The organism is Evansella clarkii (assembly GCF_002019695.1).
In the GTDB taxonomy this organism is placed as follows: Bacteria; Bacillota; Bacilli; order Bacillales; family Salisediminibacteriaceae; genus Evansella; species Evansella clarkii.
Genome location: NZ_KV917376.1, coordinates 1,077,293 through 1,192,635 on the forward strand (window position 1 = coordinate 1,077,293; position 115,343 = coordinate 1,192,635).

Below are 115,343 nucleotides of genomic sequence, written 5' to 3' on the forward strand. Positions count from 1 at the left end.
TCATCCGGTATTAGCCCCGGTTTCCCGGAGTTATCCCAGTCTGTAAGGCAGGTTGCCCACGTGTTACTCACCCGTCCGCCGCTCATTCCACAGGCATCACCCCGAAGGGATCAGCCTGTTTCCTGCGCTCGACTTGCATGTATTAGGCACGCCGCCAGCGTTCGTCCTGAGCCAGGATCAAACTCTCCAATAAATTGAAACGAGTTTGATGTCTCTGACATCATTTAATTTGAAAGATTACTCTTTCGATTGACGGGATATTTAAAATATCCCACTTCGCTTGGCTTTTTGTTTAGTTTTCAAAGGTCAAAATGTTTCGCTGTCGTTTTTGGCGACTTAACCATCATAACATTTTCGCAAATGAGAGTCAATAACTTTTTTTAAAAAATATTTTTGCTCGCTTGCTCAGTCGCTTTCTTTTCGGCGACAAATAATAATATATCATCCTCAAAAATTAAAGTCAACAACTTTTTTAAAAAAAGAAGTTGCCGACAATCTCAATTAAACTCTGTTATTTTCTGACACGATTAAACAAGCTGCTATGGAATTAATAAAATGTCTGCAAATATTAAAACAGCCAATCCAGGAATACCAAGAAACCCGGTAACTATAGCGGTAAACATATTTATAGGAAGGCTATAATCGAACATGACCCCGAATGTATTAAGAAAGAAAAGCAACAGAGCCCCTATTAAAAGCCTGATCGCTCCCTGGCCCAGGAAATACATTGGTTTCATAGGAGCGCCTAAAATCAAAAGCAGAAAAATTAATGCACCTAATAATGAAAGAACTACTACAGGTTCCACTCTCACACCTCCTCAATAATGAGCTTGCCCAGCTATAGTGCTGCTCATGACAGTTTTTGCCTAAGTATGAGCAGACAAAACATTTCTGCCGTACAAGCTCTTAAGAAAGTTTATGAAGTTTCTCCTCTATTAGAACTGTTATTTTCCCACACGGGCTTTCCGCACTCTCGCTTCTTTTAAAAGGAACAGATATTTCGCCTTTTCAGCCTTAGCTCTGTAATCTACTGAGTTATGATAGTCAATACTATTGTTCATCAATAGTTCCTGCTGGTTTACCCTGTGTTTTACCGTTTCCAGGCATTGGAGGAGACTCTCATCCTCTTTTTTACGCATTTTGTTTTTTTTCAAAAAAAACATTCAGCCTCTTCTCCCCTCTAAAGCTCTCGTCTTCCTTCAATTGCTTTTGATAAGGTGACTTCATCTGCATATTCCAGGTCCCCGCCTACAGGAAGTCCATGGGCAATTCTTGTCACTTTCATACCCGTCGGTTTCACAAGCCGTGAAATATACATTGCTGTCGCTTCTCCCTCGATATTAGGGTTCGTTGCGATAATGACTTCCTGGATTGTTTCATCCTGCAGCCGCTTTAAAAGATCAGGAATATAAATATCCTCAGGTCCAATTCCGTCTACCGGCGAAATAGCCCCATGGAGGACATGGTACAAGCCAGTGTATTCTTTCATTTTTTCCATTGCTATGACATCTTTTGAATCCTGAACTATACAAATAACTGTCCGGTCCCTGTTTTTGTCTTCACAAATACGACATGGGTCAATGTCTGTTATATGATGGCATACTGAACAGTAGGTTAACTGCCTCTTTGCATTCACAAGTGCTTTAGCGAAATCAAGAACATCGTCTTCTTTCATATTAAGGACGTAAAAAGCAAGCCGGGCGGCCGTTTTCGGTCCGATGCCAGGAAGCCTCATAAAACCTTCTATTAACTTGGATATCGGCTGTGGGTATTGCATGGATAACAGCCCCTTTCAATCTTTCTATTCTTAACTTAACTTTTATACAATTCACAGAAAAGACTTGGCTCATAACCAAGTCTTTTGTCAGGACAGATAATTACTTTTATCTGTTTATTTACCTTTTCCCGGTATATCCCGCTGCAAACGGAGCTTATAAATAATTTCCTCTCCGTACAACTGGAATTGGTTCTGAACCTGCTCATTAGGCTGAAGGTTTTAGAACATTCCAGGTATATTCATCCCTTTAGTGAACTTGCCCATCTTTTCATTCACGAGTTCATCAACCTTAACAAGTGCCTCGTTTGTGGCAGCTAAGACTAAATCCTGAAGCATTTCGATGTCGTCAGGATCGACAACTTCCTCGTTGATTTTAATATCAAGAATTTTCTTCTCTCCACTGGCTACTACAGTGACCATTCCGCCGCCTGCAGTTGCCTCTACAGTTTCCTCTTTTAACTGCTCCTGAGCCTTAGTCATTTCCTTCTGCATTTTTTGCATCTGTTTCATCATATTTCCCATGTTTTTCATAATAATCTCCTCGCTTCCTCTTTTTTGACGCTGTAATAACATTAATTGAATTATTCCTTTATTTCAACCAGATCGCGGCCCGCCAGCTTCAGAGCTTCCTGTATAAGCGGATCTTCTTCTTCCTGAGAGTCTTCTGCATCGTCGCCTCCCATTGTTGCTTTTTGTTCTTTCTTAAAAGATTCTTTCGTTTCATCCCAGTGCATCGACAGCAAAGCAACTAAAGTTACCTGCCGCTGCAGTACAGCAGAAACCGTCTGTTCCACCAATCCGCGGAACTTACTGTCTATCATGTCACGATGCATTTCGTTTTTAAAGGAGAGAACAAATACATCTTCGGAACAAGCAACCGGGGATGAATCATTCAGCCAGGCAGAAGCCGGAACACTCTGCTTTTTCACTTGCTCCATTACCTGGCCCCACTGGCTGTGAAGGGTTTGCAAATGCTGCTTGCTTGCCTGCTTCAGCATCGCTTTTACTCTTGTCATTTGCGCTCTGCTTTTCCCGCTTGCCTGTGCAGGCCTTGGAGCAGGCCGCTTTCCTCCCTGATCCTGTCCTTCCTCCTGGGCAGGAGCAAGACCTGTTGTATTGCCTGAGGAAAGTCTTTGAAGGGCAGACTCCAGTTGACTTACTTTTGAAGTCAGCTGCTGGATTGTTTCATTATTACTTCCCGCTTCTCCCTGCATTCCTGTGAGCTGGCTGCCCTGCCTGGAGGCGTTGCAGGCCTGTACGATAAACATCTCCAGGAACACTTTCGGATGGTTGGAAAATTTCATCTCCTGCTGAAAATGGTTCAGCTGCTCCATAATAGGGAAGATTTTTTCCTGATCCAGTGTTTCGGCGATTTCTTTAAACTTTTCATCTGTGGCAATTCGTTCTTTGACCTCTTCCATTCCAGGTGCGGCTTTAAACATTAGTACGTCTCTGTAAAAGTAAATTAAGTCTTCAATGAACCTGTTTGGATCCTTCCCGTCTCTCACGATAGCGTCAACCGCAGTCAGACCGGCTGCCACATCCCCTTCTTTAATCGCAAGGGCTGTATTATATAAAAATTGCTGCGACACAGCTCCGGTGATTGAAATGACATCTTCCAGAGTAACCCGGTCTTCGGCATAGGACACAGCCTGATCAAGAAGACTCAGCGCATCACGCATTCCGCCTTCTGATGCCCGGGCAACCATGGCAAGGGCATTGTCATCGACTCTGATCTCCATTGCCTCAGAAATTTCTTTCATCCGGCTGATAATAGCCTGCGCATTTATACGTTTGAAATCAAATCGCTGGCATCGTGAAATGATTGTTAGAGGGATTTTGTGAGGCTCGGTAGTTGCCAGTATAAAAATAACGTGCCGCGGCGGCTCTTCAAGTGTTTTAAGAAGAGCATTAAAAGCACCGGTAGAAAGCATATGAACCTCATCAATAATATATACTTTATATTTTACAGCACTGGGAGCAAATTTAACTTTATCACGTATATCTCTTATTTCGTCTACACCGTTATTACTTGCGGCATCGATCTCCATTACATCAACAATCGTCCCGTCCTGGATACCACGGCAGGCAGCACATTCGTTACACGGTTCATCAACAGGTGCATTCTCACAGTTAATCGCTTTAGCAACAATTTTTGCAGCACTTGTTTTACCAGTTCCTCTCGGTCCGGTAAACAAATAAGCGTGGGAGAGTTTCTGTTGGAGTAATGCATTTTTTAATGTTTTCGTTATATGTTCCTGACCGACGACATCAGACAGGCACTTTGGCCTCCAAACCCGATAAAGCGCTTGATAACTCATATGTGGCGCACCCTTCCTTTTTTACCATAACAAATAGTCTCTCCCGTTTTTTCTGAAAAAAGCCCGCTCCCTGACCAGTAAGCCGTTATTGAACAGTTCTTTTCAACAGAGACTCTGGAATAATAACTTAGTTTCATTATACCGATTAGAAAGCACGTTTTCAAAATGATTCTCCTGAAAAAACTATGCAAGTTTTCACACAGCAAAGAGATTGCCGTGAGATGTAATTTTGTTTGTACCAAAACCGTTTTTTTCTTTTATATAATGAAAAAAACTGCCTGGTAAACAGACAGTTTCATAAATTGGTTTATTAAATGCCGTGCACCTTCTGTCGGCAATAGCACCCCAGGCGTTACCTAAGCAGTTAGCTCGGCCCAGGCGACTCTGCGGCACACGAGAATGACTGCTTACTGCTGCTTCCTTCCGGACCTGACAGGGTTCACAGGTTCCCGTTGCGCAGAACCCGGACGTCAACACCACTTACTTAGGTCAGACCCTGAAGTGCTAAAGCCTCGAGAAGGGATTCGGTCTCGCTATAGCGGATTGCGAGTACAGGGCACCGCTACCTCCCCACTTAGCACGGCAAAGTTTTTAACAATATTAAGTTGCGCCTTTTTGCGACGCAGTTATTATTATATAGGTTTTATGCATAAATTGCAAGAGGGTCAGAATATGTTTTTCTTTTCGGCATGGAAAGCTTTTATTCCCCGGAATCCTGTTTCTCTCCGGCTTCTTTCTCTGCTGCCTTTTCCTCTGCCTCTTTTACCTTCGCCATGAGGATATGAGGAGGCGTATGCATAATATGCTCAATTGGCATTTTTAATTTTTCAGATAACATTTTTGCAGTTTCAAGAGATATTTGATTTGGCCGCACTTGAATCACCTCTTTATTAAATATTATGAGTATCCTTATTGCTCTTACTTATCATTATTACTATAAACACAAGGTCTGTTGATGAGCTCTGCACAATCTCGCTTTCCCCGGGCAACGCCTCAAAGAGGGTTACTTCTCCGGGAATGCGGCGATTTATCCCTTTTATCAGCCTTTTTCTTTTCCCGCAGCTTCCTGAAGAAATCTGTCAGCAGAAAAGCACAATCTTCTTCAAGGACTCCGCTGCTTACAACTGCCTGGTGATTAAACCGAGGTTCATCAAGAAGGTTCATTAATGTACCGCAACAACCAGCTTTAGGATCAGCTGCGCCGTAAACGACTCTCGGAAGACGGGCCTGGATAATCGCTCCGGCACACATGGGGCAAGGTTCAAGAGTAACGTAGAGAGTGCATTCTTCCAGCCTCCAGCTCCCAACAGCTTCACAGGCCTTTTCAATCGCCAGCAGCTCTGCATGCGCGGTGGCAGATTGGCCCGCTTCCCGAAGATTATGTCCGGAAGCAATAATCTGGCCATCTTTTACGATCACTGCTCCAATGGGAACTTCGCCAAGCTCACCTGCTTTTCGGGCTTCTTTAAGGGCCTCTTCCATATATTTTTCATCATCCTGCTGCCATTGCGTTTTAAAAGACAACTTCCGTCCACCCTCTCCAGCTGCGGCAGAGTCAGCCCGTCCGTCAGCCAAAAGATTATAACAATTTGTACAAATGATTTTACGTCTTCTTCCTCCAGAATACAACGTCCAGCAGCCCTGGACAAGTACGAGGCAGATTTAATATGAAGGAATTAAGAAAATAAGGCCGCCATCTGGCAGCCTCTTTTTATTCCTTATTCAAATCACTTACTCTCTTCGCCAGAAGATCAAATGGCGGAGAACCGATGAAATGATCTGTTATAATCCCTTCTTTATCTATTACAATAGTCTCAGGCTGTCCAATAATCCCAAAACTGTTTGATACTGACAGATCAAAATCCATTAAATATGGATTAACATAGCCTGTCCTGTCAATAAACCGCGTCAGCGAGTTTTTTGACTCCGCTTTAACAATTGTGAAAAATACCATGTCATCATCATATTTTTCCCGAAACTCTATAAATTTCGGTGCTGCTGATTCACAAGGTTTACACCAGGTCGAAAAGAAGCTTAATACTACTACTTCGCCATGGTAATCAGACAGCCTATGGATTTCTCCGTCATAACTTTCAAGCTCGAAATCCGCTGCTTCATCCCCGATAGCTACCGCTGTCCCTTGTCCGCGAATCCCCATTACCATTACCAGAAGCATGCCTGTAACAAAAATTAAAACCGAGGCCTTTATAATCTTCCGCTGCTTCATACTCTTCCCCTCCCTTACAATCCATTTAAGGGCTTTTACTTAGTTTTTATGAAGTTCCTGCAGGAATTTAACTTCATTAACTGCCTGTTTTTGCCTTTTGCCGAGAACCAGAATATATCCTCCGATTAATAGCCAGATGATAGAATACGCTGCAAACAAATAAGTCATTTTCTTTTCCTCCCCTTATTATCCTGTCATTTTTTCTTGCTGTTTTGCTTTAAGTTTCTTTGCATGAAGCCTTAGCTTCTCAATATAAACACCACTCTGCATCAGTACAATGTAAACAAGTGTTAAAGTAAATACAGTAAACATCAATGTGAAGAACATGCTTGGCTCCATTCCTCCACCTGCTCCGTCTGCACCTTCTCCCATTACGACAGGATGCAGGTTGGATTCCCACCAGCGGATCGACATGTATACAATTGGCACATTAAGCGCTCCAACGATACCTAGAACTGCCGACAGCCTTCCTTTCTTTTGCCATTCCATATCCAGGCTCCTTACCATAATATAAGCAATGTACATAAAGAAGAGGATCAGAGTTGTTGTTAACCGGGGCTCCCATGTCCACCATGTATTCCATGCTGACCTTGCCCAGATTGGCCCGGTTGTTAGTACGATTGCTGTAAATATTACTCCAATTTCCGCACTCACCCCGGCGATCATATCGTAGATCCGCTTTCTTGTAATTAGAAATAAAATACTAAAGACCATTACAACGAAAAAGGCGAGAAATGCATTCCAGGCGGAACCTACGTGGAAATAAAATATCTTTTGTACTACACCCATCTGTCTCTCAACAGGAGACCAGATAAATACTAAATATAATGAAACAAGGACCATAGGAACAGCTAACAGAAGGAGTGCACGATGGAGCATACCTGGTTCAGGCAGACTCACTAGTCCATTATCATGTTTCAATTTTTACACCTCCAGAATATATTCAAATAATATGATTCCCGCTGCAAAAAAAATGAGGTCATAAACCGCCATTAATTGCATCCAGGAGTAAGCACTGCTTAATTTTTCAAGATCCAGCAGCACGATACGCGTCGCCTGAACCGCCGCTATTAAAACAGGAGTAGCAAGCGGGAACAGCAATATCGGCAGAAGCATTTCACTGCTCTTTGAATTTGCTGACATAGCTGCAAGAAAAGTGCCTGTAGTGACAAAACCAAAAGTGCCCAGTAATATAATTGCTGCCAGATAAAAAATACTTTCTATTGTAATCACCCTGAAATCAAAAAGGAGAAAGAGTAATGGAATGGCAGCAAGTTGAACCGCTAATACAAAAATAAAGTTAGCAATGAATTTTCCCAGGAATACACTGGACGGATCAATAGGAGCTACAATAAAACCGTGTATATGGTCATTTCTTTGTTCAGCAGTGAACGAGCGATTTAAACCGAGTATCGCGGCAAACACTGTAATAATCCATATCATCCCCGGTATAAGAGCGCTCACTGCCTGATTGGACGGATCAAATGCAAAGCTGAAAACTACTATTACTAAGGCAGAGAAAATGAGCATGGTTGACATGGTCTGCCTCGTTTTCCACTCAGAATATAAATCTTTGCCTGCTATAACTAACGCAGGCCGGATCAGATGTTTCACTGTGCCATCACCTGCCTCTCATACCGCTCCCGAAGCCAGCTTGTACTGTTGCCTTTAATCCTTACATCATCACAAACTCTACCGTTTTTAAAGGTAATCACCCGTTCACACGTTTTTACTACTTGGGGGAAATCATGTGTAACCATGATAATAGTCACCCCGTTTGCCTTTGAGCGGAGAATAACTTCATTTAAAATCTGCGAAGCTTCCTGATCAAGGCCCGTATGAGGTTCATCAAGAAGTAAAATTTCAGGCTCATGGAGGATTGCTCTGGCGATTGCAAGACGCTGTATCATCCCCCGGGAAAAGGAACGCACAGGCTCGTTTTTAAAAAAGGTGAGCCCCACCTTTTCCAGCAAGTCAGATATCTTCTTATCAGCGTCCTTTACTCTGTACAAATTCGCGAAAAAGCGAAGGTTCTCGGCAGGTGTAAGATGATCGTACAGGAAACTTTGATGGCCGAGGTAACCTATTTTCTGCTGTCTCTGATAGTGGTCCCGTTTCAGCTGCTTTCCTTCTAAAGACACTTGTCCCTCTGTAGGTTTAATCAATCCTGCCGCTATTTTCAGCCACGTACTTTTTCCAGCACCATTCGGTCCGATAATTGCCGTCGCTTCTCCCTGTACAATATTAAGGGTTATATTTTTCAGAATCATTTTTTCCCCGATGACCTTAATGATGCTTTCTGTCTGAATCATGGCAGTACCTCCTGAGGGTTAATCGGTTAATCTAAATATTGGTTTAACTCTGTTTTTACTTTATACAAATAGCTTTTATAACCGGAAACTCTTTCTTCAAGCTCAACTTCTGTAATCAGGCCTGCGTTATATTCCTCCTCGGCCTGAAGGATTTTGTTAAGCAGGATGTTCTTTTTAGCTGCAAGCTCCTGAAACTTTTTCTCATCAGCATCTGATGCAGCAGCAGCTTCTTTTTTCCGCTCTTTTATCGTAAAATGTATGAAACACCATACTCCTGCAACTACTATAAGAATCAGCAAAGCTGTCACTAAATGAGGGTCGAAGTTTCTGAGTGGCGTTTCGTTCCACAATCTCACATGCCCTGGATTATGGAACCCAGGAGAAGGTATAGTTACATTGGCTCCGGCTAATATCCAGGTAAACATTTTTTATCCCTTCTCCTTTCGCCTTTTTTTAAGCTCCCTTAATTCCTTATTAATTTCATATTCAAGTTCTTCGTCAAAGACTTGTCCTTCAACGGAATGACCTTCTACCCTTTTTTCTGTTTTTTCTTCCTGCGAGATTGCCTCTTCTTTAATTTTTTTAGCGGCCAGATTCTCATAAAAGCCTTTTAGCCTGCCATAGTCCGCCTCTGGCAATTTGCCCATGTTATATTCCATTTCAAGCTCATTCAGCGTGGCAAAAATATGCTCTTTTGAAAGTTCATCCAGATCGTCTTTAATTTCGGTTGTACGCCACTTTTTTTCCTTTTGAAAAAACGGCTGAACGACTAAATACAGGCATAACCCAATTATTAGCAAAGCTGCTACATACGCCATTTGCTTCACATCCTAGTAATACTTTTTACGTTCTTCATCCACCATCGCCTTTAGAATCTCCTCTTCAAGCTCTGATTCTTTGTCTTTTGGCTCGCTGTCTTCAAAATGGTCCGTGTTTAAGCGGGATTTATTTACCCAGCGCCTGACCAGGAGTGTAACGCCTGCCCCTGCAGCACCCAAAGCTGCAAATGGCGTTATCCAGGCTGTTAAACTGAAGCCTTTTTTCTCAGGAGCTGTCAAAATGACCTCCCCATACATCCCTGTATAATGATTTTTAATCTCATCCTGTGTCATCCCGTCATTCATCATTTCTAAGATTTCTGTTTTAAATGAATCATTTAAGCCACAGCCATCCATATTACATTCAAAATGATCCTGCCCGCAGCCGCACATACACATAAACTGAGAGGCATTGTCCTTGAATTCAGCGGAGTTATAATCGTACATTTCCGCTGCAAAAGCAGGCATTCCTGCAAGAACTGCTAACAGCATGATTGCAAAGATTTTTTTAACCATATCAATATACCTTCCTTTGCGGTCCGGCATAACGAGGAGTCACATTCCCATACCGTCCTTTCCATACTGCGAAGACTGCGCCGATTACAAGGACATATGTGCCAATCCATACCCACTTAACGAGAGGGTTGACTTTAAACTGGAAGGTGGCCCGCTGGTCTTCTTCCCAGGCACTTAGCACGATGTATAAGTCATCTCTTAACGTACTTCTGACCGCTACATTTGTAGATGGTTCTTCCCAGTTTAGATAAAACATCCTTTCTGGCTGCATAATTCCTAAGTCTCTGCCGTCTCTTTCTACTCGCATATTCGCATAAACAATGTCGTTAACCCCTTCACTGCGCTGGGCAAGATTTTCATAAGTGACTGTATATCCGCCAATTTCCACACTGTCACCTATCTCCATCGTTTCCAGCCTCTCCAGGTCGAAATTGGCCCCTACAATACCTACCGCCATAATGGCAATCCCCAGGTGGACAATATATCCTCCGTACCTTCTTCTGCTTCTTATAATTAAGTTATAAAAAGCTACAGGGACCGGTTCTTTCGTTACTTTTCTTCTAGCGGAAGTACCGCGGATAAATTCTGTTATGTGGGTCAGTACCATAAAGGCAATAATTGACCAGGCTATTACGGGATAAGCGTCCCTGATGCCCATAAACACCAGAAGTCCTGCTATAACCAGGCTGATAATAGCTGGAATTAAGAAATTATCCCGTATATTTTTCATACTGGACCGCTGCCATGCGATCAGCGGGCAGACTGCCATTATAAACAGAAGAGCAAGCAGGATAGGTGACATTACTGTGTTGAAAAATGGAATCCCTACCGTCACCTTTGTGCCTCTGACTGCTTCGCTTACTAACGGGAAAACAGTTCCCCAGAATACAGCGAAAGTTCCGCCGAGAAGTATAAGGTTATTAATCAGAAACGAGCTTTCTTTCGATAAAAAAGACTCGAACTGGCCTGTATCTTTCTTAATAAGGTGATAACGGCTCATCAGCACATACATTGCAAGAATGACCATAAATGCCATAAATATCAGGAAGTAAGCACCTAAATTAGATTCTCCAAAAGCATGAACTGAAGTTAGTACCCCGCTTCGTACGAGAAATGTTCCAAATAGCGTCAGCGCGTATGACAGTATAATCAAGCTGAGGTTCCATATCTTCAGCATGTTTTTTCGTTCCTGAATCATTACAGAATGGAGATAAGCTGTTACCGTAAGCCACGGCATAAAGCTTGCATTTTCTACCGGGTCCCATGCCCAGTATCCGCCCCAGCCTAATTCTGTATAGGCCCAGTATCCGCCAATGACATTACCAAGGGTCAGAAACACCCAGGCTATAATTGTCCACCGCCTTGTCATCTTGACCCAGAAGGAATCCATGTTCTTAAGGATTAAAGAGGCAATAGCAAAGGCGAAAGGAACAACGAGTCCAACATAACCGAGGTATATGGCCACCGGGTGAAGTATCATTCCCGGATCCTGAAGCATCGGGTTTAATCCCCGGCCCTCAGGCGGCACCCCGTCCAGCAGCATGAACGGTTTCGTCACAAACGCGAGAATCAGATAAAAGAAAATAGTGTTCAATGTCATTATTGCAATAATGTATGGAGTCATCGGGTTGCGGACCATTTTCTTTGAGTAGCCTACCATTGCAGCATACATGGTTAAAAAGAATGTCCAGAGCAGTAATGACCCGGCATTTCCGGCCCATAATGCTGAAAGCTTATAAAGAAGTGGCAAATCCGAACTTGTGTACTGGTAGACATACTCGAATTGAAACTGGCTTGTCCCAAGAAGAATAAACATTAACAGCATGGAAATGGATGCCAGTATAAAAATTGCAAGTGTAGCCCCCCGCCCGCTGTCTATTAATCTTTGATCCTGTTTTTTGATCCCCAGGAATAAGGATGCAAAAGCGTAAACCGATAATATTAACGCTAAATATATTGATAAATTACCTATTATATACAAAGGGTCCACCTACTTTGATGAATTAATATTACTGGAGGTTTTAACTGCCATCCTCCTTATCGTCTCTCAGAAGCTCACGGTGAAAGTCAGGATCATAATTGTCAGGATCTTCTCCTTCATACGCTGACGGGCATCGTGTCTGAACCTTCTCAGCTTCCAGAATGCCGTCATTCAGGAAACCATGTACAATCACTATTACGTCATCAGAGAAGTTGTCCGGGCGCACGCCATGATGATAGACGTCCAGTTCGTTCCCATCCTCATCTTCTAATGTAAACCGCAGTTCGATAGTGTCTGGCTCCCAGTCTACAGAGCCATTAACGAGGAAACCTTCCGTTGTGATATATCTTCCTTCGTACTGGGATTCATTAATTTTCGCTTCAAGAATTGAAATTTCAGAACCGCTGGAAGCAGGTGTCGCTGTAATAAGCAGAATCATAATACTGAGAAAAACTGCACAGCCGCCTAAAATAACTTTTGTATTTTTCGTCACTTTTCTCTCCCCTTTACTAAGAAAGTTTTGATAGTTTCAGCCGGTATGTTTTTTCATCTATTTCTCCATTCAGGAACTGCTTTCTTAATGTTTTTTTGTCGATATAATCTGATGGTCCCCTTTTTATGTCTTCTGCTGTATTTTCAGTTTCTGATGACTTCTTGTTTTGTGAGCCTCTTAAACCGAAGAAAACGAAGATGCCTGCTATGATTATAGAAATACTTATCATTACCGAATTTTCAGTGCTGATAATCGGGTTGTTCCCTCCTTCTCCATTGCTTGTTCCACCTCCGTCCATGAATCCGGCATGGATATCGTCATCCGGAGGGCTTCTGTCTTCCAGAGCTTCAAGTGTAGTTACAATGCTGTCTTTTACATAAGTCACCGACAGATCAAACACTTCCCCGGCACTTACTTGTTCAAAATCATATGCATGTACCGGAACACCAAACATATCTGTAACCCTGTCCGGCTCATGGCTGAGTTTTGTATCTTCTGCTCCCAGGGGTTCAAAATAAAGGACATTCATAAGTTCTGTTTCTCTGTCTGATGTAATTGTGAATTCCATCTCTTTAGCCGTACCGCCGTTAAAAAGAGAGTAATAGTATTCAACGACATATCTGTATTCTTCTCCCGGTTCTACAGGCTCTTCCGGTATCCAGGTAAGAATGCCTGCTTCCTCGTCAACTGAATAATCCAGTTCCTCAAGCTCGCCATTGTTATCGAACTTTCCTGCGAGGGATACATACAAATCAGGCTGATCCGCCGGGATACTTACTGTAAATGGACCTTCATAGCTATCGCTGTTATAGTTTATAAAAGTCCCGTGCTGCCCTATTAAAAGAACAGGCACATCACTTTCCCATCCAGCTGGTGTAACATATTCAGGCATTATTTGTATAACTAACTCTTTGTAAGGGAGTTCTTCCTTAGCCTCACTTTGAGCATTAACGACATTCCAGTTCTGAAAAGCAAGTATGAGTAAAACAGCAAAAGAAACCGCCAGCAGTCTGAATAAAGTCTTTTTCATGGTTTTCTCCCTTTCTTAATTTCATCTCTAATATGACTTTATACCGCAAAGGAACGACCCTCTGTGATATTTTTCACATATGCACGTGTCGGCTTTGTGAAGGTTATTTGGCAGAATTGTGTACATTGCTATAAAACGAAGTAAACCAAAAAAAACTCCCGGTTAGTGGGAGTTTTTTAGTCTGAATATATTAGTCTAATTCCAGTACATTAGGGAAATACTCATTAACAGCATGCTCATGTTTCTTAAATGGATCCTCCTCATTATGAACATCAGCGACTACTTTCTCTATTTCCCGCTCCAGTTCTTCCAGATCAACCTCAAGCTTTGTAAGCTCAGCAATTGCTATCTGGATAGCCTGGTTGGAAGCATCCGAAGATGTACGCATAGCATCCATCCCCCCCTGAGGATTATGAAAACCATCAGAGTTCTCTGCTGCGATAATATCCCAGAACCATTGTCCTTTTCGCACATAATACTGCGCTTCTTCAATCTTATCCTCCGGTGCCCCCGCCGTAATCATACGGTTTACATAGTAGTGGGACTTAACAGAGTGATCCTGTGTTTCATGCATTGCTTCAAGGTGGGCTTCCTGGATATTTTCCACCCGGTTAACTAGTTCAGCTTCTGATTTGTCTCCATGGCAGGAACGGCAGGACTGCTCAACTGTTTCCATTGGCGATCCCCAGTGGTGGGAAGAAATTTTCTTTTTGCCATCTGTACGCTCATAAGGCATGTGACAATCTGAGCAAGATACTCCAGCTTCACCATGCGTTCCATAACTCCACAGTTCAAATTCAGGGTGCTGTGCTTTCAGCATTGGTGCGCCTGATATAGAACTGATCCAGTCATAATCAAAGTCCTGGTCCTTAGCTTGATCCTCGTAGTATTCAAACATGTCTTCCGGCTTTAAGCCATTATCCCACGGGAATGTTACTTTACCATTGTCTGCGCCAAAATAATATTCAACGTGGCATTGGGCGCATACATAAGTACGCATATCATTTTTACTGGCTTCTGATACATCCACACCCATTCTGTCCATTGCGTTCGTAAAAGAAGGGCGGGTAATTCTCAAATCCATTGTCACGGGATCGTGGCAGTCAGAACATCCAATGGATAAATGTCCATACTCCCCAAGCTCTTCCAGTTCTCCGCCTTCTCCATATGCAACTGTTCTTGGAACGATATCTTCTTTAAAGCTTGCTCCCCAGTACTCATCACCCATATCGTCAAGAAGCTGAGGAACAGCAGTACTTTTACAGGTCATACATGATCCAATAGAGTTATCATTTATTCTTGCTACATTAATAACATCTTCTACTGCGTAGGTGTGCCCTCTCGTTTTATTGTATTCGAGCATAAACCCATAGTTATGGAACAAAATAGGTAAATTCGGCTCGATTTCAGTAATAAACTTAGAGGTATGTTCACTTGGAGAGTCCATATTTTTTAAATAACTCTCATATTGAAGCGGGAATTCTTCCTTAAATGCAGAATTTAAAATTTCATCCGGAGACAAATCAGTCGTTTCCTGTTTATCTTCCATAGCTTCTGAACTATTGCTGCAGCCTGCCAGGACAGCTGTCAGAAGCAATACTGCCAATAGCAGCAGGAGGTTTTTTCCCTGAAATACTTTCATTACTTTTCACCCTTTCATTTCTTACTTAACTTCTAACATCAACTTCCCCAGGCTCAAACCAGTCAGCCGGCTTATACTTTCCATTTCCGTGAGGAACCTGGCGGTGGCAATCTATGCAGCTGTCTTTTACATCATGAAAGTCAACATTCTCCAGCCCTGCCGCATGGCAGCTAATACAATTTTCGTTTACTACTTCAGCTGATGTTGCCTTTGCATGAATTACATCTTCAATACCGTCCGAGCCGATTGTATTCATATACATATGACTCATCCCAGCTTTTCCTTTGAACACATACTTAGAAACAAGATTATCCTGCGGTATATGGCAATCATTACAGGTAAGAGTGGCATGGTTAGAATCTATAAATGTCGCATGTGCTTCATCCATTACATGGCATGAGGAGCAAAAATCTGCCGTGTCAGTTGCCTTCAACCCAGTAGCCGTTCCGGCAAATAAGACAACTCCAATGAATACTCCTCCCAGCAGAATTAATAAGAATCGTTTATTTAACCAACCCCGAAGGAATTTCATCTAATCATCTCCTTTCTTTCTTAATTTAACCTGTGACCTTATTTTACGGCTCATCCTGAAACTTCCATGTGATTTTTCTCACAATATTTGTGAAAGAAAATTGACTAAAGTAAGCAGAAAATATGTTTTTTTCTAAACTCAGGAACCCCATCTCAAGTAAAATCAATTTTTCATTGTTAACACGCTGATATAGGTAAAAAGCATTTGTGAATAAATCATGAACTGAATATGGTAAAGTGTGAAAAATATTGGGGTATGTAAAAAATCCAATTTGAAAACTTGCATAAAACAAAGAAAGAGGGTGCCGCAAAAGTTAAACTTTTGTGACACCCTCACACCGCTCTCCTCAACAACTCTTGTATAACATGAAATTATTTAATCATTCTGAGCTAACGACATACTCATGAAATTTTATTCTGCAATTTCAGCTTCTTCCGCAGTTACCGCAATTTCATGCCTGTAGACACCTGTACCGTCACCAATAGCAAAGTTTTTGACACGGTTGTTAACGGGCACTAATTCGGGAAGATAAAGCGTTGGAAAAACAGGGACCTGGTCCACCATATATTCCTGCCACTCTTTATAAACGTCCTGCCTGTAATCTAAATCAAAAGCTTCTTCAGAAACGCCTTCTGTAAGCAGTCGGTCATTTTCATCACTTGCATAGCGGGAGAAATTATAAATCGCATTCCGGCCATATAACCCTCTGGGATCTACATCTATACCAACAGTCCAGGCACCAAGGAATAGATCAATCTCAGGGTCATCTTCTCCCCTTTGCCCTAAACGATCGTAAAAAGTATTGAACTCCATCATCTCCAGTTCAACATTCAAACCGATTTCTTCCCATGCCTGTACATAATATTGAGCTAATGGCTCCGCCACATCGCTGCCTGTCATAGAAGCAAATGTAAGCACCAGCTCTTCACCGTCAGGAGTCTCCCGGAAACCATCATTATTAATATCTTCAAATCCCGCTTCCTCGAGAATCTCCTCTGCTAACTCCGGATCATACTCCCGGCCAGGATTCGTTTCATCATGAAAATCAGGATGAGATGGCGGAATTAATGTTGTTGCATTCCAGCGAAGCCCATGATAGAACTGTTCTCCAACAGCTGTGTTATCCACAGCGTGCCACATGGCTCTGCGAAGGGCCGCATCAGATACAGGCTTATCAGGGTTTGGTGCTGCCTCTTCATTTTCTTCATCCCAGACACCAAGTTTAAAACCAATATAAGAGTAAGCTCTGTCTGTCGTTCCAAGCCATTCAACATTAGACATGTCTGCATTGTCATGGAATTGATTATCAGGGAAATAACTGACGAGGTCTACTCCGCCTGTACGCAGTTCCTGTACAACTGTATTTGGGTTGATTACCTTAAGAACTACCTCATCAAGGTTAGGCTCTCCCCTCCAGTAATCTTCATTTTTAGTGAAGACGACAGACTCACCTGGTACAATGCTTTCTGCTTTAAAAGGACCAAACCCTATTGGATTTTGGCGTACTTCAGAGGAAGAAGACATATCTGCTGTTTCCATATCTTCAAAAATATGCTTTGCTAAAGGATAGGCCCAGATACTTCCCGTAAGTAATGAAGGTGACACCTCAATAAATGTAATACTTAATGTCTTTTCATCAATTACTTCTATTCCTGAGATAGAATCTGCTTCCCCCTGGTGATACTCTTCCATCCCTTCAATATTCGCAAAGTCAGCTGTATAACGTGGCCCGTCATACTCTGCGTGACCAATTACTTCATGAGCAAATGCCCAGTCTTCTGCAGTAACCGGCTCGCCGTCATGCCAGTTTACGTTGTCGCGAATAGTAAAAGTAAAGGTGCGTCCGTCCTCGGATACTTCATATGTTGCAGCGCCATCGTTTGTGTAAACGTAATTTTCATCCCAGGTTAACAGAGGCTCATCAAACCAGCTGAGAACTTCTCCGTCCAGTGCTCCGGAATAAAAGTTCCAGTTAAGCGTTCCTTCAAACGGCGTATCGGAAACTAAACCATAGGTGATAGATCCACCTTCTATAGCTTCCTCATCATTTGAAGTATGATTATTAAAATCTTCTATAGAATATAATCCGTCCCTCTCATTATCAGCAAGACTATTATTTTCATTAGCATCATCCATATTTTCTTCCGGTCCGTCGCCATTATCTGCACAGGCAGTTAAAGTCAATAAAGAAGCAAGTGCCCCCATTACAAAGAAACTCGTCATTTTTGTTTTTCTCATTAAACCCACCCCTTTATCTTATAGCACTTAGCCGTACCTGCCTGTTCTGTATAAATCTGTGCTTCTGCCAACAATAGGCAGACAAACTTTTGCAGATAACCGGCCATTTATACCCCTTGGAATTATAAGTTAACTTGTAAGGAATAGCAACATCTTTTATAGATGTAACAGGCAGATAGCTCCGGGGCAGGTTTTTTTATAATAAAATGCACCACGGACACTCATCAGCAAAACTAAATAAAAGAAAAAACATACTAACATTAGTAGCACAGACCAAGGCCATGGTCTGTGCTACTATTTTTTTATAGTAGAAGTGAAGAAAGGCCGAACAGCCTCTGGGACCAAGATAAGAGTCCGTATCAAAAAACCGGCCAACTTCACACCCTTGTTTGAATCAGTTTAGTATGTTGGGTCCAAGAGATCGTGTATAAGAAAATGGAATCAATAAGGCGCTGTGAAGACTTCTATGATTGGCTAAAAAGGAGAAGGTTCGTTTGAAGCATGTCATCGCACTTGATGTCAGTAAAGGAAAAAGTACTTTTGCTATTTATGACCGGTATAAACAATGTGAATTGGAAGGGGAATTAACTCATACTCGGATTGATTTTGAACGGCTTCATCACAGAATTGAAGAAATGACGGTTTTGGATAAACAAGCCCCCGAAATTGTGTTTGAAGCAACAGGTATTTACTCAAAACCACTGGAAAAGTTCCTGGCGACTAAAGGCCATACATACTGCCGTATGAATCCATTGGAAGCGAATTTACAAATGGCTAAGATGCGTCGTCATAAAACAGATATTAGCGATGCCCACGAGCTTGCGAAAACACACTTTAGTATGGCTCGCGAAGCGACATACCAACAAGATGACTACTTTGAACAAATGCGGGCGATTACACGTTACTATGATGAAATTGATGAAGAGATGATCCTCTTACGCAGTAGAATGCATGCGATTTTACATCTATCATTTCCGGAATTGGAACAGCTCATTACACCAAGTTCCGCGTTATTTTTAAATCTCGTACAGCTCTATCCCCATTCGGCACAATTACGAGCACTTTCAAAAACGATTATTAAAAACCGTTTGAAAGAGAACACCCGAAAGAATTTATCTTTAAAACGCGCAGAGGAGAAAGCCATTGTATTATTGAAAGCTGCCGAAAATTCGTATCCAGCTATTGATCCGTCGGACATTCGTTGTGATCAAGCAAGGGATTATGCTCGACGTATTGCGGATTTGATGGAGAAAAAGGTTCAGCTCGTCAAACAAATGGTAACTATCTCAGAAGGGAGAAAAGAATATAAGGTCTTGCGTTCATTTCCAGGAATCGGAGATTCAACAGCGTGTCGACTGATTGGCGAACTAGGGGATATCCGCCGTTTTAAAAACGCCAAACAGTTAAACGCTTACGCGGGCATTGATATCATGCGCTATCAATCCGGTAATATGCAATATCGTGATCGAATAAATAAAAGAGGTAATAAGAAGCTGCGGAAAATTTTATTTTTTATGATTTGTTCAATGCTTATGGCAAAAGGAAAACCTAATCACTTCGTGGACTATTATTACAAATTAAAAAAGCAACCTCAGAGTAAGCCTCATAAGGTCGCTGTTGTGGCGTGTATGAATAAGTTCCTGAAAGTGACGTTTCAACTTATCACACACGGCATATTGTACGATTATGAGTCCGCACTACCAGCTCAAAGATCGTAACGAAGTTTGATTCAACTATAGCACATTGACCTTTCGAAAAACAGGAAAGCGTAAGGTCTTTTTGTGATACAAAAACTTGGGTGTAGGAGGAAGGGGTCCCCCTTCCTCCTACACTCAAAAATGAAATGTAAAAGAAATTAACAAAAATGCGTTGACTAAAGGTAAGAAAGAGGCTGTCCCAAAAGGTCGCTAAATTGCGATCTTCAAAGGACAGCCTCTTTTTGTAAGCTTTTTTTAGTTAATTTTTCGAGAGTCGAAGGCCTCTTACCCTGCCTTTGGCTCTCTTTTTATTTCTTTTTGTTCCTTCAACCTCAGATGTGTTTCCCATTTTAGAAAGTTATGGGCAATACAAAGAAGACCCCATTCCAGCGTCGTTTTGGAAAGGCCTCTCAGATGGAACCGATTAAAGCCTCGGTTATATTTAATTTGTCCAAAAACCGGCTCTACGTCACACTTTCTCCGCCGGTAAAGCTGACTTCCTGTTTCTGTCTGAAGCCGTTCCCGAACCTGCCTTCGCTGTTCCTGATTCTTCATAGACACACTAATCGTTTTCGTATCTTTTCCTTTAGCGCATACTTCCTGGAAAGGACAGCCGTGGCAATCCACGCACCGGTAAACACGTTTGATCGTCGTATAACCGTTTTCTGTTTTTCGATTAGAATTATACTGAAACGTAAGACGCTTATTATTAGCGCAATTCCACTCGTCTTCCTCTTCATCATATTGGAGGTTCTCCACCCGACCGATCTGATCTTTAAACTTTTTGGTCTGTTCCTTATCCAGTGTACTGTATTTCACATAGGCTTCTATCTTCTTCTCTTTACAAAAGGAGTAGTTTTCCTCACTTCCATAGCCTGAATCGGCGATCAGGTTGTTGGGAAGTCGGCGACCGTATTTTTCCAGTAAATCGAAGTGTGGTTTCAGGCAGCCTGGATCTCCAGCTCGCTGATGAAGGCTAAATCCGGTGATAAACTGGTTTTCTGTCCCTGTCTGTACATTGTAGCCTGGCTTAAGCTGGCCGTTACGCATGTGGTCATCCTTCATTCTCATGAAACTCGCATCAGTGTCGGTTTTAGAGTAACTGTTTCGGCCGTTCAGAATCTCTTTTTGCGTCTCATATTTTTCTTTTCGTGGAAGGAGATCCTTTTCAAGAAGGCGCTTCGCCTTTTTAACCTCACGGTTTTGTGGTGCCTCATCCAGTTTCTCTTCGAGTTCAGTAATGGACTGTTTGATGTCAGCTGAAGTGATTGGGTCAGCCGCTAGTTTCTCTTGTTCGTCCAACTCTCCTGCGTGATCCTCGTCTTGCCGGATCACCTTCTCTATACCCTGCATAATCTTATGGTACTTTTCGTTGAGCTGGCTGTCGTAGCGCTCGGTGGCTTTTCGCCAGACGAACGTATATTTATTGGCGTTAGCTTCAACCTTGGTGCCATCAAGGAAGTAGTCTTCTAACTTTACGAGACCATGATTCCGAAGGAGATCCACGATAGAAAAGAAAATCTCATAGATAATTTCTTTCATTTTCTCGGAGCGAAAACGGTTAATGGTGCGGAAGTCCGGCTGTTGGTGGCGAGCCAGCCACATAAAATAAATATTTTCCTTAAGCTGTTTTGCGATTTGTCTGGAGGAGTAGATTTTCTGTGTATAGGCATAGAGGATAATTTTTAACATCATTTTCGGATGATAAGGAGGACGTCCGCCCCCGTCATAACACCGATAGAGAATATTCTTATCGAGTTCTTCCACGGCTCGATTGACAATGCGACAAACGTGATGGGTTGGGATTTCTACTTCAAGATCCATTGGTAAATACAGCTGATCCATGTTATAATCTTGGAAAGAAATATGATCATGTTTCATAAAGAAATCGCCTCCTGGTATGGTTTTGGTGTGGTGCTTTAATTATACCAAATGGGGCGATTTCTTTATTTTTCAATTTTATTAAAATAGCTCGAAAGAGCGGCAGGCGGCGACTCCCGCGGGAAAAGCAACGGCTGAAGACCCCGCAGGGCGTTTTTCCCGAGGAGGCTGAAGCGTTGCCCGGGGAACGCGTCCGCCGAGAGCGATGCGAGCGAACTAATTACATTTACTTCAATTAATTGGTAAAGAAAGAGGGTGTCACCAAAAGCTAGGCTTTTGGGACACCCTCTTTGAGTACTATTATTCGGCAGATTCTGCTTCTTCAGCAGTAACTGCAAGTTCGTTCAGATATACTCCATGGCCGTCACCTATCGCATAGTTTAATACACGGTTGTTAACAGGTACCAGGTTAGCACGGTAAAGTGTCGGGAATGCCGGGATTTCCTCTACCATGAATTCCTGCCATTCATTGTACACTTCAGCACGGTAGTCTAGATCAAATGCATCCTCAGAAACACCTTCTGCAAGCAGACGGTCGTTTTCTTCGTTAGTGTAACGAGTATAGTTAAATGGTGCAGTACGTCCCCAAAGGCCAGTCGGGTCAACGTCGATACCTACACCCCATGCGCCTTGGTAAATGTCGATTCCTTCATCATCTTCCTCAACAAGGTCGTAGAATGTGTTGAATTCAAGCATTTGAAGGTCAACATTCAGGCCAATTTGCTCCCAGGACTGTACATAGTAGCGTGCCAATGGCTCAGCAATGTCTCCACCAGTCATGGATGCAAAGTTAATTACTAACTCTTCTCCGTCCGGTGTTTCACGGAAACCGTCGCCTGTTACATCTTCATAACCTGCTTCATCAAGGATCTGGTTAGCAAGTTCAGGATCGTACTCTCTGCCTTCGTTCGTTTCATCATGGAATTCAGGGTGGGATGGCGGGATCAGAGTAGTACCATTCCAGCGAAGACCATTATAGAATCGCTCACCGACTGTAGTATTATCAACGGCATGCCACATTGCTTTACGAAGTTCTACGTCTGCCATTTTCATATCAGGATCAGAAACGTTTTCTCCAGCTTCAGCATCCCAGTGGCCAAGCTTAAATCCAATATAAGTGTATGCACGGTCAACAATTCCTAACCATTCAACATTAGACATTTCTGCGTTCTCAGGGAACTGGTCAACCGGGAAAGAACTCACAAGGTCCACTCCGCCTGACTGAAGTTCCTGTACTACTGTTGACGGGTTGACTACACGTAATACAACTTCGTCTAAGTTAGGTTCGCCTCTCCAGTAATCTTCGTTTTTAGTGAAAACTACAGACTCACCTGGTACGATGCTGTCTACTTCAAATGGCCCAAAGCCAATCGGATTCTGGCGAACTGCGTCAGAAGAAGACATATCTGCTACTTCCATATCACCAAAAATATGTTTAGCTAAAGGATAGGTCCAGACACTTCCTGTTACTAAAGATGGTGAAACATTAAGATATGTTATTTCTAAAGTTTTCTCATCGATAACTTCAATACCGGAGATTGTGTCAGCTTCACCGTTGTGGTACTCTTCCATACCTTCAATGTTAGTGAAATCTGCTCCGTATCGAGGACCATCATAGTCCGGGTGTCCAATTACTTCATGAGCGAAAAGCCAGTCCTCTGCTGTAACTGGTTCTCCATCATGCCAGTTAACATTGTCACGAATTGTGAATGTGAATACAGATCCGTCTTCAGATGTCTCATAAGTGGCAGCGCCGTCGTTTGTGTAAACATAGTTTTCATCCCATGTTAAAAGCGGCTCGTCAAACCATTGAATAACCTGAACATCAGGGTTACCTGAATAGAAGTTATAGTTTAAAGTTCCTTCGAAAGCAGTGTCAGATACAAGACCAAAAGTTATAGATCCCCCGTCAATTGCTTCTCCTTCGTTTGAGGTTACGTTATCGAAGTCGTCAATGGAATACAAGCCATCTTCCCCCGCGGCTTCCTCACCGTTGTCCTCAGCATTGTTGTCGCCGTTATCAGCGACATCTTCATTGTTGTCGCCCCCGTTATTTGCACCGTTATTATTATCAGCGCCCCCATTGTCGTTGCCGCCGCATGCAGTTAGTGCAAGTAATGAAGCTAGTGTACCTGTAACTAAGATACTAGAAAGTTTTGACCTTCTCATTAATAATTCCCTCCCTTTATTATCCTCTTCGTTGTCTTGCGTCGGTTGCGCGCTTCAGCGCCTGGCCGACATTATTTATACTCAACATCAATACCAGAATAAGTATTGACGCAGGTAACCAGATCCACCATCTTAATTCTAAAGTCTGAGGATTTCTCGCATAACTGATCAATGTTCCTAAACTTGGAGTATCCTCAGGGAAACCAAATCCAAGGAAAGACAATCCTGACTCAATACCAATGTTCGCCGCAAGGTTCAATGTCATCGTTACGATGATAATTGAGCTTAAGTTGGGCAGAACCTGGGTAAACATAATTTTAAAATCAGAAGAGCCAAGGGTTTTAGAAGCTTGGACGTACTCAAGTTCTCTTTCCTGGAGCGCTTTTGAACGGATTAAACGGGCAATCCCCATCCATAAAAAGGCGGTCATGATAAATGAAAAAGAATAGATACTGTAATCAGGTACAGCAGTTACAAATACAATAACAATCATTAAAGTAGGCAAAATCATAAAGAAATCAACAAAGCGCATAAAAATATTATCGATTGTGCCGCCGAAATACCCTGATATCAGACCAATAAGAATTCCTATAGTTCCTGACATCAATGTAACAAGAAGTCCAATTGCAAGAGAGTTCCTTGTTCCGATTATCAGCTGGCCGAAGATATCTCTTCCACCGTAATCAGTACCAAGCCAGAACTCCGAAGAGGGACGCTCGTACAGGGCAAATAAATCTACTTTTACTATTTCATTAAGATCCAGTAATAGCGAGGCAATAAATACACCTGCTGTTGTAGCCACAAAAAATATTAAGGAAATGAGGGCCAATTTGTCTCTGACAATTTCCCGCCACAGAATCGTAAGCCCAGAGGGACTTCGTTCTATTTCTTTTGGCGGCTCTATATTTGGATTGTTTGTCTCCATTTTTTCACCTCAAAGTCTTCGAGTCTTTACTTAATTCTGATACGCGGGTCAACCAGGCTCAAAATAATATCAGATATAAGCGCGCCTATAATTGCGGCTATTCCAAACAACAGGACACAAGCTGTCATAACACTGAAGTCACGTCTTGTAATTGACTGGAGGAATAACTGCCCCATTCCCGGATAGTTAAATATATTTTCAATAAAGATTGTTCCCCCGATCAGACCGGTTATTTCGTAACCGAAGAATGCTGCTATCGGCAACAAGGAGTTTCTTAAAATATGACGGTTATAAACACGGGACTCTGAAGCGCCTTTTGCCCGTGCTGTAATAATAAATTCTTTTTGTTTTGTATCAATGATTTCGCTTCTCAGATATTGAACAGTTGATACGGTTGTAATGACTGCCATGGAAAAGGCAGGCAGTATCAAGTGATAAGCTTTACTCAGAATATAATCCCATGTGCCTGCTGCAGAGCCAGGAGAAACACTGCCTCCTGTAGGAAACCATCCAAGCTGGAAACCAAACACAAATAACATTAATAGTGCTGTGATAAATAATGGTGCAGCGAACCCGACATATGTATAACCGGTAATAGCACGGTCAAGAAATGTGTCGTTGTAACGTCCGCTTGTAATTCCTAAAGGAATTGCAATCATGTAAGTAAAGATAAGAGTGGCAAGTGAAAGCCAGAATGTATTCACAAGCCGCTGGCCAATTAATTCAGTAACAGGCATTTTGAAATGGAAAGACTGCCCCAGGTCCCCTTGCATAGCTCTCGTAACCCAGTCCCAGTACTGTACATACCACGGATTATTCAGACCCAGCCTTTCCCGCATCGCTTCAATTGCCGCAGGATCGATATTAGGATCTATTAAGCCTGTGAGTGCATCCCCGGGCATGGCTTTTGCCATTATAAAAACCAGGAGGCTTAATACAAAAATTTGCGGTATCATTATTAAAATTCGTCGTACGATTAATTTCCACATATTATTCAACCTTTCTCAGGCAAAGCCACTAAATGCGAATCGGAAATGGGCTTTAATGGATAAGGTAAACCTTCCTCGTCGAAAAACTTGTCTGAAAGCTCATCGAAGTCCTTTTTCGCCTGCTGCCGTTTTACAGTTAAACTTTCCCGACGGTTAGGGTCCAGATCAGGAATAGCTGATACAAGTCTCTTTGTATATATGTGCTGAGGGTTAGTAAAGATATCTTCTGATGCTCCCTGTTCTACATATCTGCCCTTGTACATAATACCGATATGGTCACATATATGCCTTACAATCCCTAGGTCATGGCTGATAAATAAATAGGTAAGTCCAAGTTCTTTCTGAATTTCCTGCATAAAATTCAGTACCTGGGCCTGTACAGAAACATCCAGCGCGGAAACAGGCTCATCAGCAATAATAAGTTTTGGCTTCAATGCAATCGCACGCGCAATCCCAATACGCTGACGCTGGCCCCCGGAAAACTCGTGAGGGTATTTAAATATAGCTTCTGTACTCAAACCTACCAATTCCATAAGCTCTTCTACGCGGACTCGTTCTTCCTTTTTCGTCAGTTTTTCAAAGTTTCTCAGCGGCTCTGCGACGATATCGGCTACACGTTTTTTTGGATTGAGAGAGGAGTACGGATCCTGAAAAATCATCTGGATATCTTTTCGGACATTCAGGTGGGATTTTCTTCCTCCCTTTGCGAGGTTGTGGCCTTCAAACAAGACGTCTCCGGAAGTGATTTTATTGAGTCCGATAACTGCCCGTCCTGTTGTGGTTTTTCCAGAGCCAGATTCACCAACAAGCCCGTATGTCTGGCCTGGCTCAATAGAAAAATTCACACCATCTACGGCTTTTACCTGGTCTACCACAGTATTGAAAATTCCCCCACGTATGGGGAAGTGCACTTTTAAATCTTTAACTTCAAGTAGCGCCATTTCCGCTAGCCTCCTTGTGCTTATCCGGGAAGTAAAAATCTTTGTAGCATGTACAGCGGACAAAGTGCCCGGGCTTTATTTCATGTAATTCAGGATTTTCCTCATGAGATGATTCGTCAATCCATGGTATACGGTGCCTGAAACGGCAGCCCTCACGAGGCATTTTGTGTAATGGTGGTACAACACCCTGAATAACATGCAGTTTTGTTTTAGTTTCTGCTGAATTGGGTAAAGAATTTAACAGGGACCGTGTATATGGATGCTGTGGTGATGAAAAAAGAGAGTATACATCTGCGATCTCCACAATTTGTCCGGCATACATAACTGCCACCCGGTCAGCCATCTCTGCCACCACTCCTAAATCATGGGTGATTAAGATAATTCCTGCACGCATGTCATCTTTTAAATCTTTAATTAAGTCAAGAATCTGAGCCTGTATAGTTACATCAAGGGCAGTTGTCGGCTCATCCGCGATGAGAAGTTCAGGCTGATTTGCAATAGCCATAGCAATTACTACCCTTTGTCTCATCCCCCCTGATAATTCATGGGGATATTGTTCATATGTCTTTTCCGGCCGTGGAATACCAACCTTTGACAAAAAGTCAATGACTCTGACTTTTCTGTCTTTTTTAGACATAGATGAATTATGAAGCAGCAGGGCTTCATCAATTTGCGCTCCTACTATCATCAAAGGATTCAATGCTGATAAGGAATCCTGGAATATCATGGCCATTTCTTTGCCTCTTAATTTATTTAATTTTCCTTGCGAATACTTGGCGATATTCTGACCTTTAAAATCGAGGGTTCCTTCAATTTTTGCCCTGTTATGCAATCCCATTATAGAAAAGGCGAGAGCACTCTTACCAGAACCTGATTCTCCTACTATCGCTAATACTTCATTTTTATTTACAGTCAGTGTTACGTTATCTACTGCCGCATAATAATCATCCAGCACCCGGAAGGATGTAGTTAGATTTTTAATTTTCAATAATTCCTCGCTCACAATGCTCACCCTTTAAATGATCTTTTGTGTTCAAAATTATCTGAATTTTAAGGACGTATTTTTAAAATTTGCGTCTCTCTTTTTTCAACAATTATACGATATGGTATATGCCTGTTTAAGACTATACTTAAGAAGTATAAGACAACTTTTGTAAAAAGACAATATAGAATTTGAAGAATAATTATTAATATAGGAAAATTCTAAACTCTATTTGTAAAATTGATTAGAACAGTAAATTAAAACCCTTTATTATATAGCAGGTTTTTAGGATATTCTCTGAGTTTTTCTAAACGGACATTCCATTACCACGCTAAAAAATTATTTCAAAATATCTTATCGTTATCATATTATAACTAAGATCTTATACTCACATTTGAATAACTATTCATTGCTCTCTCACCCTGTTTTATAGGTAAGTCTATCTACAGAAAGTACCAGAATATATGTAAAATTTGTAATTCACCATATTAAATAACGTTCTCAAATTCCTCTCCTGTTCTCGCAAAAAACACAAAAAAAAGAACCTTGTAAAAAAGGTTCTCTCTTTGATTGATTATTAGTTGCCGGAAGCCACTCATGAGGATTTAGTCATTAATGAAGATATCTCCTGCTCACGACAGACAAATCGATTTAGCTTCTGGAATCGAATGCATCCCTTAATCCATCACCAATAAAGTTGATCGCTAACACGGTCAGCAAGATTGCCAGACCAGGCGGGAGCCATGCTTCCCAGTGCCCTTCAAGCATCCGGAGACTGTTTGCTTCAGTAATCATATTCCCCCAGGTTGGTGTAGGCTGCGGAATTCCAAAACCGATAAAACTTAGAGCAGATTCAATAATTATTAAATTTGCCATCATTAAAGTGGCGTTTACAATAATTGGGCCAACTGCATTTGGCAGAAAGTGCCTGAAGATTATTCTTGCATCTGAAGCTCCTATTGAGCGGGCTCCTAATATAAATTCTTTCTCCCTTAAGGACAGGAACGTTGCACGTATTATTCTTGTGATTTGCGGCCAGGTAGTAAATGCAATTATAACAATGAAAATTCCTATATTTATGCGTTCTAAGATTGCAATTATTGTAAGAACCAGAAGCAGGAAAGGCAGAATCAGCATCAGGTCTGTCGCCCTCATAATCACACTATCTACTTTTCCACCATAGTAACCTGCTAAAGATCCCAGGGTTACTCCAATTAAAATAGTAAACATCATTGCGAAAAATCCGATAGTTAAGGAGATACGGGAACCATGGATAAGCCGGGAAAAGTTATCCCTGCCGGAACTGTCTGTACCAAGCCAGTGTTCTGACGAAGCTTTTGCTTCAATATTGTACATATCATAAGCAGTCGGATCGTGCGGCGCTATTACATCTGCAAAAATTGCAATTATAACAAAGAACCCAAGAATACCAATCCCTGCTATTGCCAGTTTATTTTTCAGGAAACGGCGCATAGCAAGCTGGAACGGACTGAGGCTTTTAGGCGCCTTTTCTTCTATTATGTCTGGTTTGGGAACCATTTCAGGCTGTACTCTTGTTTCCATTACTACTCACCTCAATCGTAACGTATTCTTGGGTCAACTATGGCATAAAAAATATCTGCTAATAAGTTGCCGACCAGGATGGTAACAGCGAGTATCAGATTTATTGCCATGATAACCGGATAATCCCGGTTTGTAATAGAAGTTAAAAATAACTGTCCTAATCCAGGATAATTAAATACCCGTTCAGTAATGATCGCTCCACTTAGCAATGTGCCAAATTCAAGGCCTAATAGTGTAATAATCGGTATAAGAGCATTTCTTAAAGTGTGCTTGTACAATACAGAATTATTGCTTAACCCCTTAGCTTGGGCAGTTCTTATAAAGTCACTACCTTTAACTTCTAACATTTCTGTCCGCATATATCTCATATACATTGCTGTACTGGCTAACCCCAACGTAAAACCAGGCAACACCAGGTGTCTTAATTTATCAAGAAAAAGCTCTATACCGCTCAGCCCTGGCGCTGACACAGATCCTTGTGAAGGGAACCACCCTAATATAAAAGCGAAAATATAGATAGCTAACAACCCTGCAAAGAAGTTGGGTGTTGCCAGACCTAAAAAGGCAAAGGTCGTAGCTCCATAATCAAACAGTGAATACTTTCTGCTGGCAGAATAAATACCAATCGGTATTGCAATAGCCAGAGTAACTCCAAGAGCAAATAGCGACAGATATACAGTATTCATGATTCTCGATGCTATTAAATCTGCTACTGGACGTCCCGAATACTGCATAGATGTTCCAAAGTCGCCGCTTGCTACCGTAGTGACCCAATTCCAGTACTGGATATGTATAGGATCATTCAATCCAAGCGCTTCTCTGCGCATCTCATAAACTTCTGCCGGGATATTCGGATCCAGTCTTTCCCCTGACAGCACATCCCCGGGAGCTGCTTTAGCAAGCCCGAAAACTACTATAGTGACAAGGATAAGCATGGGAATAAACTGTAATATACGTCGAATAATATACTTATGCATTCAGCATTCCTCCTACGTAAGAAAAACACAAGCATTCAACAGAACTCGACAGTACAGGGTAATAAACGAGTGCACGACCGAGGGCCGCGCACTGTTTTCCCCCTCAACTGCATATCAGATTATTCTGCTAACCACCATTCATGTGATCTAAAGTAAATGCCAGTTGGACGTTCATGAACATTCTGAAGTGCAGCATTATAAGCATAGATATTATCAGAAGAGTAAAGGAATACCATTGGTACCTGCTCAGTTACATACGCTGTCCATTCGTTATAAACTTCTGCACGGTAATCAAGCTCAAATGCTTCCGGAGCCTTTACTGCCTGTTCAATCAGCTCATCACTGTGCGGGTCATTCCAGCGAAGGTAGTTAAATGGATTATCGGATTTCCAGATTCCTGCAGGATCTGGATCACCAGTAGCTAAGCTCCATCCAGCTAAATAAAGATCCCAGTCAGTGTTATCATCTTCCACAACTTCAAAGTGTGTAGCTGCTTCACGCGGGTTGCGGACATCAACTTTGATACCTACTTCTCCAAGTTCAGCTGCAATAATTGGAGCTGTACGCTCACGAATTTCGTTACCGGTTGGATAGTCAAGGTTTAATACCCACTCGTTTCCATCCGGGTCTTCACGGAAGCCGTCGCCAGTTACATCAACATATCCGGCTTCATCAAGAAGCTCATTCGCTTTTTCTACGTTTTGCTCATAAACTGTGAATGCACTTTCATCATATGCCCATGAGGCTTCAGGGAATGGAGCATGAAGCACAGAACCAAGGCCGTTCATCAGACCATCTACCATAGCCTGGCGGTTTAAAGCATATACGATAGCCTGACGCACACGTACGTCTGCGACTTTTTCATTAGGAACCCAGTTATCAGGGTTTATTACACCTGCTTCTACGTCTTCGGCAGTACGGTGGTGGTGTTTAAAGCCCATGTACTGGTATCCGAAGTCCTGAGTTGTAAATGTCTTAACGTTATCAAGCCCGTCTACACGGTCGAAGTCTGCTGCAGGAACGCCATTTGGTTCTGCAACCATATCAAGCTCACCATTTTCAAGCATACCTGGCATAATTGACTGCTCAATTACACGCCATGTAATTCCATCAAGATGAGGTGTACCTTGCCAGTAATCTTCAAATGCAGTAAGGATATACTGCTCTCCTTCAATCATGTCAGTTAACTGGAAAGGACCTGTACCAATAACTTCTCCAGGGTTACGGGAAGCTGGATGATCAACCATATCTGCTACACTCACACCTTCAAATACGTGAGCAGGGATGATTGGGAAGCTCGTACGGAACTCAGGAGTTACGTTTGGCTCTGCAAAGTGGAAAATAACAGTATGGTCATCTACTACTTCGACACCTGCAAACTCATCTGTTTCCCCATCCCGGTACTCTTCATAGCCTTCAAGGAAGCGTACATAGTCAATACGCACCCCGCCAGCTGCTACATATTCGCCTGAAGCGATAGAAGAATAAGTGAAATATACGTCTTCAGCAGTGAACGGCTCGCCGTCATGCCATTTTACATCTTCCTCAAGATAATAAGTTAATTCCGTCTGATCTTCATTTAATTCCCAGTCTTTAGCGAGAAGCGGGATATATTCAAGGTTCTCGTCCTGTGTGACAAGTGCCTCATGAGTAAAATCTAAAATATTAGCTTCGTATGCATCACCATAAAATATTGGGTTGAACTGCTGTCCAGGAGCGGAATACATTCCTGCATTGATCGTTCCGCCAGAGACAGGTTCCCCGTCTGCAGCATCGTTATTTCCATCGTTATCATTATTTTCGGCATTATCATCGCCATTGTTGTCATTGCCGTCATTAGCGTCGTTGCTATTGTTGTCGTTATTCTCTGCACTACTATTGTCTTCCTGAGCGTCTGCATTTTCATCTCCGCCGCAGGCAGCCAAAACTAAAACGAACGATAAAGCAAGAATAAGTGTAAGCCAAGATTTTTTTAGCTTCAAAACTATTTACCCCCTTCTAATTTAGAAAATTCAAAAAACTATGGTCATGCTTTCCCATATTCCTCTCTCCTGAACTTCACCTCCTTCAAAGGATAAACATTGTTACTTTACCGCTGCCGGAGTATAAAGATGGCAGGCTACATACTGCCCTTCTCCCTGATGCACCATTTCAGGCTTCTCCAGCCTGCAGCGTTCATGGGCTTCAGGACACCTCGTATGAAAAGTGCATCCAGCAGGAGGGTTAGACGGACTCGGCAGTTCCCCTTTTAAATATATTTTTTCCCTTTTCGTTTCTACATTAGGGACAGGAACCGCTGATAACAGCGCCTGTGTATACGGGTGAAGAGGATTACTGTATATTTTTTCTTTTGGTCCTATCTCAGCTAATCTCCCTAAATACATAACGCCGACACGATCGCTAATATGTTTAACCACACTCAAATCGTGGGCGATAAATAAATAGGTAAGATCAAACTCATCCTGTAAATCTTCCATAAGATTTAACACCTGGGACTGGACTGATACATCCAGCGCTGAAACAGGTTCATCGCCAATAATAAATTTAGGATTAATAGACAAGGCTCTGGCAATTCCAATCCTCTGTCTCTGTCCTCCGGAAAATTCATGGGGATATTTTTCCCTTGCTTCCTCAGGCAGACCAACCTTTCTCAGCAAATCTACAACTTTATCTTTTCTTTCCTGTTTGCTCATTGATTGCTGGACTACCATAGGCTCTTCAATCAATTCTCCTATACTCATCCTCGGGTTCAATGAGGCAAAAGGATCCTGGAAAACCATTTGCATGTTCTGCCGGTATGGCCTCATTTTTCTGTGGCTAAGTTTGGCCAGTTCATTTCCTTCAAAAAGGATACTTCCTTCAGTAGGGTCAAGCAGTTTCAATATCGTTCGTCCCAGAGTGGACTTACCGGATCCTGATTCTCCTACAATGCCAAGAGTCTCACCCTTAAAAATATCAAAACTGACATCATCAACTGCCTTCACATGGCCTATCGTTCTTTGAAGCACTCCCCCTTTAACAGGAAAGTACTTTTTTAAGTTTTTTATCTCAAGAAGTTTTTCTTTTTCAGCCAACTTTCTCTCCTCCCTGCTCCTCATATAGATAACATCTCACTTTATGGTGTGCGTCTGTTTCCCTGAGTTCCGGATTTTCCTCCAGGCATTCAGGCATGGCATGTTTACACCGTGGAGCAAACCTGCATCCATGAGGGAACCTGTGGGCAGGAGGCACTGTGCCTGGGATAGAATCCAGTCTGTCAACTTCTTCATCCAGACTTGGAATACTGTTCAGAAGACCAACAGTGTACGGATGCTTAGGATTTGTAAATAGCTCATATACGGTTGCTTCTTCAACAATCTGCCCCCCGTACATAACAAGAACCCTGTCTGCCACTTCTGCCACCACACCGAGATCATGAGTTATAAGCAGCACAGATGAGTCAAACTTTTGTTTCATTTCAACCATTAAATCAAGAATTTGTGCCTGTATAGTTACATCAAGTGCTGTTGTAGGTTCATCTGCAATCAGCAGTTTTGGATCACACGACATCGCGATCGCAATCATTGCTCTTTGCCGCATACCTCCTGAAAGCTGATGGGGGTACTCATTCACAATTTCCTCAGCCCTTGCGAAACCTACTAGTTTTAATAAATCCACCGCTCTTTTATACGCTTCTTTTTTCCTCATTTTTTTATGTTTCATTAATGTTTCTGCAATCTGGTTTCCGATTGTATATACCGGATTCAGAGAGGTCATTGGTTCCTGGAAAATCATTCCTATGTCATTTCCCCGGACTCTTCTCATATCCCGGTCCGAAAGTGTTAATAGTTCCTTCCCTTCAAGCTTCACGGATCCTTCCACTATTTTTCCCGGAGGGGAAGGTATAAGCCTCATAATTGATAAGGAAGTAATACTTTTTCCGCTCCCGGATTCTCCAACTAAAGCCAGTGTTTCACCTTTTTTCAGGGTGAAACTCACATCGTCTACAGCTTTTGCTACTCTGTCCTGTTCCATATAAAAGTATGTTTTTAACCCCTTTACTTCCAGAAGAGGCTGATTTTGATTCTGCATTACTCCACCCCGCTTGAATATGTATTAAACTCTGACTCTATACTACTAAAATATCTTTAGTTTTATATGAAAATTTATTCATAATAAAGTATATAATTTTAACGCTATATTTCTTCTATGAAATAGTCTGTTAATTCCTACTATTTTATAGACAATAATTTATCACAGAAATTATGGGATGTATATAGTTTTCTGAAATTTATTTATTTTCAAATATTTAGATAACCGAAAGTTTTAGTATAAAAAATACATTACTTATATTGCATTTTTATAATATTCTTATATTTTTAGTTGGTATTATGATTTATTATTTATTTTGTTGTATTTAAATACAAAAGTGAATTCTGGAATATACTGTTCTCTATAATTTTTTTGTATGTCTTTTTATTTTAGAACTCTCTTTTCCTAAAAGCTGAAAGATGTCTTTTCCTGTCGTAACCTACGGGAATTCGATTTATATTTTTTATTGTTTTTCTTATACTCTGGTCTGTTAATCGTTATTCGTTTTTCATAATAAAAGAAGATCCTGCCATTTTCGGCAGGATCTGAAATCATGTATATTTATTTGCTGAGTGTCGTTTTTCCACCCATATATGGCTGCAGTACTTCTGGTACTTTAATCGTACCGTCTTCCTGCTGGTAGTTCTCCAGTATAGCTGCTACAGTTCGTCCTACCGCAAGACCGGAACCATTAAGTGTGTGTACAAATTCTGCTTTACCTTTAGCGTTTCTTTTAAACTTAATATTAGCCCGTCTCGCCTGGAAGTCTTCAAAGTTACTGCAGGAAGAGATTTCTCTGTACGTATCGTAACTGGGAATCCATACTTCCAGGTCGTATTTCTTAGCCGCAGTAAAGCCCAGGTCTCCGGTACACATGCTCATCACCCTGTATGGAAGCTCCAGAAGCTGAAGGACCTTTTCTGCGTGGGACGTTAAAAGTTCCAGTTCTTCGTAAGACTCCTCAGGTTTTACAAATCTGACAAGTTCTACTTTATTAAACTGATGCTGCCGGATGAGGCCCCGTGTATCTCTGCCTGCTGAACCAGCTTCTGAGCGGAAGCAGGCACTGTAAGCTGTATACCCTTTGGGAAGCTCTGCTCCCTCCATAATTTCATCTCTGTGTAAGTTTGTTACAGGTACCTCTGCTGTTGGGATGAGAAAGTAGTCTTCCTCCCTGATCTTAAATGCATCTTCTTCAAATTTCGGCAGCTGCCCTGTTCCAGTCATGCTGTCCCGGTTTACCATATATGGCGGCAATATCTCCTCATAACCATGCTCATCCTGATGGAGGTCCATCATAAAGTTAATCAGCGCCCGTTCAAGACGCGCACCGGCACCTTTATAAAATACAAACCGGCTTCCTGTAACTTTAGAAGCTCGTTCAAAATCCAATATCCCAAGATTAACAGCCAGATCCCAATGGGGTTTTGCCTCGAAAGAAAATTCAGGGAGCTCTCCCCACTTTCTTACCTCTTCATTTTCTTCCTCCGTTGAACCAACAGGTACACTTTCATGAGGAATGTTTGGTATGGTCAGCAGCAGGCTGGAAAGTTCTTCATCTGTCTGCCTCAGCTGATCATCAAGCTCTTTTACTCTGGAAGAAACATCCTTCATTTCTTTTATGAGCGAATCTGCATCCTTCTTTTCTCTTTTAAGCTGGGAGATTTCCTGAGAGACTGTGTTTCTTCGATTTTTAAGCTCTTCTACTTCCTGAATCAGCTTCCTTCTTTTGTCATCCAGATCTTCAAAACGATCCAGGTCAGAAATGTCTTCATTACGTTGAGAAAGCTTCTGTTTTACTTCCTGAAAATTGTTTCTTAGCAGCTTTACATCAAGCATTGCAATTCCTCCTAAACATTTTTAAATTTTTTGGTGATATATGCGGAAAAAAGAAAACTTTTGTTTCACGTGTAACATATTTTTCTATACAAAAAAATCCCCGTCCCATAAAACAGGGACGGGGATTACCCGCGTTGCCACCCTGGTTGAAGCAAACATATGCCTCCACCTTAATCCGGTTAACGGCCGGTATCCGGAGCAGCTTACTCTTCTTTCAACTGCTCAGCTCCAGGATGGATTCATTATACCTCCACACCGGTTCGCAGCACCCACCGGCTCTCTGAAGTGTCAGTAATAATTACTATTTCCCTTCTTCGCATTAGTTTTTATAATATAACACTTGCCTGAATAGTTAGTACCTATTTTAACCTATAATGATAATTTTAATCAAGCAGGGACTTCCATACTTTCTCTTACCATCTTAACAAAGTACTGATGCATGCGAAAATCATCTGTGAGTTCAGGATGGTATGAGCATGCGAGGAATGGTCCTTGTCTTGCAGCCACGATCTCTCCATCGTATTCAGCAAGGACATCAACACCTTCTCCTGCTTGACGGATAATAGGAGCTCTGATGAAAATTCCCTCCACATCTTCCCCAATGCCTTTGACCTTAAGCAAGGTCTCAAAGCTCTCACGCTGCCGGCCAAAAGCGTTTCTTTCCACAGTTATATCCATTACCGCTATATGGGGTTCCTTATGGCCTACCAATTCTTTAGCCATAAGTATAGCCCCTGCGCACGTGCCAAATACAGGCTTTCCTTTTTCAGCAAAATGCTTTAACGGCTCATAGAAACCGTACTTATTAATCAGACGGCGCATAGTAGTGCTTTCTCCCCCGGGAAAAACGAGTCCGTCTATTTGATCAAGCTGTTCTGACTTTTTTACGACTACCACATTAACATCAGGAGCCTGCAAAGCTTTGACATGCTCTCTGACTGCTCCCTGAAGCGCTAATACACCTATGTTAATCATGCTGCATGACTCCTTTCGCTATCCGCTGTATCTTTTATTACCAGCCGCGGTCCTGCATGCGGTCTTTCTTTTCTAATGTAGAAATTTCAATACCCTTCATAGCCGTTCCAAGGTCTTTTGAAAGTTCAGCGATTAATTTATAATCTTCGTAATGAGTAGTTGCTTCAACAATTGCTCTTGCAAACTTCTCAGGGTTGTCTGATTTAAAGATGCCTGATCCTACGAAGACACCATCTGCTCCAAGCTGCATCATAAGTGCTGCGTCAGCAGGCGTAGCTACTCCGCCTGCTGCAAAGTTAACTACAGGGAATTTTCCAGTCTCTTTAATCTCAAGAAGGATATTAAATGGCGCACCAATATTTTTTGCTTCAGTCATTAATTCATCTTCAGACATACCGATAACTTTTTTGATTTGAGATTGCATCATACGCATATGGCGTACAGCTTCTACGATGTTACCTGTTCCAGGCTCACCCTTTGTACGGATCATGGAAGCACCTTCACCAATGCGTCGTGCTGCTTCTCCCAGGTCGCGGGCTCCGCAAACGAAAGGTACTGTGAAGTCACGCTTGTTTAAGTGGTAAACTTCATCAGCAGGAGTCAGAACTTCACTCTCATCAATATAATCTACTCCCATAGCTTCAAGTAAACGCGCTTCTACAATATGTCCGATACGTGCTTTTGCCATAACCGGAATAGATACCGCGTTCTGAACATCTTCTACAATAGTTGGATCTGCCATACGGGCAACTCCGCCTGCTGCACGAATATCTGAAGGGACACGTTCCAGTGCCATTACTGCCACTGCTCCCGCTTCCTCAGCAATTTTAGCCTGCTCTGCATTTACAACGTCCATAATTACTCCGCCTTTTTGCATTTCGGCCATACCTCGTTTTACCAAGTCTGTTCCTGTTCTTTTCTCCATTTATTTAATCCTCCTTAGGTAATATAGCTTAGTGATTTAAAAACACTATATAACGTTCCTATATTATTATAACGAAAAATAAGAGCATTTCTATAAAATTAATCAATTATTTCACTTTTTCTTTATATTCATGAAGATTAATGATTGTTCTGCAGTTATATTCTTTGTCTGAAAAGGTGGTTTTATAAAGAAAACTTGACGAAGTCAGCAGCATAGCAGCACAAATACCGGAACTGAATTATTTACTGCTTCACCCTCTGAGTTTTTATTCTCCTATGTGTAAAAAAAGTGGGGGAAGCTCCCCCACTTTTTTATTTTCCAGAAAATATTGAGATGTTGACAATGCTTTATACGAAAGGATGAATTAGAACCAGCCTCTGACAGTATCAGCTACTGTAATCCATATACCGGAAAAGAACCCTCCGATACCTCTCATCATTAAAGCAAACCAGCCTGCTTTTTCGACACTCTCGTTTGCAACAAGATCCACAGAACGCTGATCAGCCCCGTCACCTTGCAGATAACTTTCTCCGCCTGTATATTCTACGGTAACAGTTCCAATAACCTGACCTTCTTCAATCGGGGCTAAAAGCCTGCCCTCTTCGTCAAGCAATTCTCCATCCAGCTCCACAGAATAGGAGTATTCTTCTTCTCCACCGTTAGGAAGGACACTTGAAACAGAATCAGCAGTTGACACTGACACTTCGTCTTCTTTTCCTCTAACTACTTCTATTGTTTCGTAGCCTTCAATATCAGTATTTGCAGAAATAATTTCCTGTTTGGAAAAACTGTTAAAACCATACTCCATTAATCTTTCAGTTTCCGTAAAGCGTTCATGCTCAGAATCTGCTTTCATTACAACGGTAATCAAACGCTGCCCGTCTTTTTCAGCAGTACCTGTAAAACAATATCCTGCTGCATTTGTAAATCCGGTTTTCAGCCCATCAACAGGTGCGTAGTCCAGGTCACCGTACATAGTCCCTTCCAGCATCCAGTTCCAGTTCTGCATATTAATAGCATCAGAAGTACCTTCCTGGAAGACTTTTTCCGGAATACTTGCTGTATCAAGGACCTCTGGGAAGTCATTTACAAGATGAAAGGCAAGGGTAGCGGCCGCTCTTGCTGACATATAGTTATCATCGTCAGCACCAGTGCCTTCAGGGTGATTACCATTAAGCAATGAATTAGGCAGCCCTGTGGAATTTACAAATTGAAAATCACCAAGGTCTTCAGCGGCAATTTCTTCGAGATTATCTATGCCGTATTGTTCTCCTTCTTCACGAAGCAGTTTTCCTAACCCGAGCTCTTTCCCTTTTTCATTCATTCTCTCAACAAACTGTCCTGTTGAGCCGGCGATTAATTCAGCTAAGGCCATCGTTGATGCATTAGCTGAATATATAGCAACAGATTCATAAAGTTCTTTAACTGTATAATCTCTGTCAGTACGAAGCATTACATTGGAAAGACCTTGGTTATGAGACATTTCAGCCAGATAATCACTAATCGGCACTGTCTGATCCCAGGAGATTTCCCCATTATGAACTGCTTCAAGAATCAAGTATTCACTCATCATTTTTGTCATACTAGCAGGAGGCAGAGGCTGATCTACATTTTTTTCGTATAATATCTTTCCAGTGTCAGCATCCACTAAAATCGCTGTATCTGCATTTGGCTCAAAGCTTGCTTCAGCATGGCTCCCGACAGAAAACACACTCATGAAACTAAAAACAACCAATAAACTAAAAATCCCCATTCTCTTAATCATCTTGCTTACCCTCTCCATTCTCTCCCATTAATCTATATTGAATATAATTTTTTCTCCAAGTTATTACAAAATACTCGCAGACAAACGTCATTTTATCATATAAACAAAAAAAAGAATAGATAGAGGAGACCTCTATCTACCATTACATTTGGCTTATTTTTTTACCATTAAAGTGAATAATTAGGCGCTTCTTTAGTTATCTGAACATCATGAGGATGGCTTTCCTTTAACCCGGCATTTGTTATTCTGATAAACTGAGCGTCATTTCGCAGCTCGTCCAGTGATGGCGTGCCGCAATACCCCATTCCGGATCTGAGTCCTCCAACCAGTTGATGGATTGTATCAGTAAGCGGGCCTTTATAAGGTATGCGTCCCTCAATACCTTCCGGAACAAGTTTTTGGCTGCTTTCCTGGAAATATCGGTCTTTACTGCCTTTTTCCATAGCTGCAAGAGACCCCATGCCTCTGTATACTTTAAATTGCCTTCCCTGGAAAATCTCCCTCTCTCCTGGACTCTCACTGACTCCGGCGAGCAGACTCCCAAGCATTACAGCATGCCCTCCTGCTGCAAGAGCTTTTACAATATCACCTGAGTATTTTATTCCTCCGTCTGCAATAACAGGTACTCCATGTTTCCTTGCTTCATCTGCACAGTCATACACCGCAGTAATTTGAGGAACTCCTATCCCGGCTACTACCCGTGTGGTACAAATTGACCCAGGTCCGATTCCTACCTTGACAATGTTAGCTCCTGCTTCAATAAGAGCTCTTGTCCCTTCCGCAGTTGCTACGTTTCCGGCAATAATATTTAAATCAGGATATGTATCCCGGTAGTATCTTACTTTATCCAGTACCCCTTGTGAGTGTCCGTGAGCTGTGTCGATTACCAGTACATCTATACCAGCTTCTACAAGTGCTTTTGCTCTTGTTTCTGAGTCGCCCCCGGTACCTACAGCCGCACCCACCACTAAACGTCCTTGTGCATCTTTTGCAGAATTAGGGAACTCGATTGCTTTTTCAATATCTTTAATTGTAATAAGTCCTTTTAATATTCCTTGCTCGTCCACCAGAGGCAGCTTTTCTATTTTATACTTTTGAAGGATTTTCTGAGCCTCTTCAAGAGTGGTGCCGACAGGAGCAGTAACAAGATTATCCTTGGTCATAACTTCCTTAATCTTTATAGAATAATCCTCAATAAACCGCAAATCTCTGTTAGTAATAATACCAGTTAATTTCTGGTTTTCATCTGCGATTGGCACTCCGGAGATACGGTACTTGGACATAAGATGCTCCGCATCAAAAACCTGATGTTCCTCAGATAAGTAGAAAGGATTTGTAATAACTCCGCTTTCAGAGCGTTTAACCCGGTCCACTTGTTCTGCCTGTTCTTCAATAGGCATATTTTTATGGATAATGCCTAACCCCCCGGCTCTCGCCATGGCAATAGCCATTTTTGCCTCAGTTACTGTATCCATCCCAGCACTGATTAGTGGAATATTTAACTGCAGTGTTTCCGACAATTTTGTTTTTACATTTACTTCGTGCGGAAGAACCTCTGATTTTGACGGAATCAGCAGTACATCATCAAAGGTTAATCCTTCCTTGGCAAATTTATTCTCCCACATGGAATAATAATCCCCCTTCAAATATTTTCGCAAAATATTATTTGTAGCTTATCAAGTGGACAAACTACTGTCAAGATAACATTCATAACACAGTACATTTATTTAATTTATTTAACCTATAAAATAGCAGAGGTGGGAAATGCATGGATGGAAAAAATAACTTTATAACGTTTTTCCAGTCAGCAGAATATGTAAAAAAGCATTTAGAATCCCGCTATAAAGAAAATAATATTCCAAATGCAACTGAACTGGCATATAAAAATGGTTTTTCACTTGTATATTATATTAAAATGGGCGAAAGTTTTTTTATGCAGGGCAAAGAAGTTCCAGTATCCATTAAACCTGTCCTTTATTATTACGGATTAAGCAACTGGCTGAAAGGAGTCCTTCTCACTCACGACCCTTTTTATCCTTCTACGACTCAAGTGCTTGCACATGGAGTTTCTGCAAGAAAGAGAAAAAAACAAGGATACTGTTTCTTAAACGATGAAATAAAAGTGCAGAAAGACGGTTTTTTTCCATGTATTTCAGAAAAGATCTTTAACATTAAACAGGTGACCGGTGAGAAATATAAAATGAGGCACTTACTAATGAGGATACCAGAACTCAATCCATTGTTTACAGAACTGGAAACAGAAAAACCGCTTGTTCCTGCTGTCCTGGATTCTGACGGTTCCGTTGTTGTTCCTTTAAAGCTGCTGGAGAGACTTAATTTAACCATTTCAAAGTATGAAAAAATTCTTAGCGATCATACGGGGTCAGATGTACACTGTATAGCTGATAAAGGAGAAGTAAAAATTCTGAATGGAAAAGTAGATCTTCATCAACTCCCTGTATATAAAAGCCTTGACCAGTTACTATATATACCTGCATTGCTTCCGCTCTACAATAAACTGCCTGAAGTCCTTTCACACTTCCTGGTACTTTTTAATTTAAGTATGATCTGCAGATATGAAACAGAATGGTGGGGAGAAGTGCTTTACTCTTTTTCATCTAACGATAAACCCTTTATCGAGTACTTTCTGGATATCACTGCACAAAAAGCACCAAGACTATTAGAAACCATGTTTTTTCCTGATAAAGAACATAATCGTTAAAAAAAAGGCTGTATAATTATCTGTTTTGAACAGATAAGTAAAAACAGCCTTTCCCGTTACTCTAAAGAGTATATAACGCCTGCTCTAAATCGTTCCAAATATCACCCGCATTTTCAAGTCCCACAGATAATCTGAGTAATGAATCGGTAATCCCCATCTTTTCCCTTTCCTTTTCTGGCACAACTGCATGAGTCATTGTTGCTGGATGCTGAATTAGTGTTTCCGCATCCCCTAAACTCACCGCTACTTTGATTAAGGAAAGCTCGTTCATTAATTTCTGGGCAGCTTTTTTTCCGCCAAGCACTTCAAAACTAATCAGGCCTCCGTAATTTCTCATTTGTTTCCTTGCAAGATTATACTGAGGAAATTCAGGATCCCCCGGATAAACTATTTCCTTTACTTTTGGATGCTCCTTAAGCTTCTTAAAAATGCTGAATGTGTTATCGCAATGCCGGTCCATCCTCACAGCAAGAGTTTTTAAACCTCGGATTAACAGCCAGGCATCAAAAGGAGACAGTACTCCCCCTATATCTTTTTGAGTTGTCATCCTCAATTCCTGCATAAATTCTGACTTGCCCACCGCCAGACCTGCAATCACGTCTCCATGGCCGCCAATATACTTTGTTGCACTGTGTATTACTACGTCTGCACCCATTTGCAGGGGCTGCTGAAGGTAAGGAGAACAGAAGGTATTATCCACTACTACTTTCAGATTGTGCTCCTTTGCAGTATCTACTGCCATTTTTATATCAACAAGTCTCATTGTAGGATTAATAGGTGTTTCAATATATAAAAGTTTTGTGTTATTTTTTACTTTGTTTAAAATAGCGTCTTTATTATTCATATCTATTAAATCGTATTCTATATTGAACTTCTCATTTATCATTTGCAGAAATCCAAATGTACACCCATATACTCCTTCAGATACGATCAGGTGGTCTCCAGCTTTCAGTAAGCCAATCAGGACAGCTGAAACAGCTGCCATTCCTGATCCAAAGGCAACTCCTTCTTCCCCTCCTTCTAAATTAGCAATTTTCCGTTCAAGTTCATTCACTGTCGGGTTACCAAGTCTCGAATAAATGTAACCGCTTTCATTTCCGGAAAAACGAGCCTCCCCTTGTTCTGCACTCTCAAACGCAAATGTTGAGGTTTGATACAGAGGTGTACTTAAGCTCCCATAATCATTACCTTTATCAGGATTGAAAGACCCATGGATTAACCTTGTTTCAAGTTCTCTTTTATCTTCAGCCATACTCTCACCCTCCATATATTTACTTCTCAATTATATTATACAGAAGCGAGACTGTTGCCGGGAACATTTTCATAAATTTGCTTATTAAACCAGGGTTTCGCACTAACAGAAACGCTCTGCTTCTTCCTAAGAAAGCCTTCAATAACTGAGGTACATAGATGTCGCGACAAGCGGTGAATAACTTTCCTTTAAGGATCTATTCATATCGCTTTGCGATACAGGAGATATTTTTGTTGGCTGTTCTTCCTTGTGAGCAGACTTTAAATTGTAACTATAAGAGGCGTTGTTTTTCTCCTGTTTCCTCACTCATACTTCTTCTCTTAACCTGGCACCGGCGGACCGGGTTCACTCGAACCAGGTTCAGCGATGCCAACTTGGGTTGGGCGCTTTTTCTTCCGTTTCCTCACTCATACTCCTTCTCTTAACCTGACACCGGCGGACCGGGTTCACTCGGACCGGGTTCAGCGGTGCCACCTTGAGTTGATCCCTTTTTCTCCCGTATCCTCACTCATACTTCTTCCCACAACCTGGCACCGGCGGACCGGGTTCAGCGGTGCCACCTTGAGTTGATCCCTTTTTCTCCCGTATTCTCACTCATACTCCTTCCCACAACCTGGCACTGGTGGACCGGGTTCACTCGAACCGGGTTCAGCGGTGCCACCTTGAGTTGATCCCTTTTTCTCCCGTATTCTCACTCATACTCCTTCCCACAACCTGGCACTGGTGGACCGGGTTCACTCGAACCGGGTTCATCGGTGCCACCTTGAGTTGATCCCTTTTTCTCCCGTATTCTTACTCATACTCCTTCCCACAACCTGGCACTGGTGGACCGGGTTCACTCGAACCGGGTTCATCGGTGCCACCTTGAGTTGGAACCTCTTTTTCCTCCCGGTTTAGCCTCACAATACAGCACGCCGTTTAATTTTATCTTTAGCATTTTACTAATGTAAAAATTGCTCCGACTATATAAATAACCCTTTTATCTGCCTCTGGACTTTTCGCGCCTAACAGAGGATTTATCACGCGTAACTTATACTTTATCGCGCCGAATTATCACATATACGCGCCAAAGTCTCTTCTTATTGCGCCAACTTCATAAATCTGTTGCTTACGCAGTGTAAAAGAACACAAAAAAAGACACCCTCAATAGAGAATGTCTTTTTATCTGCCCAGCGGCGTCCTACTCTCACAGGGGCGAGCCCCAACTACCATCGGCTTACTCGATTCCCGATGAACGGCGAATCTCTTCGTCAGCTGCACTCCTTCGATTCTCATGGGCAGAGCCCACTCCGAGTCTCTTTCGCTTGCTTCCTCGACCTTCTTGTTCCTCTGGCCTCTCGTACTTCCTTAACTAATTATAGATAAAACCACATCCACCTTATGGGGGAAGAACACAAAAAAAAGACACCCTCAAAAGAGAATGTCTTTTTATCTGCCCAGCGGCGTCCTACTCTCACAGGGGCGAGCCCCAACTACCAGCGGCTTACTCGATTCCCGATGAACGGCGAATCTCTTCGTCAGCTGCACTCCTTCGATTCTCATGGGCAGAGCCCACTCCGAGTCTCTTTCGCTTGCTTCCTCGACCTTCTTGTTCCTCTGGCCTCTCGTACTTCCTTAACTAATTATAGATAAACCACATCCACCTTATGGGGGAAGAACACAAAAAAAGACACCCTCAAAAGAGAATGTCTTTTTATCTGCCCAGCGACGTCCTACTCTCACAGGGGGAGAGCCCCCAACTACCATCGGCGCTGAAGAGCTTAACTTCCGTGTTCGGCATGGGAACGGGTGTGGCCTCTTCGCTGTCGTCACTGGACTATGTAATTGAAAGGTGTCTAGCTTCAGCGCCTACTCGTTCGAGGTCACTTCGGTCCGTCAATCGAAGCTTAAATACTTGCTTTTTCTTGCCGGTCCTCCAGTGCTTGTCGCTCGTGTACGAGGCGCTTACGCTTTTCGTGTTGCCCTCTCAAAACTGGATAACTTTTTTCTGATTGATAATCTTGCTTAGTAAGACTTAATTGGTTAAGTCCTCGATCGATTAGTATCTCTCAGCTTCACATGTCGCCATGCGTCCACACGAGACCTATCTACCTCATCTTCTCTGAGGGATCTTACTCACATAAAGTGATGGGAAATCTCATCTTGAGGGGGGCTTCATGCTTAGATGCTTTCAGCACTTATCCCTTCCACACGTAGCTACCCAGCGATGCTCCTGGCGGAACAACTGGTACACCAGCGGTGTGTCCATCCCGGTCCTCTCGTACTAAGGACAGCTCCTCTCAAATTTCCTGCGCCCGCGACGGATAGGGACCGAACTGTCTCACGACGTTCTGAACCCAGCTCGCGTACCGCTTTAATGGGCGAACAGCCCAACCCTTGGGACCTACTTCAGCCCCAGGATGCGATGAGCCGACATCGAGGTGCCAAACCTCCCCGTCGATGTGGACTCTTGGGGGAGATTAGCCTGTTATCCCCAGGGTAGCTTTTATCCGTTGAGCGACGGCCCTTCCATACGGTGCCGCCGGATCACTAAGCCCGACTTTCGTCCCTGCTCGACCTGTATGTCTCGCAGTCAAGCTCCCTTATGCCTTTGCACTCTGCGAATGATTTCCAACCATTCTGAGGGAACCTTTGGGCGCCTCCGTTACCTTTTAGGAGGCGACCGCCCCAGTCAAACTGCCCGCCTGACACTGTCCCTGAACCGGATCACGGTCCGAGGTTAGAATTTCAGTACAGCCAGGGTAGTATCCCACCAATGCCTCCACCGAAGCTGGCGCTCCGGTTTCCAAGGCTCCTACCTATCCTGTACAAGCTGTACCAAAATCCAATATCAAGCTGCAGTAAAGCTCCATGGGGTCTTTCCGTCCTGTCGCGGGTAACCTGCATCTTCACAGGTAATATAATTTCACCGGGTCTCTCGTTGAGACAGTGCCCAAATCGTTGCACCTTTCGTGCGGGTCGGAACTTACCCGACAAGGAATTTCGCTACCTTAGGACCGTTATAGTTACGGCCGCCGTTTACTGGGGCTTCAATTCAGAGCTTCTCCCTTACGGGATAACCCCTCCTCTTAACCTTCCAGCACCGGGCAGGTGTCAGCCCCTATACGTCGCCTTGCGGCTTGGCAGAGACCTGTGTTTTTGATAAACAGTCGTTTGGGCCTATTCACTGCGGCTCTCTCGGGCTTGCACCCTATCAGAGCACCCCTTCTCCCGAAGTTACGGGGTCATTTTGCCGAGTTCCTTAACGAGAGTTCTCCCGCGCGTCTTAGAATTCTCTTCCCGCCTACCTGTGTCGGTTTGCGGTACGGGCACCAGTCACCTCGCTAGAGGCTTTTCTAGGCAGTGTAGGTACAGGAACTTCGGTACTTAAATTTCCCTCGCCATCACAGCTCAGCCTTATGGCAAACGGATTTGCCTGTTTGCCAGCCTAACTGCTTGGACGCGCATATCCATCAGCGCGATTCCCTGCCTTCCTGCGTCCCCCCATTGCTCAAATGGTGACGTGGTGGTACAGGAATTTCCACCTGTTTTCCATCGCCTACGCCTTTCGGCCTCGGCTTAGGTCCCGACTAACCCTGAGCGGACGAGCCTTCCTCAGGAAACCTTAGGCTTTCGACGGAGGGGATTCTCACCCCTCTTTTCGCTACTCATACCGGCATTCTCACTTCCAAACGCTCCACATGTCCTTCCGGTCATGCTTCACAGCCCTTGGAACGCTCCCCTACCACTGTCCGTAAGGACAATCCATAGCTTCGGTGATACGTTTAGCCCCGGTACATTTTCGGCGCAGAGTCACTCGACCAGTGAGCTATTACGCACTCTTTCAATGGTGGCTGCTTCTAAGCCAACATCCTGGTTGTCTAAGCAACTCCACATCCTTCTCCACTTAACGTATACTTGGGGACCTTAGCTGATGGTCTGGGCTGTTTCCCTCTTGACTACGGATCTTAGCACTCGCAGTCTGACTCCCGAGGATAAGTGATTGGCATTCGGAGTTTGACTGAATTCGGTAATCCTGTGGGGACCCCTAGTCCAATCAGTGCTCTACCTCCAACACTCTTCCCTCGAGGCTAGCCCTAAAGCTATTTCGGGGAGAACCAGCTATCTCCGTGTTCGATTGGCATTTCACCCCTACCCACACCTCATCCCCGCACTTTTCAACGTGCGTGGGTTCGGGCCTCCATCCAGTGTTACCTGGACTTCACCCTGGACATGGGTAGATCACACGGTTTCGGGTCTACAACAACGTACTATAGCGCCCTGTTCAGACTCGCTTTCGCTGCGGCTCCGTCTCTTCAACTTAACCTCGCACGTTATCGTAACTCGCCGGTTCATTCTACAAAAGGCACGCTGTCACCCATGAACGGGCTCCAACTACTTGTAGGCACACGGTTTCAGGATCTCTTTCACTCCCCTCCCGGGGTGCTTTTCACCTTTCCCTCACGGTACTGGTTCACTATCGGTCACTAGGGAGTATTTAGCCTTGGGAGATGGTCCTCCCGGATTCCGACGGGGTTTCACGTGTCCCGCCGTACTCAGGATACACTCCGGAGGAAACAACGTTTCGGCTACAGGGCTGTTACCTTGTCCCGCGGACCTTTCCAGGTCGCTTCACCTACGCTGTTTCTTTGTAACTCCGTATGGAGTGTCCTACAACCCCAGAAGGCAAGCCTTCTGGTTTGGGCTGATTCCGTTTCGCTCGCCGCTACTCAGGAAATCGCATTTGCTTTCTCTTCCTCTGGGTACTAAGATGTTTCAGTTCCCCAGGTCTGCCTTCTCATACCCTATGGATTCAGGTATGGATACTGCCTCATTACAGGCAGTGGGTTCCCCCATTCGGAAATCTCCGGATCAAAGCTTACTTACAGCTCCCCGAAGCATATCGGTGTTCGTCCCGTCCTTCGTCGGCTCCTAGTGCCAAGGCATTCACCGTGCGCCCTTTCTAACTTAACCGTTTTTGCGGCAGATAACCGTCGGATATCTTCGTCAACTGCGCCTTCTCGTTCCTGTCGCGTATTGGTATACGCTCAGTCATTCGAAAGCTTGTTTCCTCGATCTCCTTGGTTCTCCTTGCAAAAACCTTAATAAAAGGTTTTTTACGCAATTATGGCGTCTACATTTAGCCTTATCTAAGACACTCGGTTGTACTCGTTAAAAGTTTGCACTTTTAATTAAAACAACCGGTGATCATCAATCAGTTAATCGTTATCCAGTTTTCAAAGGGCAATAATGAGACAAGTATGTCTCTAAATTGAAGGATTTATTCCTTCAAAACTGAACAAAAGCTCAAGCGAAGCTTTAAAAAGGTATGAGCCTTTTAAGCTCCTTAGAAAGGAGGTGATCCATCCCCACCTTCCGGTAGGGATACCTTGTTACGACTTCACCCCAATCACCTGTCCCACCTTCGGCGGCTGGCTCCAAAAGGTTACCTCACCGACTTCGGGTGTTACAAGCTCTCGTGGTGTGACGGGCGGTGTGTACAAGGCCCGGGAACGTATTCACCGCGGCATGCTGATCCGCGATTACTAGCAATTCCGGCTTCATGCAGGCGAGTTGCAGCCTGCAATCCGAACTGAGAGTGGCTTTATGGGATTCGCTCGGCCTCGCGGCTTTGCTGCCCTTTGTACCACCCATTGTAGCACGTGTGTAGCCCAGGTCATAAGGGGCATGATGATTTGACGTCATCCCCACCTTCCTCCGGTTTGTCACCGGCAGTCACCTTAGAGTGCCCAACTGAATGCTGGCAACTAAGGTCAAGGGTTGCGCTCGTTGCGGGACTTAACCCAACATCTCACGACACGAGCTGACGACAACCATGCACCACCTGTCACTCTGTCCCCCGAAGGGGAACGCTCTGTCTCCAGAGTTGTCAGAGGATGTCAAGACCTGGTAAGGTTCTTCGCGTTGCTTCGAATTAAACCACATGCTCCACTGCTTGTGCGGGCCCCCGTCAATTCCTTTGAGTTTCAGCCTTGCGGCCGTACTCCCCAGGCGGAGTGCTTAATGTGTTAACTGCGGCACTAAGGGTATCGAAACCCCTAACACCTAGCACTCATCGTTTACGGCGTGGACTACCAGGGTATCTAATCCTGTTTGCTCCCCACGCTTTCGCGCCTCAGCGTCAGTTATAGGCCAGAAAGTCGCCTTCGCCACTGGTGTTCCTCCACATATCTACGCATTTCACCGCTACACGTGGAATTCCACTTTCCTCTCCTACACTCAAGTCCCCCAGTTTCCAATGACCCTCCACGGTTGAGCCGTGGGCTTTCACATCAGACTTAAGAGACCGCCTGCGCGCGCTTTACGCCCAATAATTCCGGACAACGCTTGCCCCCTACGTATTACCGCGGCTGCTGGCACGTAGTTAGCCGGGGCTTTCTGGTCAGGTACCGTCAAGGTGCCGCCCTGTTCGAACGGCACGTGTTCTTCCCTGACAACAGAACTTTACAATCCGAAGACCTTCATCGTTCACGCGGCGTTGCACCGTCAGGCTTTCGCCCATTGCGGATGATTCCCTACTGCTGCCTCCCGTAGGAGTCTGGACCGTGTCTCAGTTCCAGTGTGGCCGATCACCCTCTCAGGTCGGCTACGCATCGTCGCCTTGGTGAGCCGTTACCTCACCAACTAGCTAATGCGCCGCGGGCCCATCTTACAGTGTTAGGAACAAGTCCCAACTTTTACAGCAGAACCATGCGGTTCTTCTGGTCATCCGGTATTAGCCCCGGTTTCCCGGAGTTATCCCAGTCTGTAAGGCAGGTTGCCCACGTGTTACTCACCCGTCCGCCGCTCATTCCACAGGCATCACCCCGAAGGGATCAGCCTGTTTCCTGCGCTCGACTTGCATGTATTAGGCACGCCGCCAGCGTTCGTCCTGAGCCAGGATCAAACTCTCCAATAAATTGAAACGAGTTTGATGTCTCTGACATCATTTAATTTGAAAGATTACTCTTTCGATTGACGGGATATTTAAAATATCCCACTTCGCTTGGCTTTTTGTTTAGTTTTCAAAGGTCAAAATGTTTTGTCGTTTTTGGCGACTTAACTATCATAACATTTTCGCAAATGAGAGTCAATAACTTTTTTAAAAAAATATTTTTGCTCGCTTGCTCAGTCGCTTTCTTTTCGGCGACAAGTAATAATATATCACAGATGAATTATCATAGCAAGCATAAATTATATTAAAATATTAAATCTTACACTTTGGGGCTTAAATTACTTTCCTCTTCTCCCAATTGTTGTTCGATGTACAGATCAGAATAATTCAAAAGGTTAATCATTTCATTATTCTCCACTTGTAATAGAGGTCTCATGGGTACTGATTCATCAATATAGATTATCGTACCAATCCACCCGTTGTTTAAACGCACCTTTACTCCAATAGATAAATTTGATATAAGCTGGATAAACTGCTGTAAACAATAGTGGTCTATTTTACCGAAGTTATCTTTACTAATAGATTCCAGTACTCTGTATGGTGACTGCTTTGCACGGTAACATCTTTCCGAAGTCATAGCATGATACATATCACATACCATGATTATCTTCGCATACAAATGAATTTTCTTCCCTTTTGTTTTTAAAGGATAACCGCTGCCATCTTCTCTCTCCTGGTGCTGAAGAACACCGAGAAGTGCTGCTTTGGTAAGGCCAGGTATTCCTTCAAGCATCTTATAACCTAAAAGGGGGTGCTTTCTTACTTCATTATATTCTTCGGATGTTAAAGGACCTTGCTGCCCATATACATTGTATGGAAGTCTTGCCATACCGCAGTCTGCCAAAAGAGCAGAGAGGCCCAACTGAATTAGTTCCCCTTCTGACAAGTTATATTTCCTGCCAAGTGAAACACTAAGAACTGCTACGGCCACTGCATGATAATAATGATAATCATTTTTTGAACCATAGTGATGAAGGTCCAGCATCTCTTCTTTGGAGGGAGATAGTCTTAAGAGTGGTATGAATTCTTTTCTGATAACATTCAGATCTACTTTTGAACCAGACTGCCAGTTTAAAAATAGTTTTTTGTATTTTTGAACCGCTTGTAAAAACACACTAATAAACCTGCTTTCTTCCTTTATGACAGGTTCTTCAGGAATCAACACGTCCTCCTCTATTACTTCCTCTGGCTTGTAAAAGCTGCCGTCAACTAATTTATTTTCCACGTTAACTGTCCGTATCAGGAAAATATGGAGAATACTGATTAATTTATCTGTAAGTATAGTTTTTTTCTTTAATAATGGGATGTTAGTACTTTTATAAACATCTTCGTTTAAAATGCAGCCTGGAATCAAATATTCGGTCTTCACCTTCATAACTATTTCGCTCCTTTAAACCATTCTCATGCAAAGATTTAAAAGTAAAAAAGAATTTGAAGAGTTGGTTAATTTTGAGAATATCTCTATTTTACCATGTTATTGATGATATTTTAATATTTTAGAAAATATTGGATGGTTTATGGGAACTTAGCCGCTTTTTACCTGTGTTTAAATGGCTTTTTCTTTGTTTTGATAAATGAAAAAACCAGGCTTATGCTGTTATAAGCCTGGTTTTGCTGAATTCCTATTTACTTCACAAAATTATTCTGTTTCGTCACTATCCGACTCTGTCGTTTCCTCTGCCGAAACTTCTAATTCCTCTTCAAGTTCTTCCGTAACATTTTCAATGATCTCATCTTCTTCGCCATCTTCATCGAGAATATTGACTCTTGCAACTGTGGAGACATGCTCCTCTTCTCCTACACGGATTAATCTAACCCCTTGGGTTATCCGCCCAGTAGTAGAAATTTCGTCAACATGCATCCGTATGATGACACCATTTGTCGTTATTATCATCAGGTCATGATCATTTGCCACCACTTGCAGAGAAACTAAATCTCCGTTCTTATCGGTAATGTTGCAAGTTTTAATACCTTTACCGCCTCTGGTCTGGACACGATAATCTTCAACTGGAGTACGTTTGCCGAACCCTTTGTCAGTAACAATGAGGACATCCTGATCCGTCTCAATAATATCCATACCAACCACTTCGTCATCTTCCTGGAGGGAAATTCCTTTAACCCCAGTTGCCGTTCGGCCCATAAGCCTTACATCTGATTCGTGGAAACGGATCGACATACCTTTTTTAGTACCGGCAATCATTTCTCTGTCTCCATCTGTCAGTCGAACACCATGTAAAGCATCGCCTTCGCGAATATTAATAGCGAACAGACCTCCGCGGCGAATGTTTGCAAACGCCTGTAATGATGTACGTTTAGTGATTCCGTACTTTGTCATAAAGAATAAATACTGATCTTCATTAAATTCCTTAATTGGAATAACTGTACTTATATATTCATCCTTCTCAATCTGAAGCAAATTAATAATAGGTATACCTTTAGCTGTTCTTCCAAGTTCAGGTATTTCATACCCTTTCAGACGATACACTTTTCCCTTGTTTGAGAAGAAGAGGAGATGGTCATGGGAATTCGTAATAAATAAATGCTGCACAAAATCATCTTCATGTGTTCCCATCCCCTGGATACCCCGCCCTCCACGTTTTTGACTACGATATGTGGAAAGCGGGAGTCTTTTTATATAGCCATTATGTGAAAGGGTAATAACGACGTTCTGGCGGGGAATGAGGTCCTCATCTTCCATGCTGTCTTCTCCGACAGAAATAGTTGTTAAACGCCCGTCACTGTATCTCTCTTTAATATCAAGGAGTTCTTCCCGGATAATTTCAAGGACTTTTTCATCATCAGCAAGGATGGCTTTTAGTTCTTTAATACGTTCCACCAGTTCCTTGTATTCTGCTTCAATTTTGTCCCTCTCAAGTCCTGTCAGCCTCTGCAGCCTCATATCCAGAATGGCCTGAGCCTGGTCATGGCTTAATTCGAACCGCTCGATGAGGCCCTGGCGTGCAATATCAGTCGTTTCTGAACCTCTTATCAGAGCTATGATTTCATCGATATGATCGAGAGCAATACGCAGACCTTCCAGGATGTGCGCTCTTGCTTCAGCTTTCTTTAATTCAAATTCTGTTCTCCGGCGGATTACCTCCCGCTGGTGATTAAGGTAATGGTACAGAACTTCTTTTAATGTTAAAACTTTTGGATGGCCGTTTACGAGAGCCAGCATATTAATGCCAAAGCTTGTCTGCAAGGCTGTCTGCTTATACAAGTTATTTAACAGCACATTTGCATTGACGTCTCTGCGAAGTTCAATTACAATCCGCATTCCTGTACGGTCAGATTCATCACGGAGATCAGTAATTCCATCAATTTTTTTGTCTCTCACAAGCTCAGCTATTTTCTCAATCAACCGGGCTTTATTCACCTGGTATGGTATTTCGTTTACAATAATGCGGGGTTTACCGTTCTTTTCCTCTATTATCGCATTAGCGCGTATAAGAATGGAGCCTTTGCCTGTTTCATATGCCCGGCGTATTCCTGAAATACCGACAATTTCTGCGCCAGTAGGGAAGTCAGGGCCAGGAATATACTCCATTAATTCACTGATTGTAATATCAGGATTGCGGCTGAGGGCAAGCACTCCGTCGATTACTTCTCCAAGGTGGTGCGGAGGAATATTAGTGGCCATTCCTACAGCTATTCCGGATGTACCATTTACGAGAAGGTTAGGGAAGCGGGCAGGAAGAACAACAGGCTCTGACTCAGAACCATCATAGTTTTCCTGATAATTTATCGTATCTTTATTTATGTCCCTTACGAGTTCCATAGAGATTTTTGACATCTTGGCTTCCGTGTAACGCATAGCTGCAGCCGCATCCCCATCAACAGAACCAAAGTTTCCGTGCCCATTAACAAGCATATATCTGTAACTGAAATCCTGCGCCATACGAACCATTGTTTCGTATACAGCTGAGTCACCATGAGGGTGGTATTTACCGATTACTTCACCGACGATACGTGCTGATTTCTTAAATGACTTGTCAGCAGTTATACCCAGTTCATTCATCGCGTACAAAATACGGCGGTGAACCGGTTTTAGCCCGTCACGCACATCAGGAAGTGCCCGGCTTACGATTACGCTCATAGCATAATCCATAAATGAGGTTTTCATTTCCTGGCTTATATTTATTTCTTTCACTCTCGGATTATCTTGTTCAGGCATTCTGTGTACCTCCGTTTACAAATTCCTTACCTATATTGCAAATCCATCCTTTTTTCTTCTTATTCAAATAAAGAATGAATATTGTTTTAAAAAAAGTAAAACACTGTCGAAAGAAGGAAATAAATCTAAAACTAGTTGCTGTTTCAATTATCCGGAAACTAGCAGTAAAAGCACATCAACCATGCAGTTCATGCTGCATGGTCTGGATGTACCCCTGCATTTTTAATGCCTAAATATCCAGGTTTTTCACATATTGTGCGTTTTCCTGAATAAAGTCCCGGCGAGGTTCCACTCTGTCTCCCATAAGCGTTTCAAAAGTTTCATCAGCTACCATAGCATCTTCAAGGGTTACTTGCAGCAGAGTCCTCATATCAGGATCCATGGTTGTTTCCCATAGCTGGGTAGGATTCATTTCTCCTAAACCTTTATAACGCTGCAGTCCTGGCTTAGGACTATCAGGAAGTTCTCCTAATATACGCTCCATTTCCTTCTCGTTATACGCATAATGAATAGCTTTCCCCTGCTGTATTTTATAGAGAGGAGGCTGGGCAATATAAATATAGCCTTCTTCAATAATCGGTCTCATGTATCTGTAGAAGAAAGTAAGAAGCAGAGTCCTGATATGCGCCCCGTCAACATCTGCATCAGTCATAATAATGATTTTGTGGTAACGGGCTTTTGTTATATCAAAGTCCCCGCCAATACCTGTACCAAGAGCAGTGATTATTGCCCGCACTTCGTTGTTGGAAAGAATTTTATCCAGCCGGGATTTTTCAACGTTAATTATTTTACCGCGGAGTGGAAGTATTGCCTGGAAATGGCGGTCACGCCCTTGTTTTGCCGACCCGCCGGCAGAATCTCCCTCAACGATATATAATTCACTAATGGACGCGTCCTTAGAAGAACAGTCAGCTAATTTACCAGGCAGTGAACTGACTTCTAAAGCAGATTTTCTCCTTGTAAGCTCCCTTGCTTTCTTTGCTGCGTCTCTGGCTCGTGAGGCCATAATTCCTTTTTCGACGATTTTTCTTGCTACATTTGGGTTTTCTGCCATAAACTTCGCCATATGCTCAGAAAACAGAGAATCTGTGATTGTTCTGGCTTCACTGTTCCCTAACTTTGTTTTTGTCTGGCCTTCAAATTGCGGATCAGGGATTTTAACAGAAATGATAGCTGTCAGCCCTTCCCGTACATCATCCCCAATCAGATTAGGGTCAGTTTCTTTGAAGAGATTATTTTTCCTTGCATAGTCATTAATCACTCTTGTGAGAGCAGTTTTAAAACCTGACTCGTGAGTCCCGCCTTCATGGGTGTTAATGTTGTTCGCAAATGAATAAATATTGCTGGCAAAGCTGTCATTATACTGCATTGCTATTTCAACAGCGATTCCTTCACGCTCGCCTTCGATAAATACCGGAGCATCATGAAGTGGCTCTCTCTTTCGGTTCAAATGCTCCACAAATGAAGATATTCCGCCTTCATAATAATACTCAGCTGATTTACCGTCTTCCCGCTTATCTTCCACCTTTATTCTGAGCCCGCGGTTTAAGAATGCTAATTCACGCAGACGGTTTGCAAGAATATCATAATCATATTCTGTCGTTTCAGTGAAAATTTCCGGGTCAGGCCTGAAATGTATAATTGTTCCTCGCTTATCTGTTTCCCCAGTAATCTTTAAGTCCTCATTAGGTATTCCTTTGGAAAAGCTCTGATAATGAACTTTACCATCAAGATGGACATTTACCTCAAGGAGAGTGGAGAGGGCATTAACTACAGATGCACCTACACCATGTAGACCCCCTGATACTTTATAGCCTCCGCCGCCGAACTTACCGCCCGCATGCAGGACTGTCATAATAACCTCGACTGCCGGCCTTCCCATTTTTTCATGAATACCAACAGGAATTCCCCGTCCGTTATCTTCTACCGTTATACTGTTGTCTTCTTCAATAGTCACTTTAATAGTATCAGCATAGCCGCCCATCGCTTCATCGATACTGTTGTCCACTATCTCCCATACAAGATGGTGCAGACCGCGGCTGCTTGTCGAACCGATATACATACCAGGCCGTTTTCTGACGGCCTCCAGACCCTCAAGGACCTGAATTTGACTTTCATCATATTGTTGTTCTATAGTCACTTTCTTCACCTGCACTTTTCCTTGCATACATCATGCAATGGTTTAAATTCTGTTTTTCGGCCTTGTCGATTAAATTTAAATCAGCAATACCTTAAAAACCATTTATATTAAACTCCCGCCTGAACAGCTGCGATGTTGTAACTTTGGAATAGTTATTACCGCTTCCTGTTTTCTCCACGGGGATATATTTATTTTTCCTCTTCCAGGAGTATGGTGGTTGTCTCACCTCTGCGTTTTAATGTCTGGGACGAAATAGGGGAGAGGTAAATAGTATCTTTAGTAATTATATAAGATTTTGGCTGATCTTCAGATATTTGCACAGTTTCTTTCTCTTTTTTCTGTTTCGTTAAAAAAGACTGGTTTTCTTTTGATAATCCTGTGCTTTGATGATCCAGAATAGCAATAATTTTATCAGCCCTGATCACCATGTCTCCGCCTAGGTGAATAAACATATCTGCCACCTCGCTTTATTATTTAGCACTTAATTGAATCAGCCATTAATTGGGGCGTAGTTATAATTTCTTCAGTGGAAATCAACTAATCTTTGTCAATTATATTACCATCTTCTACATGATACATCTGAGCTTCCCGGAGGGTCTGATGATCAATTCCTTCCACACTGGTAGTGGTTACGAAGGTCTGCACTTTGCCCTGGATGGTGTTCAGCAAGTGGGATTGACGATGATCATCAAGTTCAGAGAGTACATCATCCAGCAGAAGTATAGGATATTCGCCAGTTTTTTCATGAATTAGTTCAATTTCAGCCAGCTTCAGAGACAAAGCTGTAGTTCTTTGCTGCCCCTGGGAGCCAAATGTCTGAATATCCCGTGTATTAACAAGGAACTGCAAGTCATCCCGATGAGGGCCTGCCAGAGTAGTCCCTCTTTGCAGTTCTCTTTCTTGTAATCGTTGAAACTCTTCTCCAATCACTGTTATCAGTGTCGACAAATCCATCTCGTCTGATACCTTCATAGATGGGAGATACTTAACTTCCAACGCTTCTGTACCGCGGCTGATTTCTTTGTGTATTGGCTCAGCCCAGGACTGAAGTTTATCTATGAACTCAAACCGTCTTTCTATGACATGTGCTGCTGAATTTATGAGCTGTTCTGTCATAACTTCAAGCATAGTAATATTCATCGGTATTTTCCTGGACTGTACATCTTTTAACCATTGGTTTCTTTGTTTTAAAACTTTATGATACTGGGACAAATGGTAAAGGTATAAAGAATGTATCTGGCCCATTTCCATATCAAGGAAACGACGTCGGACTTGCGGACTTCCTTTTACTAAATTGAGATCTTCGGGTGCGAACATTACTATATTGCAAGTTCCGATATAGTCACTCAATCTTTTTTTCTCAAGATGATTCAGTTTTACTTTTTTTCCTTTACCAGAAAATACCACTTCCATTTGAAGTGGTCCATTCCTGTTGTGAAGATGACCTTCAACCCTGGCGAAAGGCTGATCCCAGCGAATAAGTTCTTTATCCCGCGGTGTACGATGTGATTTTGCCATAGCGAGAACATATATAGCTTCCATCAGATTGGTTTTCCCTTGAGCATTCTCGCCAATAATTACATTGACCTTGTTCTCAAAGGACAGCTCAAGACTGTCATAGTTACGGTAGTCTTTTAAGGTTATTTGTTCAATATGCAAGGAGATCCCTCAATTTAATTCGGCCTTCTTAATAACCACAGTACCAAATTCGTCAATTTTCACCTGATCTCCTGGATATAGCTTCCTTCCTCTGCGGTTTTCGTCTTCTCCATTTACTACGACAGGTGTCTCCTGTAAAAACCATTTTGCCGCTCCTCCGGTCTGAATTACACCAACCTCTTTTAAAGCCTGACCAAGCGTTATATATTCTTCGCTAATCATTACCGTTTCTTCCAAAGCTGGTCACTCACTTTCTATTGTTTATCCCTGAATTGTTCCAAACAGGGTTATCACGCCATTATGCCTCACCTTATATTGTACTAAATTATTTAAGTTTACGCCAATTGTTATAAAATGCGTTAATTACACTGGTTTTTCTAAGGTATCATTCAGATTTCGTGGATTTATGCTTTGATGGACTTTTTCTTCAGACGTATGAAAAAGAACTGCCGGAAAGCAAAATATTACTTCCGGCAGTCGTATAAATTCCTCAATCTTTTTCTGTTAATAATAATCCGCTGCTGCTTAATAAGTGCGGACCGGTGAGAACAGGTGCAGCATATTGTCGTGTTCTGTCGGTTTCATCACAAAAGGACTCATTGCGCCTGTAAAATCAATTTTCACATCTGTTGAATCAATTACCTTCAGTGCATCAATGATATTTTTCCCATTGAAAGAAATCCGCAGTTCTTCTCCGGAAAATTCAAGAGGGGCAATATCCTCTGTTACTTTTCCTACTTCAGGAGTTACGGAAGTTATCTCCAGCTGTCCATTTCCGATGGTTTTTAAGTTGACGACATTATTTTTGCCATCTCTTGATAATAACAAGGCACGTTCAATAGCCTGAAGGAACTTTTTAGTATCTAACGTAACACTTGTTTTGGACTGAGTAGGAATCATATTTTTGGTAGCAGGATAGTTCCCGTCTAACAGTCTTGAGAAAAAGAGAATATTCTTTGCTTTAAAAAGAATTTGGTTTTCTGTGACGATAATATCAGTTAGTTCGTTATTATCATCAAGAATTTTATTTAATTCATTTAAGCTTTTCCCTGGAATAACAACGTTTGAAAAAGAGACTTCGTTAGTATTTGTTTCCATACTGACATTCCGCATTGCCAGACGATGACTATCGGTAGCAGTGCACATCAGCTGGCCATCCTCTGTCGCCCAGTTAACGCCTGTAAGAATTGGCCTTGTTTCTACAGTGGATACTGCAAACACAGTTTGCCGGATAATATTTTTAAGAAGATCTGCAGGCAGTTTAAAAACATTGTCTTCTTCTATTTCCGGCAGGCGAGGATATTCATCCGGGTCGAGTCCGTTCAGGTTGAAAACAGATGAACCAGATTTCAGGGTAGTTGCAAACTGGTCTGAAACAGTTAGTTCAATCGTCTCCTCAGGTAATTTTTTTACAATTTCCGCGAAGAACCTGGCCTGGAGTACGATACTTCCTGGCTCTTCAATCTCAACAAGCTGTAAATCTTCTTCTTCTTTTGGAATAAAAGACTCAATCGAAATATCAGAATCACTGCCTGTTAATGTTACCCCGTCTTCAGATGCCACTATTTTAATACCTGTTAATACAGGGATAGTCGTTCTTGGTGAGATAGCTTTGGATACGTGCTGGACACTTTGAACAAAATGATCCCGGTTAATTGTAAATTTCATTCTGCCTTTTCCTCACTTTCTTCCTCTTTTCTGCTTTTATTTTAACAGAAATTATTCCTGAATTATTTAGTTAAATAGATTATATATTTTTTAATAATTTACAGAAGTAATAGTAGTATAGCTTGTTAACATGTGGATAACTATAAAAATCCCTTGCCAGGTAAGGTTATCCACCTGTGGATACATTGTTGATAAACTTGTTCCGTTTATTCACAGTGTGCACAACGGTCAGGATTTCAGCTGATCCTTTATTTCCTGGATCTGCTTCTGCAGTTCAGTGTCGGAAGCAAATAACCGGGAAATTTTTTCGTGCGCATGGATAACAGTAGTGTGGTCACGGCCGCCAAACTCGCTGCCTATCTTCGGAAGTGAGTTATCGGTCAGTTCTCTGGAAAGATACATGGCAATCTGCCTTGGGTAAGCCACATTCTTCGTACGCTTCTTAGCCTTTAATTCGTCTACTCTGATTTGAAAAGTTTCTGCCACTGTTTTTTGTACATCCTTGATTGTAATCGTTCTTGGTTTTGCATTTGGGATGATATCCTTCAGCGCCACCGCAGCCAGATCAGCATTCATATCCTGGTTTACAAGGGATGAATAGGCGACAACACGAATAAGGGCCCCTTCAAGCTCCCTTATATTAGTATCTATTTGATTAGCGATATAGAGCATCACTTCATTTGGAATGTCCAGATTTTCAGCTTTTGCTTTTTTCCTGAGAATAGCGATTCTTGTTTCCAGATCAGGAGGAGTAATATCAGTAATAAGCCCCCATTCGAAACGGGACCGCAGTCTGTCTTCCAGGGTTGGTATTTCTTTAGGCGGCCTGTCACTTGAAATTACAATTTGTTTTCTGTCATCGTGTAACGCATTAAAAGTATGGAAAAATTCTTCCTGAGTTTGTTCTTTTCCAGCCAAAAACTGAATATCATCAATTAGTAAAACATCGACGTTCCGGTATTTGTTCCGGAAATTTACGGCCTTGTTATCCCTGATCGAGTTTATGAATTCATTCGTGAATTTTTCGGACGACAAATAAACAACTTTAGCTCCTGAATTGTGGTCCATGACATAATGGCCGATAGCATGCATCAAATGTGTTTTACCGAGTCCCACTCCTCCATAAATAAACAGAGGATTATAAGCTTTAGCAGGAGCTTCGGCCACAGCAAGTGAAGCAGCATGAGCAAATCGGTTGCCGCTTCCTATAACAAATGTATCAAATGTATATTTTGGATTTAACATATGTTTTGGAATTTCTTCCTGAGTTTCAGCTGAAGGTTTTTCCGGCTTTTTCTTCACTTTTTCTATAACATCGAGATCTTCACTTTTCTCATCCTTGGGCAGAATAAAGCGTGCTTCCAGCTCTGCTCCTGTAAGTTCATGAAGGGTTTCAGTAATAATTCCAAAATACCTGTTTTCAAGCCAGTCTCTTGCAAACTCATTGGGTGCGATAATAATAATGCTGTTTGTACTCTGGTCAATCGAATCAGCTTTCGTAAATTTAAACCATGTATCGAAACTTGGTTTACTTACTTTATCTTCGATAAGTTTTAAGGCCCGATCCCAAAGGTCATTTAAATTTTCCAACCAATTTCCCCTCCCTTGCTATTATCTGTTCCATAACAGCCGAACAACTGCATGGCGAATTTATACATTGTACAATAAAAAGAACAGTAAGTGAATACAAATGAATAAAAATACTCAGAGAAAAATGTGGATAAATATATAATAATGAAGAAAAATTACGATTCACGTTATCAACAGTCCGGGGGATAAAGTTATCCCAAAGACTGAATAACTATCCACAAAACTATTCACAGATGTGGATAGTTTTTATTTTACCACAGGTTATCCACTTTAAAAAACAAGAATATGATATCAAAATAACTCAATGAAGACAACGCTTTGTGTGAGTTATCCACAAAACTCTACCTATTGTGCTTTATTTTTGTCCACAGCACAATATACTGTGTAAAAATTGTCGAAACGTGCGTGGATAATTTGAAAAGTGTGTAGAAAGTTGTCCACAACTGAAATGGGCGGAAGTTCTAACTGAGTCAGCCGGGGAGACGGAAAGATAAAAATTATTTCTTCCAGGGAAGAGCAAAATAATGTGCAGAAGAAAAAAGAATAGTGAAACTTAAAGTAATGAGGGAGACAGCAGAAGTAAAAGACCTCCTGGAGAAAAATATAATCAAGAAAACCATTCAATAACTTTTCAAATTTACAGTAGTAACGCTGCTGCACCGCTTTCTCAGTTGAAGACGTATGAGAGGTAAGATTTAAGATTGCTATACAATAATGTAAGTAAGGAGATCCTCCTACAGATAAAGAGTTACTTATAGAAGAGAAAAAGAAGTAAAAACAAAATACACAGTGAAAAACACATTAAAAACTTGACAATAAAGTGTGACTCTCATATAATTTACAAGACTGTCAAAAATGTATAGCGTAATTTCCTGCAGGAGGTGTTATAGATGGGTAAACCAACATTTAATCCAAATAACCGTAAGCGTAAAAAAGTTCACGGTTTCCGTGCGCGTATGAGCACTAAAAACGGACGTAGAGTTCTAGCAAACCGTCGCCGTAAAGGAAGAAAAGTATTATCAGCTTAATTTTAAACCACTGACTTTTCAGTGGTTTTTTTTCTGTGCCGGGAACCAGCAGAGCAGCATGAAATTTGGGAATTGGTGGAACTTTTTGCCGAAATCGTGCATGAAGGAGAGGATCCCGGCCAGCTAAATAAGCTACCAGGGCAATCGAACGCTTTTGAGTGAAAAATAACAGCTATATTCAACAAAGCTTAAAAAAAATGGAGAAACTGTGTAAAAAAGGTGCCTTTTTGGAAATCATTTAAGGAAATAGCCGTTAACATGTAGCAGTTTTCTATTATTTTATTTATAATGTAACTTGGGTTCTAATCTATGGAAATAAACCGGAAACTGTTCTCAAGTGGAAAAGGTAATGAGGTGTTTTTATATGAAGAAAACAAACCGCTTGAAGAAAAATGAAGAATTTCAGAAAGTCTTTCAGCAAGGCACCTCTGTTGCTAACAGGCAATTTGTGGTTTATTTCTTAGGTAAAGAAGAACAAACAAATATCAGAATCGGTTTATCTGTAAGTAAAAAACTGGGGAACGCAGTAAAAAGAAATAAAATTAAACGCCTTTTGAGGGAAGGGTTAAGAGAGTTCCTGCCGGAAATGAACAGCAATTTAGACCTGATAATAATTGCCAGAAAGCCGGCTGCTGAAATGGAACTTGAAGAGATAAGAAAATCTCTGCGCCACGTCCTTCATAAAGGCAGGCTGCTTCAGAAGTACAACAGGAGACGTTAGAAGTTGAGGTGCTGATATTGAAATGGTTCTTATTAAAAGCAATTCGGTTTTATCAGCGTTTCATTTCGAGATATACGCCGCCTTCCTGCCGGTTTTATCCTACCTGTTCTCATTACGGGATGGAAGCGGTACAGCGGTTCGGAGCAGCTAAAGGCGGATGGCTGACAATAAAGAGAATCCTTAAATGTCATCCATTTCATCCTGGAGGCTTTGATCCTGTTCCGGAGAAAACAGAAAAGAAACGATAAGTAAGATGATATTTGTTTATCATTCTGTGAAGGAAGTTCAAAAGTTAACAGCTATATTCGGATATTTTTTCTTCTTTCTGCATCTTGCTGTACAGCAGAGGGGAAAACAGTCATATTTTAACTTAGTTTTTGGACAAATTCTTTTTGAATGAGGATATATAATTTTTTTGCAGGTGGAAAGGTTAGGAGGACCGCAAGTGGCAAGAAAAATAAGTTTACTAATACTATTAGCAGGTTCAGTTCTGCTTTTGACGGGATGTTTTAATATAAATGAGCCGATCAGAGCAGAGAGTGATGGAATTTGGGATCCGTATTTTGTATACCCGCTTTCCTGGTTAATGACTACTATTGCTGAGGCACTGGGTAACAGTTACGGCCTGGCGATAATTATTGTTACGATACTTCTTCGTATTCTGATTTTGCCATTAATGATTAAACAAACGAAGAGCACGAAGGCAATGCAGGCTTTGCAGCCGGAAATGCAGAAGCTTAGAGAGAAATACAGTGCAAAAGACCAGCAGACACAGCAAAAACTGCAGCAGGAAACGATGGCACTTTTCCAGACACATAATGTAAATCCTCTGGCAGGCTGTTTGCCAATTTTTATACAGATGCCTATTTTGATTGGGTTTTACCACGCAATCATCAGAACGCCGGAGATTAACCCTCCAATAGATCCTTCAGCCGGAGGAGTTCCTCAAACCTTTTTATGGTTTGAACTGAGCAGTGCAGATCCATATTATATTTTACCGTTAATTGCAGGTGCGACAACTTACATCCAGCAGAAGATGATGATGGTTACCGACAATCCGCAAATGAAGATGATGCTTTATTTAATGCCGATTATGATCATGGCTTTTGCAGCTTTCTTCCCATCAGCTTTAGCTCTATACTGGGTTATTGGTAACTTGTTTATGATCGTTCAGACGTACTTTATCACAGGACCGAATGTTGGAAAAGATAAGGAGCCACAACCTAAAACAGGGGGAGCGAAGAACAAGTGAGAAAAGTGACTGTATCAGGTAAGACGATTGAAGACGCGATTAATTCTGGTTTATCTAAACTTGATACAATCAGAGAAAACGTAGAAGTGAATGTGCTGGAAGAGCCGCAAAAAGGTCTGTTTGGTATACTTGGCGGGAAACCGGCCGTTGTAGAACTGCAAGTAAAACCCGATCCTGTAAAAGAAGCAATTGTCTTCCTGAGAGACACAATTAGTAAAATGGGTGTTGACGCAAGTGTTGAAAAAGAAGAGAGAAAAGAAGGTATCTTTCTTAACATTACTGGTGTTGACATTGGAGTGCTGATTGGTAAACGGGGCCAGACACTTGATTCACTGCAATATCTGGTAAACCTCGTGGCAAACAAACATCATGGAAGTTACGTGAGAATATATCTTGATGCAGAAGGTTACCGTGAGAGAAGAAGAGAAGCACTGGAAACTTTAGCATTGAGGATCAGTAACAAGGCATTGCGTACAAAAAGAGAAGTCAGGCTTGAGCCCATGAATGCCCATGAAAGAAAGATCATACACACTAAACTTCAAAATATTAAAGGCGTTTCGACCCATTCTGATGGGGAAGAACCTAATCGCCGAATCGTAGTCACGCCAGAATAACAGTCATAGATCTCAGGAAAATCACTTATGCCATAAGGTATAGGTGATTTTTTTTACAAAAATACGGACCTGATAGCCAGGTGCAGATACACTCATTTTAAAAATATCCACAGAAGCCAGGTTGCTTATTGAAAACAGAGGGAAAATATAAAAATAAGAATTATCCACATGTGGATATAATAAATTGTATTTGCCTAAGCTGAAAAGAGTGATATCTTTTATCCACAGCCTGTTTGTGGTATTCTAATTATTTGGGAAGATATATAAACATATCCAATATTTCTATATGTAAAATAAATGTAATTAATAACATGAGGAGGTGTAGGAAATGGAATTGGATACGATTGCAGCGATTTCCACACCTATGGGTGAAGGCGCAATTGCGATAGTACGGCTCAGCGGTAAAGACGCCGTTGAAATAGCCGGCCGTTTATATAAAGGGAAAATCAGATTGGAAGAAGCAGCGACCCATACGATAAACTACGGCCATATCAGTGATCCGGCCACTGGAGAAGTAGTAGAAGAGGTAATGGTTTCTATATTGAGGGCTCCAAGAACTTTTACAAAAGAAGATATTATAGAAATTAACTGTCATGGTGGTATAGTATCGGTAAACAAAGTCCTTCAGCTCGTATTAAAAGAGGGTGCAAGGCTCGCTGAACCTGGTGAGTTTACAAAAAGGGCTTTTTTAAACGGGCGAATTGATTTATCTCAGGCTGAAGGCGTGATGGATTTAATAAGATCCAAAACTGACAGGGCGATGAAGGTAGCACTTTCACAAATGGAAGGGAAGCTTTCAACCCGAATTCAAAAACTCAGACAGGCTTTGCTGGAAACAGTAGCTCATGTGGAAGTGAATATTGACTATCCCGAGTATGATGCAGAAGAAATGACACTTGATCTACTAAGGGAAAAATCAGAGTTTGTAAAAAATGATATTGAAAAGCTTTTACAGACTGCTCAGCAGGGAAAAATTCTTCGGGACGGTTTATCCACTGTTATAATTGGAAGGCCAAACGTTGGTAAATCCTCTTTGTTAAACAGTCTTGTCCACGATAACCGTGCTATTGTTACGGATGTACCGGGAACTACACGGGATGTACTGGAAGAGTACGTTAATGTCAGAGGTGTCCCTTTGAGGCTTCTTGACACAGCTGGCATTCGGGAAACTGAAGATGTAGTTGAAAAAATAGGGGTAGAGAGATCCCGAAAACTTGTAAATGAAGCTGAGCTTGTTCTCCTTGTTTTAAATTTTAATGAAGAACTTACTCCTGCCGATGAAGAATTATTTAGGATCAGTGAAGGCAGGGACAGGATAATCATTATTAATAAAACCGATTTGCCGCAGAACATCGATATGGACAGAGTAACAGAATTAAAAGAAGGACAGCCGCTTGTTACAACATCCTTACTAAAAGACGAAGGTCTGGATGAACTGGAAGAAGCAATAAAACAGCTGTTCTTCTCTGGTAATATTGAATCAGGCGATTTAACATATGTATCGAATTCACGGCATATTGCTTTGTTAAATCAGGCGCATACTACAATAAGCGACGCTCTTGAGGCAATTGAATCAGGAATGCCGGTGGATATGGTACAAATTGATATTACGAAAACATGGGACCTTCTCGGTGAAGTGATCGGTGACAGCGTTCATGAAAGCCTGATCGATCAGTTGTTTTCTCAATTCTGTTTAGGAAAATAATAAATAGCGCAGAAAAGCAGGTTCCCAGGCCAGCTGCAATTAAAATTTCTGATGATCAGAAACTGGGTAACTAATGGGTAAAAGGAGTGATTTTTCATGAATTATCACGGCGGAGACTACGACGTTATAGTGATCGGTGCCGGCCATGCAGGAGTTGAGGCGGGCCTTGCCGCAGCCAGAATGGGAGCGGACACCTTAATGCTGACACTTAATCTGGATGCCGTTGCATATATGCCCTGCAACCCTTCCGTAGGGGGACCGGCCAAGGGAATAGTAGTACGGGAAATAGACGCACTTGGCGGAGAAATGGGACGGAACATCGATAAGACTCATATTCAGATGAGAATGCTGAATACAGGGAAAGGACCGGCGGTACGCGCACTGCGTGCTCAGGCAGATAAATATTTATATCAGCATGAAATGAAGAAGACAATTGAAGAAACTGAAAATCTTATGCTCCGCCAGGGAATGGTGGAAGAACTTATCGTGGAAGACGGCGAGGTAAAAGGGGTAGTTACACAGACTGGCGCAAAATATAACGCTAAGACGGTAATTATTACTACTGGTACCTATCTGAGGGGGAAGGTAATAATTGGCGACCTGGCTTATGAGAGCGGGCCGAATAATATGCAGCCTTCTGTGAATCTTTCTTATCACCTTCAGGACCTTGGTTTTGAGATGGTTCGTTTTAAGACAGGGACACCTCCAAGAGTTAACAGTAATACAATTGACTACAGTAAAACAGAGATTCAGCCTGGAGATGATGTTCCAAGAGCATTCTCCTATGAAACAACAAAATATATTACAGACCAGCTTCCTTGCTGGCTGACTTATACGAATGAAGAAACACATCATTTAATTAATAATAACCTTGACCGGTCCCCAATGTATTCGGGTATGATTGAAGGAACCGGCCCTCGTTACTGCCCGTCAATTGAAGATAAAATTGTCCGGTTTAATGACAAACCAAGGCATCAGGTCTTCCTTGAACCGGAAGGAAGAAATACGCAGGAAGTGTATGTACAGGGACTTTCTACGAGTCTGCCGGAAGATGTGCAGATGAAAATATTAAAAACCGTGCCTGGACTGGAAAATGCACGGATGATGCGTGCTGGCTATGCAATTGAATATGATGCAATGGTGCCAACGCAGCTTTGGCCATCCCTTGAAACAAAGAAAATAAAAGGGCTGTTTACTGCTGGACAGATTAACGGAACAAGCGGCTATGAAGAAGCTGCAGGCCAGGGAGTTATGGCGGGGATAAATGCAGCGCTTTCCGTGCAGGGGAAAGATCCGCTAATTTTGGACCGGTCGGAAGCTTATATTGGTGTACTGATTGATGACCTTGTTACTAAAGGAACTAACGAACCATATCGCCTGTTAACTTCCAGAGCGGAGTATCGCTTACTTTTACGCCATGACAATGCGGACCTCCGGCTGACTGAAACCGGCCATAAGATCGGCTTAATAAGCGAAGAGCGATACGAGCGATTCCTGGAAAAGAACAGGGAAATCGATAAAGAGATTAAACGCTTAAAAAATACAGTTATTAAAATGACTGATGAAGCGCAGAAGGTTATGGAAGAAGCGGGAACTGCCGCACTAAAGGACGCCATCAATGCGGCTGTACTGCTTAAAAGACCCGAAATAACATACGGGCATGTAGCGAAGCTTGTGCCTCCGGAAGCACCTGTAAACGAAGATGTTGCGGAACAAGTGGAAATCCAGATAAAATATGAGGGATATATAGCGAAGCAGATGGAACAAGTAGAGAAACTAAAAAAGATGGAAAACAAGAAACTCCCTGAAGACCTTGATTACTCGGCTATAAACGGACTGGCAATTGAAGCCAGACAAAAATTAGCGGAGGTGAAGCCATTATCAGTAGCTCAGGCTTCCAGAGTTTCCGGAGTTAATCCTTCAGACGTTTCTGTTCTGCTTGTATATTTGGAGCAGGGAAGACTAAAAAAAATCAACTCCAGTGAAGAATCTTCTTCTTCCTTAGCTGAATAAAGGTGGTAAAAATTCTATGGAAGAAAATCAATTCAGAGAAGTGCTGGCAGAAAAAGGGATTGAGTTATCAGAGGAGCAGATGGAGCAATACAACAGCTATTACAGAACATTAACAGAATGGAATCAGAAGATGAACTTAACGGCAATAACAGAAAAAAATGAAGTTTATTTAAAGCATTTTTATGATTCTGTTTCTGTAGCTTTTTATCATGACTTTAACAAGCCGTTAAATATTGTAGATGTAGGAGCGGGAGCCGGGTTCCCGAGTATCCCGCTTAAAATAGCATTTCCGGATCTCCATGTAACTATTGTTGACTCCTTAAATAAGCGAATTACTTTTTTAAATGAGCTCGCCTCCATTCTGAATTTAAAAGGTGTAGCGTTTATTCATGACCGTGCGGAGTTATTTGGTAAAAATAAGAGCCATCGTGAAAAATATGATATTGCCATGGCCAGAGCTGTAGCAAGACTGCCTGTCCTTTCAGAATTATGTCTTCCTCTTGTTAAAAAAGAGGGATACTTCATTGCAATGAAAGGGGCAGGAGCACAGGAAGAAATTAATGATGCAGGAAATGCCTTTGAATTACTGGGAGGACAACTGAAGTCAGTGGACACCTTTCGTTTACCTTCTGAAAATAGTGAACGCTCAATCATTAAAGTGGCTAAAGTGAGAAAAACTCCGAAGCAATATCCGAGAAAAGCAGGAACACCAAATAAAGAACCTTTATAAATATCTGTTTCACGTGAAACAATTTTTAAAATTTATTATTTAAAGCCTCTTACTTCATTGGTGTATAGTATAATATAGGTAATTAATATACTACTGCCAGAAAAATAGCACTGTGAAAGCAGGAGAGGGGCGGGGAAAGTAAGGTTTTACTCCCCAGCCAGGTGAAGCAACTATTGTAAGCTTAACAGTGCTATTAATAAGTAAGACTCCCAAATTTCCTGTTTCAATCAGTGGGTTCTTTCTGCTTAAGCAGGATTTTTATACAGAGGCATTTTCCTAAGGTGGTGTGGCAATGAAACAATCTATCTCAAGACTATTTGGGTTTAATGATAAAGCTGGAGAAAACGAAGAAAAGCTGGATATAGATAAAGAGCAGGTCCATGAAATTTCTGTTTCCGAAATCAAACCCAATCGTTTCCAGCCCAGAACAGTGTTCCAGGAGGAAAAAATTGAAGAACTGGCACAGACAATTAAAACACATGGAATTATTCAGCCAATTGTCGTCAGGGAACAGGACGGCCAGTATGAAATAATTGCAGGTGAGAGAAGATGGAGGGCAGTTCAGACGCTTGGTTGGGAAGAGATACCAGCCATCATTAAAAATTTTAATGACTCTCAGACAGCCTCTGTTGCTCTAATTGAAAATCTGCAGCGTGAAGGTCTCACTTCTATAGAAGAAGCCGCAGCATATGCAAAACTTATCGAAATTCATAACCTTACTCAGGAAAGCTTAGCTCAGCGGCTTGGGAAAGGGCAATCAACTATAGCCAATAAATTAAGGCTGCTGAACCTTCCGCAGTCTGTTCAGGAGGCGCTTCTTGACAGGTCGATAACCGAAAGGCACGCCCGGGCACTGATCGGACTAAAAGAAGCGGAACAGCAGGAGAAGGTATTAAATAAAATTCTTACTGAAGAGTTGAACGTAAAACAAACAGAGGAATTTATTAAAAAACTAAAAGAGGATAAGCCTAAGAAAAAGAAGCCTATCCGTAAAGGTGTTTCAAAGGATACCAGGCTTGCAATGAATACGATCCGGAAATCAGTTGATATGGTAGTTCAGACAGGGCTTGATATTGATACGGCTGAAGAAGAGCACGACGACTATTATCAATTTACAATACGTATTCCGAAATCATAACTAACATAATCTAATCCATGCAGTGATTAACAAGGCTCGCCAATTGGCGAGTTTTATTTTTAGGGATAAAACCGAATGAAATCAGCTTCTGGCCATCTGATTTGTCAGCTGGCAGGCATGAAGTAACATTTTAAATTAAGCCTAAAGGACAATTTAGTTAAAAATTGCTTTTCCTGCAGGTCCGATTGACTTTTTCATGGTAAAATAAGTAGCAGTCCTGAATATTCAGTCAGGAAAGAAACATAATGAAAAAACCAATAGTTTAACAGATTAAAAGTAAACATAGAAGATACAAGAAAGCAGGTAGGTGAGAAAATGGGAAGAGTTATCGCCATAGCAAATCAAAAGGGAGGAGTGGGGAAAACTACAACTGCTGTAAATTTAAGTGCGTGTCTCGCTGATATTGGAAAGAGAACTCTTATCATTGATATTGATCCGCAGGGGAACACTACAAGCGGAGTCGGAATTGATAAAGGGGATGTAGACCTCTGTATTTATAATGTCCTTGTAGAGGATGAAAAAGCAAAAAACGTTATCCTGCCGACCAATGTGGAAAACTTATATTTACTGCCTTCCACTATACAGCTGGCAGGTGCAGAGATTGAACTGGTTCCTACCATTTCCAGGGAAGTGAGGCTGAAAAGGGCTATTGAACAAGTGAAAGATGAATTTGATTATATAGTCATTGATTGCCCTCCTTCACTTGGATTACTGACAATTAATTCTCTGACAGCTTCAGATGCAGTATTAATTCCTGTACAATGCGAATACTACGCCCTGGAAGGCTTGAGCCAATTATTGAATACTGTCCGTCTCGTGCAAAAACATTTAAATCATGAATTGGAAATAGAAGGTGTATTACTTACTATGCTTGATGCCAGGACGAATTTAGGTATTCAGGTTATAGAAGAAGTGAAAAAGTACTTCCGGGAGAAGGTATTTAACACAATTATTCCCCGAAATGTCCGGCTCGGTGAAGCGCCGAGCCATGGTGAACCGATCATTACATATGATCCTAGGTCCCGTGGAGCTGAGGTATACTCTGAGTTAGCAAAGGAAGTGATAAGCCATGGCTAGAGGTTTAGGGAAAGGCATCGGTGCCCTTTTTCCGGAAGCTTCCAATGACAAAGATGGCCAGGTTCAGGAAATTAAATTATCTGAAATGAGGCCAAATCCTTACCAGCCGAGAAAAGTTTTCGAACAGGAGGCTATCGAAGAACTGAAAGTTTCCATCGAACAACATGGGATACTTCAGCCTCTTATCGTACGGAAAAGTATAAAGGGATATGAAATTGTTACAGGAGAAAGAAGATTCAGGGCTGCTAAAGCGGCAAAACTTAAAGTGGTTCCTGCTATTGTAAGAGAATTAACGGAACATGAGATGATGGAGATTGCTCTAATAGAAAATTTACAGCGGGAAGATTTAAATCCTCTTGAGGAAGCAAAAGCATATCAGAAATTAATGGAACACTTGCAGGTGACACAGGAAGAACTGGCTAAAAAACTTGGAAAAAGCAGGCCGCATGTAGCAAATCATGTCCGCTTATTACAGCTGCCCCAGATCGCACAGGAGTTTATCGGAGACGGGAAGCTGTCTATGGGACACGGGCGCGCTTTACTAGGTTTAAAGAAGAAAGAAAAGCTGACGTCTCTTATACAAAAGGTTATCAATGAGAGACTGAGTGTAAGGCAGCTGGAAGAATTGGTCCAGCAGATGAACAATAATGTTCCACGTGAAACAAAAGAAAAGAAAAACCTTTCTCCATTTCTTCGTGAAAGAGAATCAAACCTGAAAAACTTTTTTGGCACCAATGTCCAGATAAAAAAAGGTAAGAAGAAGGGGAAAATTGAAATAGAATTCTTCTCTGATGAAGACCTGGAGAGAATTTTAGAGCTTTTGGAAAAGGAAGAAGACTAAGCAGGTGGTGACCATCCAACAAGATGGTCGCCTTTTTAACAACATCGTTTTTCTCATAACTAAATTTATAAGGAAGACATAGTCAGGAAGTGATATAAAATGATTTATTTTGACCAGGCTGCTTCCAGTTTCCCAAAACCTGAGGGAGTTGCCAAAGCTATGGCTGAGGCTGTTTGCAATTATGGAGCTAACCCGGGAAGGGGCGGGCATGCTTTATCAAGGCAGGCTGCAGCAGTCATAGAAAAAACAAGAAAGCAACTGGCTGATATGTTTCATGCTGACCGGCACGAACGAGTATTGTTTTCGCAAAATGCTACAACCGCTCTAAATCAGGCAATACAGGGACTGGAGTTTTCCGATGGAGATGAGGTAATCACAACGAGTTATGAACATAACTCAGTGCGTCGGCCGCTGGAAAGAATAGCTGAGGAAAAAGGCGTAAAAATTATATATCTGACCGGGGAGGAAGATGGGCGCTTTTCAACAGAGCAGCTGGCTTCTGTATTGACGAATAAAACTAAACTGGTAGCAGTTACACACGGTTCGAATCTTACAGGAACAATTCTGCCTATTGAAAAATGGGGAGACGTGCTAAAGGGCCATCCTGCCTTTTTTCTGGTAGATGCTTCTCAGACAGCTGGGGTATTACCAATTAATATGAAAAAGAGCCATATTGATATGCTGGCTTTTCCAGGTCATAAAGGGCTGATGGGTCCACAGGGGACAGGGGTTTTGATTGTACAGTCTTCAGTCACTTCCTTGAGGCCGCTAATCACAGGTGGTACAGGCAGTCATTCCGAAGAGGTGAAACAGCCTGAGGAGTGGCCGGCAGGCTGGGAGAGCGGCACGTTGAATACTCCTGGGATTGCAGGTCTGTCAAAAGGAATAGATGAAGTTTTAGAAAAAGGTATAAAGATGATTTATGAGCATGAAAGGAAACTGGCGGCCTATTGTATTGGAAAATTAGAAGGTATAAATGAAACTGAACTCTTCGGTCCTGGCAAGGATGAAGAGCGGCTCGGAGTAGTTGCTTTTCGAATACCGGGCATCGATGTCCATGAGATGGCAATGATTCTTGATGAACATTATGGTATAGCTGTCCGGGCGGGTCTTCATTGTTCTCCATTAGCCCATGAGTATTGCCGTACAGGCGAGACGGGGTTAGTCAGAGTAAGCTTTGGGCTTTATAACACCGAAGATGAAATTGATATATTTATAAATGCAGTAAGAGAAATAAAAGAAGGGTTATTAGGTTAGGGGAGAAGAGGAATGGTCTTAACTGGCACCATAGTAAATGGTATAGCAATAGTTTTAGGCGCCTGGATAGGAGTGAAGCTGAGGCGCTTTCCAGCTGATATGAAAGATACAATTATGAAGGCAATCGGGCTTGCAGTAATCGTGCTTGGAGTCACAATGGCGATGGAAGGGCAGTATTTTCTTTTAGTTATTTTAAGCCTTGCTATTGGCGCGTTGCTTGGGGAAAGGTGGAATATTGAAGGGAAGCTCAATGAACTGGGCCAGTTAATCGAGCGTAAAATGAGCAAGAGCGGAGACAGCAAAATTACGGAAGGTTTTGTCGCAGCCACTTTATTATATGTAGTAGGCGCAATGGCTATTATTGGAGCACTGGACAGCGGATTCAGGCAGGATCATTCTGTCTTGTTTACTAAATCAGTTATGGATGGTTTTTCAGCGGTTGTGTTTGCGGCTACATTAGGTATAGGAGTGATGTTTTCGGCTATTCCCGTAGTTCTATACCAAGGGGCGATTGCATTGTCAGCAACATTAATTGTTCAGTGGGTTCCGCAGGAGTCTCTGGATTTGTTTATTAGTGAAATAACTGCTGTAGGGGGAATTATGATTATTGGTATAGGGCTGAACATTTTAGGAATTCCTAAAATAAGAATTGCTAATTTACTTCCCGCCATTTTAATAACAATTATTGGAGTGACAGTAATTAGTTTGTGGTTTTAACAGCATTCATAAAAAGTGTTCCCAAATATAAATAAATGGGAACACTTTTTTATTTACTTGAAGGAGTGACTAAACCCGGCAGTTTACTCGCAGTTTCACATATATTAATACTGGCAGAGGTCAACTGAAATTTTCCCGCTGTATTAGTGTAGTCAGCCAGCCAGGGGTACTGTCCCGCCAGCGGGCACTGCGTGCAAGAGCTCTCGAAATAATTTCCGCCATTTCCATTACGAAGGATAACCTTGTGTTCTGGAGAACCATAATTTCCATAAAGCCATTCACGTTTACGATGCCGGTAATATGCATATTGCCAACGCTCGGAAGCTGTTTCTGAACGGCCGCACCTGGCCGGACAGGACCATCAGCCACAGTCATATACCCAACACTGGAAGAACGGCCGAGACAGGCATCAATAGCAATAATAAAAGGATTCACATGCTGTGTTTCAATTTTATCAATAGTTTCCTGCAGGTTTTTTGCATGGACAGGCTGTTTCAGAGTCCCATAGACAGTAAAGGAATTAAACCTTCTTTCCTCCAATTTTGTCCCTACAAGGGGACCAAGGCTATCACCTGTTGATCTGTCCGTGCCAATACAAACAACAACAATTTCCCTGGAAGGATCTTTAGGAAAAAACGAATATATTTTCTTAGCCATATCGCTGATTGCTAAAGGTTCTTCAATATGGAAACGAAATGAGTTATTTTTCTTTTGCGGAAAAAGTTGTCCATAAAACATCATACAACCCTCATTTCATAAATAGTAATAACAGTATACGGATAAAATTATTAATCTATACGTCAAATAAAAGAAAAAGAGGGGAAAACTATGTTGTTAGCAGGGTTAAAGTGGATGTTTCTGATTATTGGTACGATGATAGGTGCCGGATATGCTTCAGGGAGAGAATTATGGCAATTTTTTGGTACGGAAAGCACTTTAGCTATCATTCTGTTTTCTATTCTTTTCTTTATTTGCACGTATGTCATTATGGATGTGAGCAGACAGCGAAAAACGAAGCATTACATACCAGTTTTAAGAGAATTTATGGGTGCCAGGTTAACCGGCCTTTATGATGGGATGATTGTTCTCTATTTATTCTCCACCACAGTAATAATGATTGCAGGTGGTGGTGCGACTCTGGAAGTCCTTCATATCCCGTACTGGTATGGTGTATTAATTATCTCGGGGTTACTCGTTATTCTGTTTATCTGGGGGATAAACGGGATGACTTCCATGAATGCTATGATTATTCCGGTCCTGATTACATTTTTATTAGGCACTTTATTTGTTTTTCAATGGACTTCGGGGTTTCAGCTTCATGTAGACGCAGGTAAGCAGAGTAACTGGCCTTCAGCCTTTACATTTACTGCCTTGAATATTCTCCCCTTAGTAGCTGTACTTGCAGCAATTGGCCATAAAATTAACCATAAAGGAGAATTATGGATTGCAAGTCTGGGAAGTGCCCTGCTCCTTGGATTTATATCATTTCTGTATAACGAGTCTTTGCTGACTGTAGCTAACGAGGTGATGCTTTATGAGATTCCCTTGTTTGCTATTTTGAAACATTACCCGTACTTCATGGTGCTCGTAATGTCAGGGCTGTTATGGGCGGCGATTTACACAACTGCTGCATCAGGTCTGCTTGGCCTTTGCACCCGAATATCGGAGTATGTGAAAATACCGTTCTGGCAGCTTTCCTTTTTCCTTTTACTTTTAATGATTCCCCTGACAACAATAGGATTTGCGAAACTCATTGGAATTTTATACCCGCTGTACGGCATCTTGAATCTCTATATACTGGCAGCTATTTTACTTTATCCGATTACACACAGATTTGAGGATAAGCCGGTTAGTTAAGGAGAAGATAGAAAATCCATTAATTCTTGTTAGCACATTAGTACAGTGCTGTAGTATAATTTCATAAATATGGTTTTGAAGAAGAAGGGAAGTGTATGATCATGGGAGAGGGCGCTTATGTGTTAAATGATGTAGTAGAAATGAAAAAGCCTCATCCTTGTGGGGAAAACCGGTGGAAAATAATCCGTATGGGGATGGACATCCGGATTAAGTGTCTTGGATGCGATCATAGTGTAATGCTCCCGAGAAAAGAATTCGCGAAAAAAATGAAACGGGTAATTGAACATCATGGGTAAGGAAATTATCACTCAACATATATCAGCCTGCCCCTTAAACTGCTGGGATGCCTGCAGTTTTAAAGTAACTGTCGTAGATGGAAAAGTAAGCAAAGTAGAAGGCAATAAAGAACACCCTGTAACAGAAGGGAAAATATGCGGCAGAGGAAGAATGCTGGCAGAGAGAACAAACCATCAGGAACGGCTGACTGTTCCTTTAAAAAAGGTAAATGAAAGCTGGGAAGAGATAACCTGGGAACAGGCTCTTCAGGAAATAGCAGGTAAACTGGATCATGCTAAAGAGCTGTTTGGTCCCACTTCTGTTTTACACAGCCATGATTATTCAAATAATGGATTACTTAAAAATATTGATGAGCGGTTTTTCAGAGCATTTGGAGGCTGGACGAAGGTAGAAGGTAGTTTATGCTGGGGAGCCGGCATTGAAGCACAGGTCAGAGATTTCGGAAACAGCCTTGCACATGCCCCGGAAGATATCCTGAACAGCAGACATGTGGTTGTCTGGGGAAGAAACGTAGCCAGAACAAATATGCATCTTCTTGGATACTTGAAAAAAGCGAAGAAAAAAGGAATTAAACTCACTGTTATAGACCCTTACAGAAACCAGACAGCAGAGATGGCTGACCACTTTGTTTCTGTCAGGCCCGGGAGCGATGGTTTCCTGGCTGCAGGGATTATAAAAGCTGTCTTAAAGAGTGGCAGAGAAGATTATACATTTATTAAAGAAGCAACTTATGGTTTTGAAACACTGAAAAAAGAACTGGATAGTGTAAGTCTTGAATTCATTCAGAGAACTACAGGGGTAAGCATTGAAGAAATAAACAGACTGGCTGAGATATATACTGAGCGTCCAGTTACAACATACGCAGGGCTAGGCATGCAAAGGTATAAAAACGGAGGGAATACCATAAGGCTGATTGACGCTCTTGGGGCAATTAGCGGCAATATTGGGATTCCGGGCGGCGGGGTAAACTATGGCAATCTGGCTGCAGGCCAAAGCTTTAATACAGCAGAGCTCGCTCTGCGCAGCAAAGAAGCGGAAATCAGAACTTTTACACGAATGAATCAGGCGGAGAAAATTCTTACAGCTACAGAACCGCCGGTGGAAGTGATCGTGGTGAGCAGAAGCAATCCCCTCACACAGCTCCCAAACACTAATCTTGCAGAGAAAGCGTTTAAAAAAGCCGGTACCGTAGTGGTAATGGATCAATATATGACAGATACCGCAGAGGAAGCAGATTATGTTCTGCCAGTCACGTCCGTCTTTGAAGAAGAGGATATTTACTATGCTTCCATGTACCACAGCTATGCGAATTATGGCCCTAAGCTCTCGGAGCCGCCAGGACAAGCTAAGTCCGATTTGTGGATCTGGACACAGCTTGCTGAAAAACTGGGTTTTGGAGAATATTTTAACTACAGTTTAAGTGAATGGCTTTCTATAGGTACAGAAAGTTTAAGAAAAAAAGGCTGGTCTGTAGAAAAATTAAAAGAGCAAGGTTTTTTAAAGCTTCCTGTAAAGGAGATCCCATGGAGCAGCTTAAAGTTCCAGACACCTACAGGTAAATACGAATTCTACTCAAAGAGAGCGGAATCTATGAAAGAAGAAGGAGCTGTCCAGCTGCTGCACCCTTCTGAAGCAGGAGATACAGATAAGGAACTAGCTGAGAAATATCCGTATTTGCTGCTTTCTCTACATCCTTTGCGCTCGAACCACTCACAGCATTATTTACACATTAATGCTAGAGACTATAATGTAATTGAGGTTTCCAGTGACATTGCCGAAAACATAGATTTGAAGAATGATGATAATGTCAGAGTCTGGAACGAACGAGGAGAAATAACAGGCAAAGTGAAAATACAGCCTGGCCTTCACAGCTCGACACTTAATATAGACGAAGGAAGAGGAAAGAGGTTCGGAGGCAGTGTGAATGTCCTTACCCCGCATGGAGAATCGGATATGGGGCAAGGGAGTATCTTATATGACTGCCGGGTTAGTATAGAAAAGGCCTGAAACACAGATAACAGATTAAAAGATTCCTAACTCAAGGATTCCTTTAAAGCACCGGGAGCAAAAAAGCTCCCAGTGCCCGGAGGAAGCCTTGTTTTTTTTATTAAGTATCTCTATAATTGGTAAGGATGCGGTAACATCACTGAAATTTACCACATTAATATGAAATAGATTCATTTAAGATAAATAAATAAATTAAATTGCCGTTTATTTTGTTCATAGAGAGAAATTAAACAGCTTAATATAAAGGAGTATGAATTATGGCATTAACAACTGGAATCGTCGGTCTGCCTAACGTAGGCAAGTCAACGTTATTTAATGCAATTACACAGGCAGGGGCAGAGTCTGCCAACTATCCGTTTTGTACAATCGACCCAAACGTAGGTATTGTAGAAGTGCCGGATCATCGTCTGGACAAACTTACGGAATTAGTAGAACCTGAAAAAACAGTGCCAACTGCGTTTGAATTCACTGACATTGCTGGTATCGTTGAGGGAGCCAGTAAAGGGGAAGGGCTGGGAAATAAGTTCCTGTCCCATATCAGGCAAGTAGATGCAATCTCTCATGTCGTTCGTTGTTTTAATGATGACAATATTACTCACGTTTCCGGCAGCGTTGACCCAATCAGGGATATTGAAGTAATAAACCTTGAGCTTATACTTGCTGATTTGGAAACCGTTGAAAAACGAATTGGTAAAGTTGAAAAACAGGCTAAACAAAAAGATAAAGAGTCAATGATTGAATTTGAAGTGCTTTCAAAATTAAGGGGAGCCTTTGAAGATGAGAAACCGGCCCGAAGTGTGGAACTTACGAAGGAACAGGAGAAAATTGCTAAAGGACTTCATTTACTGACTATGAAACCTGTGCTGTATGCAGCAAATGTCAGTGAGGAAGAGCTGCTTGACGCGGACTCCAATCCTTATGTACAAAAGGTAAGAGAATTTGCTGCAGCAGAAAATTCCGAAGTAATTGTAGTCTGCGCAAAAATTGAAGAAGAAATAGCAGAGCTTGAAGGCGATGAAAAAGAAGAGTTTCTTAATGATCTGGGAATCGAAGAATCAGGTCTCGACAAGCTTATTAAAGCTGCTTATAATCTTCTTGGACTGGAAACTTACTTCACTGCAGGCAAACAGGAAGTTCGTGCCTGGACAATCCGCCAGGGGACTAAAGCTCCTCAGGCTGCAGGAGTAATCCATACAGACTTTGAACGTGGGTTTATCCGTGCTGAAGTAGTATCCTATGATGATCTGGTTTCAGCGGGATCCATGGCTGTTGCAAAAGAAAATGGTAAAGTACGTCTTGAAGGAAAAGATTATGTAGTAAAAGACGGCGACGTTATTCACTTCCGTTTTAACGTGTAAATTAAACAAGTCAAAAGAGACAGGCAGGGGCAATCCTGTCTGTCTCTTTTTGGGTTGGAAGTTTTTTTCAGATTGACCGGGGAGCTTTTCGTAACATTTCAAAGTAAGCACTCATCGGTTGGGACAAATTATTCAGTCGATTTAATAAATAGACGGAAAAACTCCATTTAATTGAATGGATTTCATATATAGGCTTTAAATGAGAGAATTAACGGACATTACTTTTCGATTGCAGCGTAAGACGGCGGTGACTGTCTCTTCCTCTGCTCCTGCGGTTACTCGTCGCAAAAAGAGTTTTGCGAGCTTAGCTCCGTAGAATATCAGTCTAGACAACTCGACGCATTTGCGGTGAAGGAGATGCTCGTTCTTGCGGGAAAAGCATGGAGAAGCTGCAAATCCATTTTTGACGGCGTTCAGCCGGCAAAAATTAGTTGAAGCCGTGCCCGCAGAAAGCGTCCGTCTGAAGCGTAAATCGAACAACAAAGTAACTCAAAACTTCCTCTTATTTCTTCCTAACAACACCTCCAGTCTGCAGAGAACCGGATAATCTCCGCTTATTTTACTTTTAACTGATTACCTGGTGCAGGTTAAAACGGCTTATTTAAAGAAGAGTTAATAGAATCTTTTTGAAAAGGTCCAATGTAGTAAACACTAAATAAATAATAAAAGAAACTTGTATAAACGATAAGCTTCTGCTATAATTGACAATTGCGAGCAATAACTGTATTTTTATTTGCTCCTTGCTCTTATCTGCGAATAAGGGCCTTAGACCAAAAGGAGGTGACGAGACATGCGCAAGTATGAAATCATGTACATTGTACGTCCAAATCTTGAAGAATCTGCAACAAAAGAAGTTGTTGAACGTTTTAACAAGGTATTAGCGGACAATGGCGCAGAAGTCGAAAACGTTGAGGAAAAAGGTAAGCGTCGTTTAGCTTACGAAATCGATGACTTCAAAGAAGGCTACTACGTGCTTTTACACGTAAACGCTCCATCTGAAGCTATTGACGAATTCAACCGTCTGATCAAAATCAACGACAACGTTATTCGTACTTTAGTTGTTCGTGATGACGAATAGATCATAAATAAGTATTATTTTTAATTCCGGGGAGGAGTTCGGATGATTAACCGAGTTGTTTTAGTCGGCCGCTTAACGAAGGATCCAGAATTACGGTATACTGCTAATGGCATTGCTGTTGCAACTTTCACTTTGGCTGTTAACCGTCCTTTTTCCAATCAGCAGGGAAACCGGGAAGCCGATTTCATAAACTGTGTGATTTGGAGAAAGCAGGCTGAAAACGTGGCAAACTACCTGAAAAAAGGAAGTTTGGCAGGTGTTGATGGCCGCATTCAGACACGAAGCTTTGATAATAACGAAGGTCGCCGTGTATTTATGACAGAAGTTGTAGCAGAAAGCGTGCAGTTCCTGGAGCCACGTGGAGCATCTGGATCTGGCGGCGGAAACCGTGAGCAGTATGGTTCTTATGACCAGGGTCAAGGCGGCAGCGGTTATCAAAATACTCCAAACCAGGGATCTGGACAAGGATTTGGCCAGCAAGGCGGTTCATCAGGAAACAGTAATGACGATCCGTTTGCCAATGATGGCAAACCAATCGACATTAACGATGATGATCTGCCATTTTAAAAAAATTAATGTTTTAATATAAAAAATGAATAAGAAGGAGGGGTTCCTATGGCACGTCGTGGTCGTCCAAAACGCCGTAAGGTATGTTACTTTACAGTAAACAAGATCGAAAAAATTGACTACAAGGACACTGACTTACTGAAGAAGTTTATTTCTGAACGTGGAAAAATTCTTCCTCGCCGTGTAACTGGTACTTCCGCTAAGTATCAGCGTCAGTTAACTCGCGCAATTAAGCGTGCACGTACGGTAGCATTGCTTCCTTACGTGAGTGAATAATATAGTAATTAAAAGAAGCACAGCAGTGACGGACCTGCTGTGTTTCTTTTATTCACTTTAAAATTCTCCGGACAGACATATATTACAGTAAACACTCTTAGAAGTTTTTGTTCTTTCAATTACTATCATGCTACAATAGTGAGCGAAACATTAATTTGACCAAACAGGAAACGAGGGAACATCTATGGAACGCTCCCAGCTTATAAAAGAAGGAGCAATCTCATTAGGAGTATATTTGCTTTTTATTTTGATTACCTTGCTTGTGCCGGTGCTGGGCACATTTACATTACTTTTACTGCCGGTTCCTTTTTTACTATTCACCAATAGACATGGTCTCAGGACAGCCATCTTTTTAGCGCTTTTTTCCCTTGCTGTTCTTTTTATCATAACCGGGCCATTTGCACTCCCGCTTATTCTCAGTACAGCTGCAGGAGGAATTGTTACAGGGGAGCTGCTTAGAAGAAAAAAGCATGCGTTTGGAGCGCTGCTTGGGGGCTCTCTTGCTTTTATAGCTGCGATTTTAATTAATTATATTGGATCTATAGTACTTTTAGGCATTAACCCAGTGGGTGAGATACAAAACGTACTTAGGGAATCTGTGGCTGCTTCTGAAGACATGCTTGGTTTTATGGGACCGCAAAATGAAGAAGCGTTTGAAGCCGCATACCAGTTTATTACCCACCTGGGATATATAGCCCCTGTAATGTTTGTTATGTTCGGGGCAGGATACGCTTTTATAGTCCAGTGGATATCATCATTATGGATGAGGAAAAAAAGCGGCTATATCACTGAAAGATTTCCGCCGTTCAGAGAATGGAGCTTTCCTAAGTCGTTTATCTGGTACTATTTGTTAACTTTTATTTTAATTTTTACAGATCCGGAAGAAGGCACAGCTCTGTTTATTGCAACAGCGAACTTAATGCCTCTCCTGGAAGCGGTAATGATCATCCAGGGATTCGCTTTTATTTTCTTCTTTTTCCATAAAAAGGGGAGAAGTGTTGCTTTTCCAATTATAATTATGATAATAAGCTTTCTGTTACCATTGTTGCTTACGGTGGTACGCATTTTAGGTATAATTGACCTAGGGTTTGATTTAAGAAAGCGTATGAACTCACAGAAGTAGGAGTTGTGAAAAATGCCTAATTTCCTTTTAAAAAGATGGCATGGCTATCATGTTATAGCTTTGTTAAGCGTGGCTGTGCTATTCACCGGAATATTAACTTATTACCAATGGCAGATTGGTCTTTTAGGCTTTTTCAGCTTAGCCGTAGTCTTCTATTTTATGATACGGGCAAAATCCCATTTTGAGGAAGATTTATCCTCCTATATCTCCACCCTCAGCTACAGGGTTAATAAGGCGGGGGAGGAAGCGGTAACCAACCTTCCTATAGGCATCGTCCTTTATAATGAAGAAGGGCAGATACAATGGGCTAACCCATATATTACCGGTCTGCAGGAAAAGGATTGTGTTGGGGAACCCCTGGATTTTCTTGGAGACACTTTATCAGAAAAGCTGGATGAATCCGGTAATCAGTTTTTATTTTCAATAAAGGATAAAACATACCGGGTTGTGCATGAACCGAATGAACGTCTCCTCTACTTTTTTAATGTAACAAAAGAGCAGGAAATAAAGAGTTTGTTTGAGCGGGACAGGACAGTCATTGGTTTAATTTACCTTGATAATTATGATGAGGTAACTCAGGGGATGGATGACCAGCTGAGAAGTAAACTTTTAACTAATGTAACTGATACATTAAACCGCTGGTCAAAAGAGCATGATATCCTGCTTCGGAGAACGGCTTCAGACCGTTTTATTGCCGTTTTTAATGAAGCAGCCTTACAGCAGCTTGAAGAAGACCGGTTTACAATCCTTGATACAGTGAGGGAAGAAACCGGTAAAGAAAGCGTGTCATTGACTTTAAGTATTGGTATTGGAAGCGGCGAAACCACCTTACGGGAGCTGGGGAGTCTTGCCCAGTCCAGTCTGGACCTTGCGCTGGGGCGCGGTGGAGATCAGGTTGCCATTAAACAAATTAATGGTAAAGTTCGTTTTTACGGAGGAAAATCAAATGCTGTGGAAAAACGAACCCGTGTCAGAGCAAGAGTAATCTCCCACGCCGTGAGAGATTTTATCTCTGAAAGTGATAAGGTTATGGTAATGGGCCATAAAAACCCTGATATGGACTCTATAGGATCAGCGATAGGGATGCTTAAAATTGCTCAGGCAAACGGGAAGGAAGGCTATGTGGTCCTCGACCGGGATGAAATTAACCAGAGTGTCAGTAAACTTCTTGAAGAGATTGAGAATCATGAAGATCTCTGGGCTCATTTTATATCACCTGAGGAAGCACTTGAAGAAGCGACTGAAGATACGCTGCTTGTCGTTGTAGACACGCATAAACCGTCGCTTGTTATAGAGCCAAATCTTTTAGAGGATATAGAGAGAGTAATAGTCATTGACCATCACAGAAGGGGAGAAGACTTCATTCAGGACGCTGTCCTTGTTTATATGGAGCCATATGCCTCTTCGACTGCCGAACTGGTAACCGAATTGCTTGAATATCAGCCAGTCCCACCAAAGCTTGGAGTACTGGAAGCAACCGCCTTACTTTCCGGAATAATTATTGATACAAAGAGCTTTGCTATTCGAACCGGTTCAAGAACTTTTGATGCAGCTTCCTATCTGAAGAGCAAAGGTGCGGACACTACTCTTGTCCAGAAATTAATGAAAGAAGATCTTGACCAGTATGTTAAAAGGTCAAAGCTTGTTGAGAGAGCCTCCATATATACCGGAGGAATGGCTATTGCAAAAGGGAATGAAGAAGAGTCTTATAACCAGGTTCTTATCGCCCAGGCTGCCGATACACTCCTGACAATGAATAATATAGTAGCTTCTTTCGTCGTCTCAAGGCTGAATGACGGAAGAATCAGTATAAGTGCCAGGTCGCTTGGCGAAGTAAATGTACAGGTTATAATGGAAATGATGGGCGGCGGAGGGCATCTTACCAATGCAGCAACGCAGCTGGATGATATTACTATTGAAGAAGCCGAAGATTTATTGAAAGATAAAATAGATAATTATTTTAAGGGGGATCAGTCGTCATGAAAGTAATCCTTTTAAAAGATGTGAAAGGCCAGGGGAAAAAAGGCGATGTAAAGAACGTTTCTGAAGGGTATGCGAGAAATTTTCTGTTTAAAAACAACCTTGCTATTGAAGCAAACCAGGGCAATATGAAGACACTTGAAAAAAAGCAGGAAAGTGAACAGAAAAAAGCTGAACGTGAACAGGAAGAAGCTGAAAAGTTAAAAGAGGAACTTGAAAAGCTTACTATTGAAATGAAAGCTAAAGCCGGTGATAATGGCAGACTCTTTGGCGCAATTACTAATAAGCAAATTGCAGAACGACTGAAAAAGATGAAAATAAAGATCGACAAGCGGAAGATTGAAATGGACGAACCAATCCGCAGTCTGGGATATACAAACGTAAATGTAAAACTGCATCCAAATGTAACAGGAACTTTAAAAGTGCACGTAACAGAAGAGTAATTAAGAAAAGCGCAAGCACTGGAGGCTAATGCGTCGAGACAACTCAAAGCATCCTCGAGGCGTACGTTGCTGAAGCTGGACATATTCTTAGAAAATTATATTCATTTTTATTTTGCAAGGAAAAGAGGGAAAGAGGATCATGAGTGATTTATTTGCTGATCGTACTCCACCGCAGAATATCGAGGCAGAGCAGGCGGTGATCGGAGCAATATTTATTGATGACCAGGCTCTTGTCACTGCTTCAGAACGCCTTGCTCCGGAGGATTTTTACCGGGCCGCCCATCAGCGAATCTTCACAGTGATGCTGACGTTATCCCAAAGAGGCGAGCCGGTAGACCTGGTGACAGTGACATCAGAGCTGCAGACAAAGAAGTGGCTGGAAGAAGTGGGCGGGGTTTCTTATTTAAGTGACTTGGCAAATGCAGTTCCAACAGCAGCAAATGTAGGCTATTACAGTCAGATCGTTGAGGAGAAGTCTCTCCTTCGCAGGCTTATACGAGTCGCGACAAACATAGCTACTGACGGTTATGCAGCAGATGAAGATGTAGATGCTATACTGAATGATGCAGAAAAAACTATTTTAGAAGTTTCACAGAAAAAAAACTCAGGTGCGTTTATACCGATCAAGGATGTTTTAGTTGAAGCCTTTGATAGGATAGAAATGCTGCAAAACAGTGCAGGGGAGATTACAGGGATACCAACCGGTTTCAATGAACTGGACAGAATTACAGCAGGATTTCAGCGGAACGACCTTATTATTGTTGCGGCAAGGCCTTCTGTAGGTAAAACGGCGTTTGCACTGAATATATCGCAAAACGTCGCGACAAAAACAGATGAGAATGTCGCTATCTTCAGTCTTGAGATGGGTGCAGATCAGCTGGTTATGCGTATGCTTTGCGCTGAAGGAAATATAGATGCCCAGAGACTGAGAACAGGAAAGCTGGAGGACGAGGACTGGGAGAAGCTCACAATGGCTATGGGTTCTCTCTCCAAAGCTGGTATATATATTGATGATACGCCTGGTGTGAAAGTTAATGAGATTCGGGCAAAGTGCCGCCGGCTTAAACAAGAGCGTGGTCTGGGAATGATTATGATAGACTATCTCCAGCTTATTCAGGGGGATGCCAGAAGCAGTGAAGGGCGTCAGCAGGAAGTTTCAGAGATTTCACGTTCTTTAAAAGGACTCGCGAGGGAACTGGAAGTGCCGGTAATTGCCTTATCCCAGCTCTCCCGTGGAGTAGAGTCACGACAGGATAAACGTCCAATGATGTCCGACATTCGTGAGTCAGGAAGTATTGAGCAGGACGCCGATATCGTCGCCTTCCTTTACCGGGATGACTATTACGACAGAGAAAGTGAGAAAAAGGATATTATCGAAATTATTATTGCTAAACAGCGTAATGGTCCTGTTGGAACGGTAGAGTTAGCTTTTGTAAAAGAATACAATAAGTTCGTTAACCTGGAACGGCGGTTTGACGAACAGGATATGCCGCCAGGAGCCTGAGTTAGACAGGCTTCTTTTTTTTGTTTTTCTGACAAGTATAGCGGGATAACATCCACGAACGAAATATGGTAAATATCAATTTAATGTTCGTGTTTTATTGACTTGAGCATTTTTTATTGATAAACTAACTGTGGTTTTCATGTTTAGCGGGTTAATACAAATACTAAAATAAATTATTAATTATAACTGGAGGTGCTCACCTATGCCATCCGTTGTAGTGGTTGGAACACAGTGGGGAGACGAAGGAAAAGGAAAAATCACTGATTTTCTGTCTGAGCAGGCTGAATTAGTAGCAAGATACCAAGGCGGTAATAATGCAGGACATACTATCGTTTTTAATGACAAAAAATACAAGCTGCATTTAATACCGTCAGGAATTTTTTATAGTGATAAAATTTGTGTTATCGGTAATGGAATGGTTATCGATCCGAAAGCACTTGTGGAAGAACTGAAATATCTCCATGATCTTGGAATTGATACAAGCAACCTCCGTATCAGTAACAGAGCGCATGTTATACTCCCTTACCATCTAAAGCTGGATGCTGTTGAAGAGGACAGCAAGGGTGCCAACAAAATCGGAACTACACGTAAAGGGATTGGCCCGGCGTATATGGATAAAGCGGCGAGAGTAGGAATCAGAATTGCCGACCTCCTGGATAAAGAAGCATTTGAAGAAAAACTGGACTATAACCTTCAGGATAAAAACCGCCTCTTTGAAAAAGTTTATGAAGTGGAAGGGTTTAAAAAAGAAGATATCCTCGATGAGTATTTTGAGTACGGCCAGCAGATTGCAAAATACGTGGCTGATACGTCTGTTGTTCTTAACGATGCACTTGACGATGGGAAAAGAGTGTTATTTGAAGGGGCACAAGGAGTAATGCTGGATATTGACCAGGGTACATATCCATTTGTGACATCTTCTAACCCTATTGCTGGGGGAGTAACTATTGGTTCTGGTGTTGGCCCGTCTAAAATCAACCATGTGGTCGGTGTTTCTAAAGCGTATACAACGAGAGTAGGGGATGGGCCATTCCCAACAGAGCTCAAGGATGAAATTGGCGATCAAATAAGGGAAACAGGGAATGAGTATGGGACGACAACCGGGCGTCCAAGGCGTGTCGGGTGGTTTGACAGTGTCGTAGTGCGCCACGCACGCCGGGTGAGCGGTATTACAGACCTCTCCCTTAATTCAATTGATGTCCTGACCGGGATTAAGACACTGAAAATTTGTGTGGCTTATAAATACCGTGGCGAGATTATTGAGGAATTCCCAGCAAGCCTGAAAGTTCTCGCCGAGTGTGAACCTGTGTATGAAGAACTTCCAGGATGGGAAGAAGATATTACCGGTGTTAAATCTCTTCACGACTTGCCGCGAAACGCTTTATACTATGTAGAGCGAGTGTCTCAGCTCACTGGTATTCCATTAACTGTCTTTTCTGTAGGTCCTGACAGGAACCAGACAAACCTTGTCAGAGGCGTATTTGGATAGGTTACAAAAATCAGGGGACGGAGCATATTTTCATTCGCTCTGTTCCCTGAATCAATTTCATAATTCAAGATTTTCAACTTTAATACGAAGATTATCTTAAAAGGTTACTTTGTTGTTCGATTTACGCTTCAGACGGACTCGTTCTGCGGGCCCGGCTTCAACATATTTTTTACGGCTGAACGCCGTCAAAATGGATTTTAAGCTCGTGCTTTTCCCGTCGGAACGAGCATCTTCTTCACCGCAAATGCATCGAGCCGCAGGAGCAGAACTCTTTTTGCGACGAGTAACCGCAGGAGCAGGTCTCTTTTGCGACGAGTAACCGCAGGAGCAGGTCTCTTTTGCGACGAGTAACCGCAGGAGCAGAGGAAGAGACAGTCGCCGTCTTACACTGCAATCGTAAAAACGTTCGCCTTTTTTATACAAAGTCTATATATAAATTCATTCACCTGAATATCTTTTAATAACTTTTTCAGAAAAATTTTTTCGAAAAAACTATTGTATCTATTTAAATATAATGTTATGATATTACATGTCGCTAAGAAATGAAACATTTCCTGGCCCGTTGGTCAAGTGGTTAAGACACCGCCCTTTCACGGCGGTAACACGGGTTCGAATCCCGTACGGGTCACCAACTTTACAAATTATTATGGATAGTATATAATTACATCTATCGCTTGTTTCTGTAAATTATATTATTGTCCGTAAGCATAATATCGTCGCGGGTGGAGCAAGAAGCGATTCTTCTCCGAGTAAGCTGCGACTTGTCCCGACGTATGCACTTCGAAGCATAAGCTGGAAGAGAAAGGGACAGAATCACATCTTTGAAAAACATCATCCGAAACTTTCATATCGTCGCGGGGTGGAGCAACGAGCAAAGCATCATCGATTAAACATCGAGTTGTCTCGACGCATTCACATCGAAGCGATACTGTCAGAGGAAGAGACAGTCAAAAAGGCTTCCTGAAACGGCATCGTCCGTAAGCTTAATATCGTCGCGGGGTGGAGCAGTCTGGTAGCTCGTCGGGCTCATAACCCGAAGGTCGATGGTTCAAATCCGTCCCCCGCAACCAAGGTCCCGTGGTGTAGCGGTTAACATGCCTGCCTGTCACGCAGGAGATCGCGGGTTCGATTCCCGTCGGGACCGCCATTTTTATTTTCTCTCATTTAGACAAGCTTAAAAAGAGAGAACCGGGCAGACTGGTTATAATAAATAAATATGTATGGCTCGGTAGCTCAGTCGGTAGAGCAACGGACTGAAAATCCGTGTGTCGGCGGTTCGATTCCGTCCCGAGCCACCACTTTTAACTTAATACGCTGGCCTAGCTCAATTGGTAGAGCAACTGACTTGTAATCAGTAGGTTGGGGGTTCAAGTCCTCTGGCCAGCACCATTACATAAAATCACCTATCCATACTCTGGATAGGTTTTTTTATAAACTCACCAATGTTACCGCAATGTATCTTAATTATGTTTAATATGGTTTACATGATGGAGCAGGATTTTTTTAATATGGTAGAATATAAGGTAAGAAACAGAACAATCTGGTCTGTAATGACTACAGGAGTGGTTTAAATGGATAAACAAAAAATTCTGGTTGTAGACGACGAACAGCCAATTGCTGATATTTTAAAATTCGGGCTTGAAAAGGAAGGCTTTGAAGTTATTGTAGCCAATGATGGTAACGAGGCTGTAGAAAAAACGAAGCAGCATGTTCCTGATTTAATACTTCTTGATATAATGCTTCCTTACATGGATGGTATGGAAGTGTGCCGTGAAGTAAGAAAAACGTATGATATGCCTATTATTATGCTAACAGCAAAAGATTCTGAAATCGACAAAGTGCTTGGACTGGAGTTCGGAGCAGACGATTATGTAACAAAACCATTCAGTACAAGGGAACTGGTTGCCCGTGTGAAAGCTAACCTCAGGAGGAACCAGCGTGCAAAAGAACCTGCCGACCAGGATAAAAAGGACATTGAAGTAGGGCCGCTGCTTATTCAGCCAGATGCATACCTTGTTACAAAGCGTGGAGAACCTATTGAACTTACCCACAGAGAATTTGAACTAATTTATTATCTGGCGAGACATCTTGGACAAGTTATGACAAGGGAGCACCTTCTTCAATCAGTCTGGGGTTATGACTATTTCGGTGATGTAAGAACTGTAGACGTAACAGTGCGCAGACTCAGAGAAAAGGTAGAAGATAATCCTAGCCATCCTGCATGGATAATTACAAGAAGAGGTGTGGGATATTATTTAAGGAACACAGATCAGGAGAATTAAATGAATGGACAGAATTAAGTTTCATAAATCAATACACGTTAAGATTGTGATTATATATGTACTTTTAATTTTGATTGCAATGCAGGTTATAGGGGTTTACTTTACGAGACAGCTGGAAGACCAGCTGGTAAGTAATTTTCAGGAAACCCTGAGTGAGCGTGCAGAAGTTCTGGCATATAATGTGGCTCAGGAACTGGAGCGGGACGAGGAAGAAGCGGAGCGAAGCCTGCAGAGGCGCCTTAATGACCTTTTTACAAGCGTTTTTTTAATGGAGAATGCAGAGGTTCAGATTGTCGACAGCAATAATACCGTAATTATGGTGCATCCCCTTATTCGGGACAGTTCGAAACTAGGGATGCGAACAACAAATGTGAGAATTAAAAGAGCTCTTTTCGGGAATGAACAGCCGGAAATTGTCAGAGACAGTGAAACAGGGCATAGAACGCAAGTGATGGCCGTTTCCGTCAGGTCCGAAAATGAGGATATTATCGGAGCCATATATATAGAAGCTTCTATGGAAGAAATTTATGGGCAAACGAGGCAAATAAACCAAATTCTCTTTACAGGCACTACGATAGCCTTAGTGCTTACAGCCCTTTTAGGTATCCTGCTGGCCCGCACAATTACAAGGCCGATTGTAGATATGAGAAGACAGGCAATCGTCATGGGACAGGGGAATTTTTCACGGAAAGTCCGGGTTTATGGAAATGACGAAATTGGGCAGCTTGCAATAGCCTTTAATAATTTGACGAGCAAACTGCAGGAGGCAAACGCAACAACGGAAGGTGAAAAAAGAAAGCTTTCCTCTGTTTTGACTCATATGACGGATGGAGTAGTTGCAACTGACAAATTCGGCAAGATCATTTTAATGAATAAACGGGCCGAAGAAATGCTTGAGCGTAAACAGGAAGATGTTCTTACCACAGAAATAACTAAAATTCTTAACCTCGATAAATTTATGACTCTGGATGACTTGTATGAAATTAGCGATCCTATATTACTTGATTTTGATAATGAAGATGAAGAGATTATTCTGGAGGCGCACTTCTCAGTCATTGAAAGAGAAAATGGGGACAAAAATGGTTTGATCGCAGTGTTGCATGATGTCACTGAGCAGGAAAAGATAGAAGAAGAACGGCGGAATTTTGTAGCAAATGTCTCCCATGAATTAAGGACTCCGCTTACTTCAATGAAGAGTTACCTGGAAGCGCTGGCGGAAGGAGCCTTAAACGATCCGGAGATTGCACCGAGATTTATAAATGTCACCCAAAACGAAACGGAACGAATGATACGCCTTGTAAATGATCTCCTCCAGTTATCCAAAATGGATAATAAGGATTATCAGATGAATATGGATACAGTAGATTTAACTTCTTTCACTGAGCAGATTATTGAGAGGTTTGAAATGTCTACCAAGAATGCTTCAATAAATTTCAAAAAGAAGCTTCCGGGCAGAGAAGTTGCTGTTTATGGCGACAGGGATAAGCTTACTCAGCTTATGGATAATATTATTTCTAACGCTGTTAAATATTCCCCTGAAGGAGGGGTAATAACCTGTACAGTGAAAGAAGAAAAACAGAGGGTAGTTGTCAGTATTAAAGATGAAGGTGTCGGTATTCCTAAAGAGAACCTTCAGCATGTATTCGACAGGTTTTACAGAGTGGACAAAGCGCGTGCCAGAAACTTAGGGGGTACAGGACTAGGACTGGCAATTGCGAAGGAAATTGTACATGCACATGGAGGTTCCATCTGGGTAAGCAGTGAATGGGGGAAAGGAACTACTTTTTCCTTTAGTCTTCCTAGTGAGGCGGTGAGTGAAGATTGATTATCGAACATGTTAAAACGGTCATTTTGTGGACCCTGATTCTAACCAGTATATTACTCACCTGGCTGATCTGGAACTATGAGCCGGCTTATACAGATTTAGGAGAGTCGGAGTATATTGAAACAGAAGAGATAGGGGAAGAACGATCCTTTTCCGATATCATTTTGCCTGATCAGATAATCATTCATGAAGAAGAAGACAGGTACTGGATTCATCCCTTTAATGAGAACTATGAGAATATCATGGAAATACTGGGAGATGTTGAAGTTAACACCCTTATTAAAGCAGGAAATTCAGCAAGACCTCAGCAGGAGAATATTTATGAAGGACTTGAACTTACATTCCCAGGAAGATTACAGGCAGACTGGTTATTAGAAATGATGGAGTTTAAGGATCCGGCAATCCCTCTTTCTACAGTGGACCGGGTATTATTCTTTGTAAATCCCTCCTCTGCTGATTCTGATGTATCTGTCAGACTGTATTCTTTCGAGGAAGAAGAGGTTTATCAGGCTGGTGCAGGATTGTCTCTTAACGAAATGAACCAGTTGTTTTCCAGCTTTAATAATGAAAGAACGGCTGTAGAACCGCTGCTCCTTGATACATCTTCCGAAGATTTTCCGGAGATTCACTACGTGCCTTCAGAAACTATAAATATGACAGGTTATGTTTATCAAACGAAGCGTATAAGCCCGGACTCTATGATACAGCTTCTTTTCAGTGATCCGAGAAACGTGAAAATGTATTTCCCCGGAAATGGAGAGCAGCAGTATACTGATGGGAACAGGATGATCAATATACTGCAGAGTGAAAGTGAAAGAAACCGAATTCAGATTCTAGATTACTATCACCACACTGGTGCTCAGAATGAACAAAGCGACCGGTCGGCTGTACAAACAAGTCTGGAATTTGTGAACGGTCATTCAGGATGGACTGATAAGTATGTATTAGAAGACTGGCGGGAAAACGGCAACGACCGTGTTTTTTACCGGATGCACGTTAATGGACTTCCGGTCATACGTTCTGGGGCAAACCGGGAAGAGTATCATACGATTCAAATGAGCAGGACAGGGAACCAGATTACCGAATATGTCCGCCCATTGTTTGAACTTCAGGAGGAACTTTCCCAGTCGGAGATAAGCCTTCCCTCATTTGAAGAAGTTCTGGAATACATTGAAGAGGATGATACACTGGTTTTTGAACTTATCGAAGATATAAGGATTGGCCACTATATGATTCAGCGTCAGTCTTACTTTTCTTTTGAACCGTCATGGTTTGTTAAACAACGTGGGACTTGGCAGCAAATTAATATTCGTGACGGTGGAAATGGAGAGCTGATCGACAGGGAGGCGGAACCAAGTGGATTGGAGTAGGACAAAAACTATCTTTATAATTACTTTCCTGTTTTTAAATGTTTTTCTCGGTTATCAGTTTGCAGAGATTAGATCAGCTGAAAATATAGGAGTCCAGACAGAAAGTACCTTTCAGGATCTTATAGAGGAGTATAATATAGAATTTGAAATAGAAGAGGCTGAAGAAACACTTACAGGCTCTCCGATAAGCGGGATACCAAGGGGGATACCGTTAAATGTTCTGGAAGAGGAATATGCTTCTCAGTCGGCAGAACTAATTAACGAAACGCTTCATTCAGTGCTGGAAACTCCGTATCAGCTTACGGAGAATGACATTAGCGGAAGTGTAAATGCTTTTCTTGAGCAGTATGTCTATAGCGGCCAAGAGTATCACCTGGCCGGTTTCAATGAAGAAGAAGGATATCTCGGCCTCCACCAGACCTATGAAGGCAGGCCAATAGGGCATTATGAAGCAGGACCGGATCATATAAGGCTAATGGTAAATGAAGAATTAGAAATAACGGATTATTACCAGACATATATGGTCTTTAATGAAGAAGGCCAGGAGGAAGATCTCCTCACGCCTCAGCAGGTAATTGAGATACTTATAAACAATAATTATATTTCTGAGCTTGATAATGCAGTTATTAGGGAAGCAATGCTTGGCTATTACAGTTTACTGGAAACAAGAGCAGATTTCAGGTTCTATATTCCTATGTGGAGAATCAGGGTTAATGACGAGTTTTTTTATATAAGTGCGATTGAAGGAGAAGTACAACCAATAGATTAGCCGGGGTGGAATTTAATGAGTTTACGTTTCAGTGTGCTGGCGAGCGGCAGTACGGGAAATGCAATATATGTGGAGACCGATAACCAGCGTCTGTTAATAGATGCTGGTTTAAGCGGGAAGAAACTTGAAGAATGCTTTACAAAAGCAGGGCTTTCTCCGGAAAAACTTGATGGTATTCTGATTACTCATGAGCATAGCGATCATATAAAAGGGGCAGGTATAATGGCCAGAAGGTATAACCTTCCCATTTATGCCAACGACAGAACATGGAAAGCTATGAAGAACCATGTTGGAGAACTGCCATTAGACCAGAAGTTCCACTTTGAAACTGGTGTAGTGAAAACTTTCGCTGACATGGATGTGGAATCTTTCGGGGTCTCTCATGATGCGGCGGAGCCGATGTTCTTTACCTTCCATAAGGATGGACGGAAACTTGCGATTGTAACAGATACAGGTTATGTAAGTGAGCGAATAAAAGGCATAACTAAAGGAGCACAGTCTTTCGTTTTCGAGTCAAATCATGATATGAATATGCTCCGTATGGGGCGATATCCATGGAATGTTAAAAGGAGAATACTGGGTGATGAAGGGCACGTATCAAACGAAGATGCGGGTCTGGCTCTGGCTGATATTCTCACAGATGGGCCTGCTAACGTTTATCTTGCTCACTTGAGCCTGGATAATAACATGAAGGATATTGCGAGAATGACAGTTCAGCAGACGCTGGAGGATAAAGGGTTTGCAGTAGGCAGACAAATAAAGCTGTATGATACTGACCCATACAGCCCTACTAGTCTGACTGATGTTTAAATATATGTAATTTAAGAAAAAATAAATGTAATAAAAATGAAATAAATTCGAAGCTATGTGAAAAATTTCCGAAAAATGCACAGAATTATAGACGGCTCACCTATAGAATTAGTAAAATAAATCTACCGTGGGTTAATTACACGACTTTTCTCATAAAGAGACAGAAGGAGGAGGGTTTGGATGGGCTATTATGACAGTCATTATCAGCGGACATCTGCAAATGAAAAGCAGGGGGCCAAAAGGTCTGCTCTCTTTGCTTTTGCTGGTGCAGTGATAGGTGCGTTAATTGTTGTTTTTACCATTCCTGTACTTGCTAATAATGGGGTACTCCCGTATGATATAGTGCCGCAAGGATCTCAGGTGCTGGATACAGCAAATGACGAAATAGAAGAGTCTGCAGAAGACCAGCCTGCTAATACAGTGAACATAGCGATGAGTTCAGAAGTAACAGAAGCTGTCGATGCAGTGTCGGATGCTGTAGTCGGAGTTATTAATATGCGGGACTCTACGGGATTCTTTACGCCTGGCGGAGAAGGAACGGGCTCCGGTGTAATTTATAAAGTTGAAGGTGACCATGCCTTTGTAGTGACGAACCAGCATGTAATTGCCGGTGCTAATGAAATTGAAGTTACTTTAAGTGATGGTTCAAGAGTACCAGCTGAATTAGTAGGGGGAGATATACTTACTGATCTTGCTGTTTTGACTATAAGCGCTGATGAAATAGATACTGTAGCGGATTTTGGGAACTCTGATAATTTAAGGACTGGTGAACCTGCGATTGCGATTGGAAACCCATTGTCTTTTGAAGGATCTGTAACGCTTGGTATTATCAGTGCGACAGAAAGAAGCATTCCTGTGGATCTGAACCAGGATGGACGCCCTGACTGGGAAGCTGAAGTACTGCAGACAGATGCTGCTATAAACCCTGGAAACAGTGGTGGAGCACTTTTAAACATACAGGGAGAAGTGATTGGAATCAATTCGATGAAGATAGCCCAGCAGGCTGTAGAAGGAATTGGCTTCGCGATTCCATCTGCAATTGCACTTCCGGTAATTGAGGATCTTGAACAGTACGGTGAAGTACAAAGACCGCAAATGGGTGTCATGATACGATCCCTGCAGGAAATACCAAGCTATCACTGGCAGCAGACACTGGGACTCCCTGAGGAGGTCCGAAACGGAGTGTATATTGAAGATGTAGAGACAGGGTCCCCTGCCGATAATGCAGGACTCCAGGAAGGCGACGTTATTGTTGAACTGGACGGAACAGAGGTCAGAGACACTCATGATCTCAGGAAATTTCTTTATACAGAAAAATCAATCGGTGACAACATAACTGTAGGTTTTTATCGTCAAGGAGAAAGACAGGTAGCAGACCTTTCTCTTGAACAGCAAGTTTTTTAACGTAAGGAGAGACTTTTGTCTCTCTTTTTTTGTTTCATGATTTTATAAATGTAAACAACTTATCCACAGCTTAGTGTGCATATCACATATGGAGGGTATGGTATACTATCAAATGAGTAAAACAGAGAAGAGTTTTCTGAAGGAGTGGGTAGTATGTATTACAGCTGTGAGGAGCATGTAGAGATTGCTCTTGATGAACAAGTTGATGACTCAGGGATGCCGCCTGAGCTGAAGAAAATAGAACAAAACGAAGAGTTGTCCACAACCTGTTCTTTTTGTGAAAAACCGGCAATATACGCAGTGAAAGAGTAATTCCACAAAATACCTGTGTATATGTGGATAAGTTCTGTGGATAACTACTGGAGTTAGGAGTTTTAGCTTTGAATATTAATATTATTGCTGTGGGTAAATTAAAAGAAAAATACCTGAAACAGGGTATTGAGGAATACAGGAAGAGGATATCAGCATATGCAAATGTGCAAGTCATTGAAGTAGCTGATGAAAAAGCACCCGAAAATATGAGTGATGCAGAAGCAGCCCAAGTTAAAGAAAAGGAAGGGGAAAGGATACTTAGTAAGGTACCTGAGGATTCACACGTCATTGCTCTTGCGATTAAAGGAAAAAAATGGACCTCAGAGCAGCTGGCCAAGGAATTAAACGACTCAGCTTTATATGGAAGAAGCAAGGTAACTTTTATTATCGGTGGTTCCCTTGGGCTTAGCGAACAAGTGTTAAAAAGAGCAGATATACATTTATCTTTCTCCGATATGACTTTTCCTCATCAGCTGATGCGGCTCATATTAACAGAACAAGTTTATCGTGCCTTTAAGATAAACAGAGGTGAACCGTACCATAAATAGAGGAAAAAAGTTGTACAATGCAACAGTTCGTATCGATGTGAAATACTAATATTTCTTGTGCTGTTACTTATGATTTTTGGAGGGAAATACATGAATAAGGTTGCTATTATAACTGGTGCTGGTAGTGGTTTAGGACAGTCTACTGCTCTCCGTTTAGCTAAAGAGGGAGTAAATATCGTAGTAGTAGATGTAAATGAACAAGGTGGACAGGAAACAGTCGATCTGGTTAAGGAGCAGGGAGTTGACTCTTTTTTTGTTAAAGCTGATGTTTCAAAAAAAGAAGAAGTGAAAAATTATGTTGATAAAACAGTAGAACAGTTTGGAACAATTGATTATTTCTTTAACAATGCAGGCATTTCAGGGAGTGGTAAATTCTTTCTGGATACAGAAGTTGAGGAAATAGACACGATTGTAGGCATTAACCTATTGGGAGCATTGTATGGTGTTCGTTATGTAGCTGATGTCATGCTGAAAAATGGTGGAGGTTCTATTGTAAACACAGCTTCAAGTGCTGGGGTCATAGGGCAGGACTCAGTTGTAACTTATTCTGCTACTAAGCACGGCATTGTTGGTATAACGAAAAGTATGGTTGCAGAATATGCTAAAGATGGGTTGCGGGTGAACGCGATTGCACCTGGGCCTACTGAAACCCCTATGGTAAAAGAATTCTATAAAGCAAATCCAGAAATGAAAGCAAATGCAACAGGTGGGATTCCGCAAAAACGTTTAGGTACTCCAGAGGAAGTAGCGGAACTTGTCACCTTTTTATTAACGTCTAAAGCACAATATATTAATGGGGAGGTAATTCGTATTGACGGAGGGTTTACAAATACGAAGTAAACGGATATAGAAAAATGACTATTGATGGTTAAAAATGGGGCTGTCTCCTAAGGTCATTAAATGACCGCGCATAAGGGGGACAGTTCTATTTTCTTCCTTTCCAGAGCACAAAGACCCTATGCGGGAGATCCCGTCAAAGTCCTCCTTAACAGATTGCAGATCTTTAGATATAGCAAAAGAATATATTTTATTACTAAATTCAGAAAAAACAGACTAAAGTCATAGGTCCTTTATTTATTTTTTCCCAATTGCTCCCAAACAAATTTTATTAGTGCTATGATAATTTTGTTATTACATAGTAAAAGGAGAAAATTGAATATGAAAAAAATAGCGTTATTCGGGACAATCTTTACGGTACTATTGTTAGGGGCATGCGGGGATAGTGACACAGACGTTAATGAAGCGGCAAATGCTGCTGCTGAGGAAAACGAAAACAATAATGAAGCTGTTCCATCAGATACTGGACAAGAAGACAACAATGAAGCAGCGGAAACTGATTCAGAACAAAAAGATAATGATGAAGCTGTCGAATCTGACTCAGAAGAAGCAGCCCAGGATAATGGAACAGTCTTAAACCCATATATTGCGCAGGATTTAAATGCAGATGTGAAAGTTATATATACGAATACAAACCCTGGATTGCAACATTCTTTCAGTGGAGATGTAAGTATTCAAATCGACGAATATCAAATTGTACATGTATCTAATATGAATGAATCCAGTAAGGTGAATTTCGATGAAGAAGATGAGGGTTATGTCCTTACATATAAAATGACTTTGGTTAATAACTCTGATGAAGATGTGTATTACGCAGGGGGAGTTTCTTTACAGTCAGATGATGGGATGGATTATATCATTCCGAGACAACATCTTGTGGACCGTGAACTCTGGCTCAAAGACGATAGTACAGAAGATTTTTCTCAGTACTCTGGAGGGGAAACCTTCACAGGAATGAACGCCCATTCGATGACAAAAGAGCAATTCGATAAACTAAGTTCTCCAACTTTAAAAATTGATGCATTCTTCCTTGATGATGATGTATCTCAGAAGATAGGCGAGGACGCTGTGTTTAAGATTCCGTTTAACGATGAGGGCGTTGAAAAAGCCGAGGTTTCATCACAGCTTTACCAGGATAAAATGGTAACAGACAATATTGCGGACAAAGAAGTGTTTTTCGAAGAAACTGATCTTAATGAAACAGAGGATATTGAAGGTGTAAAAATAACGTTTAATGGCGTACAATATGCGAACGTGACGCCAACAGAGGCTTATAAAGAAAGTTTTTCGGATTTTGGAGACAGCGGAGTTGTAGCGATGACAGCGAAATTAACCGTTGAAAATGGAAGTGATACTCCAATAGATAAGTTTTTTGTAGACAGAAAACTGACCATAGATGAAAACCGCGGTACACTGTTCAACCAGGGAATGCTTGAACCTAGCTACAACGGTACATTGAATCCCGGGGAAAAAGAAGAATTTCTGACTGTTTTCTTATTCAGAAAGGATGAGTTCGAGATATTTAATAAATTTGAGCTTCAGGTCGGTCCGCTGAAGGATAGTGAGGCAGCTCCATTATTTAAAGAAAAAACTGCTTCATTTAATGTGCCAGTTAATAAGTAACTTTAATTGAACCCTGTTCAGAATGCCGCGTTCATCCTGGACGGGGTTTTTGTTGTCTCATAACCAGCACACTATTAGTTATTTAATGGTGGAAATGCAATCTATAAAGGAACAGATCCATCGAACACCAACCCAGCTGCGATACCTTTTCCTCTCCGGGAGTTTTTTTGATTTGGACGATTATGTGCTTATGCCATAATTCATTACAGTAGAATAACTAAATGGAAAGATGATTGCCGATTAAAATTATAGTATTTGGCGCAACAGGTGGAGTAGGGTAATGGGTTTGAAATAACGGCTTTTGCCAGAACTCCAAAAAGTTAGAATTATCACAGGGTGGAGGCCTTTACTGATAATATAGATAGGGGAGTGAGGTAGTGTTCAGGGATTAGTAGTGTATGAGAAAAAGAAGCAAAGGTATCATTATAAAAGAAAAAGAGGGAAAATACAGGGGATTGATCCTGTATATTTTAAGTGTTTACAATAGTGTAAACAAGTAAACATAAATGTATTCAATTGTATTCATAATAGTATGCTTGTACACAAACCTGTTTACATGTTGGCATATAAGGGTTTTGGGAGCCTTTGGTAATGTATACATTATCGTATACTTGTATTCTATTTTGAATACGACTTTAGATTCATTGACTGAATATTTTATTTTAGGTAACCTTTTAATACATGGGGGAATAGTAGCCATGATATTTTAAGAGGAAGGTTTGATCACAATGAGTAAAAGCAGAATCGCTGCGGTTGATGTAGGAAATGATTCGCTGAAAGGACTTTTCGGAAAAGCAGACTTTGAACTTAATATACCTAACGTAATTGCACGGGACAGAGAGGACAGGCCTGTAATTGGCATTGAAGAACTTAATGATAAAGATCCCCTGGACGGAATACATATAAAGGTCCACTCCCCTGCCCTGAAAGAAAATAATGTAATTTACCGGGTTGGTAACCTGGCTGCGAAAAGTGATAATGCTGCAGAACTTGATCCAGGAAGCAGCAAATCTGAAGAAGACCAGACTCTGGTAATGCTTTTTGCATCCTTAGCACTGGATGCGGTAAGAGAAGAAAACTCAGATGTTTTTAAGCAGACTAATGGAGTTATTGATGCTAACTATGTTTTAGGTACAGGACTTCCCCTTCGTGAAGTAAAAGAAGGAAAGGACGTAGGTTACCGGTCTCAGCTGTTAAGCTCTGTCCATCAGGTGGAGTTTCTCGTTACCCCGAAATACCAGGGAAAGAAGGTAAATATTAAGTTCGATGAGCTGAAAGTTTACCCAGAGGGCTTTGCGGCTTATATAAACTTAGTAATGGATAAAGAATTAAACATTATTAATAAGGATTTAATTGATAAGAGAATTCTTATCCAGGACATAGGAGGCTTATCGACAGATATTGCTGTAATTAAAAACCGGAATGTTGATGATGATAAAGCACAAGGTTTTAATCTGGGTGTATCTGAAGCTCTGGAAGCTATCAGGGAAGAAATCAGAACAAAGCATGGCGTCGAATTAGACAGCCGGCGGGATGTTGCAGATATTATTACAAAAAAGCAGGACAGGAATCATATTATGGTTAAAGGAAGCCGTACAAGCGTTCATGATATTACTGACCGGATTTTACTGGAGCTTGCTAAGAAACAGTACCGCCATCTAAGAAATATGTGGCAAAAAAATTCACAGACTGAAATCTGCTATTTTGTAGGCGGAGGAGCAACTGTGTTAAAAGATTACCTGAAAACGCTGAACAATAATTTAGACGGATATAATATTGGATTTTTTGAAGACGAAAAAGAAAGTATCTGGATGATGGCAAATGCTTATTATAAACTAATCTATGATTTTTACAGAAAAAATATTCAAGAGGAACCTGCTAAAGACACGAATAAAAAGGTTGTAAAAAGTTAAAAGGGTGATGATATGAAAAAGCAGGAGACCGGAATTCAGAGAGGCCAGGCAATAACATTCCGACTTCCTTCTGATACACCTGACCACATCCTCCAAAAGCTGCAAAGGCTGAAAGAAACAGAGCGGAGAAACTTTTCGAGCAAAATCGCCCAGTTTGTTTTAGAAGGAGTCAGCGATTCCTTAGGAAAGGAGAGGGAAACAGTAACAATTCCTCTTCCAAAGCAGCTAAGCAAAGAACAGCGTAACTGGCTGAAGCATACACACTCGGAAGCACTGCTGGGAAATGTGGTTTATCATTTATTGGCGGATCCTGTTCGGGCAGCTTCTGTATTAGCTTCCCTAAACAGTAATGCTCTAAGTATAGAGGAGGCTCTTTATTTACAGGAGGATGAAGCCGGAGAGGCGGCGGAAGACCATCATGCTGCTCCTCTCAGAAATACAGAGGAAAATGTTCTCTCTCCTCAGCTCACCCGGGTTGATAAGATTGATGAGGATCTGGAAAACTTCGACTGGAACAAAGTAAGAGAAGAACAAGCCGCCACATCAGATAATGAAGCCGAGAAAGAGGAAAGTTCTGATGACTTACTTGGTGACTTTCTTGCTCAGATGAATAAGTAGACCAAAATGACACTTTTTTAAGTGTCATTTTTTTATCGCTAATGCCTGACAGGCGGAATAATTATATTCCTTTCATTCAGTAAAGAAACATGTAGTTCAAGGTCTCGTGTAACTGAGGCAAAAAAGATTCTTTTTATATTATGATATCCCTGAATTGCAAGCTGCTGTTTAAGCCAGTGCTCATCCACATTAAATTCCTGAAGCACATTTTTATAAACTTTTCCTTCTATAATGACAGGAAAAGAAATTGAGGGGGATTTTGCATTCAGTTCCAGGTCTTCCAGTGTCACTGATCTTTTTTGTGCTTTTTTCAGTACGCTCAGTGCACCGTTCGGCTCGATGATTGCTGTTTCAACTTCCTTTATATCAAAAACATTCTTTTCTCTTAGCATCTGCAGTATATTATCTACGGAGTAACGGATCTCTTTTAAGTTAGCAGTAATGAACTTTCCATTTTGTATAACAACAGTAGGTTCAAAGGTAATCAACTTGCCAAATTTTCGTTTAGATAACTTCCAGTTTGCAATAATTCTTTGAAAAATACCAAGAATGATTATGGCAACAGCGGTTGGGAAGTGGTGAATAGAAGGATCAGCTATATCGGCACCAACTACAGCTCCTAATGTAACTATAATGAGAAAATCAAATACAGGTAATTCTCCTATCGCGCGCTTCCCCATAAAAAGAGTTATAAACAATAATAAAGGAATAATAGTAATTATTCTGCCGGTAACCAGGAGGGAATCCTTTAGTAACTCCAACTTTTTCACCGCTTTCAGTATTGATTAGGATAATTCAGTATTTATAACATTTTTTCCATAAAGACTGGATAAATACTAGTTGTTCCTCTTCTGTCTGATCCACATTTCGGCAAGTATGAGATTCCCTGGGAGAGCGAGCCAAATGGCTCCAACATAACCAACTGTAAAATTATCTAATGTGTATCCTATCAAGGCGGACCAGATTCGAAAGGTCACAGCTGCTAAGGTTACTGCATAACTCCTGTACATCCATTCCCGATGAAGGGGGATGTTTTTCTGCCTGATATAGTAATAAGCAAGATAAGTAGTAACCAGCCAGGAGATGGATAGCGCAAAAAAACCGAGCTTAGACAGAAAACCACCGAAGGCGTACAAGGATAAATAAACACCAGCCACCCCACTTATGGCTATAGCTATAACATATAATTTACCCAGAGATCGATGTATGGAAAGTCTGCGGGACCTTGTTTTATTCAGAAGGAACTGAATGGGCCCAATGAGAATGGCAATAGATGCAGTAATAATATGAACGTATAAAGCATACTTCCACGGCTTATGCTCCATGGTGTACATCTCAAGACCTTGGTCTATTATTATTTGATTTCCAGCTACAGGGTCTAAAACAAAATACCTGATTAGAGAGGCTAAGCCAAGAGCTATCGCAGACAAAAAAACGAAGCCGGCAGCTATTTTGAAATACCAGTTCATTTAATTTAATCTCCTTTTCTGATATGGCTTCACAGCATTGCTCTGATGGGAACTGAACAGGCAGTTAGTTAATGACTGCCGGTAGTAAAAAAGCTAGCCAGGAGGCAGCCAGGAGGCATTCGCGAGGCCTGACAGGCTTAGTCTTACTTCATCCACGTCTCTCTTGATAAAATATGTTATGTGACGAAAAAAAGAAGCCGCCTCCCTATCGTTTTGATAGGAAGTGGCTTCTTTAATAAATTGCGTTATCTTTAAATTATTTAGCCGCAGCACTTTCTGCTGGCGTTGTATTTCTAATCAGGTAATCGAATGCACCTAATGCAGCTGTAGCACCGGATCCCATAGAAATAATGATTTGCTTGTAGGCACTGTTAGTACAGTCTCCTGCCGCAAACACCCCAGGTACATTTGTAGCACCATGAGAATCTACGACGATTTCACCGAAACGATTACGTTCAAGAGTCCCGTCTAGCCAGTCAGTGTTAGGTACAAGCCCGATCTGAACGAATACCCCGGCTAATTCAATATGGTGTACTTCTTCCGTATCGCGGTCCATGTAAGAAATACCGTTTACTTTGTCATCGCCGGTAATTTCTTTCGTCTGAGCATTTTTAATTACAGTGACGTTTGGCAGGCTGTTTAAGCGTTCCTGCAGCACTTCGTCAGCTTTCAGCTCAGGCATGAACTCAAGAACCGTCACATGGTTTACAATACCTGCAAGGTCGATTGCAGCTTCTACACCAGAGTTACCTCCACCGATAACTGCAACGTCTTTTCCTTCAAACAGAGGACCATCACAGTGAGGGCAGTAAGCTACCCCTTTGTTTTTGAACTCCTGTTCTCCAGGTACGCCTACATTGCGCCAGCGTGCTCCAGTAGAAAGAATCACGCTCTTACTTTTCAGAACAGCACCGTTTTCAAGCTCGATCTCAATTAAATCTTTTTTCTCCAGGCGTTTAGCACGCTGAAGTTTCATTACATCGATATCGTATTCTTTTACGTGCTCTTCCAGGCTTGCTGCAAGTTTTGGTCCTTCTGTGTACTTCTGGCTGATAAAGTTTTCAATGCTCAGCGTGTCCATAATCTGGCCGCCGAAACGGTCAGCTACGATACCTGTGCGAATCCCTTTACGGGCAGCATAGATAGCAGAACTTGCACCCGCAGGACCGCCGCCGACAACGAGTACATCGAATGGATCTTTGTCAGCTAATTCTGATGCATCAGGGCCGCTTCCCAGCTGTGCAAGAATCTCTTCCACTGTCATTCTGCCGCTGCTGAATGATTCACCATTAAGGTAAACAGTTGGCACGGCCATAATGTCTTTGCTTTCTACCTCATCTTTAAAGGCAGCACCATCGATCATTGTATGGCAGATGCCAGGGTTAAGAACACTCATTAAGTTAAGTGCCTGTACTACGTCAGGGCAGTTTTGGCAGCTCAGGCTGATATAAGATTCAAAATGATATTCGCCTTCGATATTTTTGATCTGGTCGATAACATTCTGTTCTGCTTTAGGAGCTCTTCCGCTCACCTGCAGCAATGCTAAAACAAGCGAAGTGAACTCATGCCCTAAAGGAATACCAGCAAATACAATACCAGTATCTTCCCCTGGCCGGTTTACACTAAAGCTTGGAGTTCTTTCCAGATTAGTTTTTTCAACAGTAATCCTGGAAGACATAGAAGCAAGTTCGTCGACAAGAGAGAGCATATCCTCAGAAACTTTATCATTTCCTGCGCTTACTTTAAGAAGGACGTCCCCTTCCATAAGCTGCAAGTATTGGTTTAATTGTGATTTAATTTGCGGTTCAAGTACCATTTATAAAACTCCTTAGATTTTCCCTACCAGATCCAGGCTTGGCTTAAGTGTTTCGTCTCCCTCTTGCCATTTAGCCGGGCAAACTTCACCAGGGTTATTTCTTACATATTGTGCTGCTTTAATTTTATTTACAAGAGTACTTGCATCACGGCCGATGCCTTCAGCGTTAATTTCCGCAGCTTGTACTACACCGTCTGGATCGATGATGAATGTACCGCGATCAGCAAGACCGGACACTTCGTTCAGTACATCAAAGTTACGGGAAAGTGTCTGTGAAGGATCACCGATCATAGCGTAAGTGATTTTTCCGATTGTTTCAGAGCTGTCATGCCAGCCTTTATGAGTAAAGTGAGTATCTGTAGAAGCTGAGAATACTTCCACTCCAAGTTCTTTCAAAGCAGCATACTCATTTTGAAGGTCTTCAAGCTCTGTTGGGCAGACAAAAGTGAAGTCTGCAGGGTAGAAACAAAGAACGCTCCACTGGCCTTTAAAGCTTTCTTCTGATACCTCGATGAATTCACCATTTTTAAAAGCTTGTGCTGTGAATGGTTGTACTTCTGTTCCGATAATAGACATGTAAATTCCTCCCGTTAATAGTGTTATTTAAAATACAACAATAATGTTTTGTTGTAATAATTATAATTCGATATTTATTATTATATAGTGTGTATTTTTTGTCAAGTAAACAGGGCTACTTTAGTTAAAATTATCATATATTGTTGAACTGAGTTAAAAACACTGTGTTTTCACAAAAAGAAAAGTCAATAGTGACGGATTTCGCCAGTTTTATGTAAAAAAATATTTCTGAACATAATCACTCCGGTGCCCTGACTTTCTCAATTAATTAATTGATATTCTCATTTGAATATGATATCAAAATTGCAAAAAAATTCAAGTAAACTGACTTGCAAAGTTTAATGAGGGGAGAAAACAGGGGGCAGGAAGTATGACCTTTAATGAAAGAAGGAACAGTTACGACACAAATTCCCCATTCAATCTGGCTGTATAAAATAAAAATCGGTGAGTTTTTGGGATTATTATACTGATATTCCTTGTTTTAAAGAAGTTTGGGGTCTTTACTCTTTTTTATGGGCGTTAAATAGTTTATAATTATCAGATAAATAGTAGATATTTCACTATATAAATTATTATAATAGATTATGATATAGTTATAGTAGAAACGATAAAGAGATGTTCCTGGGTGGCGCCTGCTTTTTTGGACTTCTGAGCATGAGTGCCTGTCTTTTATTCAAATATTAGGATAAGGAAGGTTATAATGAGTAGCACACAGAAAAAAACAGACGTTATCTTAATTGGTGCCGGGGTCATGAGTGCGACTTTGGGAGCGCTGCTGAAAGAGCTGGCACCTCAATGGGAAATTAGAGTTTTTGAGAAACTCGAAAGCGCAGGAGAAGAAAGCTCTAATGAATGGAATAACGCAGGTACGGGCCATGCTGCACTATGCGAGCTTAACTATACACCCGAAAAACCTGACGGGACAATAGATATTGCTAAGGCTGTAAAAGTGAATGAACAATTTCAGATTTCAAGGCAGTTCTGGTCTTATCTCGTTGACAGCAACCTGATTCACAATCCGGAAGATTTTATTATGTCGATACCTCATATGAGTTTCGTACAAGGAAAGAATAACGTAACATTTTTAAAGAAACGTTTTAAAGCGCTTTCAGAGAACCCGCTTTTTGAGGGCATGGAGTTTTCTGATGATCCTTTAAAACTGAAGGAATGGATACCGCTTATTATGGAAGGCCGTTCCAGGGACGAGCACATAGCTGCAACAAAGATTGACTCGGGAACAGATGTTAACTTTGGCGCATTAACACGTATGCTTTTTGCTCATTTGAAAAAGCAAAATGTTGAGGTGAACTACGAACATAGTGTAGAAGATTTTAAGCGGACAAGTGACGGGCAGTGGGACTTGAAAATCAGGAATCTGAAGACAAATCAGCTGGAGAACCACACGGCAAAGTTCGTCTTTATAGGGGCCGGTGGCGGAAGCCTGCCACTTCTTCAGAAAACTGGCATCCCTGAATCAAGAAATATTGGGGGATTCCCTGTTAGCGGCTTGTTTATGGCTTGCAAAAATCAGGATGTTGTGGAAAAGCATGAGGCGAAAGTATACGGAAAGGCTAAGGTCGGTGCTCCGCCTATGTCTGTTCCTCATCTCGATACAAGATATATTGATAATAAAAAATCTTTGCTGTTTGGTCCGTTCGCCGGATTCTCGCCTAAATTCTTGAAGACCGGTTCGAATATGGATTTAATAGGATCTGTAAAACCAACTAACGTAGTTACAATGCTTGCTGCCGGAGTTAAGGAAATGTCGCTGACAAAATACCTTATCCAGCAGGTAATGGCATCGAAAGAAAAACGTATGGAAGAGCTGCGTGAATTTATTCCTGATGCTAAAAGCGAAGATTGGGAGATAGTAGTGGCAGGCCAGCGAGTACAGGTTATCAAAGATACTGACGCCGGGAAGGGAACACTCCAATTTGGTACAGAAGTGGTCAGTGCAGCTGACGGGTCCGTAGCTGCATTGCTGGGAGCTTCTCCAGGAGCATCTACTGCGGTTCACGTCATGCTGGAAGTATTAGAAAGGTGTTTCCCGGAACAAATCGAATCGTGGGAGCCCAAAATCAAAAATATGATTCCTTCATACGGTGTTTCACTTTCAGATAATCCGGAGCTTTTCAGAGAAATTAGTACTAACACAGCAGAAACGCTTGGTCTGAGTAATAAAAAGGAAGAAAGAGAACGTGTTTATAGTTAAATTTCAATAATCATATTAAAAGAAGGGGGAGGGATATATGTCTCTTCCCCTTCTATATGTTTATCCCACAGTAAGATAAAAAGAGGTATGGAAGGATCCCCTTTCCATACCTCTTATGATTAGTTGATTGTTACATTTTGTAACTGATAAAGTCCGTTTGGATACATGTCAAAACCACTGATTTGGTCACTGACACCAGTGAGATATTCCTGGTGGTAAATATAAAGCATTGGAGACTCTTCAATTAAAAGTTCCATAGCTTCTTCATATAAAGCAAGTCTCTGCTCTTCGTCGCTTTCTCTTCGCGCCTCTTCAATTAAGCTGTCCAGTTCCGCATTATCCATTTGAGTGCGGTTTCCTGCTGCCCCAATATTATCTGAATGGTAAAGCATGGACATAGGATAATCCGCATCTGCAGTGGCAGCAGAGAGACCGAGCATAAACATATCATGTTCTCCTCCTGCTGTCCTGTCTAAATATGCACCCCATTCAAATACTTCAATTTCAACATCAATATTAACTTCCGCCAGCTGAGCCTGAACCAGCTCTGCTATATCCTGTCTTTCACGGTTGTCATTCGTCCAGAGGGTAGTCTCGAATCCATTTTCATAACCTGCTTCTGCGAGAAGTTCTTTTGCTGCCTCCGGGTCATATTCCATTTGTTCAACATTATCACTGTGTCCAAACACCGCCTCGCTCAGGGGGCCGAATGCCTGTACACCGAAACCTTCTAAAATTCCATCCATGATAACATCCTTGTCTACAGCTTTGTTGATAGCCTGGCGGACAAGTTTATTATCAAAAGGTGCTTTTTGTGTATTAAATCCAATATAGGAAATACTCACGCTGTCACTCTGATGCATTCCTATTCCTTCTGTACCTTCTATACGGCTCACATCACTTGGTGAAACTGGGGAAATGATATGGGCAGCCCCTGATTCAAGTTCCCCAACGCGTGTCAGATCCTCTGATACAACGGAGAATGTTACCTGATCAACTTTAGCTTCTTCTCCCCAGTAATTGTCATTACGTGACAAAACGATGCTGTCACCGGAATTCCACTCTTCAAATGTAAAATAACCTGTTCCAATTGGGTTTTCATTTATATACTCTCCTGGCTGCCCGCCATCCTGAAAGGCTTCATAGTCAGCTTCGAGTACATCAAGGCTGATCATCGACGATCCATTATGGGCTAAATGAGCGGGAAGAGCAGCATAAGGGTACTCAGTCACAATTTCAACTGTATGCTCATCCACCACGTTAACTTCTTCAATAGACTCAAATAAAAAAGCATTTGGAGAACCAATCTCCTCATTAAGAACACGGTCAATGTTTGCTTTTACAACCTCTGCGTTGAACTCTGTGCCATCATGAAACTGAACGTCTTCCTGAAGGGAAAATTCCCAGGTAAGGTCGTCTGTTTGTTCCCAGGACGAAGCCAGGTTTGGCTGGAGATCCATATTCTCGTCGTGTTTAACTAAAGTTTCATAAATATTATATTGAACATTCCAGGACGGTACATCATTTGAGTTATGAGGATCGAGATTCTGAGCGTCCGAAAGAACACTCAATATCAGGCTGCCTCCTTCAGTTCCTTCAGTTCCAGCATTATCATTTGCATTGTTAGTAACTTGATCTTCAGGTTCACTTGCACAGCCTGCTAACACGGCAGAGAGTGAAAGTGCCAGAAGACCGGCCTTCAAACTAATTTTTATCAATTTTATTCCTCCCAAACTAGTATTCTTTCATTGAAAGTAGGGAATTTTCTGATTTCCGAGACAGTGAAATTTCCCTTTGTTATGTACCGCAATCTTTCATTGTCAGTTATTTTATATTGAAAGTAATTTATTTTACAATTTCCTGTAAACAAAACGAATATAAAATACTGAAAATAAAAAAAACGGCCTCTACTGAATTTAATTTATTTTCGGACATTTGTAAAGGGGAACTGTTAAAACTAGCTTAAAAATGCAGGCAAATCTTAATATATTCATGTTTTTTGAAGGGAGACGAAATGATGGAAAGAGGGGAGTTATGGAAATATTCCTTAATTCATCTTTTTTTAAGACGAGAGTAACCTCCTTAGCTAACGGTTCTGGACAACAAGTATATATACATAAATCTCCAATAAATATATAATACTGGAATAAGGATTTAGTAGGGAAAATGATTATGTTATTAGTTCAGAATAGCTTTAAAATTCATTTATAACAGAGATGTCGACCGAAGGGAAGTAAGAGCTGATGCCGCACTTGTACTCTGGAGTGAAAGCGAGTTTGTGCAGAGCTCATTACACACCTTATTTAAAGTAATTATGACAATTCTGAGCAAAAGGGATACTCTTAGAATAATATTAAAGTCTTATATAAGGAGAAAAAAATGCTTCCTGAAAAATTTCATTTGAGACATACAGCCATAATCCTTGTCCCTTTGGCAGTTTTAGCAGTCATTACGGGGGTGCTGATAAATGCTGGCACTTCAGAAGAATCGGCAGCAGGAGTGTATAGTGAGAAAGGGTTTGATCCGATAATAGACCCGGTTTATGCGGAGGTAATAGCCTATTCCCCAAACCCGATAGTTGATATGTCAATAAAGGGTAATCAGGCCGCCTTATTATTTTATAACGAAGAAACGGATAATATAGAGGCAGGGTACGGAAATCTGGCTGATAATCTGCAGGATGTTAAGTTAGTCGATAAGTGGCCTGGAGAGGGAGGAGCAAAGGCATATATAACCTGGATTCCTTCCACAGAAAGCTTCCTAATAACATATTTCTCTGAAGAAGGCTGGAATATTGATAGATACAGTATGGAACACAATACTAAAGAGCGAATCACCAGATTTGATTCAGGAGAGTTACAGAGCAGTCCTGAATTTGCTGATGATAGAGACCGTTTTTTCTATACTCAGCCTATGCCTGGTGAAAGACAAAAGACGACTATGCGAATGAACAACTTCTTTCTTGATGCACCGCTTGATATTTTTCAAATAAATGGCGCCTATCCGGATACTGATTTCCTGACTGAGATCGACGTTTCTCATGATAATAATAAGTTTGCCTATACAGTATATGAGGAGGAGAGCGGGACACATTCGCTTCATGTATATGATACATCTTCTGCTGCTGAAATTACTATTTCCGAACAGGGAAAGGATACGGGAGAACCTGCATGGTCGAAAGATGGAAACTTATTAGCGTATACACAAATAGATAAAGAGGGATGCAAGGCAGTATATATTTATCATATCTCTTCTGGGGAAAGCAGGCAGATTACAAAATCGGAAGGCCTGAGTTCTAATCCAGTATGGCTGGAAAGTGGAAAGCTGATTTTTTCCAGTATAACAGAAGGTAATTATCAAATTTATGAAGTGGACATTGCAAGTGCTTACCAAAATAAACTGGACGTTGATACAACAGCCGACGTCATTGCAGAGACAATCTATGACACAGTGATTCTTAATGGGACGGTAATCGACCCTGAGTCGGAAACATATAAGTTTGGCTATAATGTTGGCATTAAAAACGGGATTATTGCCTCCATCACTAAGGAAGAAATTAAGGGAGAGGAAACAATTAGTGCTGACGGGAAGCTTGTAACACCTGGTTTTATCGATATCCTCTCGTTTAACCCGAATGGTGCAGGAGAACATTTTAAAGTGATGGATGGCGTAACTACTCATCTTGGCATGCATGGAGCCGGCATTGAATTTAAAAGCATGTTTAATAATCTTGAAAAAAGAGGGATGATTAATCACTTTGGAGGGGCAATACAGCACTCTCATATGAGAACAAGGCTTAATATTGGGAGATATGACCCTGCTTCAGCAGCACAAATTGAACAGATGAAAGCTATGACAGAGAGGGCTGCTGAAGAAGGTGCGATAGGAATTTCTTTCAGCCCCGAGTATTATCCTGGTACGACAGAGGAGGAAATACTCGCGGTTATGGAAACGGGAAAAGAGTATAATTTAGTTTCCTTCTTCCATGTACGTTATTCCACGATGTTTGATGAAAAAACGAATCTTGATGCAATTGAAGAAGTTATTGGTTACGCCCGGGAATTGCAGGTTCCTGTACAAATTCAGCATATAAACAGTACAGGCGGCACATTCTCAATGGCGGAATCCTTAAAGATGATCGACGAAGCCCGGGCAGAAGGGCTGGATATAACAATTGATCTGTATCCTTATGATTACTGGGCTACATGGGCGGATACGGCAAGGTTTGATGAAGGATTTAAAGAAAGATTTCAAATTGACTACGGGGATCTTCAGGTGGCTAATACAACGGAAAGGCTGACGGAAGAATCCTTCAGGCAATACAGAAACCAGCGCACATTATTAATTGCGTACGGAATACCGGAAGAAGATGTAAAGCTTGCGATGAAGCCTGACTATGCAATGATCGGCAGCGATACAATCATGGTTCCCCCTGATTTTAATAATCATCCACGAGGATCAGGGACTTTTGCCCGAACATACAGTAAATATGTTAAAGAGACAGAAACAATTCCTTTTATGAAGGCGCTGCAGATGATGACGGTAAACCCTGTGGAAAGGCTGCAGGAAGCCGCCCCGGCTCTGAGAAATAAAGGCAGGCTGCAGGAAGGCATGGACGCGGACATTAACGTAATTGATTACGAAAATCTAAGGGATACAGCCACTCCTGAGAAGGTAGCCAGCTACTCAGAAGGAATAGATTACGTGCTTGTTGATGGGGAAATTGTTAAAGATCAGTCGGGTATTCGGGAAGGAATTCTGCCGGGCAAGACAATAAAAAGTGATTTTTAAAATTAAGCAGCCGTCAGGGAGATACTCTCTGGCGGTTATTTCATTATGGATGTTTTACACTTCATATAAAACCAGTGGCTTATCCCAGTGTTCGACAGCCTTCTTAGTCCCCCTTCGTTATAATTAATTAAAAAACAGAGGAGGAATAATGATGCGAGGAATATTTAAAACTTTTATCTTAATGTTAATTGTCTCTCTCTTTTTCGCAACAGATGCTTTTGCCAAGAGTGACCAGGCAAAAAATTCACTTGTGGCACTTGGAGACTCCATCCCCTTTGGGTACAATCTGGGGGAAAATAACAATGCTGCTCCGTACCGGGAAGCCTATCCTTACATAGTAGGAAAGGAAGCAGATATGAGGGTGAGAAATCTTGGTGTACCAGGGTGGAGAACCGATCAACTGCTTGTCGCCCTGGAAACAGACCAGAAGTTCCGGCAGGCTGTAAGGCATGCTGATTATATTACCCTCAGTATTGGAAATAATGATCTGCTGCAGGCATTGGCGGTGGCCCAGCGATTGAGCGGAGGAGATTCGGGGTTATTTTTATATTATCTGAACGACGAAATTGAGAAAAGTAATATTTTTTACAATTTAGAGGAAATTGTCGGCGAAGTGCGAAGCCTTACCAGCGCCCCAATAGTTTTTTATAATATTTACAACCCATTCCAGACTTCCGATCCGCTTCATAGTGTAGGAGGTTTAGTCCTTCCTGGAATTAACCAAATGCTGGACGTCCAGGCGATATACCTAAATAGAGAGTATGGAGATGTGGTTGTGGTTGATGCTTTCACAGCATTCGGCAACAACCAGGCCGAATATGTGATAGCCGGTGACATTCATCCTACCCTTGCAGGCCAGAGAGTGCTCGCAGAAGCAGGGCTGCAGGCAATATCATTATTTAAATAATAGCAGCAGGGGAAATAAAGCGGAAGGGAAAAAACTGAGTCCGTAATCTAACTCAGTTTTTTCCCTTATAGTCTTTTAGGTGAACATTAACGGGCGGGGCTTCAACTACCTCAAACGTGGCGGATGCAAGATTAACTTTGTCTGAATGAGCTTCAAAATCCTGAAGTATTTCTGTGAAAAGCTGGTCTTTAATAATCCTTCTGAATTTATATTCAACGACATACCGTAACGTGAATTCAGCCCAGTTGTCGTTTACTGCCAGAGTCACCATAGGTCTGGTAGTTGCATTTTCGATCCTGAACTTTCGAACCATGGTGTCCCAGTGCTGCTGAGTTTCTTCTGCATAGTTACCTACTGTATTCTCCGCTGCCTGGTTTATAATATGACGGGCCAGTTTGTAATCACTTCCGAATTTCACAGGGATTTTAATTTCGTCCCACAAAAACGGAAAATCGGTAGAATAA

At 41.8% G+C, this 115,343-nt stretch carries 97 protein-coding genes, 5 tRNA genes, 3 rRNA genes, 1 other RNA gene and 2 other annotated features (2 of these 108 running past the window's edge); of the genes, 48 read left to right on the top strand and 58 right to left on the bottom strand.

Annotated elements, in window-relative coordinates; all coding sequences use genetic code 11:
• Positions 1–193: a sequence feature (mutual gap in cmsearch alignment for this rRNA model is longer than 100), on the bottom strand (it extends 562 nt beyond the left edge of the window).
• A gap of 346 nt (positions 194–539) precedes the next feature.
• The 22 genes from BK582_RS05115 to opp4A (BK582_RS05225) all read right to left on the bottom strand — a co-directional run bounded on the left by BK582_RS05115 (position 540) and on the right by opp4A (BK582_RS05225) (position 17,887).
• Positions 540–806 carry a pro-sigmaK processing inhibitor BofA family protein gene (locus tag BK582_RS05115; RefSeq protein WP_078593279.1) on the bottom strand — a complete coding sequence of 89 codons (267 nt, stop codon included), beginning with the start codon at positions 804–806 and terminating at the stop codon, positions 540–542.
• Positions 807–944: 138 nt separating this feature from the next.
• Positions 945–1,163, bottom strand: a complete 219-nt coding sequence (locus tag BK582_RS05120; protein ID WP_078593280.1) for a YaaL family protein — start codon at positions 1,161–1,163, stop codon at positions 945–947.
• Positions 1,164–1,180: 17 nt separating this feature from the next.
• Positions 1,181–1,777, bottom strand: coding sequence for a recombination mediator RecR (gene recR / locus BK582_RS05125; RefSeq protein WP_078593281.1), 597 nt, complete (start codon positions 1,775–1,777; stop codon positions 1,181–1,183).
• A 219-nt stretch (positions 1,778–1,996) separates the two neighbouring features.
• Positions 1,997–2,308: a YbaB/EbfC family nucleoid-associated protein gene (locus tag BK582_RS05130; RefSeq protein ID WP_078593282.1), complete on the bottom strand. Its 312-nt coding sequence runs from the start codon at positions 2,306–2,308 to the stop codon at positions 1,997–1,999.
• Positions 2,309–2,358: 50 nt separating this feature from the next.
• Positions 2,359–4,098 (bottom strand): DNA polymerase III subunit gamma/tau, encoded by a 1,740-nt coding sequence (gene dnaX, locus BK582_RS05135; RefSeq protein ID WP_078593283.1) that lies wholly within the window; start codon positions 4,096–4,098, stop codon positions 2,359–2,361.
• 317 nt (positions 4,099–4,415) lie between these two features.
• Positions 4,416–4,681: signal recognition particle sRNA large type (ffs, locus tag BK582_RS05140), an RNA gene on the bottom strand.
• 117 nt (positions 4,682–4,798) lie between these two features.
• Complete coding sequence (locus tag BK582_RS05145; RefSeq protein WP_078593284.1) at positions 4,799–4,972, bottom strand: YycC family protein; 174 nt, start codon at positions 4,970–4,972, stop codon at positions 4,799–4,801.
• 119 nt (positions 4,973–5,091) lie between these two features.
• Positions 5,092–5,622, bottom strand: a complete 531-nt coding sequence (gene tadA / locus BK582_RS05150) for a tRNA adenosine(34) deaminase TadA (RefSeq protein WP_276328193.1) — start codon at positions 5,620–5,622, stop codon at positions 5,092–5,094.
• A gap of 187 nt (positions 5,623–5,809) precedes the next feature.
• Positions 5,810–6,325 carry a TlpA family protein disulfide reductase gene (locus BK582_RS05155; RefSeq protein WP_078593285.1) on the bottom strand — a complete coding sequence of 172 codons (516 nt, stop codon included), beginning with the start codon at positions 6,323–6,325 and terminating at the stop codon, positions 5,810–5,812.
• Between the two features lie 39 nt (positions 6,326–6,364).
• Entirely contained in the window at positions 6,365–6,493 is a 129-nt protein-coding gene (locus BK582_RS05160) for a CcmD family protein (RefSeq protein WP_078593286.1), read from the bottom strand.
• An 18-nt stretch (positions 6,494–6,511) separates the two neighbouring features.
• Positions 6,512–7,246 carry a cytochrome c biogenesis protein gene (locus BK582_RS05165; RefSeq protein ID WP_331249271.1) on the bottom strand — a complete coding sequence of 245 codons (735 nt, stop codon included), beginning with the start codon at positions 7,244–7,246 and terminating at the stop codon, positions 6,512–6,514.
• 3 nt (positions 7,247–7,249) lie between these two features.
• The gene (locus tag BK582_RS05170; RefSeq protein ID WP_088036636.1) at positions 7,250–7,939 is read right to left on the bottom strand and encodes a heme exporter protein CcmB; all 690 of its coding nucleotides are present in this window, start codon (positions 7,937–7,939) and stop codon (positions 7,250–7,252) included.
• Positions 7,936–8,637, bottom strand: coding sequence for a heme ABC exporter ATP-binding protein CcmA (gene ccmA, locus BK582_RS05175; protein ID WP_078593287.1), 702 nt, complete (start codon positions 8,635–8,637; stop codon positions 7,936–7,938). The genes BK582_RS05170 and ccmA overlap by 4 nt, the downstream gene beginning before the upstream one ends.
• 26 nt (positions 8,638–8,663) lie before the next feature.
• Positions 8,664–9,062, bottom strand: a complete 399-nt coding sequence (locus tag BK582_RS05180) for a hypothetical protein (RefSeq protein ID WP_078593288.1) — start codon at positions 9,060–9,062, stop codon at positions 8,664–8,666.
• A gap of 3 nt (positions 9,063–9,065) precedes the next feature.
• Entirely contained in the window at positions 9,066–9,455 is a 390-nt protein-coding gene (locus tag BK582_RS05185; RefSeq protein WP_078593289.1) for a hypothetical protein, read from the bottom strand.
• 12 nt (positions 9,456–9,467) lie between these two features.
• The gene (locus tag BK582_RS05190; RefSeq protein WP_078593290.1) at positions 9,468–9,971 is read right to left on the bottom strand and encodes a cytochrome c-type biogenesis protein CcmH; all 504 of its coding nucleotides are present in this window, start codon (positions 9,969–9,971) and stop codon (positions 9,468–9,470) included.
• Position 9,972: 1 nt separating this feature from the next.
• Positions 9,973–11,952: a heme lyase CcmF/NrfE family subunit gene (locus BK582_RS05195; protein ID WP_078593291.1), complete on the bottom strand. Its 1,980-nt coding sequence runs from the start codon at positions 11,950–11,952 to the stop codon at positions 9,973–9,975.
• A 40-nt stretch (positions 11,953–11,992) separates the two neighbouring features.
• Positions 11,993–12,445, bottom strand: coding sequence for a cytochrome c maturation protein CcmE (locus BK582_RS05200; RefSeq protein WP_078593292.1), 453 nt, complete (start codon positions 12,443–12,445; stop codon positions 11,993–11,995).
• A gap of 16 nt (positions 12,446–12,461) precedes the next feature.
• Positions 12,462–13,475, bottom strand: a complete 1,014-nt coding sequence (locus BK582_RS05205; RefSeq protein ID WP_078593293.1) for a hypothetical protein — start codon at positions 13,473–13,475, stop codon at positions 12,462–12,464.
• Between the two features lie 190 nt (positions 13,476–13,665).
• The gene (locus BK582_RS05210; protein WP_078593294.1) at positions 13,666–15,117 is read right to left on the bottom strand and encodes an ammonia-forming cytochrome c nitrite reductase subunit c552; all 1,452 of its coding nucleotides are present in this window, start codon (positions 15,115–15,117) and stop codon (positions 13,666–13,668) included.
• Between the two features lie 25 nt (positions 15,118–15,142).
• Positions 15,143–15,649, bottom strand: a complete 507-nt coding sequence (locus BK582_RS05215) for a cytochrome c3 family protein (RefSeq protein WP_078593295.1) — start codon at positions 15,647–15,649, stop codon at positions 15,143–15,145.
• A 411-nt stretch (positions 15,650–16,060) separates the two neighbouring features.
• On the bottom strand, positions 16,061–17,887 hold the full coding sequence (gene opp4A, locus BK582_RS05225; protein WP_078593297.1) for an oligopeptide ABC transporter substrate-binding protein: 1,827 nt from the start codon (positions 17,885–17,887) through the stop codon (positions 16,061–16,063).
• A gap of 494 nt (positions 17,888–18,381) precedes the next feature.
• Between opp4A (BK582_RS05225) and BK582_RS05230 the strand changes: the two genes are divergently transcribed.
• Positions 18,382–19,605: an IS110 family RNA-guided transposase gene (locus BK582_RS05230; RefSeq protein WP_078593298.1), complete on the top strand. Its 1,224-nt coding sequence runs from the start codon at positions 18,382–18,384 to the stop codon at positions 19,603–19,605.
• Positions 19,606–19,869: 264 nt separating this feature from the next.
• Here BK582_RS05230 and BK582_RS05235 read toward each other — a convergent pair whose 3' ends face one another.
• The 16 genes from BK582_RS05235 to guaB all read right to left on the bottom strand — a co-directional run bounded on the left by BK582_RS05235 (position 19,870) and on the right by guaB (position 41,211).
• Positions 19,870–21,465, bottom strand: coding sequence for an IS1182 family transposase (locus tag BK582_RS05235; RefSeq protein WP_078593299.1), 1,596 nt, complete (start codon positions 21,463–21,465; stop codon positions 19,870–19,872).
• Positions 21,466–21,765: 300 nt separating this feature from the next.
• A complete protein-coding gene (opp4A, locus tag BK582_RS05240; protein WP_078593300.1) occupies positions 21,766–23,634 on the bottom strand; it encodes an oligopeptide ABC transporter substrate-binding protein in 1,869 nt (622 codons plus the stop codon).
• Positions 23,635–23,653: 19 nt separating this feature from the next.
• Positions 23,654–24,559, bottom strand: coding sequence for an ABC transporter permease (locus BK582_RS05245; RefSeq protein ID WP_078593301.1), 906 nt, complete (start codon positions 24,557–24,559; stop codon positions 23,654–23,656).
• A 26-nt stretch (positions 24,560–24,585) separates the two neighbouring features.
• Complete coding sequence (gene opp4B, locus BK582_RS05250; protein ID WP_078593302.1) at positions 24,586–25,548, bottom strand: oligopeptide ABC transporter permease; 963 nt, start codon at positions 25,546–25,548, stop codon at positions 24,586–24,588.
• A 5-nt stretch (positions 25,549–25,553) separates the two neighbouring features.
• Entirely contained in the window at positions 25,554–26,489 is a 936-nt protein-coding gene (locus BK582_RS05255) for an ABC transporter ATP-binding protein (protein WP_078593303.1), read from the bottom strand.
• The gene (locus BK582_RS05260; protein WP_078593304.1) at positions 26,476–27,492 is read right to left on the bottom strand and encodes an ABC transporter ATP-binding protein; all 1,017 of its coding nucleotides are present in this window, start codon (positions 27,490–27,492) and stop codon (positions 26,476–26,478) included. The genes BK582_RS05255 and BK582_RS05260 overlap by 14 nt, the downstream gene beginning before the upstream one ends.
• A gap of 630 nt (positions 27,493–28,122) precedes the next feature.
• Positions 28,123–29,034, bottom strand: a complete 912-nt coding sequence (gene opp4C, locus BK582_RS05265; protein ID WP_078593305.1) for an oligopeptide ABC transporter permease — start codon at positions 29,032–29,034, stop codon at positions 28,123–28,125.
• Positions 29,035–29,045: 11 nt separating this feature from the next.
• The gene (locus tag BK582_RS05270; RefSeq protein WP_078593306.1) at positions 29,046–30,011 is read right to left on the bottom strand and encodes an ABC transporter permease; all 966 of its coding nucleotides are present in this window, start codon (positions 30,009–30,011) and stop codon (positions 29,046–29,048) included.
• Between the two features lie 119 nt (positions 30,012–30,130).
• On the bottom strand, positions 30,131–31,993 hold the full coding sequence (locus BK582_RS05275; RefSeq protein ID WP_078593307.1) for a peptide-binding protein: 1,863 nt from the start codon (positions 31,991–31,993) through the stop codon (positions 30,131–30,133).
• A 102-nt stretch (positions 31,994–32,095) separates the two neighbouring features.
• Positions 32,096–33,085, bottom strand: coding sequence for an ABC transporter ATP-binding protein (locus BK582_RS05280; protein ID WP_276328194.1), 990 nt, complete (start codon positions 33,083–33,085; stop codon positions 32,096–32,098).
• Positions 33,078–34,082 (bottom strand): ABC transporter ATP-binding protein, encoded by a 1,005-nt coding sequence (locus BK582_RS05285; protein WP_078593309.1) that lies wholly within the window; start codon positions 34,080–34,082, stop codon positions 33,078–33,080. The genes BK582_RS05280 and BK582_RS05285 overlap by 8 nt, the downstream gene beginning before the upstream one ends.
• A gap of 561 nt (positions 34,083–34,643) precedes the next feature.
• The gene (gene serS / locus BK582_RS05290; RefSeq protein ID WP_078593310.1) at positions 34,644–35,921 is read right to left on the bottom strand and encodes a serine--tRNA ligase; all 1,278 of its coding nucleotides are present in this window, start codon (positions 35,919–35,921) and stop codon (positions 34,644–34,646) included.
• Positions 35,922–36,032: 111 nt separating this feature from the next.
• Positions 36,033–36,245, bottom strand: a binding site (T-box leader).
• Between the two features lie 63 nt (positions 36,246–36,308).
• Positions 36,309–36,896 carry a pyridoxal 5'-phosphate synthase glutaminase subunit PdxT gene (gene pdxT / locus BK582_RS05300; RefSeq protein WP_078593312.1) on the bottom strand — a complete coding sequence of 196 codons (588 nt, stop codon included), beginning with the start codon at positions 36,894–36,896 and terminating at the stop codon, positions 36,309–36,311.
• Between the two features lie 37 nt (positions 36,897–36,933).
• On the bottom strand, positions 36,934–37,821 hold the full coding sequence (gene pdxS, locus BK582_RS05305) for a pyridoxal 5'-phosphate synthase lyase subunit PdxS (protein WP_078593313.1): 888 nt from the start codon (positions 37,819–37,821) through the stop codon (positions 36,934–36,936).
• A 364-nt stretch (positions 37,822–38,185) separates the two neighbouring features.
• On the bottom strand, positions 38,186–39,586 hold the full coding sequence (locus tag BK582_RS05310) for a D-alanyl-D-alanine carboxypeptidase family protein (protein ID WP_078593314.1): 1,401 nt from the start codon (positions 39,584–39,586) through the stop codon (positions 38,186–38,188).
• Between the two features lie 167 nt (positions 39,587–39,753).
• A complete protein-coding gene (gene guaB / locus BK582_RS05315) occupies positions 39,754–41,211 on the bottom strand; it encodes an IMP dehydrogenase (RefSeq protein ID WP_078593315.1) in 1,458 nt (485 codons plus the stop codon).
• A gap of 143 nt (positions 41,212–41,354) precedes the next feature.
• Between guaB and BK582_RS05320 the strand changes: the two genes are divergently transcribed.
• Entirely contained in the window at positions 41,355–42,308 is a 954-nt protein-coding gene (locus BK582_RS05320; RefSeq protein ID WP_078593316.1) for a YaaC family protein, read from the top strand.
• Between the two features lie 61 nt (positions 42,309–42,369).
• On the opposite strand, the gene megL is transcribed toward BK582_RS05320, so the two are convergent.
• The 12 genes from megL to dnaA all read right to left on the bottom strand — a co-directional run bounded on the left by megL (position 42,370) and on the right by dnaA (position 61,725).
• Positions 42,370–43,560, bottom strand: coding sequence for a methionine gamma-lyase (gene megL / locus BK582_RS05325; protein ID WP_078593317.1), 1,191 nt, complete (start codon positions 43,558–43,560; stop codon positions 42,370–42,372).
• Positions 43,561–45,259: 1,699 nt separating this feature from the next.
• Positions 45,260–45,376: ribosomal RNA gene (gene rrf / locus BK582_RS05330) — 5S ribosomal RNA — on the bottom strand.
• 202 nt (positions 45,377–45,578) lie between these two features.
• A 23S ribosomal RNA gene (locus BK582_RS05335) occupies positions 45,579–48,513 on the bottom strand.
• Positions 48,514–48,890: 377 nt separating this feature from the next.
• Positions 48,891–50,458 (bottom strand): 16S ribosomal RNA (locus BK582_RS05340).
• Together the 16S, 23S and 5S rRNA genes form the textbook arrangement of a ribosomal RNA operon.
• Before the next feature lie 295 nt (positions 50,459–50,753).
• Complete coding sequence (locus tag BK582_RS05345; RefSeq protein WP_078593318.1) at positions 50,754–51,869, bottom strand: HD-GYP domain-containing protein; 1,116 nt, start codon at positions 51,867–51,869, stop codon at positions 50,754–50,756.
• A gap of 264 nt (positions 51,870–52,133) precedes the next feature.
• Entirely contained in the window at positions 52,134–54,668 is a 2,535-nt protein-coding gene (gyrA, locus tag BK582_RS05350) for a DNA gyrase subunit A (protein ID WP_078593319.1), read from the bottom strand.
• 229 nt (positions 54,669–54,897) lie between these two features.
• A complete protein-coding gene (gene gyrB, locus BK582_RS05355) occupies positions 54,898–56,802 on the bottom strand; it encodes a DNA topoisomerase (ATP-hydrolyzing) subunit B (protein WP_167553370.1) in 1,905 nt (634 codons plus the stop codon).
• 194 nt (positions 56,803–56,996) lie between these two features.
• The gene (remB, locus tag BK582_RS05360; protein ID WP_078593321.1) at positions 56,997–57,260 is read right to left on the bottom strand and encodes an extracellular matrix regulator RemB; all 264 of its coding nucleotides are present in this window, start codon (positions 57,258–57,260) and stop codon (positions 56,997–56,999) included.
• Positions 57,261–57,345: 85 nt separating this feature from the next.
• The gene (gene recF, locus BK582_RS05365) at positions 57,346–58,467 is read right to left on the bottom strand and encodes a DNA replication/repair protein RecF (protein WP_078593322.1); all 1,122 of its coding nucleotides are present in this window, start codon (positions 58,465–58,467) and stop codon (positions 57,346–57,348) included.
• 9 nt (positions 58,468–58,476) lie between these two features.
• Positions 58,477–58,689: a S4 domain-containing protein YaaA gene (gene yaaA / locus BK582_RS05370; RefSeq protein ID WP_078593323.1), complete on the bottom strand. Its 213-nt coding sequence runs from the start codon at positions 58,687–58,689 to the stop codon at positions 58,477–58,479.
• 303 nt (positions 58,690–58,992) lie between these two features.
• Complete coding sequence (gene dnaN, locus BK582_RS05375; RefSeq protein WP_078593324.1) at positions 58,993–60,135, bottom strand: DNA polymerase III subunit beta; 1,143 nt, start codon at positions 60,133–60,135, stop codon at positions 58,993–58,995.
• Between the two features lie 228 nt (positions 60,136–60,363).
• Positions 60,364–61,725, bottom strand: coding sequence for a chromosomal replication initiator protein DnaA (gene dnaA, locus BK582_RS05380; RefSeq protein ID WP_078593325.1), 1,362 nt, complete (start codon positions 61,723–61,725; stop codon positions 60,364–60,366).
• An 890-nt stretch (positions 61,726–62,615) separates the two neighbouring features.
• On the opposite strand from dnaA, the gene rpmH reads away from it, so the two are divergent.
• The 13 genes from rpmH to BK582_RS05445 all read left to right on the top strand — a co-directional run bounded on the left by rpmH (position 62,616) and on the right by BK582_RS05445 (position 74,818).
• Positions 62,616–62,753: a 50S ribosomal protein L34 gene (gene rpmH, locus BK582_RS05385; protein WP_078593326.1), complete on the top strand. Its 138-nt coding sequence runs from the start codon at positions 62,616–62,618 to the stop codon at positions 62,751–62,753.
• A 364-nt stretch (positions 62,754–63,117) separates the two neighbouring features.
• Positions 63,118–63,474: a ribonuclease P protein component gene (gene rnpA, locus BK582_RS05390; protein WP_078593327.1), complete on the top strand. Its 357-nt coding sequence runs from the start codon at positions 63,118–63,120 to the stop codon at positions 63,472–63,474.
• Positions 63,475–63,491: 17 nt separating this feature from the next.
• Positions 63,492–63,722 (top strand): membrane protein insertion efficiency factor YidD, encoded by a 231-nt coding sequence (gene yidD / locus BK582_RS05395; protein WP_209020990.1) that lies wholly within the window; start codon positions 63,492–63,494, stop codon positions 63,720–63,722.
• A 197-nt stretch (positions 63,723–63,919) separates the two neighbouring features.
• Positions 63,920–64,726, top strand: coding sequence for a YidC family membrane integrase SpoIIIJ (gene spoIIIJ / locus BK582_RS05400; protein WP_078593329.1), 807 nt, complete (start codon positions 63,920–63,922; stop codon positions 64,724–64,726).
• Positions 64,723–65,340 carry an RNA-binding cell elongation regulator Jag/EloR gene (gene jag, locus BK582_RS05405; RefSeq protein ID WP_078593330.1) on the top strand — a complete coding sequence of 206 codons (618 nt, stop codon included), beginning with the start codon at positions 64,723–64,725 and terminating at the stop codon, positions 65,338–65,340. The genes spoIIIJ and jag overlap by 4 nt, the downstream gene beginning before the upstream one ends.
• Positions 65,341–65,668: 328 nt before the next feature.
• Positions 65,669–67,045, top strand: coding sequence for a tRNA uridine-5-carboxymethylaminomethyl(34) synthesis GTPase MnmE (mnmE, locus tag BK582_RS05410; RefSeq protein WP_078593331.1), 1,377 nt, complete (start codon positions 65,669–65,671; stop codon positions 67,043–67,045).
• Between the two features lie 96 nt (positions 67,046–67,141).
• Positions 67,142–69,058 carry a tRNA uridine-5-carboxymethylaminomethyl(34) synthesis enzyme MnmG gene (mnmG, locus tag BK582_RS05415; protein ID WP_078593332.1) on the top strand — a complete coding sequence of 639 codons (1,917 nt, stop codon included), beginning with the start codon at positions 67,142–67,144 and terminating at the stop codon, positions 69,056–69,058.
• Between the two features lie 16 nt (positions 69,059–69,074).
• Positions 69,075–69,788, top strand: coding sequence for a 16S rRNA (guanine(527)-N(7))-methyltransferase RsmG (rsmG, locus tag BK582_RS05420; protein WP_078593333.1), 714 nt, complete (start codon positions 69,075–69,077; stop codon positions 69,786–69,788).
• Between the two features lie 292 nt (positions 69,789–70,080).
• Positions 70,081–70,926, top strand: a complete 846-nt coding sequence (noc, locus tag BK582_RS05425) for a nucleoid occlusion protein (RefSeq protein WP_078593334.1) — start codon at positions 70,081–70,083, stop codon at positions 70,924–70,926.
• A 315-nt stretch (positions 70,927–71,241) separates the two neighbouring features.
• On the top strand, positions 71,242–72,003 hold the full coding sequence (locus BK582_RS05430; RefSeq protein WP_078593335.1) for a ParA family protein: 762 nt from the start codon (positions 71,242–71,244) through the stop codon (positions 72,001–72,003).
• Positions 71,996–72,844 (top strand): ParB/RepB/Spo0J family partition protein, encoded by an 849-nt coding sequence (locus BK582_RS05435; RefSeq protein WP_078593336.1) that lies wholly within the window; start codon positions 71,996–71,998, stop codon positions 72,842–72,844. The genes BK582_RS05430 and BK582_RS05435 overlap by 8 nt, the downstream gene beginning before the upstream one ends.
• Positions 72,845–72,943: 99 nt before the next feature.
• Positions 72,944–74,101: an aminotransferase class V-fold PLP-dependent enzyme gene (locus BK582_RS05440; protein ID WP_078593337.1), complete on the top strand. Its 1,158-nt coding sequence runs from the start codon at positions 72,944–72,946 to the stop codon at positions 74,099–74,101.
• A gap of 12 nt (positions 74,102–74,113) precedes the next feature.
• Complete coding sequence (locus BK582_RS05445) at positions 74,114–74,818, top strand: DUF554 domain-containing protein (protein WP_078593338.1); 705 nt, start codon at positions 74,114–74,116, stop codon at positions 74,816–74,818.
• Positions 74,819–74,938: 120 nt separating this feature from the next.
• Here the strand turns inward: BK582_RS05445 and yyaC are convergent, their stop codons facing one another.
• Entirely contained in the window at positions 74,939–75,559 is a 621-nt protein-coding gene (gene yyaC, locus BK582_RS05450; RefSeq protein WP_414458010.1) for a spore protease YyaC, read from the bottom strand.
• Between the two features lie 87 nt (positions 75,560–75,646).
• On the opposite strand from yyaC, the gene BK582_RS05455 reads away from it, so the two are divergent.
• The 13 genes from BK582_RS05455 to BK582_RS05515 all read left to right on the top strand — a co-directional run bounded on the left by BK582_RS05455 (position 75,647) and on the right by BK582_RS05515 (position 88,797).
• Complete coding sequence (locus tag BK582_RS05455) at positions 75,647–76,675, top strand: YkvI family membrane protein (protein WP_078593340.1); 1,029 nt, start codon at positions 75,647–75,649, stop codon at positions 76,673–76,675.
• Between the two features lie 101 nt (positions 76,676–76,776).
• Positions 76,777–76,971, top strand: a complete 195-nt coding sequence (locus BK582_RS05460) for a DUF951 domain-containing protein (RefSeq protein ID WP_078597806.1) — start codon at positions 76,777–76,779, stop codon at positions 76,969–76,971.
• Complete coding sequence (locus BK582_RS05465) at positions 76,964–78,979, top strand: molybdopterin-dependent oxidoreductase (protein WP_078593341.1); 2,016 nt, start codon at positions 76,964–76,966, stop codon at positions 78,977–78,979. The genes BK582_RS05460 and BK582_RS05465 overlap by 8 nt, the downstream gene beginning before the upstream one ends.
• Positions 78,980–79,236: 257 nt before the next feature.
• The gene (ychF, locus tag BK582_RS05470; RefSeq protein ID WP_078593342.1) at positions 79,237–80,337 is read left to right on the top strand and encodes a redox-regulated ATPase YchF; all 1,101 of its coding nucleotides are present in this window, start codon (positions 79,237–79,239) and stop codon (positions 80,335–80,337) included.
• A 367-nt stretch (positions 80,338–80,704) separates the two neighbouring features.
• Positions 80,705–80,884: a hypothetical protein gene (locus tag BK582_RS05475; RefSeq protein WP_078593343.1), complete on the top strand. Its 180-nt coding sequence runs from the start codon at positions 80,705–80,707 to the stop codon at positions 80,882–80,884.
• A gap of 243 nt (positions 80,885–81,127) precedes the next feature.
• Positions 81,128–81,415, top strand: a complete 288-nt coding sequence (gene rpsF, locus BK582_RS05480; RefSeq protein WP_078593344.1) for a 30S ribosomal protein S6 — start codon at positions 81,128–81,130, stop codon at positions 81,413–81,415.
• A 42-nt stretch (positions 81,416–81,457) separates the two neighbouring features.
• Positions 81,458–81,982 (top strand): single-stranded DNA-binding protein, encoded by a 525-nt coding sequence (ssb, locus tag BK582_RS05485; RefSeq protein WP_078593345.1) that lies wholly within the window; start codon positions 81,458–81,460, stop codon positions 81,980–81,982.
• Positions 81,983–82,030: 48 nt separating this feature from the next.
• A complete protein-coding gene (rpsR, locus tag BK582_RS05490) occupies positions 82,031–82,258 on the top strand; it encodes a 30S ribosomal protein S18 (RefSeq protein ID WP_078593346.1) in 228 nt (75 codons plus the stop codon).
• A 184-nt stretch (positions 82,259–82,442) separates the two neighbouring features.
• Complete coding sequence (locus BK582_RS05495; protein WP_078593347.1) at positions 82,443–83,381, top strand: YybS family protein; 939 nt, start codon at positions 82,443–82,445, stop codon at positions 83,379–83,381.
• Between the two features lie 12 nt (positions 83,382–83,393).
• Positions 83,394–85,364 (top strand): DHH family phosphoesterase, encoded by a 1,971-nt coding sequence (locus BK582_RS05500; protein ID WP_078593348.1) that lies wholly within the window; start codon positions 83,394–83,396, stop codon positions 85,362–85,364.
• Positions 85,361–85,804: a 50S ribosomal protein L9 gene (gene rplI / locus BK582_RS05505; RefSeq protein ID WP_078593349.1), complete on the top strand. Its 444-nt coding sequence runs from the start codon at positions 85,361–85,363 to the stop codon at positions 85,802–85,804. Before BK582_RS05500 ends, rplI begins: the two co-directional genes overlap by 4 nt.
• Positions 85,805–85,943: 139 nt before the next feature.
• Positions 85,944–87,308: a replicative DNA helicase gene (gene dnaB / locus BK582_RS05510; RefSeq protein ID WP_078593350.1), complete on the top strand. Its 1,365-nt coding sequence runs from the start codon at positions 85,944–85,946 to the stop codon at positions 87,306–87,308.
• Positions 87,309–87,510: 202 nt separating this feature from the next.
• Complete coding sequence (locus BK582_RS05515; RefSeq protein WP_078593351.1) at positions 87,511–88,797, top strand: adenylosuccinate synthase; 1,287 nt, start codon at positions 87,511–87,513, stop codon at positions 88,795–88,797.
• Between the two features lie 96 nt (positions 88,798–88,893).
• Here the strand turns inward: BK582_RS05515 and BK582_RS27615 are convergent, their stop codons facing one another.
• Complete coding sequence (locus BK582_RS27615) at positions 88,894–89,220, bottom strand: hypothetical protein (protein WP_218190704.1); 327 nt, start codon at positions 89,218–89,220, stop codon at positions 88,894–88,896.
• Between the two features lie 133 nt (positions 89,221–89,353).
• Here BK582_RS27615 and BK582_RS05520 point away from each other — a divergent pair.
• From BK582_RS05520 to BK582_RS05600, 17 genes are all read left to right on the top strand, one after another.
• Positions 89,354–89,428 (top strand) — tRNA-Glu (locus BK582_RS05520).
• Between the two features lie 362 nt (positions 89,429–89,790).
• A tRNA-Met gene (locus BK582_RS05525) sits at positions 89,791–89,867 on the top strand.
• A 1-nt stretch (position 89,868) separates the two neighbouring features.
• Positions 89,869–89,944 (top strand) — tRNA-Asp (locus tag BK582_RS05530).
• Positions 89,945–90,019: 75 nt separating this feature from the next.
• Positions 90,020–90,095, top strand: a tRNA-Phe gene (locus tag BK582_RS05535).
• A gap of 15 nt (positions 90,096–90,110) precedes the next feature.
• Positions 90,111–90,186, top strand: a tRNA-Thr gene (locus BK582_RS05540).
• Between the two features lie 182 nt (positions 90,187–90,368).
• Positions 90,369–91,079, top strand: a complete 711-nt coding sequence (yycF, locus tag BK582_RS05545) for a response regulator YycF (protein WP_078593352.1) — start codon at positions 90,369–90,371, stop codon at positions 91,077–91,079.
• Between the two features lie 4 nt (positions 91,080–91,083).
• The gene (gene walK, locus BK582_RS05550; RefSeq protein WP_078593353.1) at positions 91,084–92,904 is read left to right on the top strand and encodes a cell wall metabolism sensor histidine kinase WalK; all 1,821 of its coding nucleotides are present in this window, start codon (positions 91,084–91,086) and stop codon (positions 92,902–92,904) included.
• Positions 92,901–94,274 carry a YycH family regulatory protein gene (locus BK582_RS05555; RefSeq protein WP_078593354.1) on the top strand — a complete coding sequence of 458 codons (1,374 nt, stop codon included), beginning with the start codon at positions 92,901–92,903 and terminating at the stop codon, positions 94,272–94,274. Before walK ends, BK582_RS05555 begins: the two co-directional genes overlap by 4 nt.
• Positions 94,261–95,043 carry a two-component system regulatory protein YycI gene (locus BK582_RS05560; RefSeq protein ID WP_078593355.1) on the top strand — a complete coding sequence of 261 codons (783 nt, stop codon included), beginning with the start codon at positions 94,261–94,263 and terminating at the stop codon, positions 95,041–95,043. The genes BK582_RS05555 and BK582_RS05560 overlap by 14 nt, the downstream gene beginning before the upstream one ends.
• 15 nt (positions 95,044–95,058) lie before the next feature.
• Positions 95,059–95,853, top strand: coding sequence for an MBL fold metallo-hydrolase (locus tag BK582_RS05565; protein WP_078593356.1), 795 nt, complete (start codon positions 95,059–95,061; stop codon positions 95,851–95,853).
• A gap of 180 nt (positions 95,854–96,033) precedes the next feature.
• Entirely contained in the window at positions 96,034–97,257 is a 1,224-nt protein-coding gene (locus BK582_RS05570; protein WP_078593357.1) for a S1C family serine protease, read from the top strand.
• A gap of 153 nt (positions 97,258–97,410) precedes the next feature.
• The gene (locus BK582_RS05575) at positions 97,411–97,569 is read left to right on the top strand and encodes a CxxH/CxxC protein (protein ID WP_078593358.1); all 159 of its coding nucleotides are present in this window, start codon (positions 97,411–97,413) and stop codon (positions 97,567–97,569) included.
• 68 nt (positions 97,570–97,637) lie between these two features.
• Positions 97,638–98,117, top strand: a complete 480-nt coding sequence (rlmH, locus tag BK582_RS05580) for a 23S rRNA (pseudouridine(1915)-N(3))-methyltransferase RlmH (RefSeq protein ID WP_078593359.1) — start codon at positions 97,638–97,640, stop codon at positions 98,115–98,117.
• Positions 98,118–98,207: 90 nt separating this feature from the next.
• Positions 98,208–98,957, top strand: a complete 750-nt coding sequence (locus tag BK582_RS05585) for an SDR family NAD(P)-dependent oxidoreductase (protein WP_078593360.1) — start codon at positions 98,208–98,210, stop codon at positions 98,955–98,957.
• A gap of 318 nt (positions 98,958–99,275) precedes the next feature.
• Entirely contained in the window at positions 99,276–100,577 is a 1,302-nt protein-coding gene (locus BK582_RS05590; RefSeq protein ID WP_169910850.1) for a DUF5068 domain-containing protein, read from the top strand.
• Positions 100,578–101,305: 728 nt separating this feature from the next.
• Positions 101,306–102,490 (top strand): ParM/StbA family protein, encoded by a 1,185-nt coding sequence (locus tag BK582_RS05595; RefSeq protein WP_078593362.1) that lies wholly within the window; start codon positions 101,306–101,308, stop codon positions 102,488–102,490.
• Positions 102,491–102,502: 12 nt separating this feature from the next.
• Positions 102,503–103,108 (top strand): hypothetical protein, encoded by a 606-nt coding sequence (locus BK582_RS05600; RefSeq protein ID WP_078593363.1) that lies wholly within the window; start codon positions 102,503–102,505, stop codon positions 103,106–103,108.
• A 38-nt stretch (positions 103,109–103,146) separates the two neighbouring features.
• On the opposite strand, the gene BK582_RS05605 is transcribed toward BK582_RS05600, so the two are convergent.
• The 4 genes from BK582_RS05605 to ahpC all read right to left on the bottom strand — a co-directional run bounded on the left by BK582_RS05605 (position 103,147) and on the right by ahpC (position 106,969).
• Positions 103,147–103,869 carry a DUF421 domain-containing protein gene (locus tag BK582_RS05605; protein WP_244895344.1) on the bottom strand — a complete coding sequence of 241 codons (723 nt, stop codon included), beginning with the start codon at positions 103,867–103,869 and terminating at the stop codon, positions 103,147–103,149.
• 75 nt (positions 103,870–103,944) lie between these two features.
• On the bottom strand, positions 103,945–104,577 hold the full coding sequence (locus tag BK582_RS05610) for a DUF2306 domain-containing protein (RefSeq protein WP_078593364.1): 633 nt from the start codon (positions 104,575–104,577) through the stop codon (positions 103,945–103,947).
• A gap of 256 nt (positions 104,578–104,833) precedes the next feature.
• Positions 104,834–106,393 carry an alkyl hydroperoxide reductase subunit F gene (ahpF, locus tag BK582_RS05615; RefSeq protein ID WP_078593365.1) on the bottom strand — a complete coding sequence of 520 codons (1,560 nt, stop codon included), beginning with the start codon at positions 106,391–106,393 and terminating at the stop codon, positions 104,834–104,836.
• 12 nt (positions 106,394–106,405) lie between these two features.
• Positions 106,406–106,969: an alkyl hydroperoxide reductase subunit C gene (gene ahpC / locus BK582_RS05620; RefSeq protein ID WP_078593366.1), complete on the bottom strand. Its 564-nt coding sequence runs from the start codon at positions 106,967–106,969 to the stop codon at positions 106,406–106,408.
• 685 nt (positions 106,970–107,654) lie between these two features.
• Here ahpC and BK582_RS05625 point away from each other — a divergent pair.
• Positions 107,655–109,181 carry a malate:quinone oxidoreductase gene (locus BK582_RS05625; RefSeq protein ID WP_276328227.1) on the top strand — a complete coding sequence of 509 codons (1,527 nt, stop codon included), beginning with the start codon at positions 107,655–107,657 and terminating at the stop codon, positions 109,179–109,181.
• A 119-nt stretch (positions 109,182–109,300) separates the two neighbouring features.
• Here BK582_RS05625 and BK582_RS05630 read toward each other — a convergent pair whose 3' ends face one another.
• Positions 109,301–110,899: a glutathione ABC transporter substrate-binding protein gene (locus BK582_RS05630; protein ID WP_338066804.1), complete on the bottom strand. Its 1,599-nt coding sequence runs from the start codon at positions 110,897–110,899 to the stop codon at positions 109,301–109,303.
• Positions 110,900–111,560: 661 nt separating this feature from the next.
• On the opposite strand from BK582_RS05630, the gene BK582_RS05635 reads away from it, so the two are divergent.
• Positions 111,561–113,972, top strand: a complete 2,412-nt coding sequence (locus BK582_RS05635) for an amidohydrolase family protein (RefSeq protein WP_078593368.1) — start codon at positions 111,561–111,563, stop codon at positions 113,970–113,972.
• A 148-nt stretch (positions 113,973–114,120) separates the two neighbouring features.
• Positions 114,121–114,879, top strand: a complete 759-nt coding sequence (locus BK582_RS05640; protein ID WP_244895345.1) for a GDSL-type esterase/lipase family protein — start codon at positions 114,121–114,123, stop codon at positions 114,877–114,879.
• Positions 114,880–114,931: 52 nt separating this feature from the next.
• Here the strand turns inward: BK582_RS05640 and BK582_RS05645 are convergent, their stop codons facing one another.
• Positions 114,932–115,343, bottom strand: the end of a protein-coding gene (locus BK582_RS05645; RefSeq protein ID WP_177344634.1) for a mechanosensitive ion channel domain-containing protein. The gene runs 503 nt beyond the window's last position; 412 of the gene's 915 nt are visible here — the last part of the coding sequence; its start codon lies beyond the right edge, outside the window — the gene reads right to left on this strand; the stop codon is at positions 114,932–114,934.

Bases quoted from the DNA above. Each gene is read 5' to 3' on its own strand.
- BK582_RS05285 (WP_078593309.1), bottom strand. From the start codon at position 34,082: ATGCAGAATCAAAATCAGCCTCTTCTGGAAGTAAAGGGGTTAAAAACA.
- rpmH (WP_078593326.1), top strand. From the start codon at position 62,616: ATGGGTAAACCAACATTTAATCCAAATAACCGTAAGCGTAAAAAAGTT.
- BK582_RS05205 (WP_078593293.1), bottom strand. From the start codon at position 13,475: ATGAAAAAGACTTTATTCAGACTGCTGGCGGTTTCTTTTGCTGTTTTA.
- BK582_RS05465 (WP_078593341.1), top strand. From the start codon at position 76,964: ATGGGTAAGGAAATTATCACTCAACATATATCAGCCTGCCCCTTAAAC.
- BK582_RS05345 (WP_078593318.1), bottom strand. From the start codon at position 51,869: ATGAAGGTGAAGACCGAATATTTGATTCCAGGCTGCATTTTAAACGAA.
- pdxT (WP_078593312.1), bottom strand. From the start codon at position 36,896: ATGATTAACATAGGTGTATTAGCGCTTCAGGGAGCAGTCAGAGAGCAT.
- BK582_RS05435 (WP_078593336.1), top strand. From the start codon at position 71,996: ATGGCTAGAGGTTTAGGGAAAGGCATCGGTGCCCTTTTTCCGGAAGCT.
- BK582_RS05430 (WP_078593335.1), top strand. From the start codon at position 71,242: ATGGGAAGAGTTATCGCCATAGCAAATCAAAAGGGAGGAGTGGGGAAA.
- BK582_RS05600 (WP_078593363.1), top strand. From the start codon at position 102,503: ATGAAAAAGCAGGAGACCGGAATTCAGAGAGGCCAGGCAATAACATTC.
- noc (WP_078593334.1), top strand. From the start codon at position 70,081: ATGAAACAATCTATCTCAAGACTATTTGGGTTTAATGATAAAGCTGGA.
- rsmG (WP_078593333.1), top strand. From the start codon at position 69,075: ATGGAAGAAAATCAATTCAGAGAAGTGCTGGCAGAAAAAGGGATTGAG.
- rpsR (WP_078593346.1), top strand. From the start codon at position 82,031: ATGGCACGTCGTGGTCGTCCAAAACGCCGTAAGGTATGTTACTTTACA.
- BK582_RS05495 (WP_078593347.1), top strand. From the start codon at position 82,443: ATGGAACGCTCCCAGCTTATAAAAGAAGGAGCAATCTCATTAGGAGTA.
- remB (WP_078593321.1), bottom strand. From the start codon at position 57,260: ATGTTTATTCACCTAGGCGGAGACATGGTGATCAGGGCTGATAAAATT.
- BK582_RS05160 (WP_078593286.1), bottom strand. From the start codon at position 6,493: ATGACTTATTTGTTTGCAGCGTATTCTATCATCTGGCTATTAATCGGA.
- BK582_RS05255 (WP_078593303.1), bottom strand. From the start codon at position 26,489: ATGGCGCTACTTGAAGTTAAAGATTTAAAAGTGCACTTCCCCATACGT.
- BK582_RS05310 (WP_078593314.1), bottom strand. From the start codon at position 39,586: ATGATTAAGAGAATGGGGATTTTTAGTTTATTGGTTGTTTTTAGTTTC.
- BK582_RS05570 (WP_078593357.1), top strand. From the start codon at position 96,034: ATGGGCTATTATGACAGTCATTATCAGCGGACATCTGCAAATGAAAAG.
- pdxS (WP_078593313.1), bottom strand. From the start codon at position 37,821: ATGGAGAAAAGAACAGGAACAGACTTGGTAAAACGAGGTATGGCCGAA.
- BK582_RS05455 (WP_078593340.1), top strand. From the start codon at position 75,647: ATGTTGTTAGCAGGGTTAAAGTGGATGTTTCTGATTATTGGTACGATG.
- ahpF (WP_078593365.1), bottom strand. From the start codon at position 106,393: ATGGTACTTGAACCGCAAATTAAATCACAATTAAACCAATACTTGCAG.
- opp4A (WP_078593297.1), bottom strand. From the start codon at position 17,887: ATGAGAAAAACAAAAATGACGAGTTTCTTTGTAATGGGGGCACTTGCT.
- BK582_RS05190 (WP_078593290.1), bottom strand. From the start codon at position 9,971: ATGGTTAAAAAAATCTTTGCAATCATGCTGTTAGCAGTTCTTGCAGGA.
- yycF (WP_078593352.1), top strand. From the start codon at position 90,369: ATGGATAAACAAAAAATTCTGGTTGTAGACGACGAACAGCCAATTGCT.
- BK582_RS05440 (WP_078593337.1), top strand. From the start codon at position 72,944: ATGATTTATTTTGACCAGGCTGCTTCCAGTTTCCCAAAACCTGAGGGA.
- BK582_RS05445 (WP_078593338.1), top strand. From the start codon at position 74,114: ATGGTCTTAACTGGCACCATAGTAAATGGTATAGCAATAGTTTTAGGC.
- BK582_RS05185 (WP_078593289.1), bottom strand. From the start codon at position 9,455: ATGGCGTATGTAGCAGCTTTGCTAATAATTGGGTTATGCCTGTATTTA.
- yyaC (WP_414458010.1), bottom strand. From the start codon at position 75,559: ATGATGTTTTATGGACAACTTTTTCCGCAAAAGAAAAATAACTCATTT.
- BK582_RS05500 (WP_078593348.1), top strand. From the start codon at position 83,394: ATGCCTAATTTCCTTTTAAAAAGATGGCATGGCTATCATGTTATAGCT.
- opp4C (WP_078593305.1), bottom strand. From the start codon at position 29,034: ATGGAAACAAGAGTACAGCCTGAAATGGTTCCCAAACCAGACATAATA.
- rnpA (WP_078593327.1), top strand. From the start codon at position 63,118: ATGAAGAAAACAAACCGCTTGAAGAAAAATGAAGAATTTCAGAAAGTC.
- BK582_RS05120 (WP_078593280.1), bottom strand. From the start codon at position 1,163: ATGTTTTTTTTGAAAAAAAACAAAATGCGTAAAAAAGAGGATGAGAGT.
- BK582_RS05270 (WP_078593306.1), bottom strand. From the start codon at position 30,011: ATGCATAAGTATATTATTCGACGTATATTACAGTTTATTCCCATGCTT.
- mnmE (WP_078593331.1), top strand. From the start codon at position 65,669: ATGGAATTGGATACGATTGCAGCGATTTCCACACCTATGGGTGAAGGC.
- ssb (WP_078593345.1), top strand. From the start codon at position 81,458: ATGATTAACCGAGTTGTTTTAGTCGGCCGCTTAACGAAGGATCCAGAA.
- BK582_RS05640 (WP_244895345.1), top strand. From the start codon at position 114,121: ATGATGCGAGGAATATTTAAAACTTTTATCTTAATGTTAATTGTCTCT.
- BK582_RS05610 (WP_078593364.1), bottom strand. From the start codon at position 104,577: ATGAACTGGTATTTCAAAATAGCTGCCGGCTTCGTTTTTTTGTCTGCG.
- ahpC (WP_078593366.1), bottom strand. From the start codon at position 106,969: ATGTCTATTATCGGAACAGAAGTACAACCATTCACAGCACAAGCTTTT.
- BK582_RS05565 (WP_078593356.1), top strand. From the start codon at position 95,059: ATGAGTTTACGTTTCAGTGTGCTGGCGAGCGGCAGTACGGGAAATGCA.
- opp4B (WP_078593302.1), bottom strand. From the start codon at position 25,548: ATGTGGAAATTAATCGTACGACGAATTTTAATAATGATACCGCAAATT.
- BK582_RS05155 (WP_078593285.1), bottom strand. From the start codon at position 6,325: ATGAAGCAGCGGAAGATTATAAAGGCCTCGGTTTTAATTTTTGTTACA.
- BK582_RS05575 (WP_078593358.1), top strand. From the start codon at position 97,411: ATGTATTACAGCTGTGAGGAGCATGTAGAGATTGCTCTTGATGAACAA.
- BK582_RS05595 (WP_078593362.1), top strand. From the start codon at position 101,306: ATGAGTAAAAGCAGAATCGCTGCGGTTGATGTAGGAAATGATTCGCTG.
- BK582_RS05130 (WP_078593282.1), bottom strand. From the start codon at position 2,308: ATGAAAAACATGGGAAATATGATGAAACAGATGCAAAAAATGCAGAAG.
- dnaN (WP_078593324.1), bottom strand. From the start codon at position 60,135: ATGAAATTTACAATTAACCGGGATCATTTTGTTCAAAGTGTCCAGCAC.
- serS (WP_078593310.1), bottom strand. From the start codon at position 35,921: ATGCTTGATGTAAAGCTGCTAAGAAACAATTTTCAGGAAGTAAAACAG.
- gyrA (WP_078593319.1), bottom strand. From the start codon at position 54,668: ATGCCTGAACAAGATAATCCGAGAGTGAAAGAAATAAATATAAGCCAG.
- BK582_RS05590 (WP_169910850.1), top strand. From the start codon at position 99,276: ATGAAAAAAATAGCGTTATTCGGGACAATCTTTACGGTACTATTGTTA.
- BK582_RS05320 (WP_078593316.1), top strand. From the start codon at position 41,355: ATGGATGGAAAAAATAACTTTATAACGTTTTTCCAGTCAGCAGAATAT.
- mnmG (WP_078593332.1), top strand. From the start codon at position 67,142: ATGAATTATCACGGCGGAGACTACGACGTTATAGTGATCGGTGCCGGC.
- dnaB (WP_078593350.1), top strand. From the start codon at position 85,944: ATGAGTGATTTATTTGCTGATCGTACTCCACCGCAGAATATCGAGGCA.
- BK582_RS05635 (WP_078593368.1), top strand. From the start codon at position 111,561: ATGCTTCCTGAAAAATTTCATTTGAGACATACAGCCATAATCCTTGTC.
- yaaA (WP_078593323.1), bottom strand. From the start codon at position 58,689: ATGATTAGCGAAGAATATATAACGCTTGGTCAGGCTTTAAAAGAGGTT.
- walK (WP_078593353.1), top strand. From the start codon at position 91,084: ATGGACAGAATTAAGTTTCATAAATCAATACACGTTAAGATTGTGATT.
- BK582_RS05245 (WP_078593301.1), bottom strand. From the start codon at position 24,559: ATGGAGACAAACAATCCAAATATAGAGCCGCCAAAAGAAATAGAACGA.
- BK582_RS05215 (WP_078593295.1), bottom strand. From the start codon at position 15,649: ATGAAATTCCTTCGGGGTTGGTTAAATAAACGATTCTTATTAATTCTG.
- ychF (WP_078593342.1), top strand. From the start codon at position 79,237: ATGGCATTAACAACTGGAATCGTCGGTCTGCCTAACGTAGGCAAGTCA.
- BK582_RS05180 (WP_078593288.1), bottom strand. From the start codon at position 9,062: ATGTTTACCTGGATATTAGCCGGAGCCAATGTAACTATACCTTCTCCT.
- megL (WP_078593317.1), bottom strand. From the start codon at position 43,560: ATGGCTGAAGATAAAAGAGAACTTGAAACAAGGTTAATCCATGGGTCT.
- rplI (WP_078593349.1), top strand. From the start codon at position 85,361: ATGAAAGTAATCCTTTTAAAAGATGTGAAAGGCCAGGGGAAAAAAGGC.
- BK582_RS05515 (WP_078593351.1), top strand. From the start codon at position 87,511: ATGCCATCCGTTGTAGTGGTTGGAACACAGTGGGGAGACGAAGGAAAA.
- BK582_RS05210 (WP_078593294.1), bottom strand. From the start codon at position 15,117: ATGAAAGTATTTCAGGGAAAAAACCTCCTGCTGCTATTGGCAGTATTG.
- guaB (WP_078593315.1), bottom strand. From the start codon at position 41,211: ATGTGGGAGAATAAATTTGCCAAGGAAGGATTAACCTTTGATGATGTA.
- dnaX (WP_078593283.1), bottom strand. From the start codon at position 4,098: ATGAGTTATCAAGCGCTTTATCGGGTTTGGAGGCCAAAGTGCCTGTCT.
- recR (WP_078593281.1), bottom strand. From the start codon at position 1,777: ATGCAATACCCACAGCCGATATCCAAGTTAATAGAAGGTTTTATGAGG.
- rpsF (WP_078593344.1), top strand. From the start codon at position 81,128: ATGCGCAAGTATGAAATCATGTACATTGTACGTCCAAATCTTGAAGAA.
- BK582_RS05460 (WP_078597806.1), top strand. From the start codon at position 76,777: ATGGGAGAGGGCGCTTATGTGTTAAATGATGTAGTAGAAATGAAAAAG.
- BK582_RS05585 (WP_078593360.1), top strand. From the start codon at position 98,208: ATGAATAAGGTTGCTATTATAACTGGTGCTGGTAGTGGTTTAGGACAG.
- opp4A (WP_078593300.1), bottom strand. From the start codon at position 23,634: ATGAGAAGGTCAAAACTTTCTAGTATCTTAGTTACAGGTACACTAGCT.
- BK582_RS05235 (WP_078593299.1), bottom strand. From the start codon at position 21,465: ATGAAACATGATCATATTTCTTTCCAAGATTATAACATGGATCAGCTG.
- ccmA (WP_078593287.1), bottom strand. From the start codon at position 8,637: ATGATTCAGACAGAAAGCATCATTAAGGTCATCGGGGAAAAAATGATT.